The following is a 115343-nucleotide window of genomic DNA, read 5'->3' on the forward strand; positions in this document are numbered from 1 at the left end:
CGACGGCATGATCGCTCCCGCGACGGTGGTGCCGCAGATTGCGGCTCCAAGCCAGAATCGCCAAACCGGCGCGGTCAGAAATGCTCCCTGCCAGGCAGCGCCGAGCTGATGGCGGCTCGCGGAGATGGCAGCCTGCACCCACGGCTCCCAGACTTCCAGGAAGCTGCGCGGCGTCGCGATCGCGATGAAATCACGCTTGGCGCCGATCTTGCCGAATAAGCCGCATCGCATGGTCATATTCCGGTCGGGCATCGAAATTCGCGAAGCACTGACAGGTTTAGCGGATTGCGTAACGATCCGGTCGAAATCTGATAGTTGAGCTCACGTCCGGCAACAATGAACGTGGCGCTGGCGGTTTCCGCCTTGGCGACCAGCGAGCCAGCCTCCAGCATGCGGAACAATGACCAGGGGCCGATGCGCTCAAGCACCGATGGCGAGCCGTTCTCGTTGCTGACTGAAATTGCCGTCCGCGGCGATGGGCCCGGCCAGAGCACAGTCGTAGGTGAATTGCTCTGCGGCGGCGACGGAGCGGCGGGTTGCGGCGCGCCAAACATAGAGGGAGCTGCGGCTGGTCCTGGCGTAGTGGGGCTGGTGATCGTCGTGCCGCCGATCTCAGTCTTGACCGTGATGCCCGGTCCGGCCGCGGGCGGCGGCCGGATCGCAAAGGACACCGCCGGCACACTGCCGCCAGTCTGGAAAAAGGCATCGCGGATATAGGCCGCATTCTGGAACTGCTTCAATGTGTCGGGCGAGAATGATCGGCCGACAGGGCTCTCCTTCCGCCAAACCCAGTCCGAGCGCGAAGTATCGGCGTAAGGCGCCAGGAATTGAGTGAAGAACTTGTCCATGATGCCGTTCGGGCTGAACAGCTTGGCGAAGTCAGCGAGCGGGACTTCCTGACCACTGCTCCGGACAAAGGGGTAACGGTTGGTCACCGTCTGCTGACAGACCGGCGTGACTTGATCGCGCAACGACTGCAGGATCTGACCGGCCGTGGAGGCGGCGATACTGCCTTCGAACTCCGCGGCCGCCGCACGCAGCATATCGGAAAATGGTGGCGGCATGCGCGAGGCGTTGTTGCGCAGCGCTGCAACCTGGGTCTGAAGCCCCGCAGTTGCCTGCGCCGTCAGTTGCGGATTCTCGACCATCAACGTCAGATTCTGCGCGATGTCGTTGAGATTTGCGATCGTCGAGTCGATTGGCCGGCGGGTGCTCTCCCCTTCGAGCACCGCATGGTAGGGCTTGAACTGCGACTCGATCGCCGCACCCGGCGTGCCATCCTGGGCATTGTTGAACAGCGCAGGCGTGGTCACCGCTGGCGTGCCGGCACTTGCCGGCTTCGGGCGTTCCTTGGTCAGCATCGTCTCATCACGCACCGATTCCAGGATTTGCCGCATCGGCGAGGTCGGCGCCGAAAGCGCCCTGAGCACCTCGTATTTCGGCTTGTCCGCAAGCAATTTCTTCAGACGCAGACTGCCAAGCGCAGCACGCCATGCCGTTACAAAATCATTGGAGTAGATGCTGAGCAGATCGCCAGCCAGATTGTCATACTGCTGGTCAATGGCCGACTGCTGGCCAGCGTCACCCAACACCCATCGCTCCCGCTTCATGCGCTCCGACAAACCGGGCAGTCGAGCGATGAACTTCTGCTGGAATCCGTTGTAAGTGAAGAACTCGGGCACCCGCACATTGTCCAAGGGCTGCCCGGTCGTGGTTTCAAAGACAACTGCTACATCCGGACCGCCTCGGCGGCCGACGACCCAGTCGCCCGCGGTCGATCCGCGAGCCTCCGACTTCAGGAACTCGTAGGTACGTTGCGACACGCTAAGGCGCGCCAAGGAATTCTGGGCCTGCTTGATCAGCCGGCCGTCAAGCCCAACCAGCGGTAGCTGCTCGGTTTCGAGGTCGAACATTGCAACAAGATTTTCATCGAGCAGACGCCGTCCTTCCGCATTGGTCGCGCCGGGATAAAGGTTGTCCGCCCAGTCGCGCTGCATCCACGAGCGGATCAACTCCCGGTCCGGGGATTGCAGGCCGCCAAGCATCAAGTAGACCTTCAGCGCCTCATAGACGAAGGCAGGCTCATTGATACGCGCATTAAGCTGCTCTTCCAAACGGTACAGCAAGCGAGGCCTGAACATGCGCTCGAGCGCAGTGTGATAGGCTGCCTTCGCGGGCGACAGCAGGCGCGCGTGCTGACTGAGCCCGTAGCGCGCCGAGAGCGCTACCGGCTCATTCCGTGATGCGTAGCCGGCGGGCGCGTTCCGCAGTCGATAGAGCAGCGGCAGCACCTTGTCGAGATCGTGATCGGCGATCAGCGTTTGCTTGATGAGCGGCGCCCCGGCGGCCGCATACTCCCTGTCCGCCTGCAAGCTCTGCTCGATCAGGTCGGAGTTGCGCTTGTAGCTTGTCAGCCAAGCACCGATCAATCCGATCGCCACCAAACCTATCACCGACAGCGCCGCGGTCTTGAGGATCAGGGCACGGCGCACCGCAGCACGGTCGGTCGAAACCCAGTCGGCCTCACCGATGATGACCTTCGAAATCAAATCGGCAAGGAAATAGCTCTTGCCGGTTCCAGAGTACGATCCGGCACCGACTTCCTCCGCGCCGAACGTACGCGCCAGCGATCCGATCAATTGATCGATCGGCGTACCCTGCTGAGTGCCGGAGGTGAAATAGAACCCACGCAGGTTGGCGTTCACGTGATACCGCGTCGGCTCAAAAATCTGATTGAGGAAATCGTGGATTTGCGGCTTGAGCCGCGCCATCTGCGCCGGGAAGCCGAACAGCTGCACCCGGTGCTGCGGCGTGGGCTCGTCCTGGAGACGGTCGAGAGTTTCCTCGCTCAGGCGCTCCAGCAGGCGATCGAATTCGCCCGGGACCTGCCCCACCAGATTCTGGGTCTTGTCGGCGGTCTGGAAGGTGGCGCCCCAGACCTGGCGCCGGCCGGCCTCGCCGAGATAGGCGAAATATTCGGTGAAACCGGCAACGAGATCGGCCTTGGTGAACAGCGCGTAGACCGGGAAGCTCACCTTCAGCCGTTGATGCAGTTCGAGCAGTCGCATCCTGATGGCATCGGCATGAAGCGCGAGTTCCTGCTTCGGCAGCGTCAGCACGTCCTCCAGGCTGATTGCGACGAGAACACCGTTGATCGGCTGGTGCGGCCGATTTTTTTTCAGGATGTCCAGAAAAGACAGCCAGCTTTCCTTGTCGGCCTTGCTGTTTGAATCCTGGGTCGTGTAGCGACCGGCGGTATCGATCAGCACCGCTTCCTCGGTGAACCACCAGTCACAGTAGCGAGTGCCGCCGACCCCGGCGATCGCCTCCGGCGTTGCCCCTCGCGCGAGCGGAAACTTGAGTCCCGAATTCACCAACGCCGTGGTTTTTCCCGCACCGGGCGGACCGATGATGACGTACCAGGGCAGATCGTAGAGATAACCGGACTTGTTGCCGCTCGCGGTCTTGAGCGTTGCGAGCGCGTCCTTCATGCGCTCCTTGAGCACCGGCTCGTCGCTGACGGCCTGATCCGCACCGCTGACGCCGTCAGCTATTTCCTTCGCGTTCTTGCGTCGCCTGAAGAAATGAAGACCGGTGACACCTGCCGCTGCGGCGCCGAGCAGCAGGATCGCGATCTGGCGAATGATGTGATTTTCCAATGGATGCCAGTCACCGAAAGCAATGAAGGGACCGGCAAGGTAGATCACCGCCCCAAGCGAGCTGAGCCCGACTCCATAGAGAACGATGCGTAGAATGTCCTTGGCGAGCATATTTACCGGTACCTGTCGCTTACGCGTGAACTTGTGGCGTCCGCCTATTCGCTACGTTCGATGAAGATTTCGACCCGACGATTTTTGGCCCGTCCCTCCGGTGTCGCATTGCTGGCAATCGGTGAATCCGATCCCTTGCCGTCGACGTCGATGCGCGAACCATCCGCGAGGCCGGGTTTCAGCGCGGCGGCAACCGCCCTGGCGCGCTCGACCGACAATTCGAAATTCGAGGGAAAACGCACGGTGCGGATCGGCGAGCTGTCGGTGTGGCCAACCACTCGGATGCGGCCGGGCTCCTTGTCGAGCGTCGCCGCAACGCGGGCCGCGATCGGCTTGAAGCCATCCAGGATGGTTGCCTCGCCCGAGGCAAACAATGCGAGATCGCAGACCCTGATCACGATGAAGCTCGCCGTCTGATCCGCCGTCATGGCGCAGGCCGTCTTCTCCTGCGCGAGCGCGTTGCGAATGCGCTGCAGCTGGGTAATACGATCTGGGGGTGGCGGCGGAGGTGGAGGTGGCGGCGGCGCAACGACGCGGCGCTTGAGCTCGATTGGATCGCCGGGATGCAATGCCAGCGCTGCTTCCGCGGCGTTCTCTGCACGGCCAGCCAGCAATGTCCGCAGTACAAAATAGGATCCCGTCAGCAGCGCGGCGACCACGGCCGCCACCAGCCAAACCGGAATACGCAGGTGCTTCCGCCGACCGGCCAAGGCCTGTCCGCGCCAGTGCGGCGACAAATCGTTGGTCGGCTTGGGTCGAACCCGGCGCAACGTCTCATAGAGGTTGCGCTGGATCACCTGGAGGTTCGCAAGCCCGCCCGGCGACGTCCGGTGAATGCCCTGGAACCCGAGTGCAAGACAAGCGTGCTGCAGTTCGAGCACCGGATAGTTGACCAGCGGATCAGTCTTCAAATGGTCGAGAATCTCGAAAAAGCGTACGCCGCCCACACGTTCGCCGAAGAACCGGCTGAGCATCGAGTACTGCGCCCAGACGTGTCGATCGTCGGTCGGAATGTGTTGCACAATATCATCGGCGGTAGCACACAGGATGTACTTCGCGGTATTGGCCTGGTGCTCGGAAATGCCGGCCGAGCGGATATCCTTCTCGAAGAACTTGATGGCGTCGGCGACCTGCTCCATCAGGCTCGCGAATGACGCCCTCATCAGCGCTACTCGCAGCCGGCCAAGCAACTGCAGTAAGGGGCCGCCGGCGCGCATCACCGGATTGGCGTTTGGCGCGACCAGATCGTCGACGCGCAAGGGCGGTCCCGGCGGCAAGATCGGTTGCTGCGCCGGAGCCTGCGGCGGTGTCGAAATCCATTCCTCCGACGGCTGGCTGGTCGGCGGGGCGGCGTAGCTTGCGCCCTGCGGTACGGGAGAAAATGACGGCGACGAAGGAGCACCAGGCGCAGCCACGGGCGACGGCGAGTACGCTGCAGGCCCCTCGCCCGCTGGAGATTGAGGAGCCGGAGCCGGAACCGGCGGCATCTTCCCGCCGGGATTCGGACGGATGATGGTCCGCTCACCCCGACCGAAAGGATTAACCGGCTTGTCCCTGTCGGTCATGGCCGCTCTTCCAGGATGGCCCAAAGGTACAACTCAAGCTCCGGCCAGTCGCCGGAAAAGTGCATCCCGATCGAGGCCGCAGTACTGAACTCGGGCCACAGCGGCGACTTGCGATCGAGGTAGAAATAAACGTGGTCTGTAATGGCCCGGATGTGCGGTGGCGGCGTCGGCAAATGCACCAAGGTCAAACCCGGCAGGTTTGCGTGCACGATCTCAGTCATCTTCGTGTTGGGTCCGACCTTGAACAGGTGCGGGAATTCATTCTGGATCTCGACGAGAGGCCGCCGCGCGGCAACCTCCAGCACCAAGGTAGCATTTCGGAACAACGCGCGATCGCGGATCGGCGATACAAATGCGTTCTGGGCTCGTTCGATGATCTCCAGACGGATCGCCCGCCTGCCCAGCCGGGCGCTCAGGAAATCCTGTATGTCGCGCACCAGGGGCGTGAAGACGTATTCGAGATTGTCGTGATCGTATACCGGGTAGTCCCGCGCGCGTCGTTCGGCCGTCGCGAAAGTCGCAAGCTCACCGGCAAACCTCAGCAGTTCTTCGTACAGCCGCTCGGGATGTACGCTGCCGGACCGCTTGAAATGAATCAGAACTGGAATAGTCCGGTTCAGAACCTGCAGCACCAGGTAATCGACGCTCTGCAAACCGCCACCTGACGAAGGATCGACCGCGTAGCGTGCAAGCTCGTCGAGTTTGGTCTCAACCCAGCCAATAATTCGATTGAGCCAACCATCGACGACCGGATGTGCGGCGCAAACCAGCATCGGCGGCACAAACTTGTCGTCGAACAGGATGTTCTTGTCGCGTACTTCGAGGATGCGGGCGATGCCGAGGCCCATGTATCCCGGCTTGCTGGTCTTGCGTAGCTCGAACGACAGCCGCGGATAGACGATATCGATCTCTTCTTCGATGCGCAGCGCCGAGGTTGAATCGATAAACGTTTCGGAAGTCCGGACGTAACGACTTGCGCTGTCAGTGCGATCCTCATCCACCTCCCGCGTATTGGGCGCCGCGACCGGCATCATCAGCCAGACGATCTGGCCTGCGGCCGAATCTGGCACTTCGATGGCTTCCGGGATCGGACTGTCAGCAGGGATATCGAACGGCGTTCCATCGGGCATGACGCCGGTCGCACTGCGTACGGCGAATTTGCTCTGTTGAGTAAGATCGTTATCGATCTCGAGCTGGGCAAAGCCCCATGGGTACGGTGTTGTGTAACGAACACGCTTTTCCAGCAGATGCTCGAGATAGCGATCGTTCTGCTGCAGATGATGCGGCCGCAGAAACAGACCTTCCGACCAGAATACTTTGCTGTACCAGGACATTCCTGCATCCACTTGGCAATGATCGGCGACGGCATCGTCACCAACAGTTCACTTTGACCCCGACTTGTCGGCGCGGTCGTAATATTCAGAGAAATGCAGCATGAAGGTATCGATCGGCGCGCTTTCGTCGCGACCGAGATGCGCCTTCCAGCGCGTCAAGAATTCATCCCACAACTTACTCTTATTCGAGCCGAAAAAGGATCTTGCGCCGCGCTGAAGCTCGAGCTCACGCGCCATCAGCGTCGGATCGATACTGGCGATCAGCCCCCTGACGGCATGCTGCATTGCCGCATAAGTCTTCAATTGATGGGATTTGAGATCCTTGAAGCCCTGCGCGAAGGCATGCGGCGCATCGAGATAACTGCGCGTCGGCGGCCCGAACAGGATACGCATCGCGTCTTCCGCGGTCGGCGAGAATTTGAGCGGATTGTTCTCGATGGCCTGGATGGTGGTTTGACTGGTGCTGCGCGTCAGCTGCTTGGCCTGGGTCCGCGCCTGCAGCAGAGCCATTAGGTTTTCCACGGTCATGCGCAGTATGACGCCCAGCTGCTCCGCGAGTTCGGCCTCGGTCTTGTCGGCAAAGAAATTTTCCGGCAGTCCGGCAGCACGCGCCACCAAGCGCGCAAATTCGGGATTGCCGATCGGCGCGGCCGCAGCCGGTCCCGGCTCGGCCACCCGCGGCCGCGGCGCTCCCGCATGCTCTGCCGGTGGCGGCGCCGGCGGGACAGCCGCTTCATCGTCGGCCCAGACCGATGGTCGGCGCGGCGTCGGCATCGCGTGCAGCACGTCGACCGGCGGGTTTGGCGTGGCGACTGGACCGGCTGCCCAGCTCATGTCGTCGTGCAGAGGCGTCTCCCGTTGAGGCATCTGCGGCCGGACGGGGTCGACGCCCGCCGGCGGAACGCTCGCCGCCCAATCAAGGAATTCCGCATTGACGGGCCGCGCTGCTTCGCGCGGCCTTCTCAACTGCTGGGGGTCGATTGGCGGCGGCACGTCGCGATCGGGAACCCAGAGTTCCTGATAATCGGCGTGCTGCTGCGCGAGAGGAGCTTGCTGCTGCGCGCCGTGGCTCGGGGTGCCCTCGGCACGCTCGTCCAGGTCCAGCGAAACGCCAATGACATAATGGCCGATGACGAGCCGATCGCCATTGCGTAGCCGATGCGCTCCCCGCATGCGCTGGTCGGCACCGTTGAGAAAGGTGCCGTTGGTCGAGACGTCGTGCAACCAGTAGCCACCGTCGCGATAATGGACCTCGCAATGCTTCCCCGAAATCATCCGAGAGGGATCGGGCAATGTCCAATCGAGATGACGATCGCGGCCTATATCGACCGAGCGCCGGCCGGTGACCGTAAATGACACAGGTCCGCCATCGGGGAGGTTGGGCTCGTTCTCGATGTTGAAGCGAAGCACCATCACATCGTCTCGTCAGCGCAGAGGGCGCGGTTCGCCGCGTGCCAATTGAATACCATCCTCCAGGCAGGCCGTCATTATCCGGTCCCTGGACTCACGCGTAAGCCGGCAAAGCCCGATCAAAAGAGCCGCGCGAACCGCCCGCGCCGTCTGATCTGGCTTGGCTTCGACCGGGGCAAATTCCGCAGGGACGACGCTCCCGCCAGACCAGCCCGCCGCCAGCGCCAGCCAAGTCGCCGGCTGCTCGGGATCGTTGGCATTGCCGACCGCCAACGCCTTGTTACGCGATTGCTCGTCTGGCTGCCGGACCCAGGTCTCGACAAAGTTGAGTGACCTGCCTTCGTTGCCGTCGAAATTATCGAACATCTGTCGCAACGAGCGACATCCCCAGGCGACGGCCACGCGCCTGGGGAGCAGATACGCGCAGAAAGATACAGCCTGATGCCAGTTGCCTGCATCAGCGGCTTCCTGCAGGAAATCCAACGACAACTTGTCCGGGGCGGCGTTGCCGACGTCGTAGCGCGCCAGCGGATAGGCTTCAAACAGATCGCGGACTGTGCTGAACCGAACTTGACTCATGGCGTCAGCCGACAATGGTTGGTGTGCCGTGGGCAACCAACGGGCCGCCGGCCGCGAGCGCCATGGCGGCCTGGGCGGTCATGGTGATGGTCGGTGCGTTGATGACGATTCCGGCGGGGGACAGGATGATCTGGCTGGGACCAACTTGGAGGGTGATGTTGACATTGGCCGTGAGGGTGATGCTCAGCCCCGCATTGACGGACTGATCCATCGCCAGCTTGATGTGCTGACCACCCAATTCGATATCAAGCTTGTCATTGCCGTTCTTGAGCGTGGTCTTGCGAGTATCGCCGCCGAACGCTGCTTCACCGATGGTCCTGGTCTCGGTGTCGCGGACCGTTACGTCGTGGTCCTTTTCGGCGTGCAGGGTGATCTTCTCGGACCCTTTCTTGTCCTCGAAGTTCCATTCGTTATAACCGCCCCCTCCCTTGGTCGAGTCGGACTTCAATCCCGCAATCGTCTTCTTGGACGGCAGATCGTAGGGCAGCTTGTATTCATCGTTATAAACCGTGCCGATCACCAAGGGCCGGTCGGGGTCTCCTTCCAGGAATTCCACGACGACTTCCTGCCCGACGCGCGGGATGATCTGACCGCCCCAGCGCTTGCCCGACCAGACTTGGGCCACGCGCAACCGGCACGATCGCTTCTTCTTTCGATCCCAGAAAAAGCGAACGTAGATTTCGCCCAACGGCTCGACGTCGATCTCCTCGCTCGAATTGTCGTCCTTGGTGACGACCTTGGCCGTCTGGATACCATTGATCCTCGGCTTCGGCGTCATCATGGGAGATCGAAACGGCCGATCGCTTGGCAGAAATTCATAGCTGCCGAAGTAGACGTGCTGTCCGCCGTCGCCGGGCCCCCCAGTGCGGTAGGATTCGATGGAAAACGAGTGAGCTGCTTGTACGACGAGATATTCAACGTTCTGCGAGTCTTTCGAGTGCTTCTCGAGCTTGGTTAGTCCGCCGGGGAACAGGTTGACGGCGTCGCCGTTGCCGCGACGGCGCCGATCCATCGCCTGCTCGGCCTGGAGCTGGATCTTGGCGTATCGCTCGCCGTCGGATTTCTCCTTGAACTTGCCGGGATAGTCGTAGAACTCCATCTCGGATCGCGTGTAGTGCTCGGAGCCCTTGGCGTCGCTGATCATCTGCGCGTTGGGTTTCTGGTAGTTGTAGTCGTTGAGCTCGAACTTGCCGGTGCGAAACCGACGCTCGGAAACCCATTCATAAATGTGCTGCTCCTCGCGGCGGTCGGATCCGGTCAGCGGGATATAGGGGATCTTTGCGAGACCGTTGATTGGGCTGTGCGAGGACTTGGAGTCAGCCAGCACCAGCGTATGCTTGCCACCCTCATGCTTGAAGAAGTAGTAGATGCCGTGCTGCTCCATCAACCGGCATACGAAATCCAGATCGGTCTCGCGATACTGAACGCAGTACTCGAGCTTTGGACATGAGCCCTCTTCGGTAAGCTTGGACTCATAATCGGTGAAGCCGCGCTCGTTGAAGACCTCCTTGATGATGTCGGGCGCCTTCTTGTCCTGAAAAATCCTGCAATCGGTGGTGCGCGACAGCAGCCATAACCAGGGTCTCAGCACAATCCGGTAGCTGAAATAGTCGTTCTTGACCCCGAGCCACTGCGCTTCCGTGAGAATGCCGCTGAACTCGCGCTCCTTCCCGTGCAATTTGATGGTGAGCGTGCACTGCTGGCCGATCGCGCGATCGAAGTCGAGATCGGCGTCCTCGCTGAGGCACTCGATACGATAGTCGAACAGTTCACTCAGACCTTCAGAGGCCTCGAACCTGACAAAAACCAGAACGTCCTTGCCAAGGGGGGTCTTGAGCTCGCAAAGCCGGGTATCCTGGGTAAGCTGGCCCATGTGGGCGTTAAACTCCTTCGTTGATCGCACGGTCCGCGCAACCGGCGCATCAGGTCGTCAAGCACGAAACAACTGAAATCCGAGCCAGCCATCGGTAGGATGACCGACAAATCCGCCCGGTGTCGTCCTCTCTTGACGCGCCAAAGTACGCGCCCGATGGAACCATCCTGGCACTCATGTAGTCGGCTCCAAGAGCTTGTTGGTTCACGCGAAACGGTCGTGGCCGCCGGGAATGAACCAAGGTCATCGTTGATCTGACCTAACAGACAATCGGATCATGGTCCTCGCCTGGTCCGCCACTTGTGACGGACTTGGCAAAAGGGGGCCAGGGCTCCGCAGACGGACCATCTTTGCATGCTCGATGTCACATCCCTGACCCAACCCATAGCCCCGGACGATCCCTGCGGGCCTGACCTAGACGCGGCCGGGGATGTCCAGTACCTGAACTTCTTCGCAGGTGCGGAATCGCTGCTTCCGATGTCGTATTTCGAGGTCGTCAACGCCAACGGAGAGCGCGGACGCTTCGACCCAAAGGCCATCGACATTGCCAGCCAGTTCGCCGCAGCGCAGCCGCTCTTGGCACGCACCCGCGATCTGCGCCTGACCACGCTGCTCGCCAAGTTCTCTATCCTGAACCGCGATCTCGACGGCTTTCTCAGCTGCCTGAAGGCGACCACCCTACTGCTTCGTGAACAATGGGAAGCGGTTCACCCGAGGGGCGAGGACGACGACTATGCTTTTCGCGCCGTCACCGTCGAGGCGATTGACGTGTTTCCGACGGTGATCAACCCGCTCCAATTCCTTCCCCTGATCGAAAATCGCAGGCACGGCAGCCTCAACTACCGTGCCTATCAGATTGCCAAGGGCGAAATTCCCGCCGCTGACGCCGACGTCGACATGCCCGATCTCGGAACCATCGAGCGCATTGTCGGCGAGACCGATCTCGACACCCTCAAAGCGGTGAGCGCTCGCTGTTCCGCGGTCGCGGCCGAGATTGCCGACATCAAATCGGTTTGGCGCGAAAAGTTGAACTCAGGGCAACCCATCAGCCTCGACAGGCTTGCGGGTGTCGCGAACGGCATGGCCAACTGGCTCGCGGCTCTCGTGACCGCTCGCGATCCGGCGGCACTTGCCCCATCCCGGGACGAAACTGCTCAAAACGACCAGCAGCTTCCCATTGAAACGGCCGGCGCCGTGACCTCACCGGGACAGGCATCCGCTGCGCTGGCGGCGGCTGCCGCCTATTTCGCGCGAAAGGAACCGTCGAGCCCGGCGCTCTTGCTGGTGCGGCAGGCGCAGGACATGGTCGGCAAATCGTTTATCGAGGTGATGCGGATGCTGATGCCCGCCCACATCGAAAGTGCCGCCATCAATATTGGTCGCGACAAAGTTTTCGACTTGCCGATCGAGCGCATGGCGGAATTCGCCACATCGCTCCCATCTACGGCCGAAAGTAGCGCTCAAGATGCTGTTATTTCAGCAGAAAACAGAGCGCAGGCGTTGGATTTACTGACCAAGGTTGCGGCTTTCTTCCGCGCCGCGGAGCCATCCAGCCCGATCCCGTTCCTGGTCGATCGCGCGCGCGAACTCGCACAACGAGATTTCCTCAGCCTGCTAAGTGACGTCCTGCCTGAGGGCGCTCTGAAGGCGATCGACAAATCGAATTGAACCCGCCTTCGATTCGACGGGACTAAGAGAGCAGAAGGAAGCTCCGCTGACGAAGGACCGAGGCACTTCCCCAGCCCGCGTCGCGCAAGTCGGCTTCCGCACAGATTTTGTGAAGAGGGCAACCCAATGGCAACCGACAGCGGTCAAAAATTCATTCGCCGAAACCGCGCACCGCGCGTGCACATCACTTACGAAGATCCGTACGACGCCGAGCGCCTGATCGAACTGCCGTTTGTCATGGGCGTCCTGTCCGATCTTTCGGGCAACAACCCCGGCGTCGAGAAGGCGAAGGTCGAGGAGCGCAAGTTCCTCGAGTTCGACATGGACAATTTCGACAACCGCATGGCGGCGATCCAGCCCGGCGTGACGACACGTGTCGCCAATCGTCTCAACGATGGGTCTGACGAAAAGATCTCCGTCAACCTGCGCTTCAATAAAATGTCGGACTTCACGCCGGTCGCGGTCGCCCGTCAAGTGTCGGCGACAGCCAAGCTGCTCGAAGCGCGCGAACAGCTCGCCAACCTGCTGCGCTACATGGATGGCAAGGTGGGCGCCGAGGACCAGCTGAAGAAACTCCTTGCTGATCCTCAACTGATGGCCGCGCTGCGCGAGCGCGCGACCAGCCAGTCGTCCGAATCCGACACCAATAGCTAAGGGAAGGAATGGGGACCATGGTAAAAGAAGCTACCCATAAAGAGACCACCACCCAGCTCGGGACCGTCGAGGCTGACGAGTTTGCTGCCCTGCTGAAGCAAAGCTTCAAGCCGCGCACCGAACGTGCGGCAACCGAAGTCGAAAACGCGGTGTCCACGCTCGTTCAAGAGGCGCTCAAGGACACCAGCGTCATCAAGTCGGACGTGCTCGACACCATCGAGGAAATGATCGCGCGGATCGATCAGAAGCTGACCGCGCAGATGAACGAGATCCTGCACGCACCCGAATTCCAGGCGATCGAGAGCGCCTGGCGCGGCCTGCACTACCTCGTCTTCAATTCCGAGACCGACGCGAACCTCAAGATCCGAGTGATGAACGTCTCCAAGACCGAGCTGTACCGGAACCTGCGGCTTTATCCCGATGCCCGCTGGGATCAGAGCCCGCTGTTTAAGCAGATCTACGAGTACGAATTTGGCCAGCTGGGCGGCGAGCCATTCGGCTGCCTGATCGGCGACTATTACTTCAGCCACCTGCCCACCGACGTACAGTTGCTCCGTGATCTCAGCAAGATTGCGGGCGCCGCCCATGCCCCCTTCTTCAGCGGGGCCGAGCCTACGCTGATGGGAATGGACTCGTGGACCGAACTGTCCAACCCTCGTGACATCGGCAAGGTGTTCGACACGCCGGAATATGCCGCATGGAAGGGACTGCGCGACCAGGACGACTCGCGCTATCTCGGCCTTTGCATGCCGCGTGCGCTGGGCCGCCTCCCCTACGGCGCCAAATCGGAGCCCGTGGAAGAATTCGCCTTCGAAGAGGAGACGGACGGACACACCGGTGACAAATACGGCTGGATTAACGCCGCCTATGCGATGGCAGTCAACATCAACCGCGCCTTCAAGGAGTTCGGCTGGTGCACGCGCATCCGCGGTGTGCAGTCGGGCGGCGAGGTCATCAACCTGCCGACGCACACATTCCCGACCGACGACGGTGGCGTCGACCTGAAATGCCCCACCGAGATTGCCATCAGCGATCGCCGCGAGCATGAGCTTGCAAAGGCGGGCCTTATCCCGCTGATCCATCGCAAGAACACCGACAAGGCCGCCTTCATCGGTGCCCAGTCGCTCTACAAGCCGAAGAAATACTTCGGCGAGAAGGGTGTGGACGCAACCGCATCCGACAACCTGTCGTCACGTCTGCCTTACATGTTCGCAGTGTCCCGCTTTGCGCACTACCTGAAATGCATGGTTCGCGACAAGATCGGGTCCATGAAGGAAAAGGATGAGCTGACGGTCTGGCTGCAGACCTGGATCAACGAGTACGTTGATGCCAATCCGGCCTTATCGTCAGAGGCGCAGAAAGCGCGCAAGCCGCTGGCCGCTGCGAAAGTCGAGGTCATAGCAAACGAGGAGAACCCGGGATACTACAACGCGCGCTTCTTTCTCCGTCCACACTTCCAATTGGAAGCGATGGACGTCGGCCTCAGCCTTGTTTCGCGCCTGCCAGGCCCGAGCTCCTGACGCCGCGTTATCGCAACCGTCACTCATCCAGGTTTTTTGAAAGGGCTATAGTATGGCTGTCGATATCTTTTTGAAACTCGATCCGATCAAGGGCGAGTCGCTTGACGACAAACACAAGGACGAGATCGACATTTTGAGCTGGTCGTTTGGCGAGAGCCAAAGCGGCACCTTCCACAGCGGGTCAGGCGGTGGCGCCGGCAAGGTCAACGTTCAGGATCTGCACTTCACGCACTTCGTCGACAAGGCGACGCCTGAACTCTTCAAGGTCTGCGCCAACGGCAAGCACATCGACACCGCGATCCTGACTGTCCGCAAGGCCGGTGAAAATCCGCTGGAGTATCTCAAGATCGAGATGAAGCACGTCCTGGTCTCCAGTGTATCGACCGGCGGATCGCATGGCGAAGATCGTCTCACCGAAAATGTGAGCTTGAACTTCGCGAAGGTGAAGATGACCTACAAGACCCAGACGGAAAAGGGCGGCGCCGGCGCATCGCCGACCTTCGGCTGGGACGTTCCGGCCAACAAGGAATGGGCCTGATCGTAGCTTCCCGTCTGGCGCCGGCTGCCGAGAATGGCAATCGGCGTCGGCGGTACGGAGATCATCAATGACTGTTACGCCAAAGAAGGACCGGCTCTCTCCGCCATTGATGCTGGCCTTTCGTGCGGCTTATGACGCGCGTGATGCGCGCAAGCCACTCGAACTGCGCGATCAGTTCGGTGAGCGGGTCATAGCGGGACGGCGCAGCACTGGTCGTTTCCCGATCTCGGAGACGCTGCTAAGGCGGGAGGTTTCGCATGACGTCGAAACGCTGCTCAATACCATTGCCCTCGAATCGACGCTTGACCTGACCGGCCGCGGCTGCGTCCGCACCTCGATTTTGAACTATGGTTTCCCCGACATCGCAAACCGTTCGGTCGACGAGGTCACGGACGAAGAGCTCAGCGACGCCCTGCGCATGTCGCTTACGACGTATGAGCCGCGCCTCGATCGCAAGTCCATCCGGGTGCGGCGCGACACCTCCGTAGGCCCCGAACAGCTCAAGCTGCGCTTTGTCGTGCAGTCCGACCTGAAGTGCGAGCCGCTCAACGTGCCCGTGGAATTCGTCGCGGACGTCGACCTCGACAGCGGCGACATCCAGATCAATCGACTATAGCATGAACCGCGAGTTCCTCGATTTTTACAACCGTGAACTGTCTCTGCTGTACGAGCATGCGGAAGACTTTGCCAAGGAATATCCTGGTATCGCCGAGCGCCTCGGGGGGCTGATCCGCGATCGCTCAGATCCGATGATTTCGGGCCTGCTCGAAGGCGCCGCATTCCTTGCTGCTCGCGTTCAGCTTAAGCTCAAGCACGAATTTCCGGAGTTCACGGCAAACTTGCTCGAACAGCTTGTTCCGAACTATCTCGCGCCAACTCCGTCTGCCATGCTGGTCAAGGCACAGCCAACATATGCCGATCCGGCATTGCGCGACGGCAGGAAAATCGCCCGGGGCGCCTACTTCGATGCGAGCTATCGCGAGAGGGAACGGAGCCTCGCCTGCCGATTCCGGTTGTGCCGCGATATAGTGCTTTGGCCCTTCGACGTCACCGGCGCCGAATATTTTGCCACTGCGGGCGCATTGCAGGCCCTCGGGATTCCGGTCGGCGGAGAGGTCATTGCGGGGCTCAGGCTTTCCCTGACCCACCGGACCGCAGCGCGGCTCGACGAAGAGCCGGCAGACGCGGAGGCTCGCAACAAGCCGGAAACCTGGTTCGCGGGCTGCCGCACCAGCGAATTGCCCATCTATCTGACCGGCGCCGAATCCGACGCTATCGCGCTCTACGAACAGCTGACTTCGAACTGCATCAATGTCTACTTTCGCTATCTCGACGATTTCGGCGATCCGGTCGTCATCCGGGCCCCGAACGACTGTGTGCAACAAGTCGGCTTCGGCGAGAACGAATCCCTGTTTCCTAACGATAACCGGGTCTTTCGCGGCTCGGAGTTGTTGCGGGAATATTTCGTGTTTCCGCGCAAGTTCCTTGGCATCAATCTGACGGGACTTCGCGCTGTGATGCCGCGGTTGCGCGGCAAGTCAATCGATATCGTCTTCGCGTTCGATGAGCACAACTCACGGCTTGCGGCCTCCGTCCGAGCAGAGACTTTCAGTCTCTACACTGCCCCGGCAATCAACCTGTTCGAGAAGACCACCGATCGCATCCCGGTCAAATCGAATACGCACGAATACCACGTGGTGCCCGACCGAAGCCGCTATCTCGAATACGAGCCGCACCAGGTGCTGGAGGTTTACGCGCACTTTCCCGCAGAAAAAGACAAGCGGCACGTGCGTCCCCTGTACTCCGCCGCAGTCGATCGCACGGCCGCATCGGTCGAGGGACTTTATTTTACAGTTCGTCGGCTACCACGGCGCCGCACCGTCGAGGAAAAGACATTTGGCACGGCCTCCGACTACACCGGGACGGACATGTTCCTTTCGCTGCTCGAGCCCCGCGACCTGAGCGGCGACGGATCCGCGGCCGAACTGAGCGTCCGGGCGTTGTGCTCCAACCGGCATCTCACGGAACATCTGCCGGTCGGCCAAGGCGGAGCCGACTTTCGCCTGCTGGATGACACCTCGCTCGAGCTGATGTGCATAGCCGGGCCCACGCGGCCACGCGAGCCGGTGGTGGCGCAGTTGCGCAGTCGCAGCGAAATCGCCAATAGCGGTGTTGTCAGTTGGCGCCTGATCAACATGCTGAGTTTGAACTATCTCGGCCTCGTAGAACGCAGCGGCGGCAAGAACGCGGGAGCACTGCGGGAGATGCTGTCATTGTTCGCCGACCAGTTCGACGACGCTACGGAACGAAAGATTCGCGGCGTGCGCAGCGTCGAGAGCAGGCCCGTGGTGCGGCGGGTGCGTGAGCGTACCGGCAGTGGCGCAGCGCGCGGCCTGGAGATCACCGTCACACTCGACGAGAAGGCATTTGAAGGCAGTGGCGTGTTCCTGCTCGGGGCTGTGCTGGAACGCTTCTTCGCCGACTATTCGGGCTTCAACACCTTCACCCAAACGGTCATATCGACTTCGGAACGCGGCGAGATCATGCGTTGGCCGGCCCGCATGGGCACAAGGAGGCCGCTGTAATGCTGATCGACCAGATGAAGGCCGAGCCCTGGCGGTTTGATTTCTTCCAGACGCTCCGCCGGCTAGAGCGATCCAACCCGGATCGGCCGCGGATCGGCGACAGTGCCGCGCGGCGCGAGGAATTTGTTGACCTTGGTCAATCTCCGTATCTGGAATTTCCCGCGTCCAATCTGAGCTCAGTCGACGACCGCGATGGCAGGCTCAGAATCCTGGTCAAATTCCTCGGTCTGCTCGGACCGCAAGGCGCACTGCCTCTGGCCACCACAGACGAGAGCGTCGGCTGGCAGTTGATGCGAGACGACGCCTTTCCGCGCTTTCTCGACCTTCTCAATGGACGCTTTCTGCAATTGTTCTTTCGCGCCTGGGCGGACGCACGGCCAATCGCGCAGCATGACAGGCCATCGGATGACCGCTTCATCGCCTATGTCGGCTCCTTTGCCGGCCTTGGCTCTGATATCTTTGCTAATCGAGACACGATACCAGACATGGCGAAGCTCAGCTTCGCTGGACTGGTCTCACCAAGGGCGAAATCCGCGTCACGACTGGCCCGGCTACTGCAGGGGCTGTTCGACGTCAGGGTCGAGATCGACGAATTTGTCGGCACCTGGCTCCCGTTCGAGGCGAGCCATTGCAGCCGCCTCGGCGTGGCGCACGCCAGGCTCGGCCACGACGCGCTTCTGGGCTCGCGGGTGTTCAGTGTCGAAGACAAGATCAGGGTTCGCGTTTTCGTGAAGGATTTCGCTCAATACGAGCAGTTCCTGCCCACTGAAGTGCCTAACCTGTCCGAGCCCCTGGCTGACGCCGTGTACTTCTATATCGGCGACGAACTCGAGTGGGAGGTGGAACTCGCCATTCCGGCGGGAGCAGTCGTCCCGATGAAGCTTGGACAGAGCGGACGCCTTGGGTGGACCAGCTGGGTTTCGCCGAACTGGGCCTCGACCGAGGAATATCGCCGCGATGCTCGCTTTCACCTTGCCGAGCGTCTGAGAGCCCGGCGAAGCGCCGCGACAGATGCCCCGCCGATTTGAACCAATGCACCGGTCCAATTGTCCTAACATCATGGAATTCGCGCCAGTTTCCACGATGGCGGGACATCGCCCGGGGGAACTGAGCAGGAGGCCCCACCGTGACCGACATCAGCCTCGAGGCCGTGACTGGAAAGCTGAATCGCGCTGGCTACGATGCCTTCATACAGGCCCTGCGCCACGCCAAAAGCGCCAGCAACCGCAACATCGAGCTTGCACACTGGTTGTTTCACATCCTGCAACAGGAGCGGACCGACCTCAGCCTATCGGTGGATCACTACAAGCTCGACCGCGCGCGGCTGCTGTCGGACCTCGCAGGCGTCATAAACGGCTTCCGCAAGAACGAAACCGACATGCCGGGGGTCGCCAATTCGGTCATCGATATTCTCGACCGTGGCTGGCACTACGCCACGCTGTTCTTCGGCGAGACACAGATCCGCACCGGCCATCTCCTGGTCGCCGGACTGAAATCGAATGAGATCCGTCGTGCGCTCAACAACATCTCGCCGGAATTCGTCAAGATAAACGTAGACGCATTGGCCGCGGAGCACCGCGCCGTATGGGCAGGCTCTGAGGAAGAGACCATGCGTCCGATGGACGGCTCCGGATTGGCCGGTGCCGGCACTGACGGCGCGGACCGGGCAAGTCCCAAGGGAACAACACCGCTCGACCGGTTCGCCCAAGATCTCACCGCCAAGGCCAAGTCGGGCCAGATGGACCCCATCCTCGGTCGAGACGACGAGATCCGCCAATTGATCGACGTGTTGATGCGCCGGCGGCAAAACAATCCAATTCTCACCGGCGAAGCTGGCGTCGGCAAGACCGCCGTGGTCGAGGGATTTGCGCAGCGCATTGCCGCTGGCGAAGTGCCGCCGCCACTGCGCAACGTCAGGCTCTGCGCGCTCGACATCGGCCTGATGCAGGCCGGCGCCTCGATGAAGGGCGAGTTCGAGCAGCGCCTGCGCTCGGTGATCGACGAGGTACAGAATTCCCCTACACCCATCATTCTGTTCATCGACGAAGCTCACACGCTGATCGGCGCTGGTGGCGCGGCCGGCACCGGTGACGCGGCCAATCTGCTTAAACCTCCCCTCGCCCGCGGCACGCTGCGTACGATCGCCGCCACCACCTGGGCAGAGTATCGCCAGTACATCGAGAAGGACCCCGCACTCACACGACGCTTCCAGCCGATCCAGGTCGATGAACCGGAAGTCGAGACCTGCTGCATCATGCTGCGCGGCCTCCTCGGCCCGATGGAGAAGCACCATGGCGTTCGCATTTCGGACGCCGCGATCGTGACCGCGGTCAACCTGTCGCATCGCTACATTCCATCTCGACAGCTGCCGGACAAGGCGGTCAGCCTGCTGGACACAGCCTCGGCGAGGGTAGCCATCAGCCAGAGCGCGACGCCGGCCCTGATCGAGGACGCTCGCGTCGCTATCGCGGCTCGCGAGGCCGAACGATCAGTGCTGGTCAGCGATGGTGACCTCGGGGACGAGAACAGCGAGCGTATTGCCGAGGTCGACGGCGACATAGCTGCGCTGAAGGACAAGCTGACCGGCCTTGAGGCCGACTGGGCCAGGGAACAGGAGCTCGTCAAGGACATTCGCAGCATTCGCGAGATCCTCTCCGAGAACGGAGACGAAGATCGAGCAGCGAAACGCCTGGAGTTGCGCGGCAAGTTCGAGACACTGGAGGGCATCAATCCGGAAAAGCGGATGATCTATGCTCATGTCGACCAGCAGTCGGTCGCCTCTGTGGTGTCTGACTGGACCGGCATTCCGACCGGCAGAATGATGCGTGACGAAATCGAGACGGTCCTGAAGCTACCAGAAATTCTCAATCGCCGCGTGGTCGGCCAATCCCACGGGCTGACGATGATTGCGAAAAGAATCGAGACTAGCCGCGCCAAATTGGATAACCCGTCCAAGCCGATTGGCGTTTTCATGCTGGCCGGACCGTCCGGCGTGGGTAAGACAGAAACGGCCCTCGCGCTTGCCGAAACCCTTTATGGCGGCGAGCAGAACATGATCACGATCAACATGTCGGAGTTCCAGGAGGCGCACACGGTCTCGACGTTGAAAGGCGCGCCTCCGGGCTATGTCGGTTATGGTGAAGGCGGTCGGCTCACCGAAGCCGTCCGCCGCAAGCCCTACAGCGTGATCCTGCTCGACGAGGTGGAGAAGGCCCATCCCGACGTCCATGAGATATTCTTCCAGGTGTTCGACAAGGGGGTCATGGAGGACGGCAACGGCCGGCGAATCGACTTCAGGAACACACTGATCATTCTGACCACGAACGTCGGCACCGATTTGATCATGGGACTGGCGCGCGATCCAAAGTACCGCAACGAGCCGGAAGAACTCGCTAGGCTGCTGCGGCCCGAATTGCTGAAGGTATTCCCTGCTGCGTTGCTTGGGCGCATTGTCTCGATTCCCTATTTTCCGCTTTCAGACGAGATGCTTGCTGGAATCGTCAGATTGCAGCTCGACCGGATCGGACAGCGCCTCCGCGACAATCACAAGGCCGCCTTCGGCTATGACGATGCGGTCGTCGATCACATCGTATCCCGTTGCAACGATCCGGACTCCGGAGGGCGGATGATCGATAACATCATCACCAACACGTTGTTGCCCGAACTGTCGCGTGAATTCCTCAGGAAGTCTCTCGCCAAGGAAGAAGTCAAGCAGACGCGCGTCTCGATCGTGAACGACAAGTTTGCCTACTCGTGGAACTGACTGCGATGAACATCCAGACCGAGCACCGCCAGCCGGCCACCGGTGCCACACCATACGATGAGGTGTATTATCCCGGGCACGTCTACGGGCTCACTCACCCGAACCATCTGGCAACGATTGCGACCGTCTACGGCATGCGGCCGGCTCCAGTCGAGCACTGCCGGGTCCTGGAGCTCGGCTGCGGCGTTGGCGGCAATCTGTTGCCGATGGCATTCCAATATCCGGACAGCGAATTCATCGGGATTGACCTGAGCGGTGTGACGATCGAGCGTGGGCGGCGAAACATCGCCGCATTGGGCCTGAGCAACATCGAGCTTCTGCATTGCGACATCATGGATGTCGACGCTGCCTTCGGACAGTTCGACTACATCATCGCCCATGGCGTGTATTCATGGGTACCGCCGATCGTGCGTGAGAAGATGATGGCTATCTTCAAGCAGAATTTGGCACCACAGGGGCTCTGCTACGTCAGCTATAACGCGCACCCGTTCTCGCATCTTCGCGACATGGTCCGCGACATGATGCGCTACCACACCCGGAGCATCACCGGGATGAAAGAGAAAGTTGGACAAGCTCGCGCCATTGTGAAGTTTCTCAGCGAAGGATCGAAGTCCAGCTCAGTGCACGGTGCGGTCATGCGCGATCAGTGCAACCGCGTCCTCAATGCTCCGGACGAATTGCTTTTTCACGACGATCTCGATCAGGGCGCGACAGCCTTCCTCTTGCACGAAGTCGTCGAAGATGCCGGCCGACACGGCCTACAATATCTGAGCGACGCCGATTTCTCGCGACGCAATCTTGCCGGTTACACCGAAGAGGTCCGCGCCACGCTGCAGCGCTTTCCCGAAAGCGAGTTCATGGCGCGCGATCAGTATCAGGACTTCATTGACGGCAACGGCTTTCGGCGTACGTTGCTCTGCCACGGGGACATCTCTCTTGACCGCCGGGTCGATCTCGACTTCGTCACCAGGTTCTATCTGCTAAGCACCTCCAGCCCACGTCGACCCGACGCCTGCTTGACCGACGATTCTGAGATGGAGTTTGAAAATCAGGACGGGAGCCGAATCACGGTGACCGATCCGCTCCTGAAGGCTGCACATCTTTGTCTTGGCCGGGCCTGGCCGCGCGCACTCTCGTTCACCGAGTTGCTAAATCGCGCCCGGGCGCTGCTGGTCGGCCGGCAAACAGGGGATGACCAACGGAAATTGACGGAAGCGCTTTATATCCTGGCTCGCAGCGGAGAGGTCTCCTTTCTGAAATCACCGCCCTTTCTCGTGACAGAAGTCACTGATCGGCCCCACGCGAGCCTGCTCGCCCGCAAACAGGCGCAGACCGGCCCGCTGGTCACCAATCTGCTCCACCAGACGGTGCAATTGGAGGACGACAGGACGCGGCACTTCCTGCAGTTACTCGACGGCTCTCGGACGATCGAACAAATTACGGCTGAAATGACTGAAGTCTTCGGACCAACCATCCAGGTCAAACAAGTGGATGAGGCCGGGCAGGCCACCGAGCCGTTGCTGCTCTCGACCCGCGACAGCGTTGACCGTTCGCTGGCGACGGTTGGAAAGCTGGGCTTGCTGGTGGCCTGACGCTCGACGACGTCTACTTCGGTAAGGAACTGGCGGCAGCGAGCAGGGCCGCCGGTTTGTGGAGCGGACGCGGTCCCGTCCTATCAGCCGTCGTGGGTGTATTGTTGGCCGAGGAGCCATCCGGTGAGAATGCCGCCAGGCCCGCTGGCATAGACCGAATTAAGGCCCACACCGGCGCGCAGCATCCGCCATTCATGTTCGCCGACCCAGGGAATGCCGGGATCACCCTTCTGATATTGTGATAGCAGCGTTCGGGCAACTTCGGCGGCGTTGGCGTAGATCGGGCCGTTCGCCCAGCGGGGTCGCGGTAGACCTGTCATGCGGCAATAAAGTGCAGTGCAGACATAGGCAGACGCCTCCTCCGCATTGGCATCAAGGCCGGTGCGCAGCAGATCGTAAGCCGCATGCAAGGCCTCATGGACGATATAGGCTTCGTCCATCCGGCCCGTTGCCGACACCACCTCCAGCGTATTCGCCGCGACGACGGTACCGTCCGCTCGTGTTCGCGCTACATCGTTATATTGTGCCGCAACACCTGCCGCGAGGTCCGTCGGAACCCTGACGCTGACCTGTCCCAACCGGATCGCGCGCGCGACGTGATGGAATGTTTGCGGTGCAATCGTCACGTGGCTGCCACGGATCGGAAACCGGAAGCGCATGCGCGCGACCGCCGCGCCGTTAAGTACGTCTAGCACCCTGCTCCGAAGCGACATCGGGTCGTCCTTGCTGTTGACACTGCTCCACGAATGGTGGTCGGCGTTTCCAGTTGGGAGGTTCATTGAACCCGGCCCTGCCCGGATCAGACCAATCGGAGGCAGACTTTCCGGAGGGCGCCCCGTGACGACCACCAACCCGACCACGACCGACACCTACCGGAAGATCGCCGCGCGGCTAACCATGCTTCGACCACAAATCGATCTGTCGAAATATTTCGCGGGGCCGAATCCCGATGTCCGCCTCTACGACGAAAAGGCCTATATCCGACGTCAATTGGAGAAGTACGGCGTAGCGGCCGCGACGAACACGCTCGACGGCGTCACGTTCCTGCCGAAGGATTGGGAAGACCTGATCAAGGTGCTGCGGATTGCCAAGACGTCGGATGGATTTGACGCCTTCGCCGAAGGGAAAAGCCCGGAGAAACCCTCGCACTGGGCGCTCGATCTGTCGATGGCAGCGACGATCGGCAAGGGATTTCGGGAGATCTGGCGCCCAAAGCTATCCGACCGGCCACTCTCGACGCGAGACCTTCCGGGCCGGCACGGGTTCGGCCTTGGACGCGGCCGAGGGCAATGGAGCGACGACTACAGTGCGCAGTTCGGCAAGGACCCGCAGCCGCAAGACATCACGTCGCTACATTTCGCGGTAGCGCCCGACCGCGTCAACGTTCACATCGACGAGACGGGCTTCGTTTTCGAGGGAGCGGACGGCGCCCTCACGGTCGGACCGAATTTCGGCCATCACGCCGTCAATGAGCTGTTCTGGAAGAGCAACCCCCACTTGCCGCGCTGGGCGATCGATCACATCGACCTGATTCTGCCGAACAGTGCCAATGACTTTTCGCGATTTGGCATATCGGTCGACCTGTATCAGCGCAGGGATCTGCGCGTCACCGTCACCGGGTCCTGCGGAATTTTCGGGGGCTTCGAGTGCTCGGGAACGTTGAGCGTCAGTGGGACGCACGATTTGCTCGGCTCCAAGCCGAGAGGCTCGCGCTGACGCGGACCGTAGTTCTGCGGTCCGTATCTGGGAGGCGATATGCCACAGTTGAAAGACAAGGTCGGTCGGTTTGCGACAACAGGTCGCAGCTGCCAGAACTGGAAGCAAGACCAGGAGTTGGTCATCTCGCTGCTCAACAAGATCGCCATTTCCGACGGGGGTGCGGAGAACACGCTCAAGCCGCAAGTGGTCGTGACAGGTCATGCCAGCGACAGCCTCTACACCTCCATTCTGTATTTTCAGCAAAAGAACTTCCCGGGCGCGCCTGACGGCTACATTCGACCTGGCGGGCCAACTTTCAGCAGGCTCGTTGACCTTTCGACGAAGGCCGCTGCAAAGCCTCCCTCCCCAAAAGGCCAATGGGATGGAATCACGACCCCATCCGTCGATGCCGCGCTTCGCAAGGGGCTGATCGACGATTCAAAGCTAGATTACGCGGAAGTGGTTGACATCGTCAGGGCGACCGTTGCGGACGGCACGGTTACTGCATTCGAGCTGGACGACCTGATGACCATTGCGAGCACCTCCAGAACGCTGTCGCCGACTTCAAAAAAGCTCATCACGCTCTTAGTCGGTGACGAAAAGAAGAAGTGGCTCGGGGTGGGACCGTACAACCTCAATTCGGATCAAAAGAAACTCGCCGCGGAGATGGTCTGCGATTTCCTTAAAAACACGAGGACTACGTTCTTTCCGAAGCTCGACCCGCACCGCGTCGGGATAGGCATTCTCAGGCGCATTGCGAAGCCGAGCCTCATCGATCAGGATCAGGCAAGCCTGTGCGGACCTTCCGCGCTGATGTTCAGCTACGCATCCGATAAGCCGGGGCAGTATGCGCGATTCGCCATCGACCTGTATCAAAAAGGGCAAGCGAGCCTCGGCCGCCTGCTGATCAAGCCGGGAAAGGACGTGAAGAACTACACGCCGCCCTACTCGCTGGACCACGTCGATTGGCTGACATGCGCCTCCATCCGCGACTCCGAAAATTGGTTCCTCGATTTTGACGACACCGGCAGAATAAGCGATGTCGCTGGAATCACCGTGCCGAGCGAAATGGAGCAATGGTTCCGCAAGGCTGGATACCAGGACGTGCGTGAGGAGACCAATCTGAAATTCAGCAAGGGCATCGACAACGTCATGGAAGCCAACGCCCTGCTCGCCGGCGGATACCGCGTGTGCCTTTTCATAAGCGCCAACATGATCGAATATGACGACCAGTCTGACGAAGGCTCCGTGCTCACTCGGCACTGGGTCGTCTTGCGCGATAAGATTCAAGTGTCGAACGGAAACGTGACAACAACGATCTTCACCTGGGGCAAGGGAGACTACGCGATCCCGCATCCCAGCAAAGGCGGCGCTCTGAAGCCCCTGTCCCTTGCGGATTTTCTGATGAATTATTACGGCTACGTTGCTGCCAAGGCGTAAGCGGGACTCGCTGGTATTCGTCATTTACCGAGATGATTCCCTCAATCGTCCCAACCTTTACACGTGACATCGGATTCGCCGCGTAGCGCGGCGTCAGGGCTGCGGATCGGCAGGCTTGGTCGACAGCTTCCGGCCCCCGTGACGAGCCAATGGCCGTTCATGTCGGAATCAGTCTTGCCGGGATCACTCGGCCATGAACTCGCCGTCAACGTGGTCGCCTAGAGAGCGGTGACATTGCGGCTTCGTTAGGAGATTTATCACGGTCGACCAACCATCGGCCTGCGCGGCCACGTCCGTCCTTTGATCCGGATTTGGTCGTACCAGTAAATCCAATTGTACTTCCTTACCGACCCTCCCGTGGGTGGCAGATGGGCGAGTCTCCAGTACAGGTCCGGCTGGCTGAGCCTGAACCGCTCGATTATCTGCACGGGCGATGGAGATGTGTTCTGCGGATTGTCAAGGAAGACGGCCGCTTCCCATAACGCATCATCGGGCGCAGGATCTTTGCCTTTATAGGGGCCTTCGGTCGGCCCATAAAACGCTCTGAAAAGCGGGGGCCCGCCTTTATCGGATACATATATGTTCGTCAAAATGACTGCGAGATACTCTTCAGAATCCTGGTACCAATGGTCTGCTGGGGCAAAGTTCATCACGCCGCCTATCATTCGTGAGGCATGAACGAGTTCGTGGTACAGCACCTCGTCGGTTGCCATCGCGGGAGCATGGCCATGGTGAGCCTTCTTGAATTTCTTTCGAAGTAGCTCTGCTTTCTCGGGCGAAAACAAGACATCACAATTTGCGCCTCCGCCTTTCCCGACGACTTTGAACAGCTCCTTTTTCTTTGGATCGGAACTTAGGCGCGCACCACGGGCAATAATATGTTGCTGTTGATCAAGGTCGTCTGCCACCGTCAGTGCGTTGGCGTCACTCAGGTTATATGGGCGAATTCTCGCGAACGATGGTTTGCTAGTGCTGAATTCGTCAAGCAAGGCCCGGCCAGTCGGGTGGCTCTGTATTTGTTTCAGGAGCCCGACAATCTGGCGCCTGTAGCTGTTCTTGGCCGCCAAGTTTCTGCTTCAGCGAATCGAATCCGCCGGCATGGGTGTCAGCACCCTCATGGTTCACCACCATCCACGATCCCATGCTTCGGAAGGCTATGAGAATGCTGTTCGGCAGTCCTTCATCAACCACGGTGTCACCTAGATCCCATTGCAACACGGAAGCATCGAGAGGCGATGTGTGCTTCTCGATATAGTTGTTGAACTTCTTATACTGCTCGTTCTGCTGGAAGGTAAAACCTAAGAAATCATAATCCAGCTCCGTAAGATCAACATCGTCGGCCATGGCGACTCTCCATATTATGCGTTCGACCAAGCGATGGTCCGCCGAGAACTACGCTGAATAGTCGCAAAGCAGATACCAACGGTTCGTCCGCTGACGAACACACGACCGTGATAGGCAGCGATGCGTTTCCACGCCGGGTTGAACCAATTTGAACAAGGGCGAGACATAGATCTTAAGGACGTTGTATCGACCTTCTACGGGGACCGCATCGTGGCGTGTACGGAACCGGAGATTACGCCTTGGCCCGAACGAGTCCGGCGCACGGGTGAGCTAAAGATATTCCCTGGGCCGAGCTTCACCCCAAGCGTTTGGGTGAATGATCTCGACACAGCGATCACGACGATCAACGAGCTTCTCAAGCAGAACGGCGTCTATCTTGCGTTCAGAAAAGCTGACCGTGCGGCTGGCAGCCCGATCGTGGCCGAAACGTATCCGGGTTCAGGCCTCCATGGCAGCGCCGTACAGACCGTCGTCGACTCGCGTAGTGGCCCCTCGATGAATTCAGTGAAGCTGCGAGTACCTGCAACTCCGAAAGTCGGCCGCGCTGACGCTGGCCCGGCAATGCGGCTCCATATCCTTGTGCATGAACTCGTCCATTGCATTGGACTCTCGAATTGCGCACATAGTAGCGATGACGTTTTCATAGGGACACTGGTCATCGATAGCAGCGGCACGGTCCCACCGCCGAAACTGGGCGGGCACACGATCTCAAGAATTAAGAAGGCGTGGCCAGAGACGTGGGTCAGCGTGCAAGGTGGCGCTCTCGCCAAACAATCGGCCGATGAGCTGAGAAAATCGATGGAGGGAGCCAAACTCTAGGACGCGGACTCATTTAAGGCGCAGCCATAGCCTGATCGACGCGAGTAGAACGAAGGCGATATAGTTGGCGGCAAGCCTGTCGTAGCGCCTCGCCACCCGACGACATTGTTGATCCTGTTGAAGAACCGCTCGATCTGGTTGCGAGCGCGGTAGAGATAGGGGCTGAAGCACATCGGATCGCTGCGATTGCTTTTGGCGGGATGTTAGCCGATGCGCCCTTTTTCATGGCAAGATCTCTGATCCAGTCGGCATCATAACCACGGTCGCCAAGCAGCATTGACCGAATTTCAGACGAGACAGCAGTTTTCCGGCAAGTCGGACGTCGTGGGCCTCACCGGCGCTCAGCGCCAGCCGCACGGGCAGACCATTTCTATCGACTACCGCATGAATTTTGCTCGTTAGGCCACCGTGTGACCTTCCCATCGATTGGCGCTGGTTCCTTGTGATGCAGGCCCATGCTGATGCACGCGGACCATGGAGGTGTCTATCATCTGAACAGCAGCGTCATGGGCAGCGGCAAGCGCGTCGATGATGAGGCCCCAATCGCTAGCCCGCCGCCAACGAACGAAGCGGTTGTAGCAGGTGGTGTACGGACCAAACATGTCGGGCAGATCACGCCAAAAAGCTCCAGAGCGCAAGACCCAGAAGATGCCATTGAGGACACGACGGTCGTTCACCCGAGGAACGCCACGCGGCTTGTTCGGCAGCATAGGCTTGATGGCAATCCATTCATGATCGGCGAGTGCGTAACGCATGATTCGAGCCCCAGTTTGGAAGCTTGAATCACAGCGATCTGGTCCGACGCAACGCCTCGAGGCAGGCGCCGGTTGGACGTTTACGGGCAGAAGCGGACATCAGCCCGCCGACAATCCCTGTAAAAACCATCGAAAATGACCCAATCCGGACTTAGCGGCAGTTCGTGAGGCGTTCACGATTCTGGGTTCGTCTCATTCGAAGTGGGTACTGGCCTGTTTCCGACCGCAGTGGCGTAGTTTGATTTGCTAGGTGGTCTGTTTTGGCATTCGGGGTCATAAGCAGGCGATGGAATCGCGTCATTGAAACTGCCGGTGCGGAGCTGTTTACAGCCGCGCCGAGTCCGTCGCTCCGTCTCGTGAATTCGGCAGCTTTGAATGCCTACTGTGCGGGGCAACGCTGGAAACCTGGAACTCAGCCGGGGTGCCAACCTACAAGTTTCTGGCCGGGCCGGTGCGACGGCCTGAGAAATAAGGCCGCCTGGTATTGTCCGTATTACCTATGCGGTTCTCCGTAGGTGGATAACGATTTAACTCGCTATTCGCGGCTCTTGGGCGCACCTTTTGCTTGGGAACTTGGCTCAACCGAAAGGACGGAGCCATGGCGGACTTCATCTTCGAGGCGAACATCGCCCACTACAAAAAACTTCTGACGACAGAAACCGATGTCGGAAAGATAGCTATGATCCACAAGCTGATGGCGGAGGAACGCGCCGAGCTAGCCGAGTGGGACGCTAAGAACCCAAAACCTAGCGCGGCAGAGTAGGGCCGCCTCAGTTGGCGGCCTCTTTCAGTTTGACGTGTCGGTTTTTGGCCCATCGCGACATATTGCGCCGCCGCACGAACTCAGCCGCTATGGGTGAAGCGGACATTGCGTTCATTGCATCACGCCGCTGCGTTTATGAGTACACGGCCTAGCATTTGACCGAATTTGGCTCGACTTCAGCTCTGCTATCGAAAATCGATATCCGGCGAGAATGAAACCTGACCATCTGATCTGGATCGAAGCGCTTGTCGACGGGATGGCCCAAGATCAAGAATACCTCGGCGTCTGCAGCTTGCAGCGACCGGACGTAGTCTTCCAAGTTAAAGAAGAAGATTTCATTCTCATTTGGGGTGTTCAAATTGGCGATCGTGCCGTTGCGTTCTCCTGACATCCAGTCCTCGTTGTATCCGCTCCAAGCCGCTCCCAACGCCACCACCTTGAGAGACTCCGGTGAGCTGATCGAAGCACAGCTCTTTTGCACATCACGATTGACGTAAGTTATCTGGAACGGGAGAGATTTCGTCCACAGCAAGCGGTGTTGCGTCCAACCTCTGCTCTGCAAACAGGACTATTTCTCGTGATGAGCTGGTTGATAGGCTCCTTGATAGCAAAACCTCCACATGGAGGAGGAAACGCGGGAGAGCGAGCTAAAAATACTGCTCGAAAAGCTTCAAAAATCGATACAAGCCGTGCAGTGCGCGATTGCCGGCATTCCCCCTCGCCTCGACCTGGCGGGATGTTAGGTCGAGGCGCCTCCTACGCTCGTTGTCCTCTTAGCTTTTCGAAAATCTACATCACTGTCCAGAAATGCCTCGAGCATGAACGGTATCAGCTCGGCTACTTCTTCCTTGTTGCCGTAGGTCTCGGCATAGAAAGCAGCATACTCGCGGAGCCGCTGCGCCAGGCCTGGCGTAAGCACCACGTTCATCTTCACCGGTGTCCGATCGGGTAGTTTCGCGAGCTTCATCCCTCACCGGCCCTTCGCTACCGTCTGAACGTCCTGGTATGGCTTCAGCACCAGATCCTTCGAAACAATCACCCGTAGCGGCCAACCCGGCCGCACCGTGATCGTCGGCTGCACGTCGAGCTCGCGCTCCACCAGGCGCTGCCCCGCACGATTGGTCGTTTGCTGCGTGCTTTCCCGTAACGCCTTCACGAGATCGCTCTCGTCGTTTCCGATCGATAGCTGGGTCCCTACCCCGATGAGGGTCGCCAGAGCGACGCCTTTCAGTAGCTGCCAGGTATGGAAATCCACCTCGTCCTCGAGCCCGGCATAGCCTGCGACGTCTGTGGCCGGAGGGTTCTCGATTACGATCGAATTGCCGTTCGGCAGGATGAGCCTCGTCCAGACGACCAGCGCCCTCTTCTGACCAAAGGCGACGACGCTATCGTACTTGCCCACGATCCTTGTCCCCTGCGGGATCAAGAGATGCTCGCCGGTTACCGTGTCGTAAACGTTCTCGGTGACCTGGCCGATGGTGGTTCCAGGCAGGTCCGAATTTAGCCCCGTGACAAGGCTTGCGGGGATGATCGATCCCACCATCACCGCATGGGTGGATGGTGCCGGCTTGAGCGCATGAGGATTGGTGGTTTCCGTGTCTGCTTTCGCTCCCACGAAGGCGAGTTTTCGCGCTTGGGACGAAGGAACGATCTCGCTGGATCGATCGACCATCGCTTGCGCCGCCTTTGCAAGGTCGGCAGCGGACGGCCCTGTATCCGGCGCTGAAGGCCGGAATGCGGATGGGGCAGCAGCCGGCGTTTCCATCGTACTTTCTGCTTGTGCTTCTCCTGTTTCTCCGACAGGCGGAAGAACAGTCCCGACTCCTTTGCCTGTTGCGCAATCCGCGTCTGACGGATCCGTTCGGCTCGCTCGGCATCCTCCTCCGGGTTGGTCCGGAAGCCCGCGTCCGATGCGACGCCGGCCTTCTTTTCGTTCTCCGCAAAGGCCCGACCGATGTCCCCAGGCGACGGCGGTCCGAGCCGCGGCGTCGACGGCGGCAACTCCTCATAGGACTTTGGCAGCTTGCTGAGCTCCTCGGCAGTCTGCTTGCGGTCGGTGTTATAAAGCTCTGTCTGTCCCGACGGCCTGAAGGAGTGCGGTCGGAGCGCAATGAGGATCGCTCCGCCAACAAACAGCGCTGCGACGCTGCAGCCGATCATGAGGGCGCGCCTGTTGAAGCGCCGAACGGGCCGCGGACGTGCTCGCAGTTCCAGCGGCTCCGGATCCTGATCCAATCCTGTCGTCATGATGCGCTCCCGGTGCTGAAGACTTGCGACACCGGTCGCGCATCGATTCGGATGATCCGGACGATGCGCTGTGGATCTTCGCCAAGGCGAAGCTCGGCGGCGCCGAACATCCGATCGACGATGTAGTAGGAACCGCGGACCCGGTAATTGACGAGGTTGGGCCGGCCATCGGCTCCGGCAACAAACAAGGGCGGCGCCTCCCCCTGCGACAGGCCGGACGGCATCTGGATATAGACCTTGCGGCCGTCGTCGAAGGCGCGCACCGGACGCCACGGGGGATTGTCTCCTTCAATCCGATAGCGGAAATTCAGGCTGTCGAGCCGCACGCCGCGATCGGCGATCCGCTCCTCACCTTCTTGAGCGGCGACGTTTTGCTTATGGAGAGCAACGAGCGTATCGGTCGGATAGGTCCATGAGATCGACGCCATGTAGGTCTGCTTGGTGGAGACGAGCTCGAGGTGATAGGCCCGCCGGTCGGTCAGGACCACGAGGTTGGTCTGGATATCCGGCAACGTCGGCTTGACCAGGATATGCACACGCCGGGAGTTGCCCTGCCCGCTCAGGGTATCACCGACCACCCAGCGAACCGTATCACCTGTGGAGACGTCGATCAGTTCCTCGCCCGGCTGAAGCGCGATGGTTGAGACCTTTTCTGGGCTTGCATAGAGCCGGTAGAGTGCGCCTTCCGTCCAGGGATACACTTGGATGGCATTGATATATCCGGCGCGCGTCGGCTCCATCCGTGCCGCCTTGTTCGCCTTGGCGATTGCCTGCTCCGGTGGCAGCTTTTCCTCCTTGCCGCCCTTTGTCGGATAGGGCTTCAACTGGCCCGGTAACGGAAGGACCTTTGGCGTTTCGACGACTTGCACCGGCGCCGGCGGATCGGCGTCTGGAATTGCCTTCTCAAAGGTCATCTCATCATAGGGCGCTTCAAGATTGAGCTTGGTGGCGCAGCCGGCGAGCGCAAGCGACAAGGCAAGGACGCTGGCCGACGCGAGCTTGGTGAGGGCTTTGGAATTCATTTGGCGTCTCCAATCAGGTCGCGCGACCAATTGAGTGAATGGACGTAGAGGCCGAGAGGGTTCTTCCGCAGGGTTTCGGCATCTGCGGGCGGCTTGAGGACCGTGGTGACGAGACCGGTGAAGCGCTCTGTCTTTGCGATCGAACCGTTCTCGTAGGTGTTCTCTTTCCAGCGGATCTCGAAGCTGTCGCCGGACGCGCGTACCACCGACGTGACCTCGGCGGTCACCGTCTTGGAGCCGATCTTTGTGAACGGATCGGCTTCCCGCGCGTAGTCGTTTAACGCCTGCGCGCCGCGGTCTGTGACAAAGTCGTAGGCACGCAGCCAGTTCGCCCGGACGATGACCGGATCGATCGACAGCGAGCGGACATTCTCGATGAAGCGCGCGAGAAAATGCGCAATCTGCGCGTCTGACGGCTGGTAGGCTTCGAGCGCCGGCCCGACTGCTCGGACTTCACCGAGCCGGTCGACCTCGACCACGTAGGGAGTGACACCTGAGCGAGCGATCTGGGTGAAGATCGTCAGTCCGAGCACGCCCGACAAGCCAATGGCCGCCAGCGCCGCCAACCGCCAATTGCTCGCTTGCACGCGGGCTGATCCCAACCGCTCATCCCAGACCTGGGCTGCCTTCTGATAAGCGGTGACCGGCTCCGGCGTCTCGCCATAGCGAACGGACACGCGCTGAAAGGGGTGACCTGCCATATCCTACTCCTCCCCGAGCTTCGGACCTGAAGAATGCCCGCCCTTGTCACCTTCCTTCAGGGTGTGAGCGGCGACTTGCACCGCTTCCCTTGCGTGTCCCCGTCCTGACGAGGCCGCCGCACGTCCCGCGCCTGAAGCAGCCGCTCCGCTCGTCGTGCCGGCAGTGCTCGCGCTTGAGAGCTGATCCACGGTGGCGACCCGGGCTGGCGCGCCCGCAGCCGCCCCGGTGAGCGACGCCGCAGAGCGAACAGCAGCCATTGAGCCGCCTGCAGCAAGGCGCAAGCCCCCAGCGGCCGCCGCTCCGCCGCCGATCGCGATAGCCGCCGCACCCGCCACCGTTCCTCCGGCTGCACCGGCGCCTAGCTGGGGTGCACCTGAGACCAGTCCCGCCGCTATTCCTGGGCCGAAAATGCCAAGGCCAAACAGCGAAAGGGCCGCAAGCAACAGGCTCATGGCCGACACGATGTCGACCGGCCGCGTCAAGGTGCTCGCGAGCTGACCGAAAATGGTCGAGCCGATGCCGATAATGATCGCGAGAACCATCACCTTCACCCCTGAAGCGACCACGTTGCCGAGCGACTTTTCCGCAAGGAATGCGGTCTTTCCCCACAGGGCAAACGGCACGAGAATGAAGCTTGCGAGCGTCGTCAGCTTGAATTCGATCAGCGTGACGAACAGCTGCACCGAGAGGACGAAGAAGGCGAGCACGATCAGAATCCAGCAGAACAGCAGGATCAGGATCGTCGGCAGGTTGGTCAGGACATCCAAGCCTGAGAATTGAGCGGTCTCCTCCAGAAGGGGATGAGCGGCCGTAAACCCGGCGGAGGCGACAAAGCCTGGCCGCGCCAGGTCGGCGGCACTTAAGCTTCCGCCGGATGCCTTTAGACCGATGCTGGAGAATGACGCAAAATCAATATCGGCGAGACCCTTGAAGTTACCGATGATGAACGCGAAGGCGCCGACGTAGAGCACCTTCTTGGCGAGCGTGACCATGATGTGGTCGTCGGCGCGCATGCTCCAGGCAAGGCCAGCAAGCGTGAGGTCGATGCCGATCAACGTTGAGCTCAGGAATGAGACATCGCCTGACAGGAGGCCGAAGCCGGAGTCGATGTAACGCGAGAAGGTCTCGGTAAAGCGGTCGATCACGGAGAGATCTGCCATGGCGCCCTCACCTACCTGCCGCCGGTGTAGGCATGGCCATCGCCGATGAAGCGCGTAAACCGCTCCTTGGCAGCGGCTGACGATGCCTGTTGTTCGGCCGCACGCAACGTGTCTGCGCGCGCCTGGGTGGCCAGAAGTGCTTGGGTCTGCAACGACTGCTTGATCTGAAGGCCGAGCAATTCGTTGCCGGACTGTTGGGCCTGCAGCGAGCCGACCGCAGCGGAAGAATTGGCCATCAGCATTCGAAGCGTCTGCCCGTCCTGGTCCAGCGAGCTGACGATGGCAGACTGAATTGTGAGCGACTGCTTCAGCCCATCGTAGCTATTGTCCCAACGTGATGTCGCATCCAGAACCATCTTGTCGGACGAAACAGCTGCTGCATATTGGCGGGGATACAGGCGTTCAAAATCCTGCTGGGTTTTCTGAACATCGAACGAGATGTTCTTCGCCTACGGCGAGAACAACGCGATTCTCGACAATTGCCACGTCCGCATTGCCTTCGACGCGTTTGCCGACCTGGGCGACAAACATTTCGAACCGCTCGCGGCCCAGCGCACGCGCTGCATCCTGATCTTGCGAAGGCAGCGGCGGGGTGATGGTCATCACGCGCGTTAGCGAGCGCGGCAAGATGAAAAGCGGGAGTCCGTTGAGCATTCAACCGGAATAAAGATCGTGGTCGGCAACGAGATCCGTGTCGATCAAACTCATCAGTGAGAGATCGATGATGGGCCAGTTTCAGCGTGGTTGAGGAAGCGCCTCAATAGAAGGTGAACGGGCCTGACCAAACTGGATCAATCGTCTGGCTCAGCTGATTGCTCAGCTCACCGACGTTGTAAGCAAAGAAGCGGACGAATCGAACGACCGCGTTTGGGCGTTCGTTCTTGAATCTTCGGCACCAGCTGAAAATCCGAAGTCGGGACCGGTTATCATTCCGCGAAACGAGTATAATTTTTTCGCGAGAGAACGGTCCCTCGGGATCGTCCCGCGAGACCGTCACATCCGGGCGCCATGGCCAGGCGATCGTCGCAACGACATTCGCGCGTCGGCGGATTTTTGACCGGGGAAGCGTCGGGAGCGGGGTCGTCAGGAAACAGCAACCATGCCCAGGGTCCCACTCGATGCGGAGAATAGCCCCTCTATTCTCCGCATAAATTGCGGGGAACTCCCTTGCGGATGCGGAGAATAATCGCCATATTCTCCGCAGGGAGTGCGGGGAATGCCAAAATACATCCACCAACTACCTGATTGGCCTCAATTTTCCTGGGATACCGATGCCTTGGCGAAGCCGCTCGCGGCTGTCCGCCTTCGACAGGGCCAGCTGATAGGCCGGATGCAGACCCTAGGTTTTGCACAGCAGGAAGAAGCTGTCCTGACCACCCTGACGGAGGAAGTCCTCAAGTCCAGCGAAATCGAGGGAGAGAAACTCGACAAGGATACGGTGCGCTCTTCACTGGCGCGTCGCCTTGGCATGGACGCGGGCGCCTTGCCGTCGGCAGACCGCAACGTCGAAGGTGTTGTCGAGATGATGCTCGACGCCACTCAGAAATTCAAAGCCGAGCTCACTAAGGAGAGGCTCTTCGGCTGGCAAGCCTCACTCTTCCCAACGGGCCGCAGCAACCTGAAGAAGATCACGGTGGGAGCCTGGCGAGATGTGTCGGCGGGACCGATGCAGGTTGTCTCGGGCGATTATGGTCGTGAGCACGTCCATTACGAGGCGCCGACCGCCGAAAAGCTCGATGCTGAAATGACCGCTTTCCTGGAGTGGTACAACACCGAGGAGAAGATTGATCCCGTCATCAAGGCCGCGATCGCGCATCTGTGGTTCGTGACGATCCATCCCTTCGAGGATGGCAATGGACGAATCGCGCGCGCCATCGCCGACATGTCCCTTGCCCGCTCTGAAGGAATTCCGCAGCGCTTCTACAGCATGTCGGCCCAGATACGCAGCGAGCGGACGACCTACTATGACATGCTGGAGAGCACCCAGAAGGGCGACCTCAACGTCACGCCGTGGCTCGAATGGTTCCTGCGCTGCCTCGACCGCGCGTTCACTGGAGCTGAGACCATTCTCGCAGCTGTGCTTGAAAAAGCCGACTTCTGGAAACGGCATGCGACAGCCCGGACCAATGAGCGGCAGCGCGACATGTTGAACCGCCTGCTGGACGGGTTCGAGGGTAAGCTGACATCGAGCAAATGGGCCAGAATCGAAAAGTGCTCGCCCGACACTGCCTTGCGCGACATTCAGGACCTCGTTGATCAGGGCATTCTCGCCAAGGACGAGGGCGGAGGCCGAAGTACAAGCTATTCGCTTGCCGCTTGAATGCTGTTGATTGCGGCGAGCGCATCCCTTGGACCGTCCAGCGTTCCCGGCGATGTCCACCCGGGCAACCAGCGGTCCTCAAGGCGGAGTCCTCCACCGCGAGTTCTACTATTCTCGCGGACATAGTATAATCATCAAGAGTCAACGTTGCGCGCGATTGCGAGAGCTTTGCGCGAACCGCCTCGCCGAAGAAGCGAGCCTAGCTCCCGCCGGCAGCCCAGCGCCCGGATGTCATTCGGCCTGCAATATTGACCCCTAGGCCGGGCAATCGTCTCCACGATCAGCATCCCCCACCACCTGCTTCGTTCCAAAGCAGGCAGCGCAACAGACCAATCTGTAGGGGGCGCATTGCCTCATCCAGAATGTTACTGGACAACTTCTCGCCGATGACTGGGTCGGCGCCACCGAATCGGTTCGGTGGCCTCTATGGCGGGAAAGATCAGCATGGGCGCGCGGCGCGAAGTGGTGTCGGCGGTGATGGAGCGTTACCGATCGGCCGGACGGGCGGAGAAGGGACGCATCCTCGACGCGCTATGCGCGACGACAGGCTGGCATCGCAAGCATGCGGTGCGTGCACTTCGGCCACGCGCGACGGTTGGGCCGCGCAAGGTCGAGGCGCCGCGAGAGCGCAAGCGTAGATATGGCGCGACGGTCAAGGACGCGATGACGGCGCTGTGGGAGGCGTCGGATCGGGTGTGCGGCAAGCGGCTCAAGGTGATGATCCCGACCTTGCTGCCAGCTCTCGAGCAACATGGCCGATTGCAGCTTGGGCAGGCGGACCGTGATCGTGTTCTGGCGATCAGTGCCGCTACCATTGACCGCCTGCTCGTCGATGTGAAGCTCGTGGCGAGCGGCGGCAGGCGGCGCCGTGCCGGCTTCTATTCGGTAATCCGGCGCGAGGTCCCGATCCGCACGTTCAATGACTGGAACAGCCCGGTGCCCGGCTTCTGCGAGGTCGACATGGTCGCCCATGGCGGCACGTCGGTGGCTGGCTCGTTCATCCAAACCCTGACGATGGTCGATGTCGCCACCGGCTGGACGGAGTGCCTGCCGTTGCTGACGCGGGAAGGTTCGCTGGTCGTCGAGGCGATCAACAGCGCACAGAGCCTGTTCCCCTGGCTGTTGCGCGGCGTGGACTTCGACAACGACAGCGCCTTCATGAACGATGTCGTCGTGCCATGGTGTCGCGAACAGAAGCTCGAAGTCACTCGCTCGCGCGCCTACAAGAAGAACGATCAGGCGTTCGTCGAACAGAAGAATGGTGCCGTCGTCCGCCGCCTCATGGGCTATGGCCGCTTCGATGGCGTCGAGACGGTGCGTGTGATGGGCCGCCTCTATGCGGCGGCACGGCTCTACGTCAACTTCTTCCAGCCGTCGTTCAAGCTGAAGGAGAAGCGTCGCGAAGGGGCTAAAGTGATCAAGCGCTATCATCCCCCGTCGACGCCCTATGAGCGTGCATTGGCGCATCCCAAGGTGACCGCGGCCGTGAAGAAACGGCTACGCGATCAGTATCGCTCGCTCGATCCGGTCGCGCTGTTGGCGGAGATTCGCGTAACCCAAGAGGAACTCGGCAATCGCGTCGATCGTCGTGCCGGACAGGCGCGCGGCCTGCAACCCGCTCACACTAGCACCCTGCCAGCGACCGCGGCGACGTTCGCGAAGACGCTCGGCAAGACGGTGACGGTCGGCGAGCCGCGTGCCACGCACCGGCGAACTCGTCGGCCCTATAAGACCAGAGTTCGCATGCCGTCCAAGCTCGACCCGCATATTGCTGCGATCGAAGGTTGGCTCGCAGAGCAGCCGCAGCTGACGGCGCTCGCAATTGTCGGCCGGCTGAGCGAGAAATACCCCGAGGAGTTCGGGAAGAGACAGCATTCGATTGTGCAGCGTCTGCTGAGGGCGCTCAGACGGAGGGCTGCCGAACAGTTGGTCGCCCAGGGTCCGTTCGGCGACGCTACGACCGCTGCCCCATTGCCCGGGGTTGTGGACGGCTCGGGCTATTTAGGGCCCGACCCGCCCACAGCCCCGCTCGTCGAGCAAGCCGGGAAAGTCACCTGGCGCGGCCGATCAATCGACATCGGATCGTCATCGGCAATGGCGCCATCAGGGTAACGTTCGCAGATGCGGCAATACGGGGGGTCAATATTGCAGGCCGAATGACACTGAGACGCCATCAAATTCGGGACAAACAGCGCTGTCGTGGCTACGCCTCTCGCCACCGCTCGAACTCTCATGCAACCCTCCGCGTCACGCGACCCTTTCACTCGCAATTATTCGATTGGTATAAAAATCGAGTGCCGCATCCTCTGCTCGACATGTTCCGACAGATGTCCCTTGCCCGTTATGTCCTCGACCAGGACGATCTCCCCGGCCTTGATCACGCGACTCTCACCGTCGCTCGCTGTCAGTTTCACGCTGGCGTCAAGATTGACGATGTACTGCTTCCAAGGCGCCGGGTGCCAGTCGAGCTTGTATTCGGCCGGTGTCTGCCGGAATATCAGTCCTTTGACGGGATAGAGAGCTGACAACTTGCTCCCTCTCCGCTCCTGCGTCCATTCGACCTCGATGTCCCGAAAATGCGATTCTCCATTTTCGTCGGTGTAGAGATTGTGAATTTTCATTAGCGCCTCCCGCGACGTTTCCGAATGGAATAATCAGTCGATGTTGACAGCGTGTGCGACCGGTCGCGCACGCACCCGGCTGGCAGCCAGACAGAGTGCGGCACCGATGATGGCGCAGCCGGAGACCTGTACGAGTCCCGCCGTTGTCCACCCCAGCTCTGTCTTCAACAGCCCCAGCAAGTACCCTGCGAACGCGCCAGGAGTATACAGAGCAGCAACGAACAGACCCGATGCTTGCGCTGCCCTGTTACGTGTCACCGACTTTATCATGGCGCTCGAGAGATTGACGTACAGCATGCTGGTCATCATTACGCCGAACAGCACAGACAACGCCAGATGTGCGACAAGGGAGTGGCCAAGCTCGGTATGTCAATCGGCTTGCAAATTTGACCCCTCATCGGCGTCCAATTTTGACCCCTTTGCGCGACGAGCTTTGCTGGTAGCGCTCGTCTCGTCGGAGCTGGCCGGGATAGCGGAGGCGAGACGAGCGCGAGTGGCGTGATCGTCGTCTCTGCTCTTGAATCGCCAGCTATCGTTGCCGGTCTCGACAATGTCGCAGTGATGGGTCAATCGGTCGAGCAGCGCCGTGGTCATTTTGGCGTCGCCGAACACGCTTGGCCATTCGCCGAAGGCGAGATTGGTGGTCACGATGACGGAGGCGCGCTCATAGAGCCGGCTGACGAGGTGGAAGAGAAGCTGGCCACCGGACTGGGCGAAGGGCAAATAGCCGAGTTCATCCAGCACGATGAAGTCCATCCGGGTCAGATGCTCGGCGAGCCGTCCTTGCCGTCCGTTGCGGGTCTCGGTCTCGAGGCGATTGACGAGGTCGACTACGTTGAAGAAGCGGCCGCGGGCACCGGATCGGATGCAGCTTCTGGCGATGGCAATGGCCAGGTGGGTTTTGCCTGTGCCGGTACCGCCAACCAGCACGACGTTGCGTTGTTGGGCGATGAAGCCGCCGCCTGCGAGATCATTGACGAGAGTCTGATTGATCGGCGTGCCGTCGAACTGGAAGTCGGCGATGTCCTTGGCAAGCGGCAGCTTGGCAATGGTGAGCTGGTATTTGATCGACCTGGCTTGCTTCTCGTTGATCTCGGCGTTGAGCAGGTCGCCGACAATGCGCTGAGGTTCGTGCTGGCGCTTGACGGCAGTTGCCATGATCTCGTCGAAGGCAGCCTTCATGCCGTAGAGCTTGAGTTCACCCATGAGGTCGAAGATTAGGGCTCGTTCCATCAGATGGTCCTCCGGAGGTTGTCGTAGCGGGCACAATCGGCGATCGGTGCATGACGGAGCGTCAGTGCGGCCGGCGTCATGATGTTGGCCGGTGGGGCGGGTTCACGTTGACGGGCCAAGATATTGAGCACGACATCGGCGGAATGGACGCTGTGACTGAGCGCTTCGGCACAGGCCACTTCCACCGCGGGCAGACCGTCAGTCAGCACCGCGTTGAGGATGTCGACCATCTGCCGATTGCCATCGTCGGTGCTGGCAAGCTTGCGCCGGATCCGCTCGATCGCGGCCGGCAGCACCCAGTCTTTGAAGGGAGCACCGTTGCGCAAGGCGCCGGGTTTGCGGGCGAGCACCGGCACATAATGCCAGGGGTCGTAGACGGTATCGCCGCGGCCAAAGGATCGCGGGTGCTCGGCAACGATGCGTCCATCCTGACGGATCACGATGCGATCGGCATAGGCTTGAACCTCGACCGGTCGTCCGACTGCGCTGGCTGCGACCGAGTACTTGTTGTTGTCGAAGCGCACCAGGCAGGTCTTCGAGACCGATGCCGTCACCGCATGGAAGCCGTCGAAGCGGCCGGCATAGGGAACGAGTTTGGGGCGTTCGGCTTCGAACACTGCCCAGATTGTCTGATCGACCAGCTCCGGATGGCGATGAGCCTTGGCGTAGGCGATGCATTTGTCGAGCAGCCAGGCGTTTAACTCGTCGAGGTTTTTGAACCGCAGCCGCGGCGTGAAGAAGCGTTCCCGGACCAGCCCGACCTGGTTCTCGACCTGCCCCTTCTCCCAGCCCGACGCTGGCGTACAGGCGACCGGATCGACGAGATAGTGGCTGCACATCTGCAGGAAGCGGCGATTGTAGAGACGCCCTTTACCGACGAAGATCGTCTCTACGGCGGTCTTCATGTTGTCGTAGATGCCGCGGGTGCAGGTACCTTTGAACAGGGCGAACGCCCGGTCGTGGGCGTCGAACACCATCTCCTGCGTCTCCCGCGGATAGGCCCGCACGAACAGCATGCGGCTGTGACAGAGCCGGACATGGGCAGCCTTCACCATCACCGTGGTGCCGCTCAGCAAGACCACCTCGTGGCTCCAGTCGAACTGATAGGCTTCGCCTGGGGCAAAGCTCAGCGGGACATAAGCCGCCGCGGTCGATTGCCCGCGTTCTTTGCTCCACCGCCTGGCGTAACGCCGCACCGAATCGTAACCGCCGTCATAGCCGCGGCCGCGCAGCTCTTCGAAGATCCGGATCAACGTCAGTTGTTCACGAGCCGATTTAGCCGCGTTCGCCGCCAGCAATCCGTCAAGCTCTACTGCCCATCGTCCCAGCTTTGGCCGCGGCTGCACCTGCCGTTCGTACTCGAAGGAGGTCTCTCCCGACCTCAGCACCTTCCGAACCGTGTTCCGCGACACCTTCAGGTCACGGGCGATCTCCTTGATCGTCTTGCCCTTGATGAAGTGCTCGCGGCGGATCCGGGCAATCGTCTCCACGATCAGCATCCCCCACCACCTGCTTCGTTCCAAAGCAGGCAGCGCAACAGACCAATCTGTAGGGGGTCAATTTTGGACGCCGATCCCCCGGCTTAGGGGGTCAATATTGCAGGCCGAATGACACTCGGTAAACAGACCACCGCCGATCACAGCAGCAGCAAGAAACGCATATCGCAACAGTTTGTGGTAATCGTAGCGATCTCCCAGCCACCCGCCAACCAGTGCAATCAGCGCGCCTGAGCCATAACATCCTATGGCAAGAGCGGCTTGCCTCGCGGTGAAACCTACCTGTTCACGAAGAAAGCTGGAGTACAGGCCGAGGTAACCAAAGAGAGCCAGGCCCGCGAATACGGTTGCGGCCGCGAGCAGCAGCGGACGGGGCGAAAACACGGTATCCGATACACCCTCTCGCATAGCTGCGACTGACGCTTCTTCGCTCGCTCCGGCCTCGCTGAACCATGGACGCACCATAAGCACCGTAGCGAGAAGAAACGGAATCCCGACCAGCCCGAATACAATGAACGGCATCTGCCAGTCACTGAAATGCAGAATTGCCGCACCGAGATTGGGGCCGACAGTCGCACCAATTCCGAAGACAAAATTCATTGCGCTGGCGGCCATGGCGCGATTTCTGGCAAAGTAGGTTGTCCCGATGGCCAGGATCGCCGTCAACTGCATTGCCTCGCCCAGTCCCGTAATAAACCGGCATAACAGCAGATCGTGCAGTCCGCTAACGTAAGCCGTACACAATGTTGCGCCTGAGAAAATTACGGTGCCCAGGATCGCGACGCCCTTGCGAGGAAGCTTTGCTAGCAGGAAGCCGGCGGGAACGCCGGCGATGCCCATGCCAAGGGTAAATATGGTCGAGGCCAGTCCGATTTCCGGAAGCGAAAGATTCAACGCCTGACGAATGTCAGTCGTGAGCACGAAGAACAGGTTTCTGTCCATCGCGTTCACTCCATAAAGAAGCAAGAGTATTGCGAACATGCCGATCGCGCTCGATGTCCGGCTTGTGGTTGTGCTGTCGGTTGTGACCGCCTCGTCTCGCAGCGTTGATATCGTCATTTGTCTCTTCCCTGTTGTATCGTTGTCGCGGTCTTGCTTTTTCATTCTGCGGCTTCTGACCCCGGCTCGCCCCCCTTTTCAGAACCTGCCCCCGGGAGGACAGCTCTGGGTCAGGAACCACTCGTAAATCTGGTCACCAGTCCAGAACGAAACGCCTTGATGCTGTCCGAAGAAGTCCAGCATCTCCTCGAAATAGCGGATGCGGTGAGCTGCTCCCGAGACGTAGGGGTGGACGCCAAACGCCATGATGCGGACAGACTGTTCACTCTCCGCGTAGAGGCGCGCGAACGCGTCCTTTGCCCGCTTCAGAAGAGCATCTGATTCGTGCTGACCGCTCACCATGACCGTGATGTCGTTGATTTCCACGGTGTAAGGGATTGAGACCAGCGACCGGTGTTTCGTCTTCACCCAAACCGGCTGGTCATCCAGAATCCAGTCGCCGAACCACCTGATCCCGGCAGCCGCCACGTGGTCCAGGGTTTCAAACGTCTGGGTCCTTCCCGGTCCCAGCCAGCCGCTGGCATTACGCCCGAGAAATTGACTCAGTCGTTCGGTCGATTGCCGGATCATGGCCGCCTCGTCGTCCACCCTGTGAATAGGCATCTGCACATAGCAATGCGCCATAAACTCCCAGCCAGCGTCGCGCGCAGCTGTGGGTACTTCCGGGCAGGTATCGCAGACCTTCGCATTGATCGAGATTGTCGGTCTGATCTTGCGCTTTTCGAACGCCTCGAAGAGCCGCCAGAACCCGACACGCATCCCGTATTCGTGCCACGTCCAGTTTGGCATATCCGGAACGGCGCCCGCCGCGCCTCCCGGCGGCGGCGATGCCTGGCGCGGCATCGGCCGTTCGATCTCCCATTCCTCGATATTCACGACCGGCCAGATGATCAGACGTGTACCGTCGGTCGACTTGAGCGGCGATCGACGGAAGGGCGAGCCAAAGTCAAGGCGCTGTCGCGGGTGCATACTTATGTTCCATTGTCCTGTTAGATTTTCCCTTCGCGGCTATCTGCGACGAGCAATGCGTCGAGATCCGGATATCGACGATGCCACCCAGTGGCAGCTTCGTAGCTGCGCGCAATCCGGTAGATTGTTGCTTCGGAGAACGCGGCGCCTGCGATCTGCAGACCGATTGGCAGTCCTTCTTTAGAGAAGCCGATCGGAATTGAGAGCGCCGGCAATCCGAGGAGATTGAAGGGCGTGCGCGCCTGGCGATCGTAGCTGCGATTGATCTCGGCTTCGTCCTCGATTGCACACGGCAGTTCGAGGCTCGACACGCACAGGACCGCGTCAAGCGTTGCCGTCGCATCCGCAAACTCGCGTCGCAATTCCGTACGCGTATCCAGGGCCTTGTTGTAATTTGCTGCCGAAAGCGCCCTGCCCGCGCCGAGCCGCGTTCGACCCCGCTTGCCATAATCATCCGGGCGAGTGTCCAGCCAGGTTTCGTGGATGGCAAAGCTCTCCGCCTGAAGGATCAGCCGACCGCAGTCGACGTACCGCTCAAGTGGTGACAGCTTCACGGGGACAAGGTCCGCGCGCAGTCCCTTAAATACTTCAATGGCATCTGATAACGCTCCCCTGATTTGCGGATCCGCCTGCACTCCGAATTGCTCAAGGATGCCAAGACGGAGCCCGCGTATGCCGTCATTCATGCCATTGTGCAGATCCCGCGACGGGTGCGTCACGCTCTCGGGTTCTTCCGGGTCCTTTGCGAGCAATGGCTCGAGCGCGATTGCGTTGTCTTCCACGCCAACAGTGATCACACCGACATGATCAAGCGAGGGCGAGAGCGGAAATACGCCGGTACGACTTACCGCGCCGAACGTCGGCTTTATCCCGGTGACGCCGCAAGTGGTGGCCGGGTTTCGAACCGATCCTCCGGTGTCGGTGCCAAGGGCAACCGGAACCAGCCGGGCTGCCACGGCGGCGCCGGATCCACTGGACGAGCCGCCAGGATGGCGTTTGATGTCCCAGGGATTTCTCGCCGGCGGCCATGGCAGATCGAAGGAAGGTCCGCCGGTCGCGAATTCATGCAACGCGGTCTTACCAACAACGACGGCCCCGGCCTCGCGAAGCCGCCGGACAGCGAAGCTGTCGCGCTCAGCGATGTGATCCAGCCGGATCTTCGAGTGACCCGAGGTTCTTTGACCCTCGATGTCAAAGATATCCTTGATCGCGACGGGGACGCCATGCAGGAAGCCGCGGTGCCGCCCGCTCACAATCTCCCGCTCAGCGGCGCGAGCGGCGGCGGTTGCTCCCTCCCAATCAACGTCGATGAACGCGTTGATCAACGGATCGTAGCGGTCGATGCGAGACAGGTACGCCTTCAGATACTCGACCGGCGAAAGGCTCTTCGACCGGAACAGATCCGCTATGATGGTCAACGGACTCTCTATGAGCTCGCTATCGGTCACCCGGGTCCCTCGCAAGAGATCAAAGGCACTACGGCCGGACGGTGATCCGTCCGGCATTCCTGGCTCGAATTGGCCCGGGCGACGTTCCCCTGGCCACGTCCGGTTATTGGGCTTCGAAAGCAAAGCCATTGCGCCCGCCCCGGATCCTTCGGGGCCACGGAAAGTGGGCAGGACAGATCAACGTATCGGTTTCGCAGTATTTTTCGAGAAAGGTTCGCCTCGTCACAGCCGAGGCCTCTCGATCGCCATCAAACCTTGGCGAGAACTCGGGATAGCGGACCTGCAACGGAGAATGCATCAGGTCTCCGGAAAACACGACCGCATCTTTTCCACGACCGAATACGTAGGCGTTATGACCCGCAGTGTGTCCGGGTGTAGCCATCACGCGGACATGATCCCCGATCGTAAAGCAGGACTCCGCCAGCTCTGCCCTTCCGGCCTCAACGATGGGAAGAACGCTGTCGACAATTGGCGCAACCGGCGTCTCGGCATTCTTCCTTTCCCAGCTCTCGAACTCGGACTTGCCAAAGATGTACCTGGCGTTCGGAAACGTGGGGACCCAACGGCCATTCTCAAGCCGTGTGTTCCAGCCAACATGGTCCGGATGCAAATGGGTGCACATGACGTAGTCGACATCGCCAACAGAAAAGCCGGCGGCATTCAACGCCCGCATGTAACCGTCGCCCCTCTGCATATTCCAGAGCGGCCGATGACGGGGCTTGTCATTACCAATCCCGCTGTCGATCAGAATCACGTGGTGCGGCGTTCGTACGACGTAAGACTGAAAGCAGAAGATTGCTTCATCGTCGCCGCCGACGGCATCTCCCTCCTTCAGCCAACCCATGTTCTCGGCGAGAACCTCAGCGGAAAGGTCCGGCAACATGTCCCGAAACGCCATGAACGGCGTCTGCTGATCGATGATGCGATGAATTGTGAGGTCATCAACGACGAGTTCCTGGCTCATTCCATTACCTTGTGCATTTGTTCGATGTCTTTTGACGACACGACATTGTTTTCGGAATGAACCGCTATCAAGCAGCTCATTCGCTATGAGACTGCCTACCGGCAGTGAATAATGTCGAGGCGGCGAGCGTCAGGAGCGGGAACGAGGCGATACTGGCCTGCTGGCGCATTGCAGCACGTTCCCGTACGCCAGGGCGTGGAAGTGAAGCCCTGACCAGGCGCAATCACCAGGCCGCGCAGAGCCATGTAGTCAGATAAAGCCCGAGGCCGAACGCGACGTGCGTCATCAGGCTTCTCATGCGGGCGAACTGTGCGTTCGGCACCTTTGACGCCGTGAAACCCATGCCGAAGGCCGGCTGCACTACGTAAAATGGGATCAGAATAGTAACAAGACCGATGATCAGGGGTGGAGCAAGGGTCGGACTACGGGTCCAGGCAGTTCCGCAATATCCGATAAGGATAGCAGCCATGGCGATGCCGAACAGATAATGCACCGTCCAGCCCAAAGGTCGTTCGCCAACGACCCGGTCAGCGTCGTCAATGTTTGCATGTACAAATCGACCGGCCGGGAAAGTGCCTATCCAGCGACCTATGCGAGCATAGTCGATCGGCGCAATTCCGAAGCCGAGCTTCATGAACAGCATCCACAGATCCATCACGGCGGTCCCTCCCGCCCCGATCAGGACCGACTTTGAAACAAGCACCCATCCTTCATTCACGGCACATTCCCCTGTTTGCCTGACAAATGCCATTCGCCCGAACGGCTATTTCTGTTGGCTCACAGGCGCTCTACAGCCCGGAGACACGCGAGTGAACACGCAGGCCCGTGACGGCACTCACAACGCAAAGGAAACAATGACCGAAGGGGGATGAGCCGATGACGACGGCAGGGCCGCTCGCTTGATCGGAGGCATATCAACCGATGTCAGACGCTTCCCGTCCACGAGTTATTTGCGAAATGGTCACGGCGAGAATGAGCGCCGCACCGTTGAACACGTTTGTCACCCAAAGCGGAACACCAAGCATCGACAAGCCCGTAATGCCGGTGCCCAGAAAGTAGACCGCGATCATCGAGCCCCATGCGTTGAATCGGCCAGGCAGTATCATCGTCGCTCCAAGGAAGGCGGCGGCAAATGCCGGTAATAGATAGTTCATTCCAGAATACGGATCAGCCGAGCCGAGCACGCCGGCATAGACAATGCCAGCGGTCGCCGCCAGAACTCCGGAAGTCAACAGCGCACCGATCTGGACACGCGCAATCGGGATACCGTTCCCCAGGATCTCGCCTTTCCGGAGATCAATTGAGGTCGGCTTGAGCATTTTTCCGGCCAAGTTCGACAGACGAGCGAATACGGATGGCGTATCGCACGTTGTCTTCTTCACTCGCGGCGCGCGCGCCATGACGCGACCTACAATCATCTCCACGACCTGGTCATGCGTCGCATCACCCGTTGTCGCCTCTCCCGCAACTACACCATCCCGCAATACCGTGATCTGGTCGGTGATCTGCATAATTTCATCGATACTGTGGGAGATGAACACAACGCTCGAACCGCGAATCGTGATGGATCGAACGAGGCCGAATAGTTGCCCTACGCCTTCTTTCGGCAGGAATGGCGTTGGCTCATCGAGCGCCAGCAGTCCGGGGCGTCCTTCTGGATCGTCGTCTGCTTGTATCTCCTCGAATGCCCGTACGATCGCCAGCAATGCGCGCTCCACAGGCGTGAGACTATCCACTCTTTGCCCTAGCCGAAGCGGAAGATGGAAGCGCTCGAGAGCCCGAGCTGCGCGCTTTTCTTCTTGTCGCCAGTCGATTTTCTACGTTCGGGATGAAGAAAGGCTCGCAAATCGCAAGTTCTTAAGAACCGTAGGCGATGGCACGAGCCCCAGGCGCTGGTGCACGAAGCTCATACCGATTCGACGGAAGTCCCCGGGCTGGACTGGAAGTCTGACCCGCTCACCGTTGAAGTGGAGTTCCCCCACCTTCGTCCGGCTCGTGAAAGCCGGCGAGGATTTTCACGAGCGTCGACTTGCCTGAGCCATTTCGGCCGAGCAATCCATGAACACTTCCGGCCTTTACGGTCAGGGACACCCCGCACAAGGCCTTTGCGCCACCAAACGTCTTGGTAATGTTCTGCAGTCGCAAAACGGGTGGTCGATGAATGCCAGGGGAAACGGGTCCGGCGCCGTCTGGCATCCCAATGAAGTCGGCGAGGCTCATTCCAGCCCCCACAGCTTGCGAAACCCGCTCTTGTATGAGTCTCCATAACCGGTATCGAAGCTCGCGGGCGTCCCGGCGTCCTTCGCATTGGTCTTGTCGAAGATGTAGAGCGGGACATTGAGCGCAGCCGGGCTCTTGAGACCGCACAGATCACGAAGGTGGCCATCGATGGTCGCGTAGGCGATCCAGTCGAGACTTTCCCCGATGTCTATATCCACCAACCCCTGCTGGATGTAGTCCAGCACAAAGGGCGTGCCATTAAAGGTCGCGATCTTTACCTTACCGGCTTTGCCAGTGAGACGCAGAGCCGGCACCACGAATTGCGCCATCGAGTCGAAGATCGGAATGATGGCATTGACCTCGGGGTGCGCCTGGACAACTGATTATACAGCGGGCTGGATTTTTGTGGCCCACTCAGTAACGCCGACATTGATTTCCTGGGCGACCTTGCAGTTCGGGCAATTCGCCGCGAGCCCGGCCTTGATCGCAGCGACCAGAGGCAGAGCGGTCGGTACTTCGTTCATGGTGACCAGCACAACATTGGCTGCACCATCCAGATTGGCGGCGGTCCAGTTTGCGAGGATCTTTCCGACCTCGCCATAGTCGAGTGTCAATGAACTGGATACGAGCGGATCCTGCTTCATTGTCGGATCATAGAAATGGGTTGTCATCACCTTGACACCCGCTTCGGAGGCAGCCTTCACTTGCGGCCGCAGCGTCTGGGGATCAATGCTCGAGACGAGGTCGACGATATCGTACTTGTCCCGTATTGCCTGTTCGAAGCCCTGCACCCATTGGCTGGGCAAGCCCAGGTTCTGCCACTCCCTCACGCGCAGGCCGACAACAGCACCAGCGGCGATTTCCCGATCAATGATTCCCTTGAGAAAGGGGTTCGCGCTGGTATTCGGCATGGCAAGTATCTTCTTGCCTTGGGCGCATTTCCTCGCGTCGAAGTCCGGTCCGGGAGCGCTGAATGGCGCCTTCATCTGGAACGGTACAAGAACTTCCTTTGCTTTCGCGATGCCGTCGGCAACCGCGTCGGCTCTGGCACCTGTACAAGGAAGCGCCGACAACGTGCCAGCCAGCCCGACAACAAGCATCCAACCCGAGCGGCTACCTCGCGATGCACGTCCGGTAGTTCGTTTGATCATCAACATGACGGTCTCCCCCTTTGTTTCGCAGGAGTGTCATTTTGGACCGCAAGACTCGCAATACGGCCACTCGCAGAGAGACCCATGACCGGCAATGACGAATACAATTCATCGCCGACTCGACCGCGTTTTCGGTAGCTCGTAAAATGCCGACGACCATCGCCCTATCAGGCGGATGGCCGTCGTGCATATTGAATTCGGGTAAATCGATCGGACTGCGCTTGAACGGAACAGCGCAGCGCGTGACGTCAGAGCGCCCGGTCAAAGAGAGCGAGCTGTCTTGCCCAAGCCCTCTCTGCCTGGGCCCGATGGAACACGCGACTGTCAATCGCGCACCAGCCGTGCATGGCCCCATCATAGACCTCGATTTCCGCAGCCAGACTGAATGCGGAAAACGCCCCACGCAACCTTTCCTTCTCACGCGGATTTCGTTCGTCGTCGTTCTCGGCGATCGCGAAGAGACACTCGGCTTTCATGAGAGGAACAAGGAGGTGCGGACTGTCGAGCTTGTCCGTTGCCAAGGCTACCCCATGAAACGATGCGCCAGCCCTGATGCGATCCGGAATTGCGGCTGCCGTGATCATCATCATTGGCCCGCCGAGGCAGTAGCCGGCGCAACCGATCCCACGACTTGTATCGACTGATTTTTGCTTGTCGAGCCAGTCGATAAAGATCTTCGCATCGCTCGCCGTCGCGGATTGCGTCAGTGCCTTACCCCACGACGTGATTTTTGCGTTGATATCGGGTTGCCTCCAATCCTCCCCTGGCTTGAGAAACGGCGCCTCTGTATTGCGGTAGAATTGATTGACCACCAGCACGGCGTAGCCCTCTTGGGCTACTCGCTTCGCCATCTCTTCAAAGGCTGGCCGCAGGCCCATCACGTCTGGCCACACCAGGATGCCCGGATACTTTCCTTTTGTCGGAGCCACAAAAAACGAATCTGCGATGCCATCCGGCGTTTCGATGGCTGAGCGCATACCAAACACGGGACTGTAACGCCCCCGCGAGGACTGCTCGAGCCCACCGTGCTTGCCGGAAGAGATATGGCGCCTGGTGGCTCGATAGCGTTCGTTATCGTCGTGGCTTAGTTCATCGCACATTGAGTTTTCCTTCACTTTACCGTCCGTAACTCGGACGTTCGCTGCGCAGTCCTGCAGAGGGATGTCGGGGTAGCGATCTTCGAAAGAGGCGCTACGTTCGCGGCCTTCTTCAGCCCGTCCTGAGCTCCTCGCCCCTGACCGGCCCGGCAGCTGTGACAGTGGCGTCGGGCCGCGTCGGCGACCGGCCGCCACCGCTCACGATCATGCTGACAAGGACGATGGCGACGCCTGCCATCTGGAGACTGCCGAGGCTCTCGCCTGCCAGAAGAACGCCGATGACGGTCGCAGTCACCGGGCTCAACAGCGCAAGCCGCGAAACCGACGTCGTCTCAAGTTTTGAAATGCCCTGGAACCAGAGAATGTAGGTAAGCGCGCAGCCAACGAGCGAAAGGTAAGCAAAACCGGCAAGGTTCGCGCCGTTCAGCGCCGGCATTGGCCATTCAAAAAGAACAGCCACGGGTAACAATACCAGTCCTCCGGCGGTCAACTGCAAGGCCGTAAACGTCAGCAGTGGCACCTCGGGGCTCCATCGCCGCGAGAGCACAACGCCGGTCGCCATGGATGCGGCTGCGACCAGTCCAGCAACAACTCCAATCGCATCCAGGTAGGCGGCCGGAGTAAGCACTGTCATCGCGACGCCTCCGAGTCCGGCAAGAGCCGTTGCAACTGCACGAGTACTTATCGCCCCACCGAGCAGCCAGCGAGATAGAAGGACGACCAGCAATGGTTGCGTCGAGACCACGGTCGCCGCGACGCCTCCTGGCAAGCGATAGGCCGCAGCATAGAGCATCGGGAAGAACAATGAGAAATTGAGGATGCCCAGTACGAGAATGCGGTACCACCAGACCCCGGAAGGAAGGCGCCTTGCAATCGCAAGGAGCAGAAGCCCAGCCGGCAGCGCCCGTGACAGCGCCGCCATAAGCGGATAACCGGGAGGCAGGAAATTCGTTGTGACAAAGTAAGTGGTGCCCCAGGTCACAGGAGCAGCCGCGGCAAGAACATAGTCTGCGGCCCTCCTCTCGCGCCCGGTCATGCGTAGCTCAGCAACTCAGCTACCGGCAGACGCGGCTTCTGCGACCAGGCTTCAGGGGCGATCTGGCCGATCGCGACAAGCATGACGGGTATCTCGTCTGCTGCGAGGTGGAATTCGCGCGCAACACCTGCGGGATCGAACCCGTTCATGGGGCACGTCGCGAGGCCCTCTGAATCTGCGGCAATCATCAACGTGGCTGCGGCCAGACTGACGCTCCGGATTGCCTCGTCGCGCACAGCCTCGGGATTACCGTCATACTTTGCGCGCACAGCGGCCGCCCATTCGGCATCGATACCCCGCGGAAGAACGCTCGCAGCAACCGCCCGCGCAAGATCGGCCTGCAGCCTGTCGGCATCTGGTTTCGTGCCTACCATGATTACAACCGCAGCGGCTTCCGTCACCTTGCTCTGATTATAGGAGACCGCGCGCAAACGCTGCTTGGCTGCGTCGGTATCAGCAACGATAAAACGCCAGTTCTGAAGATGGTAGGCGCTGGGTGCCCGCATCGCGAGACCGATCAGGCGCTCAATGGCCGGACGCTCCAGTTGCAATCCCGGACTAAACAGGCCCGCGGACACGCGCTTTGAGATCAGGTCCTGGACGGGGTTCGACATCTTTGGCTCATTCCTCATAACAATAATGAAGTCATGTCCATATGGCGTTTCCCACCGGACGGTAACCGACGATCCACGCAAGACATTCTTCGTTCCTGGTGAAGAATGCAGGCGTCAGCGACGATCATCGTGAGTTCGAAAAAAAGGGTCCCGCCACCTTTCGGTAGCGGGGCGCTCGGCCGCAGAAGCCCGGCCAAGTCTGGGAGGTCACTATCAAGGACAGAGCCATCGCTGATCGTTGCCACTCGCGGAGCGGATTTGGCGAAACAGCGGGCTTGCGTTGTCTTCAGAATTTCACCGAGACGCCGGTATACAGCGACGACTCGGTACAACTGTGATTATTGGTACCGCCGGTATAACAGACCGTATTGGCCGGATTGCTGTCATCGAGACCAAACTTGTTTTTCCAGTACCGGTAGGCGATCCAGACGTCCACGAAATGGGAATAGTTCGGACCAACAAACGCCTTGCCTGCGTCGAACGTTAAACGGATCGGCTCGCTGTTGATTTCGGTCCGGGTCGTCAGGGTTGGAGACACAGCGCCAGCAGGAGCGCCCGTACCCTTGGGACCGTAGAAGCCGGCCCGGCCGCAGATCGAGAAGAACCGCATGTTCTCCGGCAGGAAGCCCAGATTCATGTCTTAATTCATCTCGACAGCCCAGCTCCCTCGATACTCTACACTTCCGTCAGGTACGTCAGGAAACGGCCCGGCGAACGCGGGGGTATAGTAGGCATTGTGATCCCATTGCTTGTGATACAACGGCGCAATGTTGAAGTAGCCGTTGTAGGGCAGATTGAACGCAAACTGGAGACCAGCAACAGCCTTGCGCGTAGCAAATGCTGGAAAGCTGTTGGCTGTCTGGCCGTCAACGCCGACCTCGAGTGAGATGTTTTGCAGGGGGCCCACCGAAAACACCTTCGTGTTGAAGATCTGATTGAAGCCAAATGTGCTGCGGATCAGTCCGTAAAACTCTGAATATCCAGCGCAGTTAGTGCCAATAACGGGGCACGGATTAGCGGGCGCGTGATGATCAGATTGCTCCAGCAGCAAATTGATGAAGTTCGTGCCGTAGGCCCAGGCGTCGAAGTGCGTAAACGCGTAGACCTGCTTGGCGGTCGTCCCGGGAGTTCCAGGCTGCGTGCCCGCGAACTGATACGCATAGGTCAGACGATTGTCGTTAACAAAGAAGAGCGGCGCCGGATCGGCTGCCGCGACTGGCTTTGCCTTGCCGGGCAAATCGGCTGCAGCAAGTCGACCCGCGCCCGCGACAAGCATCAACGTAGCAACAAATATGCTCTTCAAGATCTTTCGCCCTCATGAACCGCGTGACGACTCGTTTGCCGGTCGTCCTGACGATTTCTGAAGACTTGAATGAGCTCGCCGAAGCCACAACGCGGCCGCCGGTGGATGCAGTCGTGAACGTCAGTGATGAACGACGATCACATGCTTCGAAAAATGGCTACGTGCCCCACCGTCTCTGGGTCGGAGCCGTCGTTGCGTCGTGCATCGGCTTCGATTTCCGGACCCGACGGATTGTGCGTCGGATCACATTCAGCAAGGCAATGATCCCCGCGATTTTAACCGCGGAGATCAGCTGCAATCACACTGTCTGGTTTCGGACAATTCCGGCTCTCCGCGCCTTCTCACGGAATGTTTCGATAGCCTCGTTCGTCGCTTCCGCATCCCAGTCAAAGGGGATGGCAACCACATCTTCGCTGGCCGGCAACAGATGAGGATATGTCGACGTCACACCCGGGCGTCCAAAGAAGATCAGGGCCTCCCCCTTAGTCGCCATCGCCATCTGTGTTCCGTGCGGCGAGCGAACAAAGTCGATAAACAGCCGGGCAGCGCTGGAATGCGGGGCACGATTCAGAATGATCGGCGTAAACGGGATAAGCACTACGCCTTCTTTCGGAAAGATCTGCTGCACCTTGATGCCACGTTCCAGCAGCGCAAGCGTGTCGGCGGGAGTACCGAACATGGTGATCGCATGTTCACCGGAGCCTACCCCCTCGCGCCCGTCTCCTCCCCTCGCGTGGAGTGTGAGTTTGTTCCTGCCCAATTTCTCCAGCCATTCATCTCCCATCGCCTTGGTGATGCCGGCAAGAACGGGCGCTGCGGTCGTGGATACTGCAACATCGATCATCGAAATGGCGCACAGCAATCGAGGATCCGCAAAATCCGACCAGCTCTCCGGCTTGAAGTCTCTGATGCCGTGGCGTTCGACCGACGACGGATTATAGAGCGGGATGAACGTATAGGCGTCAGATACCCAGTAGCCGGGTTCTGACATCCCGTTTCGGTCCGATAGCGAATAGTCGCGATAGAAAGGGGATTCATAGCGCATGATCTCGCCGCGACGGAGCAAGTCACGGTACCAGGCCGGTGACGAGGTCCAGACGACGTCGATCACGTTGCTCTGATTCCGAAGCCCTTCCTCGACGCGCTTGATTATCTCGCCAGTCGGCGTGTAGCTGTACTCGACCTCCAGACTCTCAAGCCCGTAGTAACGCTTGAAGTCCTCGATGATCGGCTCGGCACGATCCGGAGAAAACTGGACACCGATCCACGAAAGGGAACCTTCCCTCTTCGCACTCTCGATCAAGCGTCCGACACGCTCTGCCTCGGCAGGGTCGCTCATGTCAGAAAGAGCCGTCGCGCCTTGCTCCGGGGTCGTAGTCAACCGAGTCGTCATCTGAAGATCCTTTGCCTGAGGTGGATCGACAGACCTATTGCGTTTCCTCCTGGAAATTAATACCAGTACCAGTGAGCCTACTATTTACCTTCGGTGGCGAATATGGATCGTTTTACTGCATTGACGGTCTTCAGAAGGGTTGTGGAGCTGAGCAGCTTTGCTGCCGCCGGACGGCAGCTCGGTCTGTCACCGGCTGCGATAAGCAAGAATATAGGTGAGCTCGAAGCCCACCTTGGCGTCCGACTACTCAACCGAACCACCCGAACTCTCAGCCGCACCGAAGCCGGGATCCAGTATTACGATTCCGTCGTTCGCGCCCTGGACGAGCTTGACGAGGCAGCCGCGGCTCTCGGGCCACTTCAGCGCCGCCCAAGTGGTTTGCTTCGCGTCGCGGTCCCGACCACGCTCACCTTCATGCGGCTGTCCTCGGCGATGCCCCGCTTTCTTGCTCAATATCCCGATCTTTCCGTCGATATGCATACCGACAGTCGTCAGATCAATCTGGTCGAGGACGGATTTGACATCGCAATCCGGGCAACCGAGGCACTGGTGGATTCCAGCCTCGTTGCAAGAAAGCTGACGACAATGCAGCAAGTCGTCTGTGGTTCACCGGCCTACCTTGAGGTTCACGGCCGACCGACACATCCTCGCGACCTGCAAAACCATAATTGTCTCAGATTCACACTGTCCGGCCACGTCGACGAATGGGAGTTCAGCAAGGGTGCAGAGCGGGAGCGTGTCTCTGTCACCGGCCGCTACCGCGCGACGTCGAGCCTTGCGGTTCGCGATGCGATGCGAGCCGGTTGCGGATTAAGTCTGCTGCCCAGTGTCTACATCAAGGACGATCTCGCGGATGGCACCCTCGAGACCGTACTCAACGACTGGACGTCGACGCATTACTCGGTTTACGCCGTATATCCATCCCGCCGTTACGTGCCGGCGAAAGTTCGGGCGTTCCTCGACTTCATCGTTGAGGAACTCGCCGAATAACCGTTCCGAAATACGACTCGTCCCTGTTATCGCTCAGGCCGCCCGGACATTGTCCATGAAGACATCGAGCTCCTGCTGAAGACGGCAACTTTCGGCCGCGAGCATCTGCGCGAGATTCAATACCTGCTCCGAGGCAACTCCCGTGTCCGCGGCACCGCTATCGACCTGACTGATATGCCCGGAGGTTTCTTCGGCGCCACTGGCTGTCATTCGGCCTGCAATATTGCCCCCCCGTATTGCCGCATCTGCGAACGTTACCCTGATGGCGCCATTGCCGATGACGATCCGATGTCGATTGATCGGCCGCGCCAGGTGACTTTCCCGGCTTGCTCGACGAGAGGGGCTGTGGGCGGGTCGGGCCCTAAATAGCCCGAGCCGTCCACAACCCCGGGCAATGGGGCAGCGGTCGTGGCGTCGCCGAACGGACCCTGGGCGACCAACTGTTCGGCAGCCCTCCGTCTGAGCGCCCTCAGCAGACGCTGCACAATCGAATGCTGTCTCTTCCCGAACTCCTCGGGGTATTTCTCGCTCAGCCGGCCGACAATTGCGAGCGCCGTCAGCTGCGGCTGCTCTGCGAGCCAACCTTCGATCGCAGCAATATGCGGGTCGAGCTTCGAGGGCATGCGAATACGCTTTTTGTATCGCCGTTTCGGCCGGCGGTGCGTGGCCCGCACTTCGGCGGTTTTTGCCGCCGTGCCGAGCGATCGGGCAAACGAGAGCGGATCAGCCGGCGATACGGTGGGAACCTTCGCAAGACCGCGCTTGCCGATCCGTTCGCCGAGCTCTTCCTGCGCCGTGCGGATCGTGGCAAGCAATTGTATGGGATCGAGAGTCCGATACGTGTGGCGCAGACGGCGCTTGACCGCTGATGGGAGTTTCGGGTGCCCCAGTGCACGTTCGTATGGTGTGGCAGGCGGATGATAGCGTTATCTTGGCACCCTCGCGGCGCTTCTCTTTGAGCTTGAATGACGGCTGGAAGAAGTTCACCAGCAGGTGCGCCGCCGCGTAGAGACGTGCCATTACGCGGGCCGTCTCGACCCCGTCGAAGCGCCCGTATCCGACGAGCCGCCGGACCACCGCACCGTTCTTCTGCTCCACGAAAGCCTGATCGTTCTTTTTGTAGGCACGTGACCGCGTTACCTCGATCTTCTGTGCTCGGCACCATGGAACGACGACGTCGTTCATGAACGCGCTGTCGTTATCGAAGTCGGCGCCACAGATCACCCACGGGAACAGGCCCTGTGCTCGCGTCATCGCTTCCACGACGAGGCTGCCATCGCGTGTCACCAGGGGCAGGTATTCCGTCCATCCTGTTGCGATGTCCACCATGGTCAAAGTCTGGATAAACGAGCAGGCGACGCTGGTCCCACCGTGCGCGACCATGTCGATCTCGCAAAAGCCTGGCGCGGGTTTGCCCAGTCATTGAAAGTGCGGATCGGCACCTCGCGTCGAAACGCCGAGTAGAATCCGACTCGCCGCCGGCGCCCCCCAGCAGCCGCAATTTTAACGTCGATCAACATCCGATCGATCGTCGCCGCGCTCAGAGTTGTCAGCAGCGCACGCTCTGCGCTCGTTGGCTTCGGCCGGCCATGCCGCTCGAGTGCGGGCAACAGCACTGGGATCATCGATACGAGGCGCTTACCGCAGACGCGATCGGAGGCTTCCCACAGCGCGATCAGCGCGTCGCGCACGCTGGCGTATTTGCGTCGCCGACTTGTCGCTGGTTCGGTTGGGCTCGTTGCCCCTTCGTCCAGTGGTGGTCTGGGCCTGTCCCTTCCGGCAACCGACAGTGCTCGCACCGCGTGCTTGCGGTGCCAACCCGTCGTCGCTGTCAACTCGTCAAGGATCCGTCCCTTCTCAACTCGTCCAGCCGCACGGTAGCGCCTCGCCACCACGGCCAACACCTCGCGCCTTGCGCCCATGCTGATCCCGCTCGCCATTGGCGCCACCGACCTGATTCGGTAACGCCGCCCCAGTCATCAGCGGGATTGTTCGGTAACATTTTCGATGAGGCAATGCGCCTGCCAGTGCACGCGTAGCGCACACAAAGCGGTGCGTCGCCCGGAGGAAGTCCAATCATGCTGCCCCGGAAGCGGTTGCCGGCCGACCGAGCGGCACGTCCTTGGTGACCAGCCGGTAGGCCTCCTCGATCGAATGCAGCCCGTGCTTCTCGACGATGACTTGCATCTGCTCGTCGGCCATCGCTATCTCGACCCAGCCGGGACACGATATTGGTTCGCGCGCCCTTGCGGCCCTAGTCGCGCGCCAGCGATTTGCCGAAGCCGATGCAGGCGTGCTTCATCGTCACATAGCCGGCCGCATCGGGGCCCGCGAACAGAACACCACGACGGCGCCTTTTTGCGCGATCAGATCGGGAAGACTTTAGCGCGCGCAGACAAAGGCGGCGTCAAGATTGAGCCGGGTCGCCAGCGACCATGTCTCATCGGTCATCGAGATTGTCGGACCGACGCCATGGCCGCCGGCATTGGCGATCAGGATGTCCGCCCTGCCGAACTTGCCGTGGATCTCCTTCAAGGCCGCCCGCACCGCGACGCTGTCGGCCGCCTCCGCCTGCACGACGAAACAACCGGTCTCGTCAGCCAACGCTTGCAGCGGCTCCCGCCGCCGGCCCATGACGGTAACGTTGGCGCCCTCCGACGCAAGCCGCCGTGCGACGGCCGCTCCTATTCCGGTGCCACCACCCGTTACCAAGGCAGTTCGTCCGCCAAATCTCATGTGTTCGCCTCGCCCCCGATGCCGCCTGCGTTGTCGTCGAGCCGGACAACAAACTGCTACCCGAAGATCTCTCGTTGCTGTCAGTTAGACCTACCGGGCCAAGTACGTCTTGGACTCAAGCGCAGCTATGCGAGGACGTGGGCGCGCACGGCGGTTCCGCTAAAATTCATTGCCTTAGCGGGCCAACAGTCCGGGCCCTTCAGCCAGAACCGAGGCAGCGCTCGGACCATCCGCGCGGCAGTACGAAAAGAAAGCCATCAGCGTGAAGGGCGAAGTCAATCATGCCTCATGTCGCCTTACACCGGACGGCCTGCCCCCCTGCTCAGAAGAATTACTTAGAAAGATCCTAGGGACACTTTGAACGGAAGCCGTATTTTCCTCCCCTGTCCGTGAACCCCGGCACGGCTCGCTTAGGTTGGCAGGGCCTTGTTTTCGCACCTGGACCCAATCTCGGAGGTCGCCACATGACGCAAAATCACGTCTGGTACGTCTCCTTCGTCGATGAACGCGACGCTCCACCCGAAAGGCATGCGCGAAGGACTACGACCTTCAAATCCGAGCAGGAAGCAAAGCAGTTCACCAGGACGCTGGCGCAGGACCGGAGAATCAAGAGCCTTTCGGCCGGAACGATCAACCCGCACCAGCCAAAACGCGTCGTCGGATCCAGAGAAATCGCCCAGTGGCTCGGCGACACTTAGGGCGCGCACTCAAGAATTTCGTCGATGTCCGCTTCGGACTCTAGCAAACCCCGCCTTGGATCAAACCAAAGCGCGGAACCGCAAATTTAACGTGGAGACCGCAGACATCGACGAAGCATCATTGTCCGCATGTCCACGATGGGCTCCAATAACGTTGTCGGAGATGTGATCCGCCGCCCTGCGCGCGACGCTTTTCAGGAGCCTAGCGGCAAGAGCGCGCTTCGCAGCGTCGCGCTCGAAATCCCCATCAATCCAGTGAAGGGGTCATCCAACTCCAGGACCAGAAAGATTGCACCGGCAAACGACAGCGCGCCGGTGAGCAGAGAGACCGCGACGACCAGATTGACCCGCGCGAACAGGGTGATGCTCACGAAGATCGCGCTAAGTCAAAACACCATGATGATCAGGAACGGCGTTGGAATTGAACTGCCTCCTTGCGTAAACAATTGCAGCCGTATCCGAGCTACTTCGGTGAACGCCTCAATGGCGCGCGATTGCAAGGAGTGCTCCGTGTCGTTTTGGGGCGTCAGGCGTTGCAGCTCGCTATCGAATGCCAACCCCTCCGCGGTGGACACAAAACGGGCTGGTTCGCCCACCGGATTGACCTGCTCATGCCAGACGCGGTCGGCCAGGGGCGGAATGCCCTGCCGTAGAAGCTTGCGGAGCGATACCGCTTCCCCACCATATTGCGCGAGCAGATCGTCCAGAATGAGTATGTTGGCGGTCATTTGCCTGACCTGATTGGTCTTCTGATCGAACGTATTCTTCGCGGAAGCAATCAACAGACCGAGCACGAGCGCTGTCAGTGTGCCAATCAGGCCAGCAGTCAGCTTCACCACGTCTCTAGTATCGGCGTGTAGATGATGTTCTGACAAAAGAGGCCGGACAGCTATCCCACCCAGAGCACCGCCTGATATCAAGGCGAGCGCAAGGAGCGAAATCAATAGGTCCTTCATATCGAGCTCTCTTCGCTTGGTGGCGGAGCCGCGGCCGGCGAGATCGAGAACGTAATCCAGGCATTCCATCCCTCCGGCCGGTTCTCCGCCGCGAACTCCTTGTAGCCCTTCAGGTTCAGATATCCCTGCATGACCTCGACCGGAAAGATGAATCCGATCTGCGGCCCGACACCGAGAATGCGCGACTCGAACTCGCCGAGTATCGGTGCCTGGCCGCTATCGGCGCTGATTTCCTGTTCGACCTGACGCGCTTCATGGTATTCCCCTCGCTCAAGCCGCCGAGGCGACGGAAGGTTTATTCGCAAGCATCGTTCGTCGATCGTGAATCAAGCTCTCAAGCCGGTGAGCTGCGACATTCAGGGTCGCATCGTCTACCGCGTTCTCGTCGCCGCGAGCCGCTTTGGCTCGTTGAGTTCCGAGAATGCCGTCGATTTCTTCTTCGATATCCGACAGTTCGGCTTCGGTCGCTGCCTTGCGAATTCGGCGACCCAGCGCATAAAGAGAGTCCAGCGGGCCTTCACTTTTCAGGCCGCCGAGCCCGAGAAATTTCCAGGCGGCGGCAAGCACGGTCGCCGCGCCTCCCAGAATCATTGGCGTGAGATAAATCCAGTTGCCGTATTCATCCATGAAACTCTGCTGGGTGCTGTTGTAGACAGCCGACGCCCCAGGATGCAGCGGAAGGTAGGCATCCTGGTCAGTGCTGGGCGCGGTGATCTGCGCGAAGATCGGATCCTCGATCATGAGGTCCCGACGCACCTTCATGATCGTTTGCGTGAGCGATGCAATCAGATCTGAGCTGAGCTTTTTATGCGCCACCAGGTACAGGGAAGCCCTCAACGTCGTCAGGTCGTCCTCGGGAATCGGCGGCGCTCCGCGCAACGTGCCTTTGGGCACATCGTAGCTTTCGTAAGCCCGTTGAGCTTCGGCGATTGCCGCGGCCGACTCAATTGGGATCAGCACGAGCGATGATTTCGGACTTTGCGGAAAGAATCCGCGCAGCAGGGAAAGGTATTTCCCTGCCAAAGGCATCACAATAAGGAGCGCATTGACTTCCTTGGCTTGAATGGCGCGCCGGACATCCGGCAAAGCGATATCCTTGAACACTTTCTCACGATCAAACCCGTATTGCGTGCTCAGTACGTCGACAATTTTCTTGTTGGCGTCTCCGCCGACGACGCCAACGCGGCGGCCCTTCAACTTATCCATGCTGTCGATGCTCGACCCCGGCGGCGCGACGATAAGCAGGGCCACATGGCTGACGACCACAACGGCTTGGGCCTGAGACAGATCGCCGACATCGCCGCGAACCACCGCGAGATCCGCCTTGCCCGCTGAGAATGCGTTGGCCGCTTCAAGCGCCGTCCCGGTGTCGATGACCTTCAACCGCACCGGCGCGTTTGTCGAAACAAGCTGACCGGCGATGGCTGACATTGCCTTTGCAGCCTCGCCGTCAATCGAGCCTACCGCCACGCTCAGCGTTGCCGGACGCGTATAGTACCGGTAGGCAAGCAGGCTTGCGCCGGATGCGAGAGCTGCGACACCAAGCAGCAGGACAAAACGAAGCCACAGCGGCAATTTCAGCGAAACCATGCCCGTACCCCCCAGGACGCGGAGCGATTGCCGCCCATCATGCCGCGATGAAAGGCGCTGATATTCCAGATGCCGACATCGTCTGCCATGATCATGACGGTGTTGGGCTTTTTCTTGCTGGCGTCTGCGATGCTGCGGTCGCGCCGAACGCAAGCGGAAGCGCCATCATCGCTGTTGCGAGACATCTGCTCTTGATCATCGTTGTATCCTACCCTTCCAGAAATGGCTGTCCGATGCTCACGATCCGCTGGCATCTCTGACGATGCATCTGAACCCGACGTAGATCGTCGACGTGTCGACCGGCTGTGCATGACGCGCGGCCGGCCGATAGTGGCGGCAGCAGTTCGGCGCGCACAAATGCGAGCCGCCCTTGATGACTTTGCGGGGATTTGCGGGTGGCAGGGGTCGTAGCTGCCAGCCTCCGGCCCGTCGCGCGGGTTTTCCGGAATGCAGCACGCTTTCGGTGCGTCGCCGGGGTGCCCGGTTGAATACCAGTCGGCCGTCCAATCCCAGACATTGCCGATGATGTCGAAAGGGCCAAAACCGTTCGGGGCAAACGCGTCGATCAGGCGGGCTGAAGACGAGTGAACTCGCCTTGAGCATGTGCGGCAGCGCTCCCGGATAATCTTTCGGATCAGGTGCAATCTCGGCAAAGGTGACGTAACCGGTCGCCTCGACAAACTCGCGAAACTGCCGGTTGGTCACCGGCGTACGATCGATCCAAAAGCCGTCGACAGAGACGCGATGAACCGGCGCATCTTCCGGATAATGCCCGTCCGATCCCATGCGGAACGTGCCGCCGGGAATCAGCAGCAAGGTGCCGCGCTGCAGGTCAGCAACCGACAAAGACCTCGTTTCGGCGAGACTCATGAGGCGTTCGATCGTGTTCAGATCGCGCAGCATTTTTCTCTCCCTGGCCGGAGCACCACGAAGTTTTGCTGTCGATTAAATTCCATACCGGCGCCCTCGAGAGAGCCGGCAGCCAATTGAGCGTCGAATAGATTCTGAGCGATTTAAGATTATCGTCCGAAAGACATCAGCGGCTCGAACGATTGTCTGCTAGGAATACTGCACCCGATATGATACGGGGGGCAAGCGCGATTATCTTCGTGGTTGCGCAATGCGATAATGCTCTGACGGTACGTCAATCGGGCCAGGCGAATGCCGGTCGTAGTTGTCACCATCCGGCTCTCGTATCGAGACAAGATCAGTCTCCTGGAAAGTATATATCGTCATTCGACCGCCTGGCACTTTGGCATGCCGGAGGCCGATGCGGCCATGGCCTCCATTGAAGGAGCTGCATATGTTCAACCTGAGCCGATCGACTGCGTTGTGCGCCTTTCTGGCTTGCGGCGGGCTCCTCCTGCCTTCGCACGCGCAGGCCTTCGATTTGAACGGCGCTTGGGCGACGAGCGCCGACCAGTGCGGCAAGGTTTTCGTCAAAAAAGGTGATCAAATCAATTTTGCTCAGTACTCCGAAGAGTTCGGTGGCGGCTTTGTCGCGGCCGGAAGCGAAATCAAAACGAAGGCCGCCCGATGCGCGGTCAAGTCGCGGAAAGAGACGGGTGACACTATCGATCTTCATGCCGCGTGCGCTTCGGAAATCATGGCGTCGAGCATTCATCTCCGAATAAAAATCCTCGATGACAACAGCTTGTCCCGTGTTTTCCAGGATCCGGATCTCGAGGGAATGGAAATGAGTTTCTACCGTTGTTCCATGTAGAGCTTCGATTTCCGCCTTGGGTCATTTTCGGCGGTATCAGCGGAGATTGTCCGCTGGCTGATGTCCGCTTCTGCCCGGCAAACGTCCAACCGGGGCGTGGCGTAAGCGTTGCTTCTGGCCAGCCTCCCTGTGATTCAAGCTTCCAAACTGGGGGCTCGAATCATGCGCTACGAATTCGCCGATCATAAATGGATCGCCATCAAGCCTATGCTGCCGAACAAGTCCCGTGGCGTCCCTCGGGTTGACGACCGCCGTATTGCGGTCAGTGCGAATGTTGCCGAGGATTTATCGCTTCAGCATCAAGAACGTCCAGATATGTCGCTCTTCCGCATCAGGCTCACGACATTGACGCAACCACATCCAGCATCACCTCCGTCGCGCCGCCGGCAATGGAGAGGACGCGGGCGTCGCGCGATACGCGCTCAATCGGGCTCTCCCGCATGACGCCCATGGCGCCGTGGAACTGCACGCAGGCATACACCACCTCGTTGACGAGTTCGCCGCAGATGGCTTTCAACATCGAGATCTCGCGCATGCAGTCATCGTCCGCCGCCATGCGCCAAGCGGTGGCATAGAGAAACGCGCGGCTTGCCTCAACCTTCGCAGAATGCATCGCAAGACGCTGACGGATCGCCTGCATGTCCCAAAGGACGCCTCCGAATGCGCGGCGAGTTTTCACGTATGTGAGGGTCATATCGATCGCTGCCTCGGCCGTTCCTATCGCCATCGCGGCGAGGACCAGGCGCTCGTTCTGCAAGTTGCGCATGATGGAGTAGAAGCCTTGTCCCTCCGCGCCGAGCACGTTCTCGGCAGGAATGCGGCAACCGTCGAAGACGAGCTCGGCCGTATCGGAGGAGCGCCAGCCGAGCTTGTCCAACTCGCGGGCGACGCTGAAGCCTGGTGTGCCCTTCTCGACCAGGAACATCGTGATCCCGTTGCTCCCTGCCGCGAGATCAGTCTTGGCCGCAACACAGTAGAGGTCCGCGCAGACGCCGTTAGTGATGTACAGTTTCGTACCATCGAGCACGTAGGAATCGCCGTCTCGGCGCGCACGCGTGCGGATGGCCTTCACGTCCGAGCCCGCATCTGGCTCGGTGATGGCGATCGCGGTGATCACCTCGCCGCTCACAATGCGCGGCATCCAGCGCGCCCGTTGGGATTTGGTCCCGTCGTGAAAGACATAACTGGAAGCCATCTCGGCATGAACCAGCATTGCATCCGCGGCGCCGCCATAAGTCGAGCGCCCAAGCTCCTCTGCGAATACCGTCGACGCGACCGCGTCCATCTCGGCACCACCGTACTCGGCCGGATAGCGGATGCCGAAGAAGCCAAGTTCGCCCATGCGAAGCAGGACCGGACGCGGAACGCCGCCCTCCTCTTCCCAGCGATCCGCACAGGGCTTGATTTCCTCCTCGACAAAGCGGCGGACCTGGTCCCGTAAGAGCTCATATTCCGCCGCCGCCCAAGGCAGCTCCGGTCCTTGTACCGGTACCCAAGCTTTGTCCATCATCGTTATCCGCTCTGCTATGAGTCCAACGCTCGAGGTCCAGACCGTATCGGCGCCCTTGAGACCATTTACGGCCCTTCCGGTGGACTAGAGTTCGATTTCCTCTCGCGGTCCGCCCGAGAGTGAAGCAGCTCTGGAATCGACCACCCAGCGCATCCCGTCGATCACTTCCGCCAGTTCGGCCACGGTGGGGCGCTCGAACAGATTGCGGAGCTGCACGTCGACGCCGAAGATCTTTCGCATGCGCGCCACCGCTCTCACGACCAGGAGCGACTCCCCGCCCAGGTCGAAGAAGTTGTCGTGCCGTCCGATCGACTTGACCTTGAGGAGATTGCACCACAGGGCAGCCAAAGTCTTCTCGGTCTCTGTTGACGGGGCAGCGAACTCGTGCGCCGGCTGAATGCTGTCCGCCGTCGGCTCGGGAAGCGAGGAGCGGTCGATCTTGCCGTTGGACGTGAGCGGCATCCGATCGAGGCAGACATAGTGCGCCGGAATCATGGACTCCAGGAGTTCTTCGGCAAGGTGGGCGCGTAGCTCCGCCACGGTCAGAGGTTTCGAGGAGACATAGTAGGCTACAAGTCGCGTGATTGCGCCTTCCTCAGCATTTCCCACTGGAGTGGGAATGGCAACGACCGCGCATTCCTGAACGTGGGGCTGCTTGAGAAGTCGCGCTTCGATCTCACCCAGCTCGATACGCGTGCCACCTACCTTCACCTGATGGTCCGCGCGGCCGAGAAATTCCAGGCGCCCTTCCGAGTTCCAGCGGGCAAGATCGCCGGTCTTGTACAGCCGCAGCCTCGAAAAGCCATCTCGGGGATCCGTAGCCGTGCGGAACCGCTCCTCGGTCAGGTCGGGGCGATTGAAATAACCTCTCGCAAGACCATCGCCTGCGATGAACATCTCGCCGATGACGTTGGGGCCGGTCGGCTGATATTCCTTGCTGAGGACGTAAATTCCCGCATTGGCGGCCGGAACGCCAATCGGCACCGATGCAGAGCGATCCTGGTCCACGTCAAACCGATGAATCATGCAGCCTACTGTGGCTTCGGTTGGTCCGTACTCGTTGTAGATCTCGACAGGATGAGGGATGGCTTTCGTGATGTCGCGAGCCAACTCGGTCTTGAAGTCCTCCCCGCCTACAATGAACTTGCGCAATCTCGTGGCCTCAAGATTGCGGTCGCGGATCATCGCAAGATGCGCCGGCGTCAGCTTGATGATATCGACGGCATTGTCGTCGACCACCTTGAGCACGACCATGTTCTTCACCCCCGGATCGCCAAGATAGACCACGATCCGGCCGCCCGTGATGAGTGGCGCGAAGAGCGTTGTGACGGTCAGGTCGAAGGCAAGAGATGAGAAAAGTGGCCATGCGAGAGGCTGGCCGGAACTGTACATCCGCGCGGCCCACCATATGTAGTTCACCAGGCTGCGGTGCTCGATCTCGACGCCCTTGGGAGTGCCAGTCGAGCCTGAAGTGAAGATGATGTAGGCGACGCCATTCGATTTGGCGGCGGACGGCCAGGCCGAGGCTGGCTGACTCAGAATCGAGCCGAAATCGGCATCGAGCACGAAAATGTCGGCAAGCTCCGGGGGGATGGCGGATTGCAGACGCGCCTGCGTGATCGCCACCGGCGTTTGCCCAGCAGTCCCGTTGGAAATGTCCTTCAGGATCGTAGCAATGCGCCCTTTCGGCGTCGCCGCATCAAGCGGGACGTAGGTTGCGCCGGCTTTGAGGACGCCCAGGATCGCGACAACGACTTCGATGGAGTGCTCCATGAAGACAACGATGATCCGACCCGGCCCTACGCCCTGTGAGCCCAGATGCGCGGCCATCTGGTTGGAGCGTTCGTCGAGCTGCCGGTATGTCAGCATTGCATCGCCAAAGCGGATCGCTTCAGCATCAGGACTCAGCGTCACTTGATCATGAAAGAGATCGATGATTGTCCTGTCCGATGGGTAACGCGCCGACGTGGCGTTGTAATCGACGACGAGCGCCCGATGATCGGCATCTTGCAGCGGAGGAAGCGCCACGCTCTCCGCCACGATAGGTAGGACCTCATTCATGAAATGCGCTCCCATCCGGCAAGTTTAGCAATCGGATCACGTCAATCTCCGAGCTTCTGGGTTGCCTGGCGATAAAGCGCTGCGACGGCAGGTGCGTCAGGCTCTTCCAGCATGGAGACTTCGTCGCAGTCGTCGGGGCCGAAATAGAATTCGGCATCGGGCGCCACGAGCCGCCATCGATGAGGTGCTGCGCCCGATCGCAGCCAGGCCTTGTTCGGAAGGAATATGCACACGCGGCCTGAGTACGGAGTCGGAGTGTACCGCCGAAATGCCGCCATCGCCGTGGATTTGAGCAGAGCTCTGCTGGCTAGCACCGGATCGGCCGTGACAGGCTCCTTGCGAACGAGGGGCATGAAGGCGCGCTCGCGCAGGCGACTGCCGAAATATCGGAGACGAGCGCCCAATGTCGGCAACTTCGCCATCGATCTCCGGACCGATCGGATCGTCCCCCAGGCCGTGAAGTACAGCAGACGCAGCAATTCCCGATGGGTGGCGGGGTGAAGAGGACCAAAGAGAGCGACGCACGGAACTTCCGCTCCGCGTTTTGTGAGGATTTTGGCCAATTCGAAGGCTGTCGGACCTCCGGAGCAGTATCCAGCGATGATGTACGGACCAACCGGCTGAAACTGAACGATCTGGCGAGCGAAGTACTCGGCGATATCCTCGACGCGGTCCATCGGCTCGCTCTGTCCATCGAAGCCAGGCGGTTGAAGCGCGTAGAACGGTTGATCGCCACCCAGGTGCTTCGACAGGTCCGAGAATGAGAACGGTGCTCCGACATGCCCCGGTACAGCGTAAATGGGCGTGCGCGTTCCGCGCGACTGCAGTGGAATGATTGCAGGCTGCTGTGTGGCCGCGGCGGTGGCCATGTTCAGAAAGGCGATGATCTCGCCCTTTCGCCCCTGCAATTGATCGCGAAGCTCCGCCGTCATCGCTCCAGCCGGTGCGCTGCACCGGAGCCGATCGCCCTCGACCCAGACCTTGATGTCCTTGACCGCGAGGTCTGCGAGCAGTTCCGAAAACTGCGTCACCTGCGCTTGCATAGGCTATTCCCGTGTTCTCGACTGCGACCGCGAGGTATCTAGAACAAGCGCGGCTTGGAATGAACTTGCGTGCCTTCCAACAGGTGGGCTGGGCTCCCCGCTATACTCAGTGAATGATTACATCGCGGAAGCTCCAGTCCGGACGACCATTCATTTCCGAACAACCACGCTCCCGAGATACCCCGTTTTAGGTACGAAACTTCGGACAACCCAATCCTTTTCATCCGAAGTGCTAGGGTATCCCAAGCCGCATCCCAGCCCCTTGGAAATAGCCTCCAGCCGGGTCCAACGCCGAAAGAAGCCTTCCAGCTGGTCGTCCGGACCGAGGGCAGCATAAGACTTGTAGTCGGAGGCGGAAAAGCACAGCGCGGCGATCTCGTCCGCTTCGGGCACGGGGAGAACCGCCTCGATGTCCACTCCGACCTCTCGCCCGGTCGAGAGGGCAACGACTGCCACACTTGCGGATCGAGAGACGCTGAAGTGCAAATCGCGAGAAGGCATGCGGTGTGAGAGCTGGGGTTTACCAAGCTGCCCGTATTCCAGCTCGACATCGGACGGCGAGACTCCGAGTCTGGAAGCGAGGATCTGGCGCAGCTGTCCACGGGAAACAATAAAGCGGCGGCGATCCCGCTCCGACTTCAACCCATCAGCGCGCCTGCGTTCCACCTCGTTGAGGAAGACGCCCATCCCGCGAACGACATCCTCCCTCACATCGAGCATGCATGCGAGAACCTCCAAGCAATCACCCTTGAGAACCGGCGCTATGATCCCGGCCCTCAGCTCAACTCCCTTATCAAGGAGGCTCGAAAAGGACGCTGGCGGCTCGATAAAAGTCCGACTGACGTTGGGTTCGGCGGGCTGCAACAATCGGGGCTCCGAGCGGGCCAAGGCAACACGAAAATTCTGGCTCAAAGCCAACGCGCCAAGACCATCGGCCCCGCCCGCGCCGGAAAGTCGGGTAAGGTCGAGCTCAGGCCGGTCAAGCGTCATACGTGGATTCCGATCGCAGGAGCGCTCGTGCGCACCGGAGCATTCTTTCTGGAGCGGCAGCTCCCATTCACGCGGATTTCTTCGATTGAACAATCACGTAAGCGCGAACACAAGGAGCCCTGATGGATATTTAGAAGTATGGATGGGCTACATCGAAAGGCATAGGCCCCTGACGTGCGTGCGCGCTTTGGCTTCCTGCCTAATTGTCGCGCTGACGGAGATCGCGCCTGTCTTGGCTAGTCACTGTGGAACGACTCAATCGATCCCGAAATGCCCCATTTGGGGCATGCCCTGGGACAAAGCGTGCCCGCGAGGGAGCCGATATGATGCGACGGACGTGGAATGGCGCCATCGACAGTCAAGCGCGAACCAATGGGCGAAACGGTGCTTCCCATCACCGCTCATCCGACACCCTGCGTACCCGCGCGCCAGGTCGGCCGATATCGTCCTAAGTCAAAGGCTTGCGTGCTAATCGGAAGGCAAGCCGTTTTGCCCTGCGTATGAGACCGCGAGCGTAGCAAGAGCCGTCCTGTTGCCGATCTCGAGCTTGCGAAAGATGTGGTGGAGATGAACCTTGATGGTGCCGTCAGTTACTTTCAAACGACGGCCAATCTCCTTGTTTGACAATCCCTCCGATACCAGACGCATGATCTGACGCTCCCGGTCCGTCAGTACGGCAAGATGCTTCTCCAAAATCGCGGACTGCCCAGAAGAGATAGCGACCTCGCTCGAAGGCGCAGGCAGCATCCTGTGGCCGTCCGCGACTTGCCGCAATGTCTGCAGAAGAGTTTCGGGCTCCTCGTCATTCAGGATGACGCCAAAGGCGCCCACTTCTGCCAACATGGTAAGGTCGCGATCCTCAACGGAGTTTGCAAGGAACACGAGCCGAACCGTGGGACTCCGGGAAGTTGCGATATCGAGCAATGCCTGCCCAAAAATGTCAGGCATCGATATGTCCAAAATGGCGATATCGGGCACGAGAGCCCGGATTGCTTTTAAGCAACTCGCACTATCGTTGCATCGAGCAGCAACCCTGAAGTCACGTTCTGCTTCCAGCAGACAGTTCAGACCCAATAAAACAACGGGATATCTACTAGCAATGACCACACGACTGAAATGCATTTCCGGCCAATCCTCAGTCCCCCCAGTTCAAATCGGCACCCCAATATCGCTCCAAGCTACTTCAATTTGGGGCATTCGAGTGAAATTTTGTCATCGCGGCCAGAGTTCCGCGATTTACAATCTTAAATAGCATCAGAGGACTGAGATAGCCCAGAGCGAGCGTTGCTCCGCAAGTCCCGGAAATCACGCCCATAGAACACCGGCCTGAATATTACGGGCGACATCCCAGACAACGTCTATAACCAACGGTATATAGGGATATTGGGGATTAGCATCTAATATTAGTAAATCTTTTGACGCATGCTCAGGGCTTTTTTCGCCCCAAGTTTCTGTCCAAGCGACCGGAATTTGAAGAAGCAGTTTTCAATGCGTCAGTGTTTTGGCTTGGCAAGCCACCCAAGAAACGAGTCGGGTTAAACCGATGAGCCTGTTTCATATTTTGTAGCGTCCAGGAGAGTTCCATGAGACGACAATATTCTTTTTCTATTGTGCTTGGTGGTGAAAACAGTCTTCGCAAAGAAGGTCTCGCCAGAATTCTAAATTCCGAAAATTTCCAAGTCTTTGCTTCAATTTCCGATGCCGACGGTTTGCCTGGCAAAGCCAATGTGGAAGGTGCTTCAGTTTGTCCGGCACTCTTCCTGATCGTTCATAGCGGCGACGATTTCGGTCCTACACTCGAGCAGATCGAGTGTTTCAAGCGCCGTCACGCGGATGGACGCATTGCTGTCGTTGCAGACCACTACCGACAGAGCGAGTTGACTGCTGCGATCCGAGCCGGCGCCACCGGCTATTTCATCGACGTGATGAACTGCGATACGTTCATCAAGTCCATCGAGCTCGTCATGATGGGCGGAACGGTATTTCCGACCGACTTCTTGACCTCCGCTCTTGATATGGAAAAGCGTGACGCGGACGGTGTCCCTCCACGCCTCGATGATGGTCATGCCATGGCGAACGGGGATAGCAGGCTCGCACAGCAGCTTTCGCCGCGAGAAATCTCTATTCTCCAGTGTCTGATCGAAGGCGATTCCAACAAGTGCATCGCACGCAAGATCGATATCGCGGAAGCCACGGTGAAGGTTCACATCAAGGCGATCCTTCGCAAAATCCGTGTTCAGAACAGAACACAGGCGGCGATCTGGGGGCTGAACCATCGACCGGCAGCTCGGCCATCAAGCGCGACGACGTACCCGGCCGCTGACGCAACCGAGCGTCTCCTCCCACCCAAAAGAGAACTTCCCAAAATCGCGAGGACAGGGCGGCCCGCGCCGCTCGGTTCAATTGACCATGCGGTGAACTACTTCGAAGTGCCACTTACAAACGGCCACCCCCGCAAGGATATCGGTTCGAAAGCCGACGGGGCGATCCGACTGCGGAAATAGCCGAAATTGGTTCGGCCACCCACCGGGAAGCTCTCGGCCGGATAGCTCGAGCTGGAGTCCGCGCCACATCGATGGATGCGGCACCCATCGATGTGGCGATCGGCACCATTGGTGCCGGCCGCTTTGGTGTCAGCGCAAACGCTCGACGCGGGCGTTGGCAGGACAACTACAAATATCTGGTGATCGAGCGCGTGTCGTCTTGATTTCGGTCTATCACCGCGGGCTGGAGTCGTAGTCGCGATCCCAGATTTCGCGGGCAGACGCGGAATGGAAATGGAATCAGAATGATCCTGTTGACCGGAGGCGCCGGCTATATCGGGTCACATATCGCGGTCGCCCTGCTCGACTCCGGGCTAGATGTCGTTGCGATCGACAATCTCTGCAACAGCAATCGCGCATCGCTCGAACGGGTACAGGCCATCTGCGGGCGATCGCTCGTATTCCGGCAGATCGATATCTGCGATGAGGAGGCGGTTTACGAGATCCTTCGCACTCACGGCGTGACCGCGGTAATTCACCTCGCCGGGCTCAAGGCGGTCGGCGAGTCCAGCACGCAGCCCATGACGTATTACCAAAACAACGTCGTGGGGACGATGCGGCTCGTGTCGGCGATGGCGCGTGCCGACGTGAAAACGCTGGTCTTTAGTTCGTCCGCAACGGTTTACGGCACGCCCGCATACCTGCCGCTAGACGAGAGGCATCCCGTAGGCCCAATAAATCCGTACGGCCGCACAAAGTATTTTGTCGAAGAGATTCTAAAGGATCTCCATGGGTCCGACAGCGATTGGCGGATCGCCATCCTGCGGTACTTCAATCCCGTTGGCGCACACGAAAGCGGGCTTATCGGAGAAGACCCTCTCGGCGTGCCAAACAATTTGTTGCCACTTGTGGCGCAAGTAGCCATCGGGCGACGTGAGAAGCTGCAGGTTTGGGGAGATGACTACGATACTCCGGATGGCACCGGCATCCGCGACTTCATTCATGTCGTCGATCTTGCATCCGGACATCTGAGCGCCTTGAGCGAGCTGAGACACCCCGGCATTCTGACCGTCAATCTCGGAACGGGAAGCGGCAGCAGCGTCCTGGAGGTGATCAAGACGTTCGAGAGCGTGAGTGGCCGGCCAGTTCCGTATGTGATTGACCAACGCAGGGGCGGTGATGTCGCCATCTGTTACGCGGATCCGACGCTCGCTAAAGATCTGCTGGGCTGGACCTCAAGACGATCACTGACACAGATGTGTACAGATCATTGGCGCTGGCAGATGCAGAACCCGAATGGCTATCGCGGCAGCTAGATGGCGGGAGCCTCTCGGACCCGAATGGTCATCACCACGCCGGATTCCGCGAGGTCGTCGGGTGCTTCAGAGACCGCCGATCAACCTGCCATGGCCGTCATCGTCCGTCCTGTCCCTCGACGCCGACCACCGCGGTGTGGTCACTGGCGCTCGACGGCAATGGCTCGCTGTATGAGCCAGTGACCGCCGTAGACGCGGCTATGCCGCTCTCAGGTTGAGCCATAACCCGCCTCGTGATTTAGGCCAGATCTGTCGAGACGCTGGGCCCAGCCCTGATCCGCGCCTCGACCTACGATGACGTGCAAGCTCTCCGCATAAGTGAAATCAGTCCGGCGTGCCTAGCGCGGCCGATCATGCGCGCGTCGAGGCCAAAACGCGTCATTTTGAATTCCGGCGGGTTTCGATGAGTTCGCAAGTGACGCTGCACGACCACGCTGCGCCGGTGAAGCGATTGATGACTATTGCAGTGCTGAGGCCTGAACTCGACACAGAATAGACGCCGCCGCTCAGAAGCCCCGCGATTACGATCGCAAGCGAGATTATAGTCAGCCGATCCACAGTCCTCTCCAGGGATGCTCCAGGTCAAAGCGAGGTTTGACTGCTTTCAGGAAGTTTTGCTGACCTAATATGCGGTACTCATTTTGGTAATCGAATATGAAGGACACCAAACAACGAGGCTGACGGCTGGGAAACGCGCTTCACTTGCTGCGGATCGCCGGCAAATGTTTTGCTTCAGTATCGCCTCAGGGCCTTGCTGTTTCGCCTCGCGAAGAACTGAAGAACGCTTCAGGGACTGCTCGTGCCGGCACGACCACCGGTTCAGGCGCAGCTACCTTTGTGGCATTGCGAGTGAACAGAATATCCGCGATCGACTTGGTGGCTCGTAGAGCGAAAGCAAGGAGAAGAGCGGAAACCACACGGGCGGCTCGAATACCGCGAGAACGGGTCTCACATGCGAACCCGCTAGGCGAAGAGCGACCGGTTTGCCTGAGGTGCCACGTAGGAGAACCGGCCCGGCGCAGACGAACCGCGAGCGGGCCGGTAGTCTCTCAGCTCTGAGGCTTGGTCAGAAACGAGTTCTGTGTCCAAGCAGTGCCGCTCATGGCTACAGCGATCATACCGCCATTGGCCCCACCGGAGCCACCCGCCAGATACTGGTTCAGCAGCGCAAAGCTGCTGCTTGCCTGAGACGTGGCGGCCGCGCCTTGATCTCCCCAACCACTGGCGGCTGTGCCTTGATCTCCCCACCAACCGGTCGTCTGCGGCGCGCCGGTTGCCAGCGTACCGGTGTCAAATCCGAAACGCGAAAAATCCGGGCTTGGCACGCTTGCAGTGGTTGCGCCGGCCGCTGGCGTCGACCAACCGGATGTCGGCGCCATTCCCATGGCGGCCAGGACACCCGGGTCGGCCGTTGCAGCAGCTGCCGCCGGGGCGGCTATCGCGGCCGCAGGCGAAGCGGTGTCCTGCGCTACAGCCGGCGCGACAATGGTGGTCGGGCTGGTGACCGTAGTTGGCGTGGTGGTCGTGGTCGGTGTGGTTGGCTGTGTCGGAGTTGATGGCGACGTGACAGTCGCCGACGATCCCGTCAACAGCGTCATGTTTCGGTAATCGACCGCAACAGTCTCGGGCGCCGTCGACCGATAGATCCCGTATTCCCAATTGGTGCCGACCCCGTAGCCTAAGGGACCGCTGTAATTCACGACCTGTGTCCCGTTGATCGAGACCTTCAAATACCCGCCACCGGTGTTCGAAACGTCGGCCTGTATTTGAATGTTGTTGTACACACCCGTCTGGATCGGATTGGGGTCAGTCCAGAGTGTGAGCATCTGCACATTGCCGGCCCCGTTGCTCGGATCCTGGCCCGGCTGGACATATCTGGCGACGACCTGCAGATGATCGCCGACAAGCTGGATCGCAAACGGCGGCGAGGTGCCCACTCCGCTCGCGTTATCATCATTGTGCATCTGTCCGACGATGAACCAGCCATCTGCCGTATTCGTGAATGACCCATTGGGGCCATTTGCCTCCAGCATGAACTGATAGTTCAAGTTGAGCGGCGTGCCGCCGGGAATGTTGACCGCGGCTGAAACCTCGGAGCGGTCGACAGATGAGCTATCGTACCAGGCATGATCACCCTGCTGGACTTGGAAGCGCAGAGTTTGTGGGTCAGGATTGGTCAGGCTGTAGCTCGTGCTCGCATCCTGCACTCCGTAGACGTCGCCACCGATCGAAAACCTCGTCATCGGTGTGGAAGAAAACGATGCAATTGTCCCGGTCGTATCCAATTCAGGCCTCCGTGGGTCGCAGAGATGCTTCTCTTTTGACGCTTACAAGGGAATTTACGGCCGCGCATCGCGAAGGCGCGCGACATACCACGCGCTCGCAACGCCTTGCGCCACGAGCGGATTTCAATGCATCACAGGATCAACTGCGTGCACATTCCAATGCAGTGCGAATCGCCCATCCCCAACTGCTGAGTTGGTAGTTAATTAGGGAGTATGGCAAAAAAAGTGAGCTAGCATGGCGACAATGAGAAGCGCGGCTCATGCCTGCCGTTAGGCTAAAATTCCGCGGATAACCGAGAGGCCCGAGCATTTCCCGCGGTGGCCGGTGCCAGCGCTGAAGCAAGCTCAAGAGCGGGATCCACACACTGCCATGTCGCGGTAGTTGCGTAGATAACGTCAATGAAGTCGGCGCTGTGATCACCTTGGAATAACAATCTGTCGGCCGCGACATATCGTGTCGCGGTAGTGTCCCCCTGCCGACGGTCGTACACCAGCAACGCGACGCATCGCAGCGTCGTCGAACTAGCCGGGGCCGAAAATCATATACAGCAGCATCGTGCCCACAACGGCTGTCCAGCCGATCGAAGCGGCAACGGCCCACACCTGTATCGGCATTGGACGGTCCTTTGCAATTCAATGAAGCAAAACGAAGAGGCCGCTGGCGCTGGACAGCGACCTCCTGGACCCGATCTCAAATGAACGTCTTGGAAATAAAATCGCCGCCGAAGGTCCGTCATTATTAGACGACGAATTAGCAATGACGTGAAGCCCAAGCACGTCCGATACCCAACGAAACTATTGAGGCGTTGCGAGATCGACACACCATTTGTAACGAACTCCTTCGGCCGGGTAGTGACGCTCAAGTCGGCATGAAAACGACAACGCCCGCCCCTCGAATGGATCGCCGGGTAGTAGAGCACGCTCGAGCACCGGAGCCCGTCGGGGAGAGAATCTCGACCGGCTTATGCTGCATCAGAACAAGGACATGCTGGCCGAACACTGGGACGGCTTACAACACGCCGAGGTCGCGATGGCTCGAACATCGCAAGAGCAGAGCCAGACCGGTCTTCTCGCATGAAAAGGCGCCAGCACCGACATCACTGCCCAAGCTGGTGTCAAAGGTCCGGAGACGCGCAGCGCTCGTCCCCTGGGCCTTTCTGCAAAATCTGCCCTTTGCCAGGGCAATTCGCAATTTGTCCCATTTGGCGCCCTCTTGGCGCCGTCTTGGCGTCTCAGAACACCTTCCTCCCGAGAACTTTTACGCGCTGTTAAAGCTTGGAATCGTAAGTTCCGGGTGAGGATCTGTCGAGGGAAAGCGCATGGGACGATTACGCCACCGCGTGGTTCAGAGGGATACTCTCGAAGCACGGCTCGCAGAGCGAGCCAGAGAGCTACGGAACGAGGCCGCGGCTCTGGCCCCCTGTGCCGCCAAGGAAGCGCTGATAAAGCTCGCCCGATACGCAGAGACAAGTGCACACTTGAACGGGAGGCTGCCCTCGCCGGGACTAATGCCCAATTGAGTGGCGGAAAATAATCCCAGGACTACAGAATAAGGCCGCCTTATTAGGCGGCCTTATTCATTTAGTTTCTCGGTACTCTACGGCGAAGCTTCATAACCTACGTTGGTCGCGCCTACCTCAGCCTCTGGCTTGGCATGACTGCTTTGCCGAGGCGAGCGGCGCTGTCAGCTCTCCGCGAATTGCTCAGGATTTCTGCGTGTCAAGCAGGCTAAACCGCACGACTTCAATACAGGCACTCGTGGTTGGCTCGTTTCATTCTGTAAAGAACACGACGCCAACCCATACACCTCTTCGCCAGACGACGTTGCACGAGTAAGTCTTGCTAGGTGGAACGATAAGCGTGAAGTGGTCGGGAAGAGGTGATGGCGGATCATCCACCTTCAGCGCCGCACCGTTCTCCGTGATGTCACCAACGATACAGCACAGCGCCAAGTCACCAAGCCTGATCAAGGCATTATCCAGCGATGGATTACGCACAGACTTTCGCCTGTCGGGAAAAGCAATCATTTCCGAGCCGATCAATAACCAATGTAAATTTGAACGATGCTGCGGGAGAAAGATTGCGCTTCTACTAACGATCGAGGCGCCGCGACCAATTCGAAGCCGGCGACGCAGCTTTGCGCTGTGAGCCAATTGGAGCCGCAGCCGACCAGCCCCCCGCCCCTGCTCTCTCTTTCTGCAGATGCCACCTCTTGCCCGCGATGGAGAGAATTCGACGCCCATAGCGTGCACATGCCACGAATTCGAACTAGCCGCCGCCCGGTGGCGCACCCTTAGAACTGGCCCGATTCAAAATCGATGCCCTCCAGTCGACCTCGAGACCGAACACCTAGCCCTTCAAGGCCAGAAAACTGTTGCGCTTCTGATGGGCGGGCTGCCAGCCGCTGCTCCGCCGAAAAGAAACAGCCCCGATCTGGGCGATAGACCGGGGCCGTTACCGGGGTGCAAGGCTTGCGGCCTGAACTCACCCCGTCGGAGTTACACGGGGTATTGTTGTTCCAATGATGGTGCGCCAATGGCCTAATCCGCTCCCGCGAGTGGCCTAACTTGGACAGCACCGACCGGGGCGCGGTCCGTATTTCAGCCGCCGTACTCGAGTGGTTGAAAGCTGCATTTGCGCGGGGATGTAAGGTCGCCTCACTTGGCGGCCTCTTCATTGTCGCGGCCAGGCGACGACTGGATCCTCGCGGGCGTCGCCAAGGTCAAAAGCGCCTACGGTGGAGCAGGCAGCGACGTCCGTCACGCGGCGAGCCCTAGCTCAGGGGGAGCTGGGCTAGGTGGTGTGGACTCTAAGGATTCCCTTTTAGGCGCAAATCAGATTCAAGACTGCTTTTGGGGAGGCAGTCTTGGGTGTGATGGACCGTTTGGTATTGAGCGACGCGGCTTGGGAGCGGATGGCGCCGCTGATCATAGGTCGCCCCGACCAGAAGGGCTCCACTGGGCGCGACAATCGGATGTTCGTGGAAGGTGTACTTTGGATTGTTCGCACGGGCTCTCCCTGGCGTGATCTCCCGGAGGCGTTCGGGGATTGGAACAGCGTGTTCCGGCGCTTCAGTCGATGGAGCATCAAGGGCGTCTGGTGGCGGATCTTCGAGGCGATGTCCGATGATCCGGACTTCGAATATCTGATCGTCGATTCCACCATCGTCCGGGCGCATCAGCACGCCGCCGGCGCCAAAAAAGGGGGTCTGAAGATCAGGCGATCGGCCGCTCGCGCGGGGGGCTGAGCACCAAGATACATATGGCCGTTCGTGGCTTGGGATGTCCCGTACGGTTCGCGCTGACCGCAGGCCAGCAGGGCGATGCACCGCAAGCTGCCGCATTGATCGAGGGACTACCTGCCGAGGTCGTCATGGCCGATACGGCCTATGACGCCGATCATTTGCGCCAAGCCATCGCCGCCAAGGGCGCGCTCGCCGTCATCCCCAACAACCCGTCACGCGCACTCAAATACCCGCTGGACAAGCACCTCTATGCCCAGCGTCACCTCGTCGAATGCTGCTTCTCAAAGCTCAAGCAGTTCCGCCGCGTCGCAACCCGCTTCGAAAAGACCGCCCGAAATTATCGCGCCGTCGTCACTCTCGCAGCCATCGTCCTTTGGATGCGGTAAGTGTCCACACGACCTAGGGCTTCGGAGGTTGTAGCGGTGAACCTCGACCAGTGGCGCCAGGTCTGTCTCTTGAATTTCGTCACCAGGATTCTGCGATTGTTGCAGCGCGCTAATACCTTTGCGCCAAGAGGCGACGTGCTTTTGGATCCGTTAGTTAGGACTAGTTCAGAATGGCAATTTGCCGCAGGCATTTGCCGATTTACCTTGTCCGCAGTCGTGCGGATTGGCGGACAGCGACACCCCGGCCAAACATATCGTGCGATAAGGGACCGCCGCTCCAGCCTAGGGAGCGACGGTCCCGCCCAATTGCGGAGCGATCAGCTCACTCGAAACAGGTTGAATTCGGAATAGCAACGCTCACTATCGCGAAAGCAAAATTGAGGCCCGCGTTGACCAATCGAGACGGCACGCTTGACCGACAAACCATCACGGGTTTTTGCGGGATTGAGACTTCCGATGACGGACTGGCATTTATAGTTGATGTTGACGCCGATCATGGCTCGGCAATTTGGACGATTCCCTACAAGCATGCGATCTGGTTGGCCCAAGCGATACTAGAGATATCGCCTGTCGCAGTCGGCAGACAAACCGCCGGCGGCTCTGTGGAAGGGACCAATCTCGTCGGCGAGCGTCTCAACGTCGAGAGAGTTCGCGTGCTTGTGAAGGTCCGCTCCGACCATGCTGCGATCTCCGCTCAGGGCGCCTGGTCATCCGACAAAACACCGGGCACCACAATTCTGATGGTCGACAAGTCGATCGCCGCAGATTTGGTCGAGCAACTCGGAGCGTTCCTGGCCTCGGTCGAAGCTCTATCCCGACCATCGTAGTCGTTCTATCTCACAATTGCGGAAATAGCGCGATCGAAGCGCGATAGCTGCCAGAGCGTATCGCGCCGGCCGCGCCGCCGCTTGCAGCACGTAACGGGCGGACAAGACTGTTGTTCAAGCCGAACGTTCGCACTCCGTAGCTCAATCGCGGCCCGGCCAAACTGGCGCGGCGCTATGGCAGGTCACGATGAGAGGGCACAGTCAAAGCCGTCAGACGCCCGGCCGGAGCGCCGGCGCCAGCCGAAAGCTGGCCGGTCACAGCCCCCTCGGCACAGTCGCGCCGAAGGCACAAGTCGCAGGAGTGGGTAACCAGAAAGGGTCCGCACATAGGTCGAATTCCAGATATAGTACCGCCATCCGCCGGCCGAGGCGACGGTCACAGACGCCCAATGGCGTGGCCGCCAGAAGGATTCGTGTGTGAGCAGGGCCGCCCGATCATGGGATTATGCGCGATCATTGCAGCAGGATCCTTGTTCTCTCATCAAAGCGCGCTTGCGGTCCTCTGGCGTTGAACAAGAATGAGCATGCCCGATGCCGTCACCGATGTCAGCCTGGAAGCTTTGGAGAGCATTGCCTGGCTTGAAACCGCTTGGAAGGAGCTCGAAGCTCGGGCCAATCACTCGTTCTTCTTGTCTTGGCTCTGGATCGGCACTTGGCTACGGCATATTCCGGATGGCACGCAACCGCACGTCCTCGTAGCTCGGTCGTCAGGCAAGATCGTCGGGTTGGCGATCATCTGCCGGCGGAGAGCCTGGACACTTGGGCCGCATGCGCGGGCACGTTGGCTGCTCAATGAATCCGGAAATACCCTCTTTGACCGGTTGTTCATCGAGTGCAATAGCATTCTTGCAGAGCAACCGGAGACCATTATTCCGGCAGGCCTCGACGCTTTGACGTCCCGCTTGCGCCGCGCGGATCAGCTGGTGCTCTCCGGAATTGATGCGGACCTCGAGTTGGCCGCTTGCCGCGCTGCGGGCAAGGCTGGGCTCGTTAGCGAGGTGAAACAGGCTGATACGGCCTTGTGGGTTGATTTCGCCAAGACCCGTCAGCAAAAGAAGGACTACCGCGCCACACTGGGCCGCAGTACCCGCCAGGCCGTGAGCCGCGCCATGAGGTTGTACGCCGAACGAGGCCCCCTTGAATTCCGGATCATGGAAACGACGGCAGAGGCCCTGGCTGCGTTCGATCTGCTGAGCGACTTTCATCGGTCGCGATGGGGGCGCAAAGGCGCTTTCGCCAATCCGGGCTTCCGTCCGTTCCACGAGGACTTGATCGCGCGCGGAGTTCCCACAGGAGCGGTCCGCATCTCACGGACGCTGGTTGGCGATCAGACGGTTGGGGTCGTGTACAATTTCGTGCATGACGGCCGTGTCCTGAACTACCAAAGCGGCTTTCTTTACGAGAGCGATGGCCGCATCAAGCCCGGGCTCGTGAGCCACGTGTTGGCTATTGAGGACAGCATCTCACGCGGGGAAAGCGGCTACGACTTCCTGGCTGGTGGCGCTGGGCACAAGGCCCATCTTGCAAATAGCGAGTATGCGATGAAGTGGATCGCAATTGGCAGAGATGGTCCCGAACGCCACATCGAGGCCAAGCTCCGTGATGCGAAACGGACGCTGCGAACGATCGCTACGAACTTTCCAAAGAAGAAGCTGCGGCTCTTCGGAGCGGCGAATGCAAATTGAGATATTGGCCGCGGCAGCCTTCCGAACCGCCAGGCGCATGGAAAAATCGCAGTCTGCTCGCGGTTCAGGCATCCAGATCCGGCCATAGAGGCTCGTGCAGGCGCACTGGCCGCCGAGTTCGGACCCACGCTGTCGTGGAGGCCGCGATCCCTCAACCTGGTCCGCAGCAGCCTGATGGTCCGGGCGGCGTCTTCGCGACCGGAGATGCCGACTGCTCACATGTTGTCAATGGCCTGGATGTGTACGCCCTTCACTGCCCTTCCGGACGGATCATCCATACTCGCAAATTGCTGGGACCAGAGAAACGCGGTCGGGGTGGAACACGCGATCGAGGGACCGACGGGAACAGTTAGGCAGGCCGTCGGATTCTTGAAAATGCCGTCAAAGATGGTTCTATAGAAGTAGCCTTCTTTCGAAGTCGGCGTTTGCTTCGGAAAGCGCTTACCCGCCTCAGCGAACATCTGATCCGAGACTTTACCCTCGGCATGATTCCTCAAGCACTCAATCCAGCCGTACCCCACTCCGTCCGAAAACTGTTCTTTCTGACGCCACAAGATCTCCTGCGGCAACAGGTCGGTAAAAGCTTCCCGCAATATGCCCTTTTCGATCTTCGCGCCGGGGCACATTTTTTCGGCCGGGTCTATCGACATCGCGTAATCCAGGAACTCCTTATCCAGGAAGGGCACACGGGCTTCGACGCCCCAGGCAGCTGTCGCCTTGTTCGCGCGACAGCAATCGTACCTGCTCAGCGCAAAGAGCTTTCGAACAGTCTCCTCATGGAATTCTTCTGCCGATGGAGCCATATGGAAGTAGAGATAGCCACCGAAGACCTCGTCAGCGCCTTCTCCAGACAGCACCATCTTGATGCCCATTGCCTTGATCTTACGCGCCATGAGATACATCGGCGTGCCAGCACGGATGGTGGTGACATCGAAGGTTTCCAAGTGCCGGATGACATCGGGCAACGCGTCCAACCCCTCCTGCACCGTGAAAACAACTTCATGATGGACCGTGCCGATGTGAGCCGCCACCTTTCGCGCATACTTCATGTCGGGTGAGTTTTCCAAACCCACGGAGAAGGAGTGTAGTCTTGGCCACCAGGCCTCCTCGGTCTCTCCAGACTCGATCCGCTTGAAGCGGTGCCGTGCCGCGAGGGCCGCGATGAGGGAAGAGTCCAGCCCACCAGAAATAAGTACCCCGTAAGGTACGTCGCACATCATTTGCTGTTTGACAGCGGCTTCGAGTGAAGTCCGGAGTTCGTGCAACGACACCTTTTTCGTTGGAAATGCATGCGCCCACTCTGGATCATACCACCGGACAAATTCGTGGGTTTTGCCGCTATAGTAGTGTCCCGGCGGAAACTCCTGAATCGTCTCGCACACCCCGTCGAGAGCTTTCATTTCGCTGGCGACATAAGTTACGCCGTCGCCGCTCCATCCAATATAAAGCGGCACGATGCCGATGTGGTCTCGGGCGACGAGGAAATCACCGGTACGTTCGTCGAAGAGGGCAAACGCAAAAATGCCACTCAGCATTTTGCACAAATCCGGTCCGTACTCGTCGTAGAGATACAGGATGATCTCGCAGTCCGATTTCGTTTTCCAGGCGTGCGGCAGCTTCAGTGCGTCGCGCAAGGCGACATGATTGTAGATCTCTCCGTTCACAGCCAGCGCCCGACCCGCGGTGAGGTCGAGAAGGGGCTGGGCGCCGTGCTCTACGTCGACAATGGAAAGGCGTTCGTGCGCGAGCATCGCGCGTTCGCTGGAATAAATGCCACTCCAGTCCGGGCCACGGTGCCTAACCGTCTTTGCCATCTCCAGTGCCCGGCTGCGCGCCGATTCAAACGACTCTGTAAACTCGAATATGCCAACGAAGCCGCACAAGGTGATCAACCCTTCCGCATGCCGGCTGATCTATCTCACTACAATCAGCGCTAGCCTTGAACTGAAATGCCCAAGAGTGGCATTGAATTCGCTGGCCGAACAGCGCACCATCCGAAGTAACCAAAATGCGTTGAGAGGCAGCCTGGAGGCAGGCGTCGTGTTGCGCCCCTCAGAGCGGCGAGATCGGGCATACGGCGGACGATGCCGACGAACGTCCCGGTGGAGCGAGTGGCCCCGGCGTAGCGCAGAGATTGTTAGCGGCGGATACCTACGCCGTGTCCATGTGTCAGGGGTATCCGAACAGATCCAGTGACCTACGGGATGGTGGCTGAGGCCCCGCCTCGATTGCCCGCAGACGAGCATGCCTGGTCGCTGGGCCGCTGTGCGGCGATGCGCCGCCCCGGATCGCATCACTGGCGATCCGGGCCTTTCCGACCATCCGCATTGGGCCTGCGTGGCGCCCGGTACAGTCCGGCGGCACAAGGACCCGCCCGAGAAAGGCGGCTTCCTACCGTTCCCGCAACGCTTCGTGCCTATATCTCGCCAGCGGCGAAAGCAGGTAGCTGATGATCCTGCGCGTACCCGTCTTGATCTCGACCGTCACTGCCATGCCCGGGCCGAGCTTGACGAGCTTGTCCTCCACTTGCATGTGCGTCCGGTCGAGCGACACGCGCGCGGCATATTCCAGCTCCTGACCCTTCGGCTCGCTGCTGCTCGACGTGGCGCCCGACGGATGGTCATTCGACCCCTGCGTCCGGTCGCGCGTAATGGCATCCGTCGATACGCTGAGCACGTCGCCGTGAAGCAGTCCGTAGCGCGTGAAGTTGAAGGTATCGACCTTAATCTCCGCCGCCTGCCCCGGATGGACAAATCCGATATCGCGGTTGGAGAGCATGGCCTCGATCTCAAGTTGGCTCTCGCTCGGAACCACCACTGCGAGCGCCTGAGCCGGGGTCACCACGCCGCCCACCGTATGGACGGCGAGTTGCTGCACGACCCCGTCGACTGGCGCCGTCAGGCGCTGGAGCTTCGTGCGCCGATCCGCCTTGATCACCTCCTGCGCCGCGCTCGCAGCCTTCTGCTCGGCCTTCGCAAGAGCGTCATAGGTCGCACGGCGATACTCAGCGGAAGCCTTTTCCTTTGTTTCCTTGAGTAACGCGATCGCCGCATCGGCTTCGCGCAGTCGGCTCTTCTGCAGCACAAGATCCTGCTGCATGGCGACCAGCTCCTGATACTCGGTTAGATAAACGACCTTGGAAGCCAGAGCCTTTTCGACGAGGCCCTTGCGGATATCGACCCTCTCCTGCAGCACGGGAATGGTCGCTTCCAGCTTGGCGACGCTCGCCGATGTCGTCTCTCGTTCCGCCTCCTTCTGCCCCTGCTGCCGCTCGATTTCGGAAAGCTTGGCATTTTGCTCGGCGCGCTCGCTAATCAGGAACTGGCGATGCATCTCGATCTCGGCGGCGCTTGCGTTCGGCGGAGCACGGAACGCGGCGAGCGGATCGGCTGCGAGTGCCGCCCGTAATCTCGCTGCGTCGAGTTCGGCCGCAAGCAGATCGCTCTTCTGGCGCTCCTGATCGGCATCTGTCATCGTCGGGTCGAGCTCGATCAAAACGTCCCCGGCCTTCACGCTCTGGCCGTCACGGACCCGGATGGCACGGACGACACCCGTCTCGAACGGCTGGATCAGCTTGGTACGGCCGCCGGGCACGATCTTGCCGGTCGCGGTGGCGACGATATCGACGCTGCCGAGCGTCGCCCACAGCAGCGCGATGCAGAACATCGCGATGATGCTCGCTCCGATCGCACGCCCGATCGGTGACGGCGGCGATTCGGCGATTTCGAGCGCCGCCGGCAGAAATGCAAGCTCGTGCTCCCGGCGCCGGAGTTCGCGTTTCGGAAACGGGACGATGTTGCGGCTAGCGGACGTCATGGATACCGGCCTGCAGGTAATGAAGATTGGCGTAACGGCCGTTGGTCTGGATCAGCTCATCATGGCTGCCGTCCTCGACGATGCGGCCATGCTCGAGCGTGATGATCCGGTCGGCATTACGTACGGTCGATAACCGGTGAGCGATAACGATCACGGTCCGACCGGCGGAAATCCGCCTCATGTTCTGCTGGATCGCGCGCTCACTTTCGTAGTCCAGCGCGCTGGTCGCCTCGTCGAAAATCAGGATGCGCGGGTCGGTGATCAGCGCGCGCGCGATTGCGATACGCTGGCGTTGTCCGCCAGACAGGCTGCTGCCGCGTTCGCCCACGATGGTGTCGTAACCTTCGGGCAGTTCCAGGATGAAGTCGTGCGCGCCGGCCAGCATTGCCGCTTCGATGACACGTTCCATCGACATGGTCGGATCGGTCAGTGCGATGTTGTCCCGGATCGTGCAGTTGAACAGCACGTTTTCCTGCAACACGACGCCGATCTGGCGCCGTAGCCAGCTCAGGTCGACCATTGCGAGGTCGACGCCATCGACCAGCACGCGTCCGCTCTCCGGAACATAGAGACGCTGGATCAGCTTGGTGACAGTGCTCTTGCCCGACCCCGACGAGCCGACGATGCCGATGACCTGGCCCGGCTCGATGCTGAACGACACGTCGTGCAGCACCTCAGGGCCGTCGATGCGATAGCGGAAAGTCGCGTGTTCGAACCTCACCTGGCCGCGGATGGGCGGCAAAGCCGCGCGGGACGGAGTGAAGCTCGGCTCCGGAATGGTGTTCAGGATGTCGCCGAGACGGTCGATCGACAGACGGGCCTGGTGGAAGTCCTGCCAGACCTGTGCAAGCCGCAGCACCGGCGTGCTGACGCGCGCCGCCAGCATGTTGAACGCGACGAGTTCGCCGACGGTCAGCTCCCCACCAATGACCAGCCGCGCGCCGAAGTAAAGGGTCGCGGCGATGACCAGCTTGTTGATCATCTGTACTGCCTGGCTCGCCGTGTTGTTCAGGCTGAGCACGCGGAAGCTGGCGGCGACATAGCCAGCGAGCTGTTCCTCCCAGCGGCGCTGCATCTGCGGCTCGACCGCCATGGCCTTCAAGGTCTCGACGCCGGTGACGCTCTCGACCAGGAAGGCTTGATTCTCGGAGCCGCGATTGAACTTCTCATCGAGGCGCGCGCGGAATAGCGGCGCGGCTCCCGCCGATATGCCGATGTAGAATGGGAAGGACGCGAGCACGATCCAGGTCAACGTCGTCGAGTAGTAGAACATCACCACAAGGAAGACGACCGTGAAAAGAAGGTCGATGACCAGGGTGAGCGCCGAACTCGTCAGGAACTGGCGGATGTTCTCCAGCTCCCGGACGCGTGCCACCGAATCCCCGACGCGGCGTGTCTGGAAATAGGCGATCGGCAGAGCCATGAGATGGCGAAACAGCCTGGCACCGAGCTCGACATCGATACGGTTTGTCGTATGCGCGAACAGATAGACGCGCAGCGTCTCGAGAATGGCTTCGAACACAGTCAGCACGACAAGGCCGATGACCAGAACGTCGAGTGTGCTCATGCTTCGATGCACGAGCACCTTGTCGATGACCACCTGGAAGAACAACGGTGAGACGACGGCGAAGATCTGGAGAAAGAACGAGGCCGCCAGCACCTCGCTCAGCAGGCGGCGATACTTTTGCATGGCGCCGACGAACCAGGCGATATCGAAGCGTCGCGCGAGATCGGTCAGGCTGGCGCGCCGGGCCATTAGAATGAGGCCACCATCCCAGATGGCCTCAAGCTGGGCCTGGGTAAGTGTTTCGGGGCGCGGAGACAGCGGGCGCTGAACGAGAAGCTTGCCGTCGATGAGCTTGCCGAGAATCAGGAAGCTGCCGTCGCGCAGCAGTGCAATTCCCGGCAATGGCGTGACTGCAAGCCTGTCCCAGCTGGTCCTCTGCACCCTTGCCTTGAGCCCGAATTCCTTTGCACAGCGCAGGATTTCAGTAACGCCGAGGCGCGCCGCGCCCACCCGGTGGTGGATTTGGGCGGGGTCGGCAGCAATTCCATGGCAACGCAGCAAGATCGCAAGCGCAATGAGCCCGGATTCGTCGACGTCGTCGGGAGCGGCGCTCGCAGCCGGGGACCCGATATCCGCAGCCTCGTCCGTAACATCATCGGAAGCGGAAAAACGCCGCTGCCTCAGGATGTCGGGCGCCTTCGTTAACAAGGTGTCGCGGGCTTTTGCCAAGCCGTCGCGGATAAACATCAGGAGACCACCGGCGTGGCGCATCAGGCCGGCGCCCAGATCAACTCCTCGAGCCCGGATGTCGGCAACCGCATGAAGTCCGCGATGTGCAAGGCTCTGTGAGCCGGGCGAGATCAAGCCGCCATCCCAGATCGCTTCAAATTCGGCGCGCGTCATCCGCCGCGGATGTGACGAGGTCGGGTGCAGCACAAGCGCCACCTGGTCCTCGATTTTTCCCAGAAGCAAGAATCCGCCGTCACGCAGCGACGCGATTCCGGGCAGCTGGATGCCCGCCAGCCGCGGCCAATCCATTGTCGTCGCGCGCACTTTGACCCCGAATTCGCGCGCGCAACGAAGCATTCCGCGGATGCCTATCCCATCATCTCCGCAGCGATCGCGAAGCTGATCGGGTTCGGTGTTCACGCCATGAAGGCGCAGGAACAGAGCCAGCGCTCGAAACCCTAGATCTGGAGTTGCGTGGGCATTTCCGTTCTGGATCGCCATTTCGTTACTCTACCCTTCGCGGCTACCGCCTGCGTTTGTGGTCCTTTGCATGCACGTGGAATTCCAATGACGCCTATCCGAGGATAGGCGACATACGCGTGCTCGCAGCCAAAACGGCGCAAGCAATCATCAGAGTGTTAAGGCCTCGAACCGCGAGGAGATTTCAGCACGACGGGATATTTGAAATTGCCCCCCCGACAGGCTGAGCAGGTTGGTTAACGAGCAAAAATGGCGAAAAAACTTTCGAATTGTGGATTTATGCACACGCAAGTTGTGCCCGAAAACTGACCTAAACTCAGGCGTTACGCTCACAACGAAGCATCGAATCGGAGTCCTTACGGCGATTGTCCGTCAAACGGCGGCAGCCGGCAATCCTCTGTTACGGATTGGTTTTTCAACCTCCCCCTCGCGGGCCGCTGACCGACCACTTTTGCCGCCCGGCATCCAAAAAGGGCTAACGGTGCCGCACCCGGGCGCAAGGTGCCCGGGTGCGGCAGTACGTTAGTGGTGCGGCTTCGTCAGGAACGCATTCTGCACCCAAGCGGCGCCATTCGAATTGGCTGCCGCGATCTGGCCCCCGTCGACCCGCCCAGAGCTACCCGCCAGATACTGGTTCAGGAGTGCGAAGCTATGGCTTGCTTGCGACCCTTTGGCCGTATCGTAATTCGCCAAAGACGTGGTCTGCGGCGCGGTAGCTGCCAGCGTGCTGCTGCCCGAGCCAAGGTGATGGTGCAGCCCATGGTCCTGGTTTGTCGTGCTCCCTGAGGTTGCGGACGGCCGAGGATCCGTGACGGTGATGGTCTGTGGCGTCGCCGACGTCACAGCCCCCGTCACCGGGTCGGTCGCGCTCGCGGTCAGGGTAAGGGTCGCGACCGGATGGGCATTGCCCCGGTAGTACGATGTCAGCGTCAATCCGCTGGCGACCTGCGCAGAGCTCAGCGTGATGTCGCCTCCCCTGAACGTCGTGCCATCGCCGGTCGTGATCGTCTCATATTTCGGCAGGCCTTTGATGTTGAGGCTGACTTTATCGTTGGGATCGGTCGTGGACAGCGTTGTCCCCAGGTCGACATGACCGCCTCTGCCGGCGACCCATAGCGAGTTGTCCGCGACGGAGAGCACCGGCGTGGTCACCGTCGGCGTCGACGGAGTTGTCGGCGTCGTCGGTGTGGTTGGCTGCGTCGGCATGATGGGCGTGTTCGAGATCTGAAGACCGGAGAACGTCTTCACCGCGCCCGAGAGATTGGCGGCAAGCCCCCCGGAATCCGTGATGCTCACGCCGCTCGCGAGATTGACCCCGGTGATGGCGAGCGCCGAGGTGTTCGTATTGGTCGACGCGACCGTCGTCTGGAAGGTGAGCGTATTTGTCCCGGAGCCACCAACATAGGTGGCGCTGTCACCATCATTGAGCGACAGCGTCGGCTTACCTGTGACGGTCACGGCCTCGCTCAAGGTGAGGGTCAACGTGACGACATCGCCGACATGCTCGGTTCCGGTCCCCGGCGAAGCGGCGACCTGCGTGACCGTCGGCGCGACGTTCGGGGTGGTGGGCGTGGTCGGCTGCGTCGGTGTCGTCGGCTGCGTCGACGTCGCCGCCGTCCCCGTCAACAGCGTCATGTTTCGGTAATCGACGGCAACGGTCTCGGGCGCCGTCGACCGATAGACTCCGTACTCCCAATTGGTGCCCTGCCCATAACCCAAGGGGCCGCTGTAGTTCACGACCTGTGTCCCGTTGATCGAGACCTTCAAATACCCGCCACCGGTGTTCGAAACATCGGCCTGTATTTGAATGTTGTTATACACACCGGTCTGGATTGGATTGGGGTCGGTCCAGAGCGTGAGCATCTGCACATTGCCGGCCCCGTTGCTCGGATCCTGGCCCGGCTGAACATATCTGGCGACAACCTGCAGATGATCGCCGACAAGCTGGATCGCAAACGGCGGCGAGGTGCCCACTCCGCTCGCGTTATCATCATTGTGCATTTGTCCGACGATGAACCAGCCATCTGCGGTATTCACAAATGACCCGTTGGGGCCATTTGCCTCCACCATGAACTGATAATTCAAGTTGAGCGGAGTGCCGCCGGGGATGTTGACCGCGGCTGAAACCTCGGAGCGGTCGACAGATGAGCTGTCGTACCAGGCATGATCACCCTGCTTGACTTCGAAGCGCAGAGTTTGTGGGTCAGGATTGGTCAGGCTGTAGCTCGTGCTCGCATCCTGCACTCCGTAGACGTCGCCACCGATCGAAAACCTCGTCATCGGCGTGGAAGAAAATGATGTGATTGTCCCGGTCGTATCCAATTCAGGCCTCCGTGGGTCGCAGAGATGCTTCTCTTTGACGCTTACAAGGGAATTTACGGCCGCGCATCGCGAAGGCGCGCGACATACCACGCGCTCGCAACGCCTTGCGCTACGAGCGGATTCCGATGCATCGCAGGATCAACTGCGAGCACATTCCGATGCAGTGCGAATCGCCCATCCCCAACTGCTGGGTCGGTTGGTTAATTAGGGAGTATGGCAAAAAAGAGTTACTCAGCATGGCGATAGTTTGAAGCGGCCAACCGGCGGCGCCTGCGGCATGTGCTTGCCGTCGCGCCTGAATTCAGCCTGGTCGCCGCACGGGGAGCAAAAAAAGTTCTCCACTGAAATTGCCAATGAGGCGCTCGCCATCGTGAGCGCTCCCAGATCCGGCTGAATGCAGCCCTTCTTGCACATGGCCGCAAGTAACCAAGCCTGCCGATGCAAAGTGTTTGGCGTCCTGCGCAGCTTGGGATTCTCGTCGGATGAGTAAGCTGTCAATTCCGAAGCTGGTGAAGGCCGAGACGCCGTCGTCGCCGGCGCCGGATATTCAGAAGACGCTCGTTTCCGGCTCCTCATCTCGCCGATATCCCCGGCTACGCAGTTGAACGTGGTGATGCGAGGATCAACGTCGCCGATGCGAAACGGCATCTCCTGAGCCTGGGGTCGCAGGTCGCTCACATTGCCTGTGACGCTCACGCGAAACATGCTTGCAGCGCGTCGTCCACCGCGATCCGATCGGCAAAAAAGCCTTTCAGATCTCGGAATAGCGCTGGCTGCCGCTGCTTGCGATCAGAATGATCGCAACGAGCGGTCCCACTCGCGACGCCCGGCCGTCAGTTCGTAGCGAACATCCGCGACTATCACGCTGCACATGCGACGCGACCGGATTCTGCTGGTTGAACACCACACGTCGCGACGGCGCGTGATGCGCACCTTCCTCGCGAGTAAGTCGAGAGGACATGATGACGCAATCTCCAAGGATTAACCCGCTTGCCCCATTGAGGGTCTCCCGTGGCCACAGCATTGTTCGGAAACAGAAGCTGGCAGGGGCCATGTGCGGGATTTTGGGCTGGGCACTTCGGGGAAAGCACCGGCAAGATTACGAGACCCTTGTCCGCCTCACCAACCTCATGAAGCACAGAGGCCCCGACGGCGCAGGCTACTGGCAAGGCGACACTGCCGGCGGGCACCATCAGGTCAGCCTGGGGCATAGGCGCCTCTCGATCATCGATATCGAGGGCGGAGCCCAGCCGATGTGGAGCGCTGATGGCGCGATCGGGATCGTTTTCAACGGAGAGATCTATAACTACGTTGAGTTGCGCGAGGAACTCATCTCCCGCGGACATGCTTTTCGCACGTCCTCCGATACGGAAGTGCTGATCGAAGCCTACCGGGCTTGGGGACTGGACTCGATCAGGCGGTTCCGTGGCATGTTCGCATTCGGACTATGGGATGCGAGGACCCAACAGCTCGTTCTCGCGCGCGACCCGTTCGGCAAGAAGCCGCTCTTCATAGCCGAGAACTCAGGTCTTTTGTTTGCGTCGGAAATCGAGCCCCTGCTCAAGTTCCCGGGCATGGATACCCGGATCGACCCCCATGCCGTCGGGCACTATCTCCTCAATCGATATGTCCCCGGCCCCAGGACATTCTTTCAAGCCGTGCGTAAGCTTCCCCCGGGCTGCCACCTGGTGTGGCGCGAGGGACGCACAAACCTCACCCGGTATTTCGTCCCACCGTTAGCATCGGCAGAGCCTGACATCACGGACTTTGGCGAAGCAGTCCGGATGTTCAAGGCGACATTCGATGATGCCGTACGGATTCGCATGCGGAGTGACGTCGCGTTTGGCGCCTACTTGTCTGGCGGCATCGATTCGTCCGCGGTTGTAGCCGCTATGGTCCGCCATAGCCCTGAGCGCGTGCGCACGTTCTCGGTTGGCTTTCGTGAAGCCGGCTACTCCGAGCTCGATCACGCCCGCGCCATAGCTCGCCAATTCGACACCAACCACGAGGAGATCGTGCTGGAGCCGCACGACTTCTTGAACAGCTGGCCGACCGCTGTGCTGCGTCGCGGCGCCCCAGCGGCCGAACCGGCCGATATTCCGGTCATGATGCTGTCGCATATGGCGGCGAGCAAGGTGAAAATGGTCCTTACAGGAGAAGGAGCGGACGAACTTTTGGGCGGCTATCCCAAGCATCGAGCCGAGTTGTGGATCGAGCTTTACCAACGACTGGTTCCGCAGGCCATTCATGATCGCATCATATCACCCGCAATGCGTGCACTCCCGTACGATATGCGTCGCGCCAAGGTCCTGTCCAATGCAGCGGGCGAGCGGGATTGGCCGAGCCGGATGCAACTCTGGTTTGGCGGCGTTTCCCTCAACGAGCGGGATCGTATCATCGGACGCCCCCTGCCTGTAACGCCGCCGGATTCCCATCCGTTCTCGATGGCCGTCGGGTCGAATGTCCGGCGAACGCTGTTCTTCGATCAGACGTCGTGGCTACCCGACAACCTCCTTGAACGCGCCGACCGGATGATGATGGCAGGCTCAATTGAGGGCAGGATGCCATTCATGGACACCAGTCTCGCCAAGCTTGTGGCGCGGTTTCCGGACAATTTCCTGGTCGGTCGGAGCGGCGGCAAGTCAGTATTGCGAGCAGCGATGCAGCACACGCTTCCACCGGGGACTCTGACGCGCAAGAAGATCGGATTCCGCGTGCCAATCGAGGAGTGGTTTCGCGGTCCGCATCGCGAATTTATCTCCGATTTGCTCGTTTGCGACGGTGCGCGTGTGGCATCCTTCTGCGACAGGGATGTCTTGAAGCAGTTGGTCAACGAGCATCTCGCCCGCCGTCAGAACCACGAAAAGGTGCTTTGGTCTCTGGCCAACCTGGAACTGTTCTTGCGAGCCTTCAAGCCGTCAAGTCTGGACTCTCTAGCGAAGCATTCCGTTCCGGAACCGATCTGAACGCCCTGCCGCAACCAACCCCCTTCCCTTTCAGCAAACTCCAATCGCACGTCACGTTGCCAGAAATGAGATCGAACGATCAATCGACCATATCGCTCGTGGCCGCGCCTTGCCATGTCGCGCGCGCTCTCTTGTGCGCCACTTTCCGATAGAGGGCGAGATATGCATCGCGCATCGCATCCAGTGAGAATGCCGTCTCAACGCGCCGGCGTCCTGCGGCACCAAAACGGTCAGCGAGTTCAGCATTGTCGAGGAGCTTAAGCACGCGATCGGTCAAAGCGCCGGCGTCATGGCTCGGCACAAGAAATCCGGTCTGCCCCTCCAGAACCAACTCAGACGTGCCTCCGTCGTCGGTTGCCACAACCGGCTTACCCAATGCCATGCATTCGGTTATTGCGTTCGAAATGCCTTCCCCGTGCAAACGGCTATTGGTGGTGAGAACGCCGACAGTGAAGAGATTGACAATGCTCTCTATGTCGTTCCGCCGCCCTAGAAGCTTTACGCGATGCGAATGTTCCGTCGGGATGCTGTCGCGCACCTGCTCCAGCGTATCACCGCTACCGATAGCCAGAAAAGTGACGTCGTCCCTTAGACGGCAGATGCGGCATGCCATCTCGACGAAGGTTTCATAGTCCTTTCTCGGCGTAAAGTTAGCGATCATCCCGATAGTGTGGGGCGTCACAATCCCCAGATTGCTTCGAAGCTCGGTCTTATCCTTCAGGTTGGAGACCCTTTCAGGACTGAACCCGTTGTAGATGCAGAGACCTTTGCGCTCGGGAATACCGTAGGCAGCCAGGCCCGCATGCGAGTTGGCAACGACAACGTCCGAAAACGGGATCGTCAGCTTGCCTCTCAAGTACCCCTCTGTCCACAGCGTCATATGCGCGGGCGCATCCCGCACGAACCCATTTACGAAAGCCGTACCGCACACTTTCGCAACCGGCGCTGCATAGATGGAGCACATCGAGCCCCACGAGTGGATGATGTCTATCTTCAGGTCGGTGACCAGTTCGTACAGGCTCTTGAAAAGGCGCCAATCCTTTCTGCCTTTGCGATTGAGCTGAATGACTTGCGCGTGTTCGCGGTCAATCTCGAGGCGAACCTCGTCCTTGTCCATAACAGCGACGAATGACCTTACGTCACTGTGAGCGGCGAGTCCCTTCAGCAATTCGACGATTTGTCGCTCTTTCCCTCCCGGGCCAAGACGTTCAATAAGGTGCAAGATGTGCATCTCAGCGGCCTTCCCGAGTGAACTGATGCGGTCTACCTCGCAGTGAGTGGTTCAGCGCTACATTCAACGTTGCGACCCCAGTAGCATGTGGGCCGCCGACTGAATGCCACTGATGCGCGCCTCGAATCTGGCTGTCGTATCGAATGGTCCCCCAACGCCGATACGAGGAAGCGCAAAATGATCCGGCTTGAGATCAGACAGTTGCCCATGCCGGGTGGTCACTGCCGTTGAAAAGCCGATCTCCTTTGCAAGGCCCGCTTCCCTGGGGCCGCATGCCTTGGAGTCACCGTAGGGGTAAGCGAAGTGCTGAACGGGACGCTGCAGCAACTGCTCCAGATAGCGGCGGTTATCTGCCATTTCGGCCCGTGCGGACTCAGTATCGAGGCACGATAAGGCAGCATGGGAATCGGTGTGCCCGCCGATTGACGCGAGAGGATGCCGCCCCAGGTCTTGAACCTCCCGCTCATCCAGGAAGTATGCCTCATTCAAGGCCGATAATGAAAGATCTGCCTTTCTGAACGTTGGATCAAGCATTGCGATCCGGCGATAATCTTGATGAATCCACTCAGTTACCTCGTTCAAGCCGGCCATCTTTTCGCGCAGCCGGGGGCAATGAAATCGCCTGTCCATCGCATCGATCGTTACCGTGTCTCCAGAGCGAAACATTTCACGCAAGCCGAGCCACCACGCCTGCAATGTCCGCTTTGGAGCACCGGTGGGAACGTAGATCGTGAAGGGAGCGTTGTATCGCTCGAGGATTGGAAGCGCGGTCGCGACATTGTCCCGGTAGCCGTCGTCAAAGGTAAGCGCCGCATAGCGGCCGCCCCTCCCGGAATCCGACGCCAATCGCTCGAGAGATGTCGCCAGACTCACAATCTCCCAGCCTTCTTGCCGCAGCCAATTGAGCGAATATTCAAAGAGGGCGACTGAAGTCCCGGTCATCAATTCCGAGGGGCCATCCTGCTGGATCTCATGGAACATCAGGATAGCCGCCCGGCCAGCAAGGATCTTGCGGATGGCCGGCATCAGGCCAGACCAACGGGCAATTTCGATTACGCCGTTCGTGAGGAGCTGCTTCACTCTAGCTCCCCGTAAGAACCATGACCGCACGCCTTCGTGGGCCCGACGCGATGATCCCGGCGACGACGTTTTTCCGCGAAGCGCATTGTCGTCATCCACTCCGTAGCAAGCGCCTGCCAACCGTTCTTGCCCTGAAGTTCGACAGGACGTCGGCATATACTCCGACAATTCTTTCCACGGTGAGCTCCTGGTCGTATCTCGCCACTGCCGCCCGCCCCTGAAATTCGCCGTTCAGCGACCAATCAAAGGCCTCTCGAAGGCTGCGCGCAATCGTGCTGGCGTCCGGCGGACATATCCACGTCCCCGCGATGCCATTTAGCTGTTCACGGACGTCGCCGACATTGGTCGACACCACCGGAAGATTGCACGCGAGAGCTTCCTTGATGGAGGTCGGTGACCCCTCATAATCCGAGCTGAGAAGCAGGGCGTTTGCCGCGCTGTAATACCAGGGCATATCCTCGTTCGGCACATTGGTGACCGTCATCAACTGCGCGTCGACGCCCTCCTGCACCAACCGGTCGACTGACGCTCTTGCCAGATCATATCGCTTCTCAGGGCGTGTCGGATCGAACGGAAACAGAACGACGAATTTATCGTTGGGCCATTGCAGCCGCGCTCGCGCTTCGTTGCGGTCGTACGGCTTGAATACGTCGAGGTTGACCCCGCAGGGAATCACGGTCGCGGGAATCCGCTTCCGCATCTCCTCTGACACGACGATAACGGCATCGGCGAAATGCGAGACGAGCCGCGTCGACAGCCTTTCAAGGACATTCCCAAGTACGTCGGTCCCGTGCAGTGTGATGACGAGTGGCGCCTGCAACCGAAACATTGCGGGATAGGCCGAATATCCGTAGTGCGCATGAACGACGTCGTATTTCGTCACGCCGGTCATTCGCATGACATCAAAGCTGCCCTTCAGATAGTTCAGCTTCGACTGGGACCCGACAATATTGATCACGTCGACCGTATGGCCGAACCGACGCAGCTGCTCTACCTGCTGGTACACGAAGGCTCCGGACCCGGGTCGCTCCGGGCTCGGATACATATTGGTGACGCAAAGGATCCTCACGGTTATTCCCTTGAGGCTTCGGCAGTGCCGCCGGCGCCGTTGAGCTTCCGTCGAATTTCCGCAGGGACGCCCGTCACGAGCGTGTTGTCAGGCACGTCCCTCGTCACCACCGCGCCGGCGCCGACGATAGCGCCAATACCGATTCTGACACCTGGCAGGAGGTTGGCTCCGACGCCGATCGCCGCGCCGCGCGCGATAGTGGGCCCGAGCATCGGCGAGCCATCGTAGCCGTTCCGGCCGATCGCGTTGTCGTTCGAAGTGCCGACGCAGCCCGATATGAACACGTCGTCCTCGATCGTCATATTGCCGGCCAGCCAGGTATGATCCTGCACACGAACACGATCGCCAATACGCGTATTGTAATTGACCGTAACGTAACGTCCGACAACCGTCTTCGAGCCGATCCGCGATTGTTCACGGATCGAGGCGCCATCACCGATCAAGGTACCCGCGCCAAGCGAGACGTCGTAGAAAATGACCGCATGCGGTCCGATTGAACAATCGGCACCGATATCGATCCATGCCTCAAAATGCGGAGCCCGCGACAGCGCGCCGGCCCCCTTGGGCACCTTCCCGATATAGGCTCCCGGGAAGATCTCGACGTTGTCCCCTATTCTCGCGCCACTCTCGATCACGACATGCGGGTGAATGACCACGCTGTTGCCGATCGTGACACCTGACCGCACCACGGCGAACTCAGCGATCGTCACGTCCGCACCGATCGCCTCGGTCTCGACCACCGCCCGTGCACTAATTCGGTTCATCGTCACACCTTCCCGCCGTCGGCGTGCATTGCGACGGGCTTCCGCGGCAGTTCCTGGTGGCTTTCGCGCTCCGCAACAGCACGCACAATCGCGGCGACACCGCGCACCTGGTCGCGCGTGAGCTCCGGGAACATGGGAAGTGACAATGATCGAGCGGCCATCGCTTCGCAGCACGGCAAATCGCCCTGCTTGTAGCCGAGATAGGCGAACGCTGGCTGGAGATGCAACGGCACCGGATAGTGGATTCCGCTCGCCACGCCGACCTCGTCGAGCCTCTTGCGCATTGCGTCCCGCTCGTTCGTGGTGATCACGTACAAATGGTAGACATGCGTGGATCCCGTTCGGACGAAAGGCGTCTTGATGCCCGAGTGTCTCAACTCCGCAGTGTACCACTCCGCGGCACGCCGCCGATGGTCGTTCCACTCATCCAGGCGTCGGAGTTTGACTTGGAGGACTGCGGCCTGGAGAGCATCGAGCCGGCTGTTGAACCCGACCTCGGCGTGGTTGTAATGGGTGGTTCGACCGTGGTCGCGCAACCGTTCGATCCGCTCGGCGATCGCTGCACTGCTGGTGGTGACCGCTCCTCCATCGCCATATGCACCCAGGTTCTTCCCCGGATAAAAAGAAAAGCAGGCGACATCGCCGAGCGCCCCGGTTCGGATCCCCTGATACTCCGCTCCATGCGCCTGGGCCGCGTCTTCAATCACGAAGAGGCCGCGCCGTCGTGCGATGTCCTTGATTGGGCCCATGTCAGCCGGCTGGCCAAAGAGGTGGACCGCAACGATCGCCTTGGTGCGGCTTGTCAGGGCCCGCTCGACCATCCTCGGATCGATCGTGTGGGTATCGGGATCGATATCGACGAATACCGGCTGCGCTCCTGCCGCCACGATCGCGGCGGCCGTGGCGATGAAAGTATGGGCGGTTGTAATCACCTCGTCGCCAGGGCCAACACCCAACGCCCGCAGCGCCAGATGAATCGCGTCCGTGCCGCTCGCCACACCGCGCGCATAGGGCACCTGGCAATAGGCGGCAAAATCTCTTTCGAACGAAGCAACTGCCTCGCCGCCGATGAATTGCGTGGATTCGAGAACGCCTCGAATTGCCTCGGCCACCTCATCTTTTAGCGTCGCATATTGTGCCTTGAGATCTACGAACGGAATTTTCATTTTTTCAAACCTCACCAGATTCCATATCCATTGCCCGAGAACCTCATCGAGCACCGTGGCCCCGCAGCACCGCGGGAACCGTTAGGGCAATCAGCTTCAGGTCGGTCCACAAGGTCCAGTTCATCGCATACTCGACGTCCATCTCGAGCATCGCGTCCGGACCCAGGCGACCACGGCCGCGAACCTGACAAAGTCCGGTTATGCCGGGCTTCACGATATGACGTTGATGATGCCAGTCGCGAAAGTACTCGAGTTCATAAGGTATCGCGGGCCGCGGACCGACGATGCTCATTTCGCCGCGCAATACGTTGAAGAGTTGCGGCAGTTCGTCGACACTGGTTCTCCGCAGCACCCGCCCCACGCGCGTCACGCGAGGATCATCTGTCAGCTTGTATGGGGCATCAGGGTCGTTCGAGAGAACCTCCTTCGCCCAAACCCTGCGAATAGCGTCGCGATGGACGTTTTCGTCGGCCTTGTGACGAAGCGTCCGGAACTTGAAGCAATTGAATGGCTTCTCGTCTCGTCCGACCCGGCGCTGGCAAAAGATCGCCGGCCCGGGACTGTCCAGGCGGATCGCGACCCACACCGCTACAAGGAACGGAGCCAGTAAGAGGATCGCGGTGACGCTCACAGCAATGTCAAGCACCCGCTTAACGAATTCCCGCGGGCTCGCCTTCCATCGCAAGGCTTCATCTAACGACAATTTCGGCAGCCCCGGCCGACGCGTTCCGCCGCAGAAACGCCGGTTGATGTGTTCCGTTGCCACGGTGCTCCTGGTTGAGCCGTAGACACTCCGATGCAGCTTCGAGCGCTTCGACGACGCGCAGGCCATGCGCTCCGTTCGCAACGGGCTGCGTCCCGGTCTTGATTGCGTTGACGAAGTCGAGCAACTCAAGCTTCAGCGGCTCGCTGCTGGATATCGCGGGGATATGAACATCGCCATGATGATAGGCCGACTGGAAGTCGGCGTATGAATCGCCGTTGATCCGTGGCCTGAAGCGCTTCTGGTAAACGCGAACCTTCTCGGACGGCTCCACGTCGTCGAACACCAGCATCGCATCGCTGCCGACGACCGTGATCTGGCGCACCTTGACGGGGTCCAACCATGAAACATGCACGTGGGCGGTCGGCCCGCTCTTGAAGCCCAACTTGGCGTAAACGACATCCTCGACATCCGGCAGCACGTGCGCGCAGCCCCAGGCGCCGATGTTGTGCGCGACCTCCTCGAGCAGGAAGAAGATGATCGAGAGGTCATGCGGCGCCAAATCCCACAGGACATTGGCATCGGGCCGGTAGAGACCGAGATTCAGGCGCCGCGAATCGATGTAGTAGAGTTCGCCCAGAGCGCCGCTTCGGATCATCTGGCGCATGACACCCACCGCCGGATGGTACTCGAACGTGTGCCCGACCATCAGCACGCGCTTCCGTTCTTCGGCTATCGCAATCAGTTCGCGGCAATGCGCGCTCGTCATGGACAACGGCTTCTCGACGAGCACGTGCTTTCCGGCCTGGAGCGCTGCCCGCGCCAGCTCAAAGTGCGTCACGGCGGGGGTGGCGATTATCACCCCGTCGACGGACGAGCTATTCAGGACCGCATCGAAATCACGCGAAACGACGACGGAGGGATACTGTGATTTGACATACTCCAGTCTGTCAGACCGCATGTCGGCGGCCATCGACACCCTTGCGCCGATATCGTGGCCAACGCGGATGTGTTTTGCGCCCCAGTACCCGCAACCGATGACGGCGAGCGAGGGACCGGCTTTTGCGGTCTCAATTTCCGCGCCGCCGGTCTTGTTCTGAGTATCAAGTAAGCCAGGAACGAATTTGGAATATAATTGTTTCGACATGTTTGCCACAATCACGCCAGAGGAAAGCAATGGTGAAATATCAGTATCCTCACGAGCACGGTTATCTCGCCATGTTGGCTCCCTAATTGAAGGCCTTAGCGTGCGTCGAATTAGGATAGCCGGTTGGGCGCGCACGCCGCTGTAGAACACGGATTATGACTCACGCCCATCGGGGGTACCCCCGCCCCTGCGTGGGAATCGCACGCAGCGCAATAGCCGGACTTGGTGCGTCCAAGAGCTGGGCACCATGTTGGAATCAATCACTTTTTTTACTTGCAGTCCCGGTCGGCACGCTCGGACGGACGCGGTCGTCTCAGCATCACGCCCCTGCGAATGCCTCGTGTCGGCAATTCGTTTGCGGCGACCCGACGCGTCGCATGGTGCCCGACGCAGCGCTCTCGCCGAATGTTAGTGCCGCCAATCTAGAGCTTAAGCCGGCCGCGGGATTCACAAATCCCTGACTGCGAGAGGCCCAACCTGATCTCGATAAGCCGGCCGTAGCGCATACCGCAGATTAGTTAGGCCGGGACCACCATTGCGCATCCGGCCTACGGTGGAAAATTCGACGTCGTTCGTATAGGCTTCCTCAAAAGAGGCGCACAAGCGCGAGGTCACGAACAATCTGCAGGAGGCCTGGCGGCCTTACCAACAGATGAGGCACAACCCACGGATGAAACAACGACGCTATGGCCAACGGCACTTCGATCGCACTCCTGCTCCGCGGCAACGCTCCATCGACCAATGATCGCAACCTGACCGCAATTCTTGATCTCTTTGAAATTCCCTGGATTGCGCTGACAGCCGACGAGGCGCGCGGGAACAATGTAGCCGCGCTAACAGCAGGTCATCAGCAATTCTCCGTCCTGACTTCCGCGGCCTGTCTCGCCGAAGTCCTACAGTGCAACAAGACTGAGGTGCTTCCGACGTGGTTGGCGGCAGCCACTTCAATTTTCGTCTATGGATTTCAAGCTGCGGATCCCTGCAGGTCTCTGTTGCGCCAGATCACCGGAGACCCCGAGGCGGAAATCCACGGCTCCGGTCAGTGCCCAACGACCGTATCAGTCACCGATTCCTTTCCGGAAATATGCGGCCCGATGTCGGGACTGCAAATCCAACTGGAGCGGGCCGCCGATACCACGCTCGTCGTCCGCAACAGCAACCTTCGGAGCATCGTCGAAGTGCGCGAGGGACATCTGTTCGCCGAGTTCACTTATTCCGGTGTCCGCATTTTTGCTGACTCGTCACCGACGATCGTGGACATCCGCCAGCGCGCGGCGAGCTACTTTGATGTGAAGAAGTGTTTCGCCGGCGCGGTGCCAGTCGTGATGTATCTGAAGTGGGCGTTCCGCGACGTTTGCTTGACGAGCGTTGAAACAAGCGCCTGCCTGATCATCGACGATCCGCCTTTGTGGCCTCGGTACGGTCTCCTGGATTTTGACGACCTACTGCAGCTGGCTGACAAGCTGACATTCGCCACGACCATTGCCTTCATTCCATGGAACTGGAGACGAACAAACCGCGACACTGTTGCTGCCTTCCGAGAAAGCAGCGGGAAACTGTCCGTCTGCGTGCACGGCTGCGATCATACACGAGGTGAGTTTGCAGCCCGCTCGCCTGAGCTGCTCGACAGAAAGCTGAAAACCGCCAGGCTTCGGATGCAGGCCCTTCGCAAATCCACCGCGCTTGACCACGAAAACGTGATGGTTTTCCCGCAAGGGGCATTCTCGCCTGAGGCAGCCTCGGCGCTCAAGCGAAATGGCTTCACCGCGGCCGTGAACACCGAGGTCGCACCAGCCAATGATGCGCTGAACGAAACCACACTCGCTGATCTCTGGAGTGTCGCCATCGTCCGGTATGGGAGCTTCCCAATCTTTACCCGACGATACATCGACCACGGCATCGAAAACTTTGCGTTTGACGGCCTCCTGGGCAAGCCGTGCTTCATTGCCGGGCATCACGATCTTCTCCGCGGCCGGGGTAGCGAACTGGCGACATTCCTCCGGCTTCTCGCATCCTTGCAGTGGAAACTCTGCTGGCGACCTCTCGAAGACGCGGTTCGCCGCAGCTACAGCATTCGATCCGATGGCGAAACAATCCGAGTAAAAATGCTCGCCGAGCGGCTTCTCTTCGAGAACGGCGGGGCCACGACGCGACGGATTTGCGTCATGAAGCGCGAACCGCAGGTCGCTGCCTTAAAGGGTGTTGAACTCAACCAAGGCCTCATCCCGTACGAATACATCGACGGATATGTTCGAGTAACGGTCGACGTCCCGCCGGGCGGCGCGGCGGATATACGGTGCATTTATCGCGAGCAGCTGCACGGTCCGCCCGCCTCAGAATCGATCCGATACCGGTTCGGGGTGGCCGTTCGGCGATATCTATCTGAACTTCGTGACAATTACGGTCACCTACTTCGTTCTCGCGCGTAGCCGGAGACGAACCAAAGCGACGTGATCAAGCCGCTTCGGCCCGGACACATTGCCTCCATCATGAAGCTTCGAGCATGGGCGGTCCCGACCGCTCGCCCCTCCGACTTGTCAGCCTCTCGCCAGCGGCTACCACGCGTGTCCAAAGGCAGTTGAAGTGGACACGGGTCTCGAGCATTCGATCTCTTGCTTCTTGTCCCCAACAACACGGTCTGCCATCTGCCTCGCCCGGCCCGTATCCCTTGCCGCTGCGGCGCCGGCTGAACCAGGAGTTTCGGGGCCGATCCATCATCGAATGGCCCAGCGGCTCTCAAGTTCGATCAACCTCCGCCCACGATCGGGATGCGGATCGGCTAGCGCCGTTCAAACCCGCTTACTATTGCCGAAACCGGAATAGGTAGCCCGAAAAAGTTCAGGCTCCGCAAGCCTGAACGAATACAATCGAGCTGCACTTTGGAAGGCGCCGCGGACGCGTAACGCGCTCTCAGAATACCTGCCCGAAGACTATCTCTGAATGAAGCCATCGACCTTGCAGACAACCCCTAAACAGCCGCCGGTGTTGCCGACGCAACCTGATGCGCGTGATGGATCAAGATGAAAATAGCGGTGTTCGGACTCGGTTACGTAGGCATGACGGCGGCGGCTTGCCTCGCAAGGCAAGGGCACGAGGTCATCGGCATCGACATCAGCGATGAGAAAGTCGCGATCGTCAATGCGGGGAAATCTCCAATAACGGAACCCGGCCTCGATCAGCTTGTCGAATCCGCTGTCCGAAAGCGCTTGCTGAGCGCAACGAAGGACGCGAGCGGGCATCTCGACGGCTGCACCTTGGCAATCGTGTGTGTGGGAACGCCCAGCGCGCCGGACGGATCTCACAATATGAGCTTCGTCGCTGAAGTTTCCCATCAGATCGCCGACCTCATCGGCCCCACTCGAACGACGGCGCTAACTGTCGTGTTTCGTTCCACGATGCGGCCCGGTACCATCGAGGATCTGGTTCTCCCGATTTTCGAAAGCGCATTGAACGGCAGGATGGACCTCGTCGACGTCGTCTATAATCCCGAGTTCTTGCGCGAGTCCGTAGCGATCGAAGACTTCTTCAATCCGCCGAAGATCGTGGTCGGAACAAAAGACGGGGAACGATGCCCGGTCCTTGACGAACTGAACGCGAACATCGCGGTGCCCGTCTTCTACACCACCTATCGTACGGCGGAGATGACCAAGTTCGTCGACAACTCGTTCCACGCAGTAAAGATTGCCTTTGCCAACGAAGTCGGCCGCGTTTGCGACAAGCTCGGCATTAGCGCGACAGCCGTACACAAGATTTTCGTTTCTGACACCAAGCTCAACATTTCACCCTACTATTTGAGGCCGGGCGGCGCATTCGGCGGTTCCTGCCTGCCCAAGGACGTTCGTGCGCTCCAATACATCGCCAGCGATGTCGGGGCGCATACCTGGCTCGTGGATTCGGTGCTCAGATCGAACGACGAGCACAAGAACTTCCTGTTTGAGAACTGCTTGAAAGCAGTGCCGCCTGGTGGACGCGTACTTATGTTGGGACTTTCGTTCAAGGAGAACAGCGACGATCTTCGCGAAAGTCCCAACATCGACCTGGCTCGCAAGTTCCTCCGCTTGCACATCGGCCTGTCGATCTACGATCCACACGTCGAGCCGTCGAAACTGCTGGGGCAGAACCTTGGCTATGCGTTCGCCAATTTGCCCGCCCTTCGCAAGTTGCTGATCGCAAAGTCCGCCGCCGAATCGGAGCTGTTCGACCTTGTCATTGATACCCGAGGGTGGGCGAAGCAAATGGCGCTAAACGCAAAACGGGTAATTGATGTCAACACTCTCTCATGACGACACCGTTGCGCGCAAATCCGAACAAGCGGGCGTTGGCTCGGTTCGTGGCCGGGTCCTGATCATCGTCGAAAATCTTCCGGTCCCGTTCGACGGCCGGGTGTGGTCGGAAGCGACCACGCTGGCGCGACATGGCTACGAGGTGTCTGTGATCTGTCCCAAGGGACCGGGCGCAACGGCCTCATTTGAGATGCTCGAGGGAATAGCAGTCTATCGCCATTGGATGCCCGCGGAAGGCCGCGGGGTTCTGGGTTACGTCATAGAGTACAGCGTGGCGTTGTTCTGGGAATTCGTGTTGAGCGTGAAAATTCTGGCAACGCGCGGATTTGACGTGATCCATGCCTGCAATCCGCCCGATCTCATTTTCCTAATCGGTGCGTTTCATAAATTCTTGTTCGGGAAGTCTTTTGTCTTCGATCAGCACGACGTCAATCCGGAGCTCTACGAGGCGAAATTCGGACGTCGCGGCCTTCTTTGGCGCGTCATGGTTCTGCTCGAGCGCATCACATTCGCGTTGTCGGACGTCGCGATCGCGACCAACCAATCGTATCGCACTGTTGCGATTGAACGGGGCCGAATGAGCCCGGATCGTGTGTTCGTTGTGCGCTCCGCTCCGAATGTGTCCCGCGTTCGCTCGCTTCCACCGGACCCCGCCTGGAAGAAGGGACGACGGTATCTTGTCGGATATGTGGGCGTTATCGCGCGGCAGGAGGGGCTCGACCTGTTGCTGGATTCGATCAAGCACATCCGCAGCACACGCAACCGCGATGATATCCAGTTCGTGATCGTCGGGGGCGGACGGGAATTGGAGGAGCTCAAGACGCTTGCAAGAGCGCTTGAAGTGGACGACGTGGTCACGTTCACCGGCCGTGTCGATGATGCTACGCTATTTACCATTCTGTCGACGGCGGACGTCTGTGTAAATCCAGACCGCCCCAGTTCGATGAACGATATGTCGACGATGCACAAGATCATGGAGTACATGACGTTGGGTAAGCCCATCGTCCAATTTGACCTCACAGAAGGCCGCTTTTCGGCGGGAGATGCATCGTTGTATGTGCAGAATGCCGACACCGCCGAGTTCGGCGATAAAATACTGAAGCTTTTGGACGATCCGGCGGCGCGTGAAGCTATGGGCGCATTCGGCCAGAAGAGAATCAATGGCGAACTCGCCTGGCATCATGCATCGACGAAGCTTTTGGCGGCCTATGAAAAAGTCTTCAAGCTAAGGGCGAAATGAGGACGGGAACCTCTTCTTCAGACGCTTGGCTCCCGTTGCAGAACGCCATCAGCGCAGTCCACCAGACGGCGGCAGACCGGGCCATCGACCGAATGCCATGCGCTGCCTGTTCATGGCAGATCTCGAGCGGCTCAACCTTGCACGCCCAATCCGCCAATCGAGAGCGCCAGGCGGACAATCGCACACTGAACAAGAGCCCAGCGGCGGATCGTTTTGCTTCACCGCGGCCGCATCCATCGGACCAGGAAACCGGTGCCGCCGGCGACGTTGCGCACCGCGGGTCACGGTCGCTCCGACGATACTGGCGTTAACGATCCGGTCGTTATCATCAAGTTTCGGTAATTGACGGCAACGGTCTCGGGCGCCGACGACCGATAGATTCCGAATTCCCAATTGGTGCCGACCCCAAAGCCCAGCGGCCCGCTGTAGCTCACGACCGGTGCCCCATCGATCCAGACTTTCAGGTAGCCGGTCGTGTCGTTCGAGAATTGGGTCTGCATTTTCACGTCGTGATACTTGCCGGTCACGATCGGGTTGGGGTCGGTCCAGAGTGTCTTGGTGACGACGAAACCTGCGCCGTTGCTCGGGTTCTTGCCCGGCGGGCAGTAGCGCACAAGCACCTGCAGGTGATCGCCCTGCATGTTCAGCGCGACCGGCGGCGAGGTTCCGACGCCCGAGGAGTCATCGTCGTTGTGCCACTGTCCGACGATGAACCAACCGGTCGCGCTGTTGACGAGCGCGCCGTTGCTACCGTTTGCCTCCACCATGAGCTGGTAGCTGAGCGTGATGGGCGTGGCGGCCGGATAGGTCACGGTGGAATTGATCTCGGAACGATCCACGGACGAGCTGTCGTACCACGCATGGTCGCCCTTGCGGACCTCGAAGCGCAGGGTTTGGGGGTCGGGATTGGTTAGACTATAGCCCTGGTCTGCAACGTGAACGCCGTAACTAACGTCGCCGATCCGAAAGCGGGTTCGAGGCTTACCGGAGAATGCCGTGACCGACGACGCAGCCGTTCTGCTAGTTCCTGCATTCCCATCGGTGCCAGCAGCATTGTTGGTCTCGGCGGATGGGCCCTCAGCCAACAGCCTTCTCTGACCACCTGCATTAGCAATGCTCGATGTCGATCCATTAGGGATTTCCGTCACACTCCCAGCCAGCGCGAAGATGAGGGGTAAAACTATTCTCATTGCCATCCCTGTTCGGTCCCGCGACCGTCGCAAAATGCGCAGTCATGCCAAAGGTAACCCATTCAAATATCGATGCAATTTATCGGGGGGCTCAATCGAGGGAAAATAAGGACTACCGCCAGGCGTCAGCCCCAAAGGAATGCATGATCAATTGCATCGCGACTCGGAGCCTTGCAGTCAGCGTGTCTGCCTCGCTGGCGGTTCACGCTACCAGAGCGTCCACGGCGGCCATGCCGATAGGACCCATGTCTCGCTTGTTGACGCAAAAGATCCAACGGGCGGATACGATTGAGCGCTCACCACGCGCGCCCCGCGTTGCTCGTCGCCAATCTGCATGGACAACGACCGAGCAGCTCAGTGCATAACAGCCGCACCCAAGTGCCTCGACCTTTCCACAAGGGGTGTCAAGGCCGCCATCAGCTCGTGAGTCTTCACCATCGGGGAATGATTTGCCTTGACATAGATCTGGCATCGCCGACTGAGCGCGTTGTATTCGCCCTGGTCCATGTTCCAGATCTCACTCACAGATCTTGAAAGCGCCAACTCGTCTTCAACTGAAGCGCCGAGAACATGACGCTCGACGATCGCGTCCGGATCCACATGCCGGCGCGTCACGATCGGTGCGCCGACGGCCAGCGCCTCCAGAAATGCATTCGAGAAACCCTCGAAATCCGAGGTACAGAGGAGCATTGTCGCTTCCGACAGAAATTTCTGAACGTCCGCCCGCCGCACATAGCCGACCAATTCCACGTTCGGCAGCTGACGCAAGCCATTCAAGGCGTCCAGCGTCGATTGATCGGTGTTGGGCGACGTCATCCCCGCCACGCGAAACTGGACGGCCGGCAATGCCTGGGCAATCCGAAACAGCGAGGGCAGATTCTTCGGATAGCGGAAGACACCGAGCCAGGCAACGTATCCGCGTTTTGCGCGCGGCAACGGAGCGGCCGCGTCTTCTGCTATGGCAAACGGATTATGCAGGACGTGGATTGGCTTGTCCGGAAAGAGCGCTGCCAACTTTCCGCGCTGATACTCATTCTGACAGAGAAACCCGGCGGTGCGATGCCGGGCCCACGAATAGGATATCCATTCATAGGATGGCAGAAGCGCCTTGCATCGCTCATCGACATCTATGTCGCTCACAACGCGATAGACGAATGGGATCTTCAGCTGATCGGCGACGAACGCCATGATCGCGGTGTGTATTCCACATACTCCCTGGATCAAAATATCCGGGCGATAATCGCGGGCAGCCGCCAATACTTTCGGAACATACGAATAGAAATACTTCGCGACCCGAATACCACGCGCGGGATCGTAGGTCTCTATCAGTTTGATCTGCTGTCCCGAACCGACATGCTCCAGCGCGCCCTTCCAGGTGAGAACAGCGGTTTCGTGACCGGCGTTCTCAAGCGCACGCAGCCACACTGCGAGTTCGATCGCCCACCCGCCAATCGGGTAGTTCTCATCTTTCATCAGATAAGGGATGGAAAAGTCCATCGAGAGAATACGCACTGTACACCTCGTGCCCAACGGGAACGCACCATGAAAAGACGTTCTGCGACGCTTTGCCCGTGAACTCGGGGTGAACGGCTTCTCAGTTCGTGTAGCGAAAGAGCCAGCCTTGCCTGCATCGAGAAGTTCGATCGTCCCGGGTCAAGCCGACAATACGATAGTCTCAATCTCACTTCCCTCTCGTATCTTGGCTACCGTCTCAAATCTGTTTGCGCCGTTAAGCCGGAAGAGCGTGCCGTGATTGGTGCCGTTCGCAAGCGTTCGATTCACAATGAGGAACGAACCGGAACCGACCAGGCGATCCCTCAGGTTGCCGACCGCGCCGCGCAACTGCGCTTCGTTGAAATAGCCATGATTGAGCAGGTTCGACACGCGGATTGCGTTGAACCGGCCGCGCAGTTGGGCAGGGTTAGGCGCCAGAATGTCATCCTCGGCAAAGCTCAGCCGAGCGTCGTCGCGGGCATGCGGGTTCACCAGAAGGACTTCCTTTCCCTCTTCCCGCATGTTCGTCAGGGGCAGCAGCACGCCTGCAAGTGTGTTCAGCCCGGCGACCACGAATCCGGTGCCGTTGAGAAAATCTCGGGGACCATTCAGGTACCAGCGCACCGGACGGTTGGCTACGATGTGCTGAAGCACTTTGCCATCCCGATCGAGAAGGACCTCATATCCTGGCAACAGGCGCACGAGGCTCCCGCGCATGCACAGATCTGTCGCCAGAATCTTCGCCTCGATGCCAGCGCGCGTCAGGGCATCCGCCCATTCGACGGAGGAAATCCCCGATGATACGCCGACGTCCATGATCTGGCTCGGCTTGCTGCCAAGCTTCTTCCACTCATCGATAACCAGCTTGTTGAGATCGTCGAGGCGATGATGGTCGGTGGTCTTGTAGGTGCCGTTCCGCAGGCGGATCGAGGCAAAGAACGCCGCTTCCTGTGTTTGCGTAAACGCGTCACCTTCCGTCAAGAACTTCCTTGCATTCAGAACCACGCCGCCCCCAAAACCGCCGGAGAAGCGCATCAGGACCGTCATATACTGCACCCTCTGCTCGGCTCGTTTCTCTCAGAATCGGTCGAACTCTATCGATTGAAGGCACACTGCTCCGGGTGCGCCCCGCTTCTCTCACAAGCATAATCTTTTGGATCGATACGCGGCTCGACTCTTTCGGATTACCCATTCTCGATCACAGCGAAAGCCGCGCCAGCCGGCTCCGATAGTGCGCCGACCAGGAGAGCCGTTCGGCCGTCTGGAAGGCGTTCTTCTCGCTGCAGACGCGGCGTGCGGCGGCGGATTGCACCGACAGCGGCGGCCGTTTTCAACGGTTGACGACTTCCCTACCGGAAGTGCCGTCGTCTTGCTAGAAATCCTCCCATGGTCCAGTCCACTGGCCGCCCGCGGAGCTCCACGTCGATGATCTTCAACGTCGGCCGTATCGCCTTGCTCGTCGTCATGGGAAGCATCGCAGCCGTCCAGGCTTCGCTTGCGCAGGACGGCGCGCCCCCAGGCGGCACTGGCGACTTCGAACTGCGCATGCAGCGTATCGTGAATGGATTGCGGGCTGACACCGCAGCCGCACCTCCGATGAAGCTTGCTAAACGAATGAACGAACTGCACGTTCCTGGCGTCAGCATCGCGGTGGTTCATGACGGCGTAGTCGAGGCCCGTGGCTTCGGGGTTGCCACCATTGGTGGTCCGCCTGTAACGCCTGACACTCTATTCCAGGCGGCATCGATCAGCAAACCGGTTACTGCTGTGGCGGCGCTCGCGTTGGTTCAGGCCGCAAAGCTCGACCTCGATGGCGACGTCAATCTATACCTTAAGACCTGGAAGCTCCCTGTTAACTCGTTCACCGATCGATCGAAGGTGACGCTTCGAAGACTGCTGAACCATTCGGCTGGCATAACCGTTCCCTATTTTCCGGGGTATCCCGCAGGCGCACCCATTCCGTCACTCGGCGATGTTCTCAATGGCGCGTCGCCGCCATGTCGTTATCTAACCCGGTTCGAGCCGTCAGCGCACGATTGGTTTGCACTATGCGGTTCTGCAAATACCGCGCCTGTCGTTGTCGATCATGAGCCTGGCACACGGTTCGAGTACTCCAGCGGCGGCTATACCATTGTGCAGCAACTGCTCATCGACGTGACCCGCAAACCGTTCCCAGAATTGCTTGAAGAAGTTGTCCTCAAGCCGTTCGGAATGACCCACAGCAGTTTCCTACAGCCGCTGCCAGAGAATGACACTCCAATGGCCGCAACACCCTACCGGGCGAACGGAGAGCCGGTGCCGGGCGGTCCGCATATCTATCCCGAGCTGGCTGCCGCTGGATTGTGGACGACACCTACTGACGTTGCGCATTTTGCGCTAGGTGTGGTCCGCGCCTGGACCGGTCGAGATGCATCCGTGCTGTCGCAGGCTACGGCTCTCCAAATGCTCACACCGGGCCTTGGCAACTACGGACTTGGTCCGATTGTACTAGGGGTCGCTCCGCATCGACGAATTCTACACCCAGGCGTCAACGATGGCTTCGTCAGCGTGATGACGATGTTCGAAAATGGAGACGGCGCTGTCATCATGACGAACGGGGATCAAGGCAGCGAGTTGGCCAACGAAATCATGCGCGGTATCGCAACCGAATACGGTTGGCCAGATGGCCAGCCGAAGGCCCACTGACGAGTGAACGTCCCGCCGTGGCTCCTCACCTGATCACACCCGGTCTTCGTCGATCGCGCCTGGGAGGAGCATCCACCAGGATCCGGATAATGGCTGAGCCTCTCTCGACGGCCGTCGCGTCCTCGCGCTGGTATTCAGGCGACCCCAGAATGCAGATCACCTTCCATCACGCCCCGAGAACTCCCCATTCTCTCCGGACCTCAGCCAGTGTCCGATAGTATCCGGTCACAAACAACATCGCCACATAACACACCAGAACCGCAGCCGGACCAACCAGCGCGGCTACCGGAGCCGGCGCCTGCAGCAGATCAAACGAAAACCGTACCAGCACTGCCGCCAACACCGATGCGACCAGAATTAGACCAAGGTTCTTCCAATCCTGCAACCTTGCGATCGGGATGCTCATCACCTTTGAAAGTCTTCTGAGAAACAAGATATACACAACGAAAGTCGTGATTACCGACCCGATCGCCGCACCCGGCAAACCGTAGTACCAGACGCCGGCCAGGCTTGTTAGAATGGCAAACGGAAGGATCGCGGCCTCATAACGCATGTTGGCCGAGCCCTGTCCAAATACATTGAGCAGAGTCGTAATCTCGGTCGAGATCAATGTTTGAATCAGATAAATGCGCAGCACTGGAGCGCCACTCACGTACTCCTTCGTAAACAGAAACTGAATGACTTCTTCCGCAAAGACGAACAATGCCGCGATGGCGGGGAACATGACCGCACTGATGATAACGTTGCCCTGATTGTTCAGCCGCAACAGCTCTTCGTGGCGGCCCACAGAATGGAAATGACTCATCTTCGGCAAGAGCAAATTCCCCAGCCCGCCTCTCAAGACTTCGAACGGCATAAGAAGCATGGTTGCGATTGAAAAGATGCCGAACATCCCCGACGAGAACATCGTCGCGACAATCCACAGTTCTGCCTGTTTCCGGACACTCCACAGCAGGCCGGCCACGCCGAACGGAAGGGCGTAGCGAAGCTGCGTGCGGAACTGCTCCTGCTCAATTGGAAAAAGTCGAATGCCGCAATAACGCGCAATGAAGACGGCAAGAAGTACTACGCGCACGCTAGCTGCAATCAAAGCCGCAATCAGCACCTCTTCAAATCGATGAAAAACGACTGCCGCGGAAATTATGAGCGCGGCTCTCAGCACGGACGAAGCCAAGATCGCTTGCGCTTGCCAACGGATCTGCCCCACGGCGTTGGGCAACACGTCCAGCAATAAGCCCAGATTCCAGACAAAGAGAAACATCGCCAGCAACAACCCGTGGGCGTGCAGCAGATCTTTCATGCCCGATGGCAGGACAGGACGAAAGGCAAAAACCAGAAGCACCGCAACCGTCGTTGCGGCGAGCAGGAACAAGACCGTCTGCCCGACGTAGACCCGCCGTCCCTCTGCATCCAGCCGGACGAAGAAGAAAAGCAAACTCCGGGGCATGTTGAAGGAGAACAACAGGGCCACCGTGGTTACGAGTAGCCAGAACAGCCGATATTCACCAAACGCCGTTGGGCCAATCGTTCGCACCAGAACGATCGGCGTCAATAGCATGATGACTTGCTCGGTGTATTGTGCAGCCGAGAGCGCAATTCCTTGCCGCAATATGGATGCCATGGGTCAGCGACCTACCGACGGCGTCGACGGCCGAAAGCCCAAACCGCAGTCTGCGTACTTTCCAAGAACACGATCAGAAATCACTGATGGACTCCAGAAACATAGGACAGGACGATAATCGCACGAGGCGAACAACCATTTCATGGACACTGGATCACTCTCGCCTCACCTCTCTCGAGCCACTCCTCGTCAATCTTGTAAGACCAATCGCTGCATCATCCTGTCGGACCACGGGCATTAAACCGAAAGCAGCCATGACCTGAACTCTCGCGGCACTCACACCGAGGCCAGGAGTGCATCCATGTCACGAGCGACCTTGTTCCAGGTGTAGTGCTCCAGCATGACTTTCCGCGCGCTCTGGATCATGGAGTGCCGGAGGCTTTCGTCTTCGATGAGCAACTTGATCGCAGCAGCGACTTCCTCCGGCTCATCAGCTCGCATGTAATCGACGCGGTCTCGCGCCATGCCAAGCGCTTCGATGCCTATTCCCGTTGAAACCACGGCCAACCCCATGGCAAACGCCTCAAGCACCTTGTTCTTTAATCCGCTGCCGATTCGCATCGGGTTTACCATTATCGGATACTCAGCGAGCACCGAGCGGATGTCGTCGACGAATCCAGTGAGGCGAATGCCGTCGTCTCGCCTTGCTTCCTGCAGAAGCCAACTTTCCGCATCCTTGCCCACCACGCACCATTCGATCCCGGCCGGAGCCAAGTACGGTCGATAAACGTACTCGTAAAAGAACCGAACCGCATCACAGTTTGGTTTGAAGGCAAGGTTGCCCCAAAATGCAACTCCCCTCCGCTTGGCGACACGCGCATTTGAGTCGAATGTGTCCGCCAGGTCGGGCGAGACTCCGTTCGGTACCGTGCTAACGTTCGCAGTTCTGCCAGACAGCCTGGAAACCGTATCAGAATCGGCATCATTGACGGTAGTGACGTGGTCGAACCAAACGGGCAAACACGCCTCCGCCCTTGCGCGGCGCGCGAGCATCAGGCGCGCGTCGAGACGCGTTCTCAGCTGCGCGGGCCACGGCGGAAGGAACTGTATTTGTCTGGTCAGCGTCAAAACCTCACTGTCGATGAGATCAAAGAGTATCTTCTTATCGCTCGAAAACGGTCGGACGAATTCTGCAAGCACGAGGCAGAAGACAATCATGTGATCGATACTGTTCTCTTCGCAGAAGTCCGCTATCGCTTTGGTAACCGTTGAAAAGTGATCTGGATAAGAGAGCGAGAAGTAGTCCGACTCATTTCGACGGAAGTGCCTCTTCAGTGAGGGCCTGTGAGCCGGAAACTTGGGCGTTTCCGCAATCTTTTTGAAGACATCGGACAAGCCAGCCAAGCCGTCGCCAGATTGATCTGTTGAACCCAGGTTGACCGTCAAAAGGTACAGTTCATGCCGCTTCGCCAATTCGCGGCACAAGTGCCACACGCGGAGGTCATGCCCGTTGGTCAGGCTTGCGAGCGGCTTATGCGTTACGACCAGGATGCGCGTCACGACAATTCGTTGATCTTGGACTGCGGTAGAGCGGCACCAGGCACAGCTTGATGCGACTAGACCCTTGGGCCCGGCCGTTCATCTATCGAGTGGAGCCAAGCT

Annotated in this window: 93 protein-coding genes and 7 pseudogenes (1 of these 100 cut by a window edge); 31 read left to right on the top strand and 69 right to left on the bottom strand. The window is 59.6% G+C overall.

Annotated features, from left to right (window positions below; all coding sequences use genetic code 11):
* The 7 genes from tagF to HAP47_RS26175 all read right to left on the bottom strand — a co-directional run.
* Nucleotides 1-237 carry the 5' end (the start) of a type VI secretion system-associated protein TagF gene (tagF, locus tag HAP47_RS26145; RefSeq protein WP_173643112.1) on the bottom strand. It extends 456 nt beyond the left edge of the window, so 237 of the gene's 693 nt are visible here — the first part of the coding sequence; it begins with the start codon at nucleotides 235-237; its stop codon lies off the left edge, out of view.
* On the bottom strand, nucleotides 234-3770 hold the full coding sequence (gene tssM / locus HAP47_RS26150) for a type VI secretion system membrane subunit TssM (protein WP_173642136.1): 3537 nt from the start codon (nucleotides 3768-3770) through the stop codon (nucleotides 234-236). The genes tagF and tssM overlap by 4 nt, the downstream gene beginning before the upstream one ends.
* A gap of 44 nt (nucleotides 3771-3814) precedes the next feature.
* Nucleotides 3815-5185, bottom strand: coding sequence for a type VI secretion system protein TssL, long form (tssL, locus tag HAP47_RS26155; RefSeq protein ID WP_305879356.1), 1371 nt, complete (start codon nucleotides 5183-5185; stop codon nucleotides 3815-3817).
* A gap of 146 nt (nucleotides 5186-5331) precedes the next feature.
* Entirely contained in the window at nucleotides 5332-6669 is a 1338-nt protein-coding gene (tssK, locus tag HAP47_RS26160; RefSeq protein WP_173642134.1) for a type VI secretion system baseplate subunit TssK, read from the bottom strand.
* A 48-nt stretch (nucleotides 6670-6717) separates the two neighbouring features.
* Nucleotides 6718-8082: a type VI secretion system-associated FHA domain protein TagH gene (gene tagH, locus HAP47_RS26165; RefSeq protein WP_173642133.1), complete on the bottom strand. Its 1365-nt coding sequence runs from the start codon at nucleotides 8080-8082 to the stop codon at nucleotides 6718-6720.
* 12 nt (nucleotides 8083-8094) lie between these two features.
* The gene (locus HAP47_RS26170; protein WP_173642132.1) at nucleotides 8095-8658 is read right to left on the bottom strand and encodes a DUF6931 family protein; all 564 of its coding nucleotides are present in this window, start codon (nucleotides 8656-8658) and stop codon (nucleotides 8095-8097) included.
* A gap of 4 nt (nucleotides 8659-8662) precedes the next feature.
* The gene (locus HAP47_RS26175) at nucleotides 8663-10531 is read right to left on the bottom strand and encodes a type VI secretion system Vgr family protein (RefSeq protein ID WP_173642131.1); all 1869 of its coding nucleotides are present in this window, start codon (nucleotides 10529-10531) and stop codon (nucleotides 8663-8665) included.
* Between the two features lie 354 nt (nucleotides 10532-10885).
* Between HAP47_RS26175 and HAP47_RS26180 the strand changes: the two genes are divergently transcribed.
* The 9 genes from HAP47_RS26180 to HAP47_RS26220 all read left to right on the top strand — a co-directional run bounded on the left by HAP47_RS26180 (nucleotide 10886) and on the right by HAP47_RS26220 (nucleotide 22851).
* Complete coding sequence (locus HAP47_RS26180; protein ID WP_173642130.1) at nucleotides 10886-12199, top strand: ImpA family type VI secretion system protein; 1314 nt, start codon at nucleotides 10886-10888, stop codon at nucleotides 12197-12199.
* Nucleotides 12200-12325: 126 nt separating this feature from the next.
* Nucleotides 12326-12853 carry a type VI secretion system contractile sheath small subunit gene (gene tssB, locus HAP47_RS26185; protein WP_173642129.1) on the top strand — a complete coding sequence of 176 codons (528 nt, stop codon included), beginning with the start codon at nucleotides 12326-12328 and terminating at the stop codon, nucleotides 12851-12853.
* Nucleotides 12854-12870: 17 nt separating this feature from the next.
* Nucleotides 12871-14373 (top strand): type VI secretion system contractile sheath large subunit, encoded by a 1503-nt coding sequence (tssC, locus tag HAP47_RS26190; protein ID WP_173642128.1) that lies wholly within the window; start codon nucleotides 12871-12873, stop codon nucleotides 14371-14373.
* A gap of 52 nt (nucleotides 14374-14425) precedes the next feature.
* Complete coding sequence (locus tag HAP47_RS26195) at nucleotides 14426-14911, top strand: Hcp family type VI secretion system effector (RefSeq protein WP_163153143.1); 486 nt, start codon at nucleotides 14426-14428, stop codon at nucleotides 14909-14911.
* Between the two features lie 67 nt (nucleotides 14912-14978).
* The gene (gene tssE / locus HAP47_RS26200) at nucleotides 14979-15527 is read left to right on the top strand and encodes a type VI secretion system baseplate subunit TssE (protein WP_173642127.1); all 549 of its coding nucleotides are present in this window, start codon (nucleotides 14979-14981) and stop codon (nucleotides 15525-15527) included.
* Between the two features lies 1 nt (nucleotide 15528).
* A complete protein-coding gene (tssF, locus tag HAP47_RS26205) occupies nucleotides 15529-17496 on the top strand; it encodes a type VI secretion system baseplate subunit TssF (protein WP_173642126.1) in 1968 nt (655 codons plus the stop codon).
* Nucleotides 17460-18524 carry a type VI secretion system baseplate subunit TssG gene (gene tssG, locus HAP47_RS26210; RefSeq protein ID WP_173642125.1) on the top strand — a complete coding sequence of 355 codons (1065 nt, stop codon included), beginning with the start codon at nucleotides 17460-17462 and terminating at the stop codon, nucleotides 18522-18524. Before tssF ends, tssG begins: the two co-directional genes overlap by 37 nt.
* 98 nt (nucleotides 18525-18622) lie before the next feature.
* On the top strand, nucleotides 18623-21259 hold the full coding sequence (tssH, locus tag HAP47_RS26215) for a type VI secretion system ATPase TssH (protein ID WP_173642124.1): 2637 nt from the start codon (nucleotides 18623-18625) through the stop codon (nucleotides 21257-21259).
* A 5-nt stretch (nucleotides 21260-21264) separates the two neighbouring features.
* Nucleotides 21265-22851, top strand: coding sequence for a class I SAM-dependent methyltransferase (locus HAP47_RS26220; protein WP_173642123.1), 1587 nt, complete (start codon nucleotides 21265-21267; stop codon nucleotides 22849-22851).
* Nucleotides 22852-22934: 83 nt separating this feature from the next.
* Here HAP47_RS26220 and HAP47_RS26225 read toward each other — a convergent pair whose 3' ends face one another.
* Nucleotides 22935-23510, bottom strand: a complete 576-nt coding sequence (locus HAP47_RS26225; RefSeq protein WP_223975657.1) for a hypothetical protein — start codon at nucleotides 23508-23510, stop codon at nucleotides 22935-22937.
* On the opposite strand from HAP47_RS26225, the gene HAP47_RS26230 reads away from it, so the two are divergent.
* Together HAP47_RS26230 and HAP47_RS26235 are read left to right on the top strand one after the other, a co-directional pair.
* Nucleotides 23509-24567: a hypothetical protein gene (locus HAP47_RS26230; RefSeq protein WP_231168381.1), complete on the top strand. Its 1059-nt coding sequence runs from the start codon at nucleotides 23509-23511 to the stop codon at nucleotides 24565-24567. The genes HAP47_RS26225 and HAP47_RS26230 overlap by 2 nt on opposite strands.
* A gap of 39 nt (nucleotides 24568-24606) precedes the next feature.
* Nucleotides 24607-25989 carry a hypothetical protein gene (locus tag HAP47_RS26235; protein ID WP_173642121.1) on the top strand — a complete coding sequence of 461 codons (1383 nt, stop codon included), beginning with the start codon at nucleotides 24607-24609 and terminating at the stop codon, nucleotides 25987-25989.
* A 257-nt stretch (nucleotides 25990-26246) separates the two neighbouring features.
* Here HAP47_RS26235 and HAP47_RS26240 read toward each other — a convergent pair whose 3' ends face one another.
* Both HAP47_RS26240 and HAP47_RS26245 read right to left on the bottom strand, forming a co-directional pair.
* Complete coding sequence (locus HAP47_RS26240) at nucleotides 26247-27056, bottom strand: M91 family zinc metallopeptidase (protein ID WP_173642120.1); 810 nt, start codon at nucleotides 27054-27056, stop codon at nucleotides 26247-26249.
* Nucleotides 26971-27333: a hypothetical protein gene (locus tag HAP47_RS26245; RefSeq protein WP_173642119.1), complete on the bottom strand. Its 363-nt coding sequence runs from the start codon at nucleotides 27331-27333 to the stop codon at nucleotides 26971-26973. Before HAP47_RS26245 ends, HAP47_RS26240 begins: the two co-directional genes overlap by 86 nt.
* Before the next feature lie 120 nt (nucleotides 27334-27453).
* Here HAP47_RS26245 and HAP47_RS26250 point away from each other — a divergent pair, with 120 nt between their 5' ends.
* Nucleotides 27454-28152 carry a hypothetical protein gene (locus HAP47_RS26250; protein ID WP_173642118.1) on the top strand — a complete coding sequence of 233 codons (699 nt, stop codon included), beginning with the start codon at nucleotides 27454-27456 and terminating at the stop codon, nucleotides 28150-28152.
* Nucleotides 28153-28161: 9 nt separating this feature from the next.
* On the opposite strand, the pseudogene HAP47_RS26255 reads toward HAP47_RS26250, so the two are convergent.
* Nucleotides 28162-28907: pseudogene (locus tag HAP47_RS26255) on the bottom strand (IS5 family transposase).
* Between the two features lie 598 nt (nucleotides 28908-29505).
* Between HAP47_RS26255 and HAP47_RS26260 the strand changes: the two are divergent.
* A complete protein-coding gene (locus HAP47_RS26260) occupies nucleotides 29506-29670 on the top strand; it encodes a hypothetical protein (RefSeq protein WP_173642117.1) in 165 nt (54 codons plus the stop codon).
* 148 nt (nucleotides 29671-29818) lie between these two features.
* Here the strand turns inward: HAP47_RS26260 and HAP47_RS26265 are convergent, their stop codons facing one another.
* The 8 genes from HAP47_RS26265 to HAP47_RS26300 form a co-directional block, all read right to left on the bottom strand.
* Nucleotides 29819-30202 carry a hypothetical protein gene (locus HAP47_RS26265; RefSeq protein ID WP_173642116.1) on the bottom strand — a complete coding sequence of 128 codons (384 nt, stop codon included), beginning with the start codon at nucleotides 30200-30202 and terminating at the stop codon, nucleotides 29819-29821.
* A 207-nt stretch (nucleotides 30203-30409) separates the two neighbouring features.
* Nucleotides 30410-30637 carry a DUF2274 domain-containing protein gene (locus HAP47_RS26270; protein WP_173642115.1) on the bottom strand — a complete coding sequence of 76 codons (228 nt, stop codon included), beginning with the start codon at nucleotides 30635-30637 and terminating at the stop codon, nucleotides 30410-30412.
* A gap of 3 nt (nucleotides 30638-30640) precedes the next feature.
* Nucleotides 30641-31213 carry a TrbI/VirB10 family protein gene (locus tag HAP47_RS26275; RefSeq protein ID WP_231168382.1) on the bottom strand — a complete coding sequence of 191 codons (573 nt, stop codon included), beginning with the start codon at nucleotides 31211-31213 and terminating at the stop codon, nucleotides 30641-30643.
* A complete protein-coding gene (locus HAP47_RS26280; RefSeq protein ID WP_231168384.1) occupies nucleotides 31213-31917 on the bottom strand; it encodes a hypothetical protein in 705 nt (234 codons plus the stop codon). Before HAP47_RS26280 ends, HAP47_RS26275 begins: the two co-directional genes overlap by 1 nt.
* Nucleotides 31914-32939 (bottom strand): P-type conjugative transfer protein TrbG, encoded by a 1026-nt coding sequence (trbG, locus tag HAP47_RS26285; protein WP_173643110.1) that lies wholly within the window; start codon nucleotides 32937-32939, stop codon nucleotides 31914-31916. The genes HAP47_RS26280 and trbG overlap by 4 nt, the downstream gene beginning before the upstream one ends.
* The gene (trbF, locus tag HAP47_RS26290) at nucleotides 32936-33640 is read right to left on the bottom strand and encodes a conjugal transfer protein TrbF (RefSeq protein ID WP_173642114.1); all 705 of its coding nucleotides are present in this window, start codon (nucleotides 33638-33640) and stop codon (nucleotides 32936-32938) included. Before trbF ends, trbG begins: the two co-directional genes overlap by 4 nt.
* 3 nt (nucleotides 33641-33643) lie before the next feature.
* Complete coding sequence (trbL, locus tag HAP47_RS26295; protein ID WP_371821662.1) at nucleotides 33644-34786, bottom strand: P-type conjugative transfer protein TrbL; 1143 nt, start codon at nucleotides 34784-34786, stop codon at nucleotides 33644-33646.
* A 26-nt stretch (nucleotides 34787-34812) separates the two neighbouring features.
* Nucleotides 34813-35157 (bottom strand): hypothetical protein, encoded by a 345-nt coding sequence (locus HAP47_RS26300; protein WP_173642112.1) that lies wholly within the window; start codon nucleotides 35155-35157, stop codon nucleotides 34813-34815.
* 82 nt (nucleotides 35158-35239) lie between these two features.
* Here HAP47_RS26300 and HAP47_RS26305 point away from each other — a divergent pair, with 82 nt between their 5' ends.
* The 3 genes from HAP47_RS26305 (at nucleotide 35240) to HAP47_RS26315 (ending at nucleotide 39233) form a co-directional block, all read left to right on the top strand.
* Nucleotides 35240-35416 carry a hypothetical protein gene (locus HAP47_RS26305; protein ID WP_173642111.1) on the top strand — a complete coding sequence of 59 codons (177 nt, stop codon included), beginning with the start codon at nucleotides 35240-35242 and terminating at the stop codon, nucleotides 35414-35416.
* Nucleotides 35417-36017: 601 nt separating this feature from the next.
* On the top strand, nucleotides 36018-37121 hold the full coding sequence (locus tag HAP47_RS26310; RefSeq protein ID WP_173642110.1) for a Fic family protein: 1104 nt from the start codon (nucleotides 36018-36020) through the stop codon (nucleotides 37119-37121).
* A 426-nt stretch (nucleotides 37122-37547) separates the two neighbouring features.
* The gene (locus tag HAP47_RS26315; protein WP_173642109.1) at nucleotides 37548-39233 is read left to right on the top strand and encodes an integrase catalytic domain-containing protein; all 1686 of its coding nucleotides are present in this window, start codon (nucleotides 37548-37550) and stop codon (nucleotides 39231-39233) included.
* Nucleotides 39234-39391: 158 nt separating this feature from the next.
* Here the strand turns inward: HAP47_RS26315 and HAP47_RS26320 are convergent, their stop codons facing one another.
* From HAP47_RS26320 to HAP47_RS26405, 17 genes and pseudogenes are all read right to left on the bottom strand, one after another.
* The gene (locus tag HAP47_RS26320) at nucleotides 39392-39742 is read right to left on the bottom strand and encodes a hypothetical protein (protein ID WP_173642108.1); all 351 of its coding nucleotides are present in this window, start codon (nucleotides 39740-39742) and stop codon (nucleotides 39392-39394) included.
* Between the two features lie 369 nt (nucleotides 39743-40111).
* Nucleotides 40112-40975 (bottom strand): IS21-like element helper ATPase IstB, encoded by an 864-nt coding sequence (gene istB, locus HAP47_RS26325; protein ID WP_173638875.1) that lies wholly within the window; start codon nucleotides 40973-40975, stop codon nucleotides 40112-40114.
* Nucleotides 40975-42474 carry an IS21 family transposase gene (istA, locus tag HAP47_RS26330; RefSeq protein WP_173638876.1) on the bottom strand — a complete coding sequence of 500 codons (1500 nt, stop codon included), beginning with the start codon at nucleotides 42472-42474 and terminating at the stop codon, nucleotides 40975-40977. The genes istB and istA overlap by 1 nt, the downstream gene beginning before the upstream one ends.
* Nucleotides 42475-42531: 57 nt before the next feature.
* Entirely contained in the window at nucleotides 42532-43575 is a 1044-nt protein-coding gene (locus HAP47_RS26335; protein ID WP_210285358.1) for an MFS transporter, read from the bottom strand.
* Nucleotides 43576-43608: 33 nt separating this feature from the next.
* The gene (locus HAP47_RS26340) at nucleotides 43609-44499 is read right to left on the bottom strand and encodes a polysaccharide deacetylase family protein (protein WP_173642107.1); all 891 of its coding nucleotides are present in this window, start codon (nucleotides 44497-44499) and stop codon (nucleotides 43609-43611) included.
* 20 nt (nucleotides 44500-44519) lie between these two features.
* Nucleotides 44520-45917, bottom strand: a complete 1398-nt coding sequence (locus HAP47_RS26345) for an amidase (protein ID WP_173642106.1) — start codon at nucleotides 45915-45917, stop codon at nucleotides 44520-44522.
* Nucleotides 45918-46050: 133 nt separating this feature from the next.
* Entirely contained in the window at nucleotides 46051-46911 is an 861-nt protein-coding gene (locus tag HAP47_RS26350; protein WP_173642105.1) for an MBL fold metallo-hydrolase, read from the bottom strand.
* Between the two features lie 223 nt (nucleotides 46912-47134).
* The gene (locus tag HAP47_RS26355) at nucleotides 47135-47629 is read right to left on the bottom strand and encodes a DUF2938 domain-containing protein (RefSeq protein ID WP_173642104.1); all 495 of its coding nucleotides are present in this window, start codon (nucleotides 47627-47629) and stop codon (nucleotides 47135-47137) included.
* 196 nt (nucleotides 47630-47825) lie between these two features.
* On the bottom strand, nucleotides 47826-48617 hold the full coding sequence (locus HAP47_RS26360; protein ID WP_210285356.1) for an ABC transporter permease subunit: 792 nt from the start codon (nucleotides 48615-48617) through the stop codon (nucleotides 47826-47828).
* Between the two features lie 250 nt (nucleotides 48618-48867).
* Entirely contained in the window at nucleotides 48868-49131 is a 264-nt protein-coding gene (locus HAP47_RS26365) for an ATP-binding cassette domain-containing protein (protein ID WP_173642103.1), read from the bottom strand.
* Entirely contained in the window at nucleotides 49128-49460 is a 333-nt protein-coding gene (locus HAP47_RS26370) for a hypothetical protein (RefSeq protein WP_210285355.1), read from the bottom strand. Before HAP47_RS26370 ends, HAP47_RS26365 begins: the two co-directional genes overlap by 4 nt.
* Before the next feature lie 54 nt (nucleotides 49461-49514).
* On the bottom strand, nucleotides 49515-50288 hold the full coding sequence (locus HAP47_RS26375) for a sugar ABC transporter substrate-binding protein (protein ID WP_210285354.1): 774 nt from the start codon (nucleotides 50286-50288) through the stop codon (nucleotides 49515-49517).
* Nucleotides 50289-50530: 242 nt separating this feature from the next.
* Nucleotides 50531-51382: a dienelactone hydrolase family protein gene (locus HAP47_RS26380; protein WP_173642102.1), complete on the bottom strand. Its 852-nt coding sequence runs from the start codon at nucleotides 51380-51382 to the stop codon at nucleotides 50531-50533.
* A gap of 109 nt (nucleotides 51383-51491) precedes the next feature.
* Nucleotides 51492-52415 (bottom strand): DMT family transporter, encoded by a 924-nt coding sequence (locus HAP47_RS26385; RefSeq protein WP_173642101.1) that lies wholly within the window; start codon nucleotides 52413-52415, stop codon nucleotides 51492-51494.
* A complete protein-coding gene (locus tag HAP47_RS26390) occupies nucleotides 52412-53029 on the bottom strand; it encodes a nitroreductase family protein (RefSeq protein ID WP_173642100.1) in 618 nt (205 codons plus the stop codon). The genes HAP47_RS26385 and HAP47_RS26390 overlap by 4 nt, the downstream gene beginning before the upstream one ends.
* 286 nt (nucleotides 53030-53315) lie before the next feature.
* Nucleotides 53316-54305 (bottom strand): annotated as a pseudogene (locus HAP47_RS41645) (hypothetical protein).
* A gap of 325 nt (nucleotides 54306-54630) precedes the next feature.
* A complete protein-coding gene (locus HAP47_RS26405; RefSeq protein WP_173642099.1) occupies nucleotides 54631-55725 on the bottom strand; it encodes an ABC transporter substrate-binding protein in 1095 nt (364 codons plus the stop codon).
* A 102-nt stretch (nucleotides 55726-55827) separates the two neighbouring features.
* Between HAP47_RS26405 and HAP47_RS26410 the strand changes: the two genes are divergently transcribed.
* Nucleotides 55828-56715: a LysR family transcriptional regulator gene (locus HAP47_RS26410; protein WP_173642098.1), complete on the top strand. Its 888-nt coding sequence runs from the start codon at nucleotides 55828-55830 to the stop codon at nucleotides 56713-56715.
* 33 nt (nucleotides 56716-56748) lie between these two features.
* On the opposite strand, the gene HAP47_RS26415 is transcribed toward HAP47_RS26410, so the two are convergent.
* From HAP47_RS26415 to HAP47_RS26425, 3 genes and pseudogenes are all read right to left on the bottom strand, one after another.
* On the bottom strand, nucleotides 56749-56925 hold the full coding sequence (locus HAP47_RS26415) for a hypothetical protein (RefSeq protein ID WP_173642097.1): 177 nt from the start codon (nucleotides 56923-56925) through the stop codon (nucleotides 56749-56751).
* Nucleotides 56926-56969: 44 nt separating this feature from the next.
* Complete coding sequence (locus HAP47_RS26420; RefSeq protein WP_173642096.1) at nucleotides 56970-57530, bottom strand: hypothetical protein; 561 nt, start codon at nucleotides 57528-57530, stop codon at nucleotides 56970-56972.
* A gap of 1264 nt (nucleotides 57531-58794) precedes the next feature.
* A pseudogene (locus HAP47_RS26425) lies at nucleotides 58795-59451 on the bottom strand (SDR family NAD(P)-dependent oxidoreductase); the annotation flags it as partial.
* A 464-nt stretch (nucleotides 59452-59915) separates the two neighbouring features.
* Between HAP47_RS26425 and HAP47_RS26430 the strand changes: the two are divergent.
* Nucleotides 59916-60149, top strand: coding sequence for a hypothetical protein (locus HAP47_RS26430; protein WP_173642094.1), 234 nt, complete (start codon nucleotides 59916-59918; stop codon nucleotides 60147-60149).
* Nucleotides 60150-60343: 194 nt separating this feature from the next.
* Here the strand turns inward: HAP47_RS26430 and HAP47_RS26435 are convergent, their stop codons facing one another.
* From HAP47_RS26435 to HAP47_RS26460, 6 genes and pseudogenes are all read right to left on the bottom strand, one after another.
* Complete coding sequence (locus tag HAP47_RS26435; protein ID WP_173642093.1) at nucleotides 60344-60520, bottom strand: hypothetical protein; 177 nt, start codon at nucleotides 60518-60520, stop codon at nucleotides 60344-60346.
* A 15-nt stretch (nucleotides 60521-60535) separates the two neighbouring features.
* On the bottom strand, nucleotides 60536-61105 hold the full coding sequence (locus tag HAP47_RS26440) for a bestrophin-like domain (protein ID WP_173642092.1): 570 nt from the start codon (nucleotides 61103-61105) through the stop codon (nucleotides 60536-60538).
* Nucleotides 61102-61326 (bottom strand): annotated as a pseudogene (locus tag HAP47_RS26445) (transporter); the annotation flags it as partial. The pseudogene HAP47_RS26445 and the gene HAP47_RS26440, both read right to left, overlap by 4 nt.
* 49 nt (nucleotides 61327-61375) lie before the next feature.
* A complete protein-coding gene (locus HAP47_RS26450; RefSeq protein WP_173642091.1) occupies nucleotides 61376-62695 on the bottom strand; it encodes a TAXI family TRAP transporter solute-binding subunit in 1320 nt (439 codons plus the stop codon).
* On the bottom strand, nucleotides 62683-62949 hold the full coding sequence (locus tag HAP47_RS26455) for a hypothetical protein (RefSeq protein WP_173640768.1): 267 nt from the start codon (nucleotides 62947-62949) through the stop codon (nucleotides 62683-62685). Before HAP47_RS26455 ends, HAP47_RS26450 begins: the two co-directional genes overlap by 13 nt.
* Nucleotides 62933-63565: pseudogene (locus tag HAP47_RS26460) on the bottom strand (formylglycine-generating enzyme family protein). The gene HAP47_RS26455 and the pseudogene HAP47_RS26460 overlap by 17 nt, the downstream one beginning before the upstream one ends.
* A gap of 433 nt (nucleotides 63566-63998) precedes the next feature.
* Here HAP47_RS26460 and HAP47_RS26465 point away from each other — a divergent pair.
* Nucleotides 63999-64418, top strand: a complete 420-nt coding sequence (locus HAP47_RS26465; RefSeq protein WP_231168390.1) for a hypothetical protein — start codon at nucleotides 63999-64001, stop codon at nucleotides 64416-64418.
* Between the two features lie 162 nt (nucleotides 64419-64580).
* Nucleotides 64581-64676: pseudogene (locus HAP47_RS26470) on the top strand (IS5/IS1182 family transposase); the annotation flags it as partial.
* Nucleotides 64677-64755: 79 nt separating this feature from the next.
* On the opposite strand, the gene HAP47_RS26475 reads toward HAP47_RS26470, so the two are convergent.
* The 5 genes from HAP47_RS26475 to HAP47_RS26495 all read right to left on the bottom strand — a co-directional run bounded on the left by HAP47_RS26475 (nucleotide 64756) and on the right by HAP47_RS26495 (nucleotide 71144).
* Nucleotides 64756-65928: an acyl-CoA dehydrogenase family protein gene (locus HAP47_RS26475; RefSeq protein ID WP_231168392.1), complete on the bottom strand. Its 1173-nt coding sequence runs from the start codon at nucleotides 65926-65928 to the stop codon at nucleotides 64756-64758.
* An 84-nt stretch (nucleotides 65929-66012) separates the two neighbouring features.
* A complete protein-coding gene (locus HAP47_RS26480; RefSeq protein WP_231168394.1) occupies nucleotides 66013-67989 on the bottom strand; it encodes a non-ribosomal peptide synthetase in 1977 nt (658 codons plus the stop codon).
* A gap of 41 nt (nucleotides 67990-68030) precedes the next feature.
* The gene (locus tag HAP47_RS26485; RefSeq protein WP_173642088.1) at nucleotides 68031-69032 is read right to left on the bottom strand and encodes a thioesterase domain-containing protein; all 1002 of its coding nucleotides are present in this window, start codon (nucleotides 69030-69032) and stop codon (nucleotides 68031-68033) included.
* 150 nt (nucleotides 69033-69182) lie between these two features.
* Nucleotides 69183-70022, bottom strand: coding sequence for a 4'-phosphopantetheinyl transferase family protein (locus tag HAP47_RS26490; protein WP_173642087.1), 840 nt, complete (start codon nucleotides 70020-70022; stop codon nucleotides 69183-69185).
* A gap of 468 nt (nucleotides 70023-70490) precedes the next feature.
* Nucleotides 70491-71144, bottom strand: a complete 654-nt coding sequence (locus HAP47_RS26495; protein WP_231168396.1) for a LuxR C-terminal-related transcriptional regulator — start codon at nucleotides 71142-71144, stop codon at nucleotides 70491-70493.
* A gap of 461 nt (nucleotides 71145-71605) precedes the next feature.
* On the opposite strand from HAP47_RS26495, the gene HAP47_RS26500 reads away from it, so the two are divergent.
* The 3 genes from HAP47_RS26500 to galE all read left to right on the top strand — a co-directional run bounded on the left by HAP47_RS26500 (nucleotide 71606) and on the right by galE (nucleotide 73821).
* A complete protein-coding gene (locus tag HAP47_RS26500) occupies nucleotides 71606-72526 on the top strand; it encodes a LuxR C-terminal-related transcriptional regulator (protein ID WP_173642086.1) in 921 nt (306 codons plus the stop codon).
* 71 nt (nucleotides 72527-72597) lie between these two features.
* Nucleotides 72598-72729: a hypothetical protein gene (locus tag HAP47_RS41370; protein ID WP_256459127.1), complete on the top strand. Its 132-nt coding sequence runs from the start codon at nucleotides 72598-72600 to the stop codon at nucleotides 72727-72729.
* A gap of 81 nt (nucleotides 72730-72810) precedes the next feature.
* Nucleotides 72811-73821 carry a UDP-glucose 4-epimerase GalE gene (galE, locus tag HAP47_RS26505; protein WP_173642085.1) on the top strand — a complete coding sequence of 337 codons (1011 nt, stop codon included), beginning with the start codon at nucleotides 72811-72813 and terminating at the stop codon, nucleotides 73819-73821.
* Between the two features lie 1049 nt (nucleotides 73822-74870).
* Here the strand turns inward: galE and HAP47_RS26510 are convergent.
* Both HAP47_RS26510 and HAP47_RS26515 read right to left on the bottom strand, forming a co-directional pair.
* Nucleotides 74871-76106 (bottom strand): heparin lyase I family protein, encoded by a 1236-nt coding sequence (locus tag HAP47_RS26510; RefSeq protein WP_173642084.1) that lies wholly within the window; start codon nucleotides 76104-76106, stop codon nucleotides 74871-74873.
* Between the two features lie 1772 nt (nucleotides 76107-77878).
* Complete coding sequence (locus HAP47_RS26515) at nucleotides 77879-78133, bottom strand: PilZ domain-containing protein (protein ID WP_173642083.1); 255 nt, start codon at nucleotides 78131-78133, stop codon at nucleotides 77879-77881.
* A gap of 887 nt (nucleotides 78134-79020) precedes the next feature.
* Between HAP47_RS26515 and HAP47_RS26520 the strand changes: the two are divergent.
* The 3 genes and pseudogenes from HAP47_RS26520 to HAP47_RS26530 all read left to right on the top strand — a co-directional run bounded on the left by HAP47_RS26520 (nucleotide 79021) and on the right by HAP47_RS26530 (nucleotide 82248).
* Nucleotides 79021-79736 (top strand): annotated as a pseudogene (locus tag HAP47_RS26520) (IS5 family transposase).
* Nucleotides 79737-80125: 389 nt separating this feature from the next.
* Entirely contained in the window at nucleotides 80126-80563 is a 438-nt protein-coding gene (locus HAP47_RS26525; RefSeq protein WP_173642082.1) for a hypothetical protein, read from the top strand.
* Nucleotides 80564-81087: 524 nt separating this feature from the next.
* A complete protein-coding gene (locus tag HAP47_RS26530; protein ID WP_231168398.1) occupies nucleotides 81088-82248 on the top strand; it encodes a GNAT family N-acetyltransferase in 1161 nt (386 codons plus the stop codon).
* A gap of 215 nt (nucleotides 82249-82463) precedes the next feature.
* On the opposite strand, the gene asnB (HAP47_RS26535) is transcribed toward HAP47_RS26530, so the two are convergent.
* The 5 genes from asnB (HAP47_RS26535) to HAP47_RS26555 form a co-directional block, all read right to left on the bottom strand.
* The gene (gene asnB, locus HAP47_RS26535; RefSeq protein WP_210285352.1) at nucleotides 82464-84140 is read right to left on the bottom strand and encodes an asparagine synthase B; all 1677 of its coding nucleotides are present in this window, start codon (nucleotides 84138-84140) and stop codon (nucleotides 82464-82466) included.
* 499 nt (nucleotides 84141-84639) lie between these two features.
* The gene (locus HAP47_RS26540) at nucleotides 84640-86064 is read right to left on the bottom strand and encodes an HlyD family type I secretion periplasmic adaptor subunit (protein ID WP_173642081.1); all 1425 of its coding nucleotides are present in this window, start codon (nucleotides 86062-86064) and stop codon (nucleotides 84640-84642) included.
* Nucleotides 86051-88801: a type I secretion system permease/ATPase gene (locus HAP47_RS26545; RefSeq protein WP_173642080.1), complete on the bottom strand. Its 2751-nt coding sequence runs from the start codon at nucleotides 88799-88801 to the stop codon at nucleotides 86051-86053. Before HAP47_RS26545 ends, HAP47_RS26540 begins: the two co-directional genes overlap by 14 nt.
* A 501-nt stretch (nucleotides 88802-89302) precedes the next feature.
* Entirely contained in the window at nucleotides 89303-91102 is a 1800-nt protein-coding gene (locus HAP47_RS26550; protein ID WP_173642079.1) for a heparin lyase I family protein, read from the bottom strand.
* A 231-nt stretch (nucleotides 91103-91333) separates the two neighbouring features.
* A complete protein-coding gene (locus tag HAP47_RS26555) occupies nucleotides 91334-91750 on the bottom strand; it encodes a hypothetical protein (protein WP_173642078.1) in 417 nt (138 codons plus the stop codon).
* 311 nt (nucleotides 91751-92061) lie between these two features.
* On the opposite strand from HAP47_RS26555, the gene asnB (HAP47_RS26560) reads away from it, so the two are divergent.
* A complete protein-coding gene (gene asnB / locus HAP47_RS26560) occupies nucleotides 92062-94068 on the top strand; it encodes an asparagine synthase (glutamine-hydrolyzing) (protein ID WP_231168400.1) in 2007 nt (668 codons plus the stop codon).
* Between the two features lie 79 nt (nucleotides 94069-94147).
* Here asnB (HAP47_RS26560) and HAP47_RS26565 read toward each other — a convergent pair whose 3' ends face one another.
* The 7 genes from HAP47_RS26565 to HAP47_RS26600 all read right to left on the bottom strand — a co-directional run bounded on the left by HAP47_RS26565 (nucleotide 94148) and on the right by HAP47_RS26600 (nucleotide 101228).
* Nucleotides 94148-95299 (bottom strand): glycosyltransferase, encoded by a 1152-nt coding sequence (locus HAP47_RS26565; protein WP_173642077.1) that lies wholly within the window; start codon nucleotides 95297-95299, stop codon nucleotides 94148-94150.
* A gap of 63 nt (nucleotides 95300-95362) precedes the next feature.
* Nucleotides 95363-96379 (bottom strand): polysaccharide deacetylase family protein, encoded by a 1017-nt coding sequence (locus HAP47_RS26570; protein WP_231168401.1) that lies wholly within the window; start codon nucleotides 96377-96379, stop codon nucleotides 95363-95365.
* Nucleotides 96380-96470: 91 nt separating this feature from the next.
* A complete protein-coding gene (locus HAP47_RS26575) occupies nucleotides 96471-97424 on the bottom strand; it encodes a glycosyltransferase (protein ID WP_231169003.1) in 954 nt (317 codons plus the stop codon).
* A 26-nt stretch (nucleotides 97425-97450) separates the two neighbouring features.
* Nucleotides 97451-98188 (bottom strand): acyltransferase, encoded by a 738-nt coding sequence (locus HAP47_RS41475; RefSeq protein ID WP_210285351.1) that lies wholly within the window; start codon nucleotides 98186-98188, stop codon nucleotides 97451-97453.
* A 26-nt stretch (nucleotides 98189-98214) separates the two neighbouring features.
* Nucleotides 98215-99378 carry a DegT/DnrJ/EryC1/StrS family aminotransferase gene (locus HAP47_RS26590; RefSeq protein WP_173643100.1) on the bottom strand — a complete coding sequence of 388 codons (1164 nt, stop codon included), beginning with the start codon at nucleotides 99376-99378 and terminating at the stop codon, nucleotides 98215-98217.
* Between the two features lie 43 nt (nucleotides 99379-99421).
* Nucleotides 99422-100144: a sugar transferase gene (locus HAP47_RS26595; RefSeq protein ID WP_231168402.1), complete on the bottom strand. Its 723-nt coding sequence runs from the start codon at nucleotides 100142-100144 to the stop codon at nucleotides 99422-99424.
* On the bottom strand, nucleotides 100068-101228 hold the full coding sequence (locus HAP47_RS26600; protein WP_173642074.1) for a Gfo/Idh/MocA family protein: 1161 nt from the start codon (nucleotides 101226-101228) through the stop codon (nucleotides 100068-100070). Before HAP47_RS26600 ends, HAP47_RS26595 begins: the two co-directional genes overlap by 77 nt.
* Before the next feature lie 686 nt (nucleotides 101229-101914).
* Between HAP47_RS26600 and HAP47_RS26605 the strand changes: the two genes are divergently transcribed.
* The 3 genes from HAP47_RS26605 (at nucleotide 101915) to HAP47_RS26615 (ending at nucleotide 106751) form a co-directional block, all read left to right on the top strand.
* Nucleotides 101915-103657, top strand: coding sequence for a hypothetical protein (locus HAP47_RS26605; RefSeq protein ID WP_173642073.1), 1743 nt, complete (start codon nucleotides 101915-101917; stop codon nucleotides 103655-103657).
* Nucleotides 103658-104248: 591 nt separating this feature from the next.
* On the top strand, nucleotides 104249-105511 hold the full coding sequence (locus HAP47_RS26610) for a nucleotide sugar dehydrogenase (protein WP_173642072.1): 1263 nt from the start codon (nucleotides 104249-104251) through the stop codon (nucleotides 105509-105511).
* Complete coding sequence (locus tag HAP47_RS26615) at nucleotides 105492-106751, top strand: glycosyltransferase family 4 protein (RefSeq protein WP_173642071.1); 1260 nt, start codon at nucleotides 105492-105494, stop codon at nucleotides 106749-106751. Before HAP47_RS26610 ends, HAP47_RS26615 begins: the two co-directional genes overlap by 20 nt.
* A 281-nt stretch (nucleotides 106752-107032) precedes the next feature.
* Here HAP47_RS26615 and HAP47_RS26620 read toward each other — a convergent pair whose 3' ends face one another.
* From HAP47_RS26620 to HAP47_RS26630, 3 genes are all read right to left on the bottom strand, one after another.
* The gene (locus tag HAP47_RS26620) at nucleotides 107033-107836 is read right to left on the bottom strand and encodes a heparin lyase I family protein (protein WP_173642070.1); all 804 of its coding nucleotides are present in this window, start codon (nucleotides 107834-107836) and stop codon (nucleotides 107033-107035) included.
* Nucleotides 107837-108295: 459 nt separating this feature from the next.
* Nucleotides 108296-109453 (bottom strand): glycosyltransferase family 4 protein, encoded by a 1158-nt coding sequence (locus tag HAP47_RS26625; protein WP_173642069.1) that lies wholly within the window; start codon nucleotides 109451-109453, stop codon nucleotides 108296-108298.
* A 141-nt stretch (nucleotides 109454-109594) separates the two neighbouring features.
* Nucleotides 109595-110482: a hypothetical protein gene (locus HAP47_RS26630; protein ID WP_173642068.1), complete on the bottom strand. Its 888-nt coding sequence runs from the start codon at nucleotides 110480-110482 to the stop codon at nucleotides 109595-109597.
* Nucleotides 110483-110860: 378 nt separating this feature from the next.
* Between HAP47_RS26630 and HAP47_RS26635 the strand changes: the two genes are divergently transcribed.
* A complete protein-coding gene (locus tag HAP47_RS26635; protein WP_173642067.1) occupies nucleotides 110861-112120 on the top strand; it encodes a serine hydrolase domain-containing protein in 1260 nt (419 codons plus the stop codon).
* A gap of 166 nt (nucleotides 112121-112286) precedes the next feature.
* On the opposite strand, the gene HAP47_RS26640 is transcribed toward HAP47_RS26635, so the two are convergent.
* Nucleotides 112287-113741, bottom strand: coding sequence for a lipopolysaccharide biosynthesis protein (locus tag HAP47_RS26640; RefSeq protein WP_173642066.1), 1455 nt, complete (start codon nucleotides 113739-113741; stop codon nucleotides 112287-112289).
* Between the two features lie 276 nt (nucleotides 113742-114017).
* Nucleotides 114018-115241 (bottom strand): glycosyltransferase family 4 protein, encoded by a 1224-nt coding sequence (locus tag HAP47_RS26645; protein WP_173642065.1) that lies wholly within the window; start codon nucleotides 115239-115241, stop codon nucleotides 114018-114020.
* Between the last annotated feature and the right edge of the window lie 102 nt (nucleotides 115242-115343).

Source organism: Bradyrhizobium sp. 41S5, from assembly GCF_011516665.3.
GTDB lineage: Bacteria > Pseudomonadota > Alphaproteobacteria > Rhizobiales > Xanthobacteraceae > Bradyrhizobium > Bradyrhizobium quebecense.

Coding starts and splice junctions, on each gene's coding strand:
- tssM (WP_173642136.1), bottom strand. CDS start 3,770: ATGCTCGCCAAGGACATTCTACGCATCGTTCTCTATGGAGTCGGGCTC.
- tssK (WP_173642134.1), bottom strand. CDS start 6,669: ATGTCCTGGTACAGCAAAGTATTCTGGTCGGAAGGTCTGTTTCTGCGG.
- tagH (WP_173642133.1), bottom strand. CDS start 8,082: ATGGTGCTTCGCTTCAACATCGAGAACGAGCCCAACCTCCCCGATGGC.
- HAP47_RS26170 (WP_173642132.1), bottom strand. CDS start 8,658: ATGAGTCAAGTTCGGTTCAGCACAGTCCGCGATCTGTTTGAAGCCTAT.
- HAP47_RS26175 (WP_173642131.1), bottom strand. CDS start 10,531: ATGGGCCAGCTTACCCAGGATACCCGGCTTTGCGAGCTCAAGACCCCC.
- HAP47_RS26180 (WP_173642130.1), top strand. CDS start 10,886: ATGCTCGATGTCACATCCCTGACCCAACCCATAGCCCCGGACGATCCC.
- tssB (WP_173642129.1), top strand. CDS start 12,326: ATGGCAACCGACAGCGGTCAAAAATTCATTCGCCGAAACCGCGCACCG.
- tssC (WP_173642128.1), top strand. CDS start 12,871: ATGGTAAAAGAAGCTACCCATAAAGAGACCACCACCCAGCTCGGGACC.
- HAP47_RS26195 (WP_163153143.1), top strand. CDS start 14,426: ATGGCTGTCGATATCTTTTTGAAACTCGATCCGATCAAGGGCGAGTCG.
- tssE (WP_173642127.1), top strand. CDS start 14,979: ATGACTGTTACGCCAAAGAAGGACCGGCTCTCTCCGCCATTGATGCTG.
- tssF (WP_173642126.1), top strand. CDS start 15,529: ATGAACCGCGAGTTCCTCGATTTTTACAACCGTGAACTGTCTCTGCTG.
- HAP47_RS26220 (WP_173642123.1), top strand. CDS start 21,265: ATGAACATCCAGACCGAGCACCGCCAGCCGGCCACCGGTGCCACACCA.
- HAP47_RS26230 (WP_231168381.1), top strand. CDS start 23,509: ATGCGCGCGACCGCCGCGCCGTTAAGTACGTCTAGCACCCTGCTCCGA.
- HAP47_RS26225 (WP_223975657.1), bottom strand. CDS start 23,510: ATGCGCTTCCGGTTTCCGATCCGTGGCAGCCACGTGACGATTGCACCG.
- HAP47_RS26235 (WP_173642121.1), top strand. CDS start 24,607: ATGCCACAGTTGAAAGACAAGGTCGGTCGGTTTGCGACAACAGGTCGC.
- HAP47_RS26245 (WP_173642119.1), bottom strand. CDS start 27,333: ATGGCCGACGATGTTGATCTTACGGAGCTGGATTATGATTTCTTAGGT.
- HAP47_RS26250 (WP_173642118.1), top strand. CDS start 27,454: ATGCGTTTCCACGCCGGGTTGAACCAATTTGAACAAGGGCGAGACATA.
- HAP47_RS26260 (WP_173642117.1), top strand. CDS start 29,506: ATGGCGGACTTCATCTTCGAGGCGAACATCGCCCACTACAAAAAACTT.
- HAP47_RS26270 (WP_173642115.1), bottom strand. CDS start 30,637: ATGAAGCTCGCGAAACTACCCGATCGGACACCGGTGAAGATGAACGTG.
- HAP47_RS26275 (WP_231168382.1), bottom strand. CDS start 31,213: ATGGTGGGATCGATCATCCCCGCAAGCCTTGTCACGGGGCTAAATTCG.
- HAP47_RS26280 (WP_231168384.1), bottom strand. CDS start 31,917: ATGACGACAGGATTGGATCAGGATCCGGAGCCGCTGGAACTGCGAGCA.
- trbG (WP_173643110.1), bottom strand. CDS start 32,939: ATGAATTCCAAAGCCCTCACCAAGCTCGCGTCGGCCAGCGTCCTTGCC.
- trbF (WP_173642114.1), bottom strand. CDS start 33,640: ATGGCAGGTCACCCCTTTCAGCGCGTGTCCGTTCGCTATGGCGAGACG.
- HAP47_RS26300 (WP_173642112.1), bottom strand. CDS start 35,157: ATGGTTCTGGATGCGACATCACGTTGGGACAATAGCTACGATGGGCTG.
- HAP47_RS26305 (WP_173642111.1), top strand. CDS start 35,240: ATGTTCTTCGCCTACGGCGAGAACAACGCGATTCTCGACAATTGCCAC.
- HAP47_RS26310 (WP_173642110.1), top strand. CDS start 36,018: ATGCCAAAATACATCCACCAACTACCTGATTGGCCTCAATTTTCCTGG.
- HAP47_RS26315 (WP_173642109.1), top strand. CDS start 37,548: ATGGCGGGAAAGATCAGCATGGGCGCGCGGCGCGAAGTGGTGTCGGCG.
- HAP47_RS26320 (WP_173642108.1), bottom strand. CDS start 39,742: ATGAAAATTCACAATCTCTACACCGACGAAAATGGAGAATCGCATTTT.
- istB (WP_173638875.1), bottom strand. CDS start 40,975: ATGGAACGAGCCCTAATCTTCGACCTCATGGGTGAACTCAAGCTCTAC.
- istA (WP_173638876.1), bottom strand. CDS start 42,474: ATGCTGATCGTGGAGACGATTGCCCGGATCCGCCGCGAGCACTTCATC.
- HAP47_RS26335 (WP_210285358.1), bottom strand. CDS start 43,575: ATGAAAAAGCAAGACCGCGACAACGATACAACAGGGAAGAGACAAATG.
- HAP47_RS26340 (WP_173642107.1), bottom strand. CDS start 44,499: ATGCACCCGCGACAGCGCCTTGACTTTGGCTCGCCCTTCCGTCGATCG.
- HAP47_RS26350 (WP_173642105.1), bottom strand. CDS start 46,911: ATGAGCCAGGAACTCGTCGTTGATGACCTCACAATTCATCGCATCATC.
- HAP47_RS26365 (WP_173642103.1), bottom strand. CDS start 49,131: ATGAGCCTCGCCGACTTCATTGGGATGCCAGACGGCGCCGGACCCGTT.
- HAP47_RS26370 (WP_210285355.1), bottom strand. CDS start 49,460: ATGGCGCAATTCGTGGTGCCGGCTCTGCGTCTCACTGGCAAAGCCGGT.
- HAP47_RS26375 (WP_210285354.1), bottom strand. CDS start 50,288: ATGTTGATGATCAAACGAACTACCGGACGTGCATCGCGAGGTAGCCGC.
- HAP47_RS26380 (WP_173642102.1), bottom strand. CDS start 51,382: ATGTGCGATGAACTAAGCCACGACGATAACGAACGCTATCGAGCCACC.
- HAP47_RS26385 (WP_173642101.1), bottom strand. CDS start 52,415: ATGACCGGGCGCGAGAGGAGGGCCGCAGACTATGTTCTTGCCGCGGCT.
- HAP47_RS26390 (WP_173642100.1), bottom strand. CDS start 53,029: ATGTCGAACCCCGTCCAGGACCTGATCTCAAAGCGCGTGTCCGCGGGC.
- HAP47_RS26405 (WP_173642099.1), bottom strand. CDS start 55,725: ATGACGACTCGGTTGACTACGACCCCGGAGCAAGGCGCGACGGCTCTT.
- HAP47_RS26410 (WP_173642098.1), top strand. CDS start 55,828: ATGGATCGTTTTACTGCATTGACGGTCTTCAGAAGGGTTGTGGAGCTG.
- HAP47_RS26415 (WP_173642097.1), bottom strand. CDS start 56,925: ATGACAGCCAGTGGCGCCGAAGAAACCTCCGGGCATATCAGTCAGGTC.
- HAP47_RS26430 (WP_173642094.1), top strand. CDS start 59,916: ATGACGCAAAATCACGTCTGGTACGTCTCCTTCGTCGATGAACGCGAC.
- HAP47_RS26440 (WP_173642092.1), bottom strand. CDS start 61,105: ATGAAGGACCTATTGATTTCGCTCCTTGCGCTCGCCTTGATATCAGGC.
- HAP47_RS26450 (WP_173642091.1), bottom strand. CDS start 62,695: ATGGTTTCGCTGAAATTGCCGCTGTGGCTTCGTTTTGTCCTGCTGCTT.
- HAP47_RS26455 (WP_173640768.1), bottom strand. CDS start 62,949: ATGCCAGCGGATCGTGAGCATCGGACAGCCATTTCTGGAAGGGTAGGA.
- HAP47_RS26465 (WP_231168390.1), top strand. CDS start 63,999: ATGTTCAACCTGAGCCGATCGACTGCGTTGTGCGCCTTTCTGGCTTGC.
- HAP47_RS26475 (WP_231168392.1), bottom strand. CDS start 65,928: ATGATGGACAAAGCTTGGGTACCGGTACAAGGACCGGAGCTGCCTTGG.
- HAP47_RS26480 (WP_231168394.1), bottom strand. CDS start 67,989: ATGAATGAGGTCCTACCTATCGTGGCGGAGAGCGTGGCGCTTCCTCCG.
- HAP47_RS26485 (WP_173642088.1), bottom strand. CDS start 69,032: ATGCAAGCGCAGGTGACGCAGTTTTCGGAACTGCTCGCAGACCTCGCG.
- HAP47_RS26490 (WP_173642087.1), bottom strand. CDS start 70,022: ATGACGCTTGACCGGCCTGAGCTCGACCTTACCCGACTTTCCGGCGCG.
- HAP47_RS26495 (WP_231168396.1), bottom strand. CDS start 71,144: ATGCATTTCAGTCGTGTGGTCATTGCTAGTAGATATCCCGTTGTTTTA.
- HAP47_RS26500 (WP_173642086.1), top strand. CDS start 71,606: ATGAGACGACAATATTCTTTTTCTATTGTGCTTGGTGGTGAAAACAGT.
- HAP47_RS41370 (WP_256459127.1), top strand. CDS start 72,598: ATGGATGCGGCACCCATCGATGTGGCGATCGGCACCATTGGTGCCGGC.
- galE (WP_173642085.1), top strand. CDS start 72,811: ATGATCCTGTTGACCGGAGGCGCCGGCTATATCGGGTCACATATCGCG.
- HAP47_RS26515 (WP_173642083.1), bottom strand. CDS start 78,133: ATGATTGCTTTTCCCGACAGGCGAAAGTCTGTGCGTAATCCATCGCTG.
- HAP47_RS26530 (WP_231168398.1), top strand. CDS start 81,088: ATGCCCGATGCCGTCACCGATGTCAGCCTGGAAGCTTTGGAGAGCATT.
- HAP47_RS26540 (WP_173642081.1), bottom strand. CDS start 86,064: ATGACGTCCGCTAGCCGCAACATCGTCCCGTTTCCGAAACGCGAACTC.
- HAP47_RS26545 (WP_173642080.1), bottom strand. CDS start 88,801: ATGGCGATCCAGAACGGAAATGCCCACGCAACTCCAGATCTAGGGTTT.
- HAP47_RS26555 (WP_173642078.1), bottom strand. CDS start 91,750: ATGCCGTTTCGCATCGGCGACGTTGATCCTCGCATCACCACGTTCAAC.
- asnB (WP_231168400.1), top strand. CDS start 92,062: ATGATGACGCAATCTCCAAGGATTAACCCGCTTGCCCCATTGAGGGTC.
- HAP47_RS26565 (WP_173642077.1), bottom strand. CDS start 95,299: ATGCACATCTTGCACCTTATTGAACGTCTTGGCCCGGGAGGGAAAGAG.
- HAP47_RS26575 (WP_231169003.1), bottom strand. CDS start 97,424: ATGTATCCGAGCCCGGAGCGACCCGGGTCCGGAGCCTTCGTGTACCAG.
- HAP47_RS26590 (WP_173643100.1), bottom strand. CDS start 99,378: ATGAAAATTCCGTTCGTAGATCTCAAGGCACAATATGCGACGCTAAAA.
- HAP47_RS26600 (WP_173642074.1), bottom strand. CDS start 101,228: ATGTCGAAACAATTATATTCCAAATTCGTTCCTGGCTTACTTGATACT.
- HAP47_RS26605 (WP_173642073.1), top strand. CDS start 101,915: ATGGCCAACGGCACTTCGATCGCACTCCTGCTCCGCGGCAACGCTCCA.
- HAP47_RS26610 (WP_173642072.1), top strand. CDS start 104,249: ATGAAAATAGCGGTGTTCGGACTCGGTTACGTAGGCATGACGGCGGCG.
- HAP47_RS26615 (WP_173642071.1), top strand. CDS start 105,492: ATGTCAACACTCTCTCATGACGACACCGTTGCGCGCAAATCCGAACAA.
- HAP47_RS26630 (WP_173642068.1), bottom strand. CDS start 110,482: ATGACGGTCCTGATGCGCTTCTCCGGCGGTTTTGGGGGCGGCGTGGTT.
- HAP47_RS26635 (WP_173642067.1), top strand. CDS start 110,861: ATGATCTTCAACGTCGGCCGTATCGCCTTGCTCGTCGTCATGGGAAGC.
- HAP47_RS26640 (WP_173642066.1), bottom strand. CDS start 113,741: ATGGCATCCATATTGCGGCAAGGAATTGCGCTCTCGGCTGCACAATAC.